This is a genomic window from Clostridium autoethanogenum DSM 10061 (assembly GCF_001484725.1).
Taxonomy (GTDB): domain Bacteria; phylum Bacillota; class Clostridia; order Clostridiales; family Clostridiaceae; genus Clostridium_B; species Clostridium_B ljungdahlii.
Genome location: NZ_CP012395.1, coordinates 807403 through 922745 on the forward strand (window position 1 = coordinate 807403; position 115343 = coordinate 922745).

Consider the following 115343-nt stretch of genomic DNA (forward strand, 5'->3'; position numbering starts at 1 on the left):
AAGTAAATTATGTAATTCCTGGAATAGGCATAAATGTAAACTTAAACAAAGAAGATTTCCAAGAAGATATTTTAAATAAAGCCACTTCTCTTAAAATAGAAACAGGATCAACTATGGATAGAAAAGTTATCTTAGGTACTATATTAAATAAATTTGAACCTCTATATGAAGAATTCGTTCAAAAAGGGACTATTGAATCCTCTATAGAAGTATGCAAAAATAATTCTGCTGCTATAGGTAAAAATATACGTATAATTCAAAATAAAAGTGAAAGACAGGCAAAAGCAGTAGATCTAGCTGAGGATGGTAGATTAATCGTACAATATGAAAATGGTTCTTTTGAAAAATTAATATCTGGGGAAATTTCTATAAGGGGTTTAGATAAATATATTTAAAATGGTTAAAACTTTTATATTTAAATCATAATAAAAATATCGGCAAAATATATTTAAGGATGTGCTAAAAAATGATTTTAATAAAAAATGTAGAATTATTTAATCCTAAATCTATGGGTAAAAAAAGTATATTAACCTGTTTTGATAAAATATCTTACATATCTAAAAAGATAAACTTTCCATCTAATAATTTTCCTACAGTTGAAATAATAGATGGCGATGATTTAATTGCAATTCCCGGTTTGATTGATCTCCACATACATATAAATGGAGCCGGAGGTGAAGGAGGCTTCAATAACAGAACTCCTGAACTAAACCTTACAAATCTTACTTTGAACGGTATCACTACCTGTGTAGGGCTTTTGGGAACAGATGGAATTACAAGAAATATGGGTGGACTTATAGCTAAAGCCCGGGCTCTTGAAAAGGAAGGCATAACAACATACTGCTGGACAGGGTGTTACTCCGTTCCCACGAGGACTCTTACAGACAGTGTGAGAGGAGATATTGTACTTGTAGATAAAATAATAGGGGCTGGTGAAATAGCTGTATCCGATCACAGGGACAGTCATCCTTCTGAAGAAGATTTAATACATTTAGCTTGTGAAACAAGAATAGGTGGAATCATTTCAGGCAAATGTGGTGTACTTCACATGCATCTAGGAGATGGTAAAAAAGGTATGACTCCTCTATTTGATTTAATAGATAAATCAGACATACCTTTTGAAAACTTGCTGCCTACACATTTAAATAGAAACAGTTTAGTATCCAAGCAAGCCTTAGAATATTTAAAAATAGGTGGATTTATAGATATAACTACTGGAATTAAAAATGAAGGGGATACTGCTCAAAGTGCCCCTGAACTCTACAGTAAAATTCTAAAGGAAAATATATCTCCTTATCACGTAACTATGAGCTCTGATGCAGGAGGAAGCATGCCTATATTTGATGATAAAGGCAATCTAACAAAATTAACTGTAGGACTTCCATCTACAGATATGGAATCAATAAGAGAGTGTATAAAAATGGGGCTATCTATGGAAGAATCCATCATTCCTTTCACTTCATCCCCTGCAAAATTTCTAAAATTTGAACATAAGGGCTCTCTCCTTGAAGGTTATGATGCTGATCTAATTTTATTGGATAAAAAACTAAACATACATACTCTCATAAGTAAAGGTAGAATTATGGTTCAAAATTACAAACCAGTAGTATATGGAACCTTTGAAAACAGTTGACAGTTAACAATTTACAATTAATAAAATTTTGCCTGAAGTCAAAATAAATTTAAAGGATTTTCAACTTTCGCTGAAAATCCTCATTAATTGTGAATTGTCTAAATTGATATTATAACTTCTTCATAAGGAATTATTGTCTTTGCCCTAAGCATTGCATTTTTCACTGCATTTACAATGCCTAAGCAGCATGGTACTTCCATTCTCACTACAGTTATACTTTTCAAATCATTTTTCTCTATAATTTCAGTTAATTTATCTTCATAATATTTAATGTCGTCTAACTTAGGACACCCTATTGCTGTAATGTGATCCTTTATAAATTTTTTATGAAAATCTCCACAGGCATATGCAGTACAATCAGCCGCTACAAGTAACTTTGCATTTCTAAGATAAGGTGCATTGGTATTTATAAGCCTTAATTGAACAGGCCACTGTGTTAACTCAGAAGCAGCACTAAAATTTTCTGAATTCTTTTTATCTATATGCACATTTTTATCTGAAGCTCTCTCTATCTTTCTAGCTGCTGTACCTGGACATCCACAGGGCATAACTTCTTTCTTTTCCTTTTTTTTAGCCTTTTTAGCAACTAGTTCCTCGTCATAATCCTTACTTTCTCTTTCAATTATGCTTATAGCTCCTGTAGGACATTCAGGAAGACAGTCACCAAGTCCGTCACAGTACTCATCACTTATAAGTTCAGCTTTTCCCTTTACAAGTTCAATAGCACCTTCATGACATGCATTTACGCAAAGTCCACATCCATTGCATTTCTCTTTATTTATATTAACAATTTTTCTTATCATAGTATTTTCTCCTCCTTACTTTACTGTCTATATTATAATAAAATGCAGTCACAAAATCTGTAACATATGTTACTAAGTCTAAAGAGTAAATAACATATAATAATAACTTTTCTTTTAAATGAAGAAAAGGAAACGAAAATTTCGTTTCCTTCCCTACTACTTATTGTACAATTATCTTCTGCATCCACATCCGCAACATAACAATAACAGTATTATTATTATTACTACTTCTCTTCCTCTACCATCGTGTCTACATGACATAAAGAACCCTCCTTATCTTCCTAAAATAATTCTAAGCTATCTAATTTCTCATCATTTGCTCTACACTTTATTATATTAATTAAGTTTATAAAGGTTACTGCTAAGTTAAGAAATTTGCTTTTTTAGTATTAGTAACTAGCAACGTCCACAACCACAACCGCAGCATAGTAATAATATTATTATAATTATTACTACCTCTTTTCCGTAACCCCCACATCTACATGACATAAAGTTTCCCTCCTTGTCTTCTTTTAATATTTTTATAAATATTTATTGATTCTCACTTTTCATCATCTGTTCTATACTTCTATAATATTAATCAAATTAATAAATGTTACTTTTAATTTTTGTTAGCGACAATTAGAAATTTGTCTTATTTAAAATATATGATATAGTTATATGTGAAAATGTTTAACTATACCATAAAAATTTGGAGGTACATAATACTTATGGACGAATTAGAAATTAATAATAAGTTGCAACAAGCTTTTGATACCTTAATCCCTTATATGCATTACTTTTTTGATGATGAAATAGCCTTTACCATGTCAACTACAACTCATTTTTTAAGAGTAGTAAATAGCAAAAACATTAATATGAATGCAAAACCAGGTGATCCTTTAAGACCTACTGGCGCAGCTTATGAATGTATAAAAGCAAGAAAACCTATTTCTACTATAGTTCCTAAAGAAACTTTTGGTGTAGAAATAAAAGCTATAGGACTACCTGTAAAGGAAGGTAATGAAATCATAGGAAGCATAGTACTCGTAAAAAGTTTGGAAAGACACAATAAATTTGTTGAGATGTCTAAAGTACTGTCAAGTGCAATAGAAACTCTTTCAGAAACCTCAAGTGTACTGTCTTCTGACATAGATGAAATGACAAAACATAACGAGGTTTTATTATCAGAAGTAAACGATGCCTCTGATAAAACTAAAAATACAGATGAAGTTTTAAATTTTATAAGAAATATAGCATCTGAAACTAATCTACTGGGATTAAATGCATCTATTGAAGCAGCAAGAGCTGGAGATCGGGGAAAAGGATTTACAGTAGTAGCAAACCAGATAAGAAAGTTATCTAATTCCAGCAGTAAGTCTATAAACGAAATAAATTCTACATTAACTGAAATAGAAAAATCTGTAGCCAAAATATCTGAAGGCCTTGCATCAACAAAAGATACTTTCAATAACCAATTCTCCAAAATTCACGAAATAGATTCTTCCATAAATAACTTATCCGAATTGGTAGACAAGCTTAGAGATTTATCTGAATAAATAAATAAAACTCAGGAATTTGATTTCCTGAGTTTTTCTTTTAATTAATATTATTTTTCTCTATAATGTTATGCCCTTCTATCCAATCTACAAATTGTCTTGCAGTTCTTGCAGAACGTCCATTGTACCAAAGTTCCCACTTAAGAGCCTCTCTATGTAAAGTATCTTTGTCTATATTTAATTTTCTTCTTTCAGCTATTCCATCTACAATCTGCAAATACTTATTTTTATCTGGAGATACAAATACTACATTTATTCCAAATCTATCTGCCAGTGAAAGTTTTTCTTGCACACTATCTCCTTCATGTACTTCCCCTTCTGATCCGGAATAGGAAGACATCATTCTCTCATTAAAATATTCTTTTACAAGATGTCTCCTATTTGATGTAGCATATATTATAATATTAGAGGATTTATTTTCAAGTCCTCCTTCAAGTATAGACTTAAGTGCAGTATAACTTTCTTCATCATCCCCAAATACAAGGTCATCTATAAATATAATAAATTTTTCAGGCCTGTTTTTTAATTTTCTTATTATATTGGGAAAATCAACAAGATAAGATTTTGGAAGTTCAATCATACGAAGTCCTTGAGTATAATATTTATTGAGTATGGCTTTTACCGTGGATGATTTACCTGTACCCCTATCTCCATGAAGAAGTACATTGTTTGCAAAAAATCCATTTAAAAACTGCAGTGTATTTTCTATTACTATTTGGTGCTCTCTCTCATATCCAATAAGATCTGAAAGATCAATGGGATCTGGATTTTCAATTCCCTTAAAGCAGCCTTTGCCCTCAATATGTTCCCACATAAAAGCCCTGTAACGAGCAAAAATTCCACAACCATAGTGATTATGAAAATCTTGAATATCATCTACACATTCATCCCAGCTACCGCTATTATAAATTTTTTCTTTTATGTCTCTTACATACCCTGGACTATTTATTCCTTGAAAATCAAGTTCTGTTTTCCACTCCGGTAATCTCTCTACTACATGTTTTAATTTACTGTCAGAAATATACTTTAACACACTTTCCTTTACATCTGTGGAAGTTAATTTAGCAATACAACAAAGATTTCTTAAATCGTTTTTAGCAGCTTCCTTAATTACATCATTTTTCTTTTTTAATTCTTTGTTTTCAGCTTTCATGGAAAATGGATTTTCATTGAAAATCACTTTATCCATGATATATTCCTGTAGAGAACAATATCCACTGTTTACTAATTTAAAAAAGAAATCATTGTACATGTTTGCAGTGTAACCTATATTGATTTTCTCCATATCAATATAGCTTATAAGATTTCTCAAATTTTTTATTACTTCATCTTCAAGTAAATTTCTATAAATAGATACTGAATCAAAAGCTAGTTTTACATATCTTATTTCAAAAATATTTTTTGAATTTGTGCTTTTCATAAAAAGCACCCCCCTATGTGTCTTTTTTAGTATATATTTCATTTTAACACACAAGGATATGATTTTAAATCATATTGTAAATTCTATGTTATACTATACATGAACTTAAAACTATAGCATATTAGGGGGATAATTATGGATATAACAAATTTAAAACTAGAAGACTTAAAAGAAAATTTGAGAAATATTAAAAGTGGAGTAATTGCTTTTTCGGGTGGAGTAGACAGTACTTTTTTGCTAAAAATTGCCCATGATATCCTTGAAGATAAAGTAATAGCAGTTACCGCTGCTTCATCTACTTATCCTAAAAGGGAATTAGACGAAGCTAAAAAATATGCTAAATCAATAGGGGTAAGACACCTGATTATAGAATCAGAAGAACTCGACATTAAAGGCTATAAAGAAAATCCTGTAGACAGATGTTATTATTGCAAAAAAGAATTATTTTCAAAACTAAAAGAAATTGCAAAAGAAAATAATGTAGCTTATGTTTTAGATGGAGCAAATTTAGATGATACTGGAGATTTTAGACCTGGCATGAAAGCAGCTAAAGAACTAGGCATATTAAGTCCTTTAAAAGAAGCTGAGCTTACCAAAGAAGATATTAGAAATCTTTCAAAAAGAATAGGACTTCCAACCTGGAACAAGCCTTCTTTTGCATGCCTAGCTTCCAGATTTCCTTACGGAAATGAGATCAACAGTCAAAAACTAAAAATGGTAGAAGATGCAGAGCAATTTCTTATGGATTTAGGTTTTAAACAAGTTAGGGTAAGACATCACAACGAAATTGCCCGAATTGAAGTTGATCCAGAAGAAAGATCTAAGTTTTTTAATGTAGATATAATGGATAAGGTTGGACAAAAATTAAAAGAAATAGGTTTTACATATGTAACCTTAGATCTATTAGGCTATAAAACTGGCAGCATGAATGCTGTACTAAAGGATGCTAAATAAGATTTTCTAATCAAAAAAATCAATTTATACTCCGGATATTTTTTACAACATTTAGCTCAGTTAAATATTGTGATAAGCCTAAGTAAAAAATTCTAAAAAATCTAAGAACTTTTGAAAACTCGTACCTCAAACAATTCAAAAGTTCTAAGTTTTTACGAATTTTTTACTAAGCCTTATTTACAAAATATTTAAATGAGCTTCATTATTGTAAAAATATACCTGCGTATAAGTTGATTTTTAAGTTAGAAAACATACAATAAAGTATCTCTGTTATACGTTTATTTTTAAGAATACCACTGTATGAGATTTTCAAAATACCGAACTTTAGACTTGTCAAAAGTTTTTATGGTGCTAAAATTTGTCATTACATTACCTGTATAAGTTAACTTTCAAGCTAGAAACTCTATTTTTTAAAATTCTATCTTGATATTATACTCTTTAAGCCATGTATTTACCTGAATAAGATATGCAAGAAGCTGTGGTCCTCTCATAAGTTGGCCAAACCAAGGTGCTTTAAAAGAAGATCCTCCTGTATCTATTAATGTCTTAACTGATTTTTTATCTATAAGCGGCAAAATAGGAGAACTCTTGTCTTTCATAATATCTGACATCCGTTTTGTAACTATTTTTGTATATTCAGGGTTATGAGTTTTTGGGTAAGGGCTCTTTTTCCTTTCAACAATTTCCTTTGGCAGTATTCCTTCTAGTGCCTTTCTCAGTAAGCCCTTTTCTCTTCCTTTATAAAATTTTATCTCTGGTGGTATATTAAAAGCATACTCTACCAATCTATAATCTGCAAAAGGTACTCTAACCTCCAAACTATTAGACATACTCATACGATCTTTTCTATTTAAAAGTGTTATCATAAACCATTTTATATTTAAATAAAATAATTCTCTCATTCTGTACTCTAATTTGGATTCACCATCTATGTGAGGCACCTGTTTTATACTACTTTTATATTGTTCATTTAAATATTCCTCCAAATCAAGTGCCTTTAATTCATCAGACAATATTTCCTTTCTTGAATTAATAGATTTTGACCATGGAAAAGTATCTGCATTAATGTCTTCAGGTCTTCTATACCACGGATATCCTCCAAAAATTTCATCTGCACATTCACCTGACAGTGCAACTGTATTGTCTTTCCTTATTTCCTTGCAAAAAAGATATAGTGAGGAATCAATGTCTGCCATTCCAGGCAAATCGCTAGCTCTTACAGAATCATAAAGGGCATCTGCTAAATCAGAGCTTGTATTTATAATCCCATGATGAACACTTTTTATATAATCCGACATTTTTAATGCCCAGACTCTATCTGGTGTAGGTTCAAAAGAATTTGCTTTAAAATATTTGTCATTATCTTCATAATCAATAGAGTAGGTATTTAAAGTCTTTCCTTGTTTTTTAAACTCTGCTGCAGCTACTGTAGATATAACACTAGAATCAAGTCCTCCTGAAAGCAGTGTACAAACGGGTACATCTGCTACAAGCTGTCTCTTAATGGCATCTACAAGCAGTGTTTTTACATGCTGAGCCGTTGTTTCTGTATCTTCATTGTGAATTTTACACTGTGGTTTCCAGTATTCTCGCAGCTTAATACCATATCTATCATATAGAACATAATTAGCAGGTGGTACTTCATATATACCTTTAAATACACCTCCACCCAAAGATCTAGCAGGTCCAAGGGCAAATATTTCAGTCAGGCCATCCCTATCAACTACAGGTTCAATAAAGGGATGGGCCAGTAATGTTTTTATTTCTGAACCAAATATAAGTGAATTATCTTTTACTGTATAAAATAGTGGTTTTACTCCTAATGGATCTCTTGCCATAAATATCTGATTTTTACTTTCATCCCATATTGCAAAAGCATATATTCCATTTATATGTTTCAAACAATTTATTCCCCAATGGATGTAACTGGTTAGAAGTACCTCTGTATCAGAATAGGATTTGAAAGAATAATTTTCTTTTACAAGTAACTTTCTTAAATCCTCAGTATTATAAAGTTCTCCATTGTATACAATAATATATCTCCTGCCACCTACACTTTTTGACATAGGCTGTGCACCACCAGAAGGATCCACAACTACAAGTCTTCTGTGTCCTAAGAGTGCATTTTTAGAAAAGTAATAGCCTGCATCATCAGGTCCTCTTTTCTTTAAAGTATCTGTCATATTTAAAATAACATCTCTGTTTTTGGAAATGTCCTCTTTTAAATTAATCCATCCTGCAATTCCACACATAAGAAGCCGCCTCCGAATAAATATTATTAATGTACATATAATTTAATCTATGATTTAAAAAATGTATATGTGAATGAATTTTTCTATTTATCCGATGACTACCTGCTCTAATACTTCCACTTATCCAAGTGTATGTTGCGAGCAGCTACGTCCCTGAATAACGATTTTTCCTAAAGGATAACGTCTTCTAAGTGCTAAAAAAGCACTTAGAAGATTGTTAATAAGCACCAGGTGGAGTTAAAACTCCATCTGATGCCAAGAACTCTGTTTATCGAAGGCAACAATTTTCAATTACTCTAATTTAATGTTTCAAAAGTGTATCCTTTTGACTTTAAATACTGTATTACTTCAGGAAGAGCTTGTACTGTTGTCGCCTTTGTAGCGGCATCATGCATCAAAACTACTACAGTATCATCATTACTATATTTTCTAAGTTCATTCAATAAAACGTCCACAGGAACATTATTTCTCATAGCATCTCCAATCCAATCATTCCAATCCACATAATGATATCCTGCTTTTGTAACTGCATCTTTAAAAGGATTCAAATTCAAATGACGTGTATTGAAGGAACCACCTGGAAACCTTACTAGTTTTAAATTGTAATCTTTTCCTACTATGGACTTAATTACTGTATCACATCTATTTATGTCATCTACAAATACTGATGGATCTTCTCTATATTTAAGTTCATGGCTATAAGTATGATTTCCAACTACATGTCCTTCTTTTACTTCTTCTTTTACCAACTCCTTATTTCTCTCAGCATTTTGTCCAATTAAAAAGAAAGTTGCCTTTATATTATTTTGCTTCAATATTGAAAGTATTTTTAAAGTATTTGGGGAAGGACCATCATCAAAAGTTAAATAAGCCACTTTCTTTCCATCTGTTCTCTTGGTTTTCCAAGGCATATACGCTCCTGCAGGCTGCTTTGTTGTAAATCTTTGTTTTAGTTCATCCTGCTGCTTTTCTTCAGCGCTTTTCTGATGCTCTACTTTATTAGAAGTAGTTACTACTGCATGTTTTTTATATGCAACTTTAGTTCCTATAAAAAATGCCCAACCAAAAATACATAAGAAAAGGATTCCTATAATTATACTGTTTCTTTTCTTGATGATTCTATTTTTTTTAATTCTGTCCTCATATTTATTCATCAGTTCCATCTCCCTAATAAAATTCTAATGTCATACATCATTTGAAAGAAAATAACAAGTCAAATAGGCTAGCATACTGACTAGATATTTCTTTGAAAATGCCTAAGTAAAATTAAAAAATAACATTTCGATACCTTCCTTTAATTTCCCTATTTATAGTATAATAAATCATTCTATTTTACTATACATTATGACAAAATGTAATCATTTTGTAATTTGTTTTAACTCTTTAATGATATATTCTAAAAAATCTGAAATTATTCATTGGCATAAAAAAACTATAGAGAAGTTATAGTACTATAACTTCTCTATAGTTTTTTAGATTATTTTTTTATTTTAAAAGAACTCTTAAGGGATACTATTCTATTAAATACTAGCTTACCTTCTTGAAAAAACCTAGGATCAACATTGAAATATCCATGTCTGAAAAATTGAAATTTTTGGCCTGATTTTGCATTCTTCATATCAGGCTCCAAAAATCCATTTAATATTTCCAAGGAATTTGGATTTACATTATCTAAAAATGAATCACTGCCTTCTTCTTCCTTTTCATCTAAAATTAAAGGTTCATAAAGTCTTATTTCTGCTGGAATTGCAGTACTTGCATTTACCCAATGAAGTGTACCTCTAACTTTTCTTCCGTCAGGACTATTTCCTCCCTTTGATGCAGGATCATAGCTGCAGTGAAGCTCTTTTATGTTCCCTTCTTCATCCTTTATGACTTCTTCACATTTTATAAAATAAGCACCTTTTAATCTAACTTCATTTCCCGGAAATAATCTATAATATTTTTTAGGTGGATTTTCCATAAAGTCTTCTTGTTCAATATATATTTCCTTTGAAAAAGGTACTTTTCTAGTTCCTGCTGTAGGATCATCTGGATTATTTTCAATTTCAAAAGTATCACATTGTCCTTCAGGATAATTTGTTATTACGACTTTTAGCGGTCTTAGAACAGCCATAGTTCTAGGTGCTTTTGTTTCCAGATCATCTCTTAAAAAGTAATCTAGCATTTGAGAATCTACTACACTACTTGCTTTTGCCACGCCTATAGCTTTACAAAATTTGCAGACAGATTCTGGTGTAAATCCTCTTCTTCTAAGTCCTGCAATAGTTGGCATACGTGGATCATCCCATCCATCTACAAAATTCTCATCTACTAATTTTTTAAGTTTTCTTTTACTCATTACCATATTTGTAATGTTAAGCCTAGCAAATTCTATCTGCTTTGGCACATTTTCCATTTCACATTCACGCACTACCCAATCATAAAGAGGTCTGTGATCCTCAAACTCAAGTGTACATATGGAGTGAGTTACTCCCTCAATGGCATCTTCTAGCGGATGTGCAAAATCGTACATAGGATATATGCACCATTTATCTCCAGTATTGTGATGTGGAGCATGTGCTATACGATATATAATTGGATCTCTCATATTTATGTTAGGAGAAGTCACATCAATTTTAGCTCTTAAAACTTTTTCTCCATCTTTAAATTCTCCATTTTTCATTCTTTCAAATAATTCAAGATTTTCTTCTACAGTTCTATTTCTATAAGGACTTTCCTTGCCAGGTTTAGTTAAAGTACCCCTATATTCTCTTATTTCATCTGGAGTCAAATCGCACACAAAAGCTTTACCTTTTTTTATTAAAAGTAATGCTCTTTTATACATTTCATCAAAATAACTGGAGGCAAAGTGCAATTCATCCCAATCATATCCAAGCCATTTTACATCTTCTTTTATTGACTCTACATATTCTGTATCCTCTTTTGAAGGATTAGTATCATCAAATCTTAAATTAGTTCTTCCACCAAATTCATCTGCCAATCCAAAATTTAAAACTATTGACTTCGCATGGCCTATATGTAAATATCCATTAGGTTCTGGAGGAAACCTTGTTATTATTTTTTTATACTTTCCTGACTTCATGTCTTCTTCTACTATGTTTTTAATAAAATTTGATGAACTCTTGCTTTCTTCCATAAGTTAACCATCCTTTTCTAAAACTTATTTAATTGATATGTACATCAGAGTGGTAATCGTTACCTGACCAAATCATGATTTGGATTCTCTGATTGAAAGAAAAGGCATTTTTTATAAGTAAATGCCTTTTCTAAATATCTATACAAATTGCTTGTTTTTAATATAAATTCTAAAGGCTATCTCTTCTACAAGTGAAAAAACACTAGATGTTATAAAATACAATCCAAGTGCTATTGGAGCTTTAATTGTTATTAAAAGTCCAATTACTCCAGGAAGTATAGCTGACATCTTATTGTACTGCACTTCCCTATAGACTTTAAAATAATCTATAGAATTTACTAGGCCAGGCAGCATTGAAATGATCGAATACATTATAGGAACTATAAAATAACTATCGCTTAATTTTATTGAAGCTACCCAAGGTATAAGCACTGTACCTGAAACTACAGGCATGTTTATAATGGTTTTATAAAGCCCACCTATTATAGGAAGCTGAATAATTGTAAGCAAACATCCCATCATACTTTTTAAATTATCCTTATAACAGTTTTGTATTTCCTTTTCCATCTTAAGCTTATCATTTTTATACCTAATTTTTATGTCTTCCATCTTTTTAGCAACTTTCTGCTGCTTTAAAATGCTGAACCTTTGTTTCATAGACATAGGCATCAAAAGTACCTTTACAATTAAAGTGAGAACAACAACTGCAATACCCCAATCTCCCGTAAAATTAAATACATGATTGAGCAAAGCACCCAGTAAATTAAAAATAATGTTCATATAATATCTCCTATCTATAAATTATTATATTTTAAAACATTATTCTTAAATAAGGCTGTGTAAAGTATATCCACACTTTATATTTTTCGTAACTCACATACTGTTTTATATATAATTTTTTTGGATAACCCAATGCCCTTAAAACTATACATTCTATTAAATTATATCTAATACTTTCTCTTAAGCTTTTATGTACCTGTAAAACACCAGAAAAAACTGCAGTTATACACATAAACAACAGAATAAAGTAGAAAATATTGAAAAAGTCCATGTTCATGATAAACATTCCTTTAAAATAAATTATATATGAAATACTTTTATTTGATATTACCATATAATGATTTTATATTCAACACAAACCCTTTATTTATGCTAATATAACCATAATATCACAAAAATATTATTCGAAAATAAAATTTTTTGTTGACGCTTACCTTACGTCATGTGTTACAATAATTTAGGCAGAGGTGATAAATAATGACTTCCCATAAATCAGAACTAGTAAGTATCGGCAAATTTGCCCAAAAATCAGGTGTTACCTTGAGGACTTTAAGATACTATGACAAAATAGGTCTTTTAAAACCCTGTGCCTATACTGAGTCTGGTCACCGATTATATAATGTTGAAGATTTCGGTAAACTTCAAAAAATACTTACTCTTAAATTTATAGGTCTTTCACTTGAGGATATATCTAAAATAATGAACTATGATTTAAATCAAGGTGATTTAAAGAGATCTCTCCAAATACAAAAAAAGATAATGAAAGAAAAAATATACCACATTGAAGCTGTAATAAAATCCATAGATGAAGCTGTGCATATGCTTGACAATGACAAAGAACTCAATTGGAACAAGTTTATAAACATAATAAGCATAGTAAATACAGATCAAAAGTGGATGGAACAATATGAAAATGCCTCTAACTTAAAAGCCAGAATAAGGATTCATGAACTTTTCAGCACAAATAAGCGAGGATGGATGAAATGGTTTTTTAATCAATTAAATATTCCTTCCAAAGCCTCTATTTTGGAACTTGGATGTGGTAATGGGGAGCTATGGCAAAAAAACTTAGATAAAATTCCTGAAGGTTGGGACATTACTCTTACTGATTTTTCCCCTGGAATGCTTCAGGATACAAAAAATAATTTAGGCATTAATTCAAAAAGATTTACATTTAAAATAGCAGATGTACAAAATATACCTTATGAGGACAATAGTTTTGATGTAGTGATAGCAAACCATGTATTATACCATGTAAGTGATGTAGACAAATCCCTTTCAGAGATTTATCGTGTTTTAAAACCTAAGGGCTATTTTTATGCCTCAACTGTAGGTAAAAATCATATGAAAGAAATGAGAGAAATCGTTAAAAAATATAACTTTAAGAATATAACTACAGATAGTTTTAATATTACAGAAAGTTTTCAACTTGAAAATGGTCTGTTAAAACTCTCTAAGTGGTTTAAAGATGTAAAAATGAAAAGATATAGTGATAACTTAAAGCTAACAGCTGCATCTCCTCTCATAGATTATATATTTTCTATGCCAGGCAATACAAAAACTACATTTGACAAAGATAAACTTGAATCCTTTGCAGAATACTTACAGTCTGAAATAAACAAAAATGGGTATATTTATATAACAAAAGATACTGGTTTTTTTGAAAGTAGAAAATAGCACTTAAAAATTAATCTACAATCTAAAAACTTATATAAATTAGACAACGAAATGAAAGGATTGATTATAAATGAATAAGAAAATACCATTCTCACCACCAGATATAGGTGAAGCCGAAATAAACGCAGTTGTAGAAGTTTTAAAATCAGGATGGATTACTACAGGTCCAAAATGTGCTGAATTTGAAAAAAAGATTGCTGAATATTGTAATAGTGATAAAGCACTAGCTGTAAACAGTAATTCTGCTGGACTAGAACTTGTGTTGAAAGAATTTGACATAAAAGCAGGAGATGAAGTCATAACTACTCCTTATACTTATACTGCAACAGCAAGTGCTGCTATACGTAGAGGAATAAAACCAAAGTTAGTAGATATAGAAAAAAATTCTTTCCTAATTGATTTAGAAAAATTGGCAGATGCTATAACACCTAATACAAAAGCTATATATACAGTAGATGTTGCAGGAGTACCTATAGATTATGATGCTGTTCGCAAAATATTAAAGGATAAAAATCGCGAAGATATAATTTTTGTATCGGATTCTGCACATTCATTTGGTGCAAAATACAAAGGCAAAAGGGTTGGTTCTCAAGCCGATTTCCATGTTTTCTCCTTTCATGCAGTAAAAAACTTTACTACTGCTGAAGGTGGTGCAATAACATTTAACGAGAATGATAAATTTGGTAAAAAGGACTTATATAAGGATTTTAAGTTGGAATCCCTACATGGCCAATCAAAAGATGCTCTTTCCAAAATGCAGGCAGGCGCATGGAAATATGATATAGTTACAGATGGAGGTAAATGCAATTTAACTGATATATCTGCAGCTATAGGTTTAGCACAATTTCCAAGATATGAAGAAATGCTAAAAAAACGTAAAGCTATATTTGATTTATATACTAAATTTTTAAATAAAAAGGATTGGGCTATAATTCCGTTTACGAAAGATGCTATACGTGAAACTTCATACCACTTATATCTTCTTCGTATAAAAGACTTTAGTGAAGATCAAAGAAATGAAGTAATAAAATCCCTTGCGGCAAAAGATATAGCTACTAATGTTCACTATACTCCTTTGCCTATGTTTACACTTTACAAAAATTTAGGTTACGATATAAAAGATTATCCAAATGCATATAATCACTATGCAAATGAAATTTCTGTACCGGTTTATTCTCTTCTTAAATTGGAAGATGCAGAATATGTCGTTAAAGAATTAATTTCTGCTGTAGAAAAAGTCATGAAATAAATTGAAAGCGAGGACAAAAAATGAAAGTTAATTTTTTTACACCTACAAGAGAATACTTAGAAAAGAAAGAAGAATTTAATAAGGCTATATCAGCTGTACTTGAAAGTGGAAGTTTTATATTTGGACCTCAAGTATCGGAACTTGAAGAAGAAATAAAAAAATATACAGGAGCAAAACATGCCATAGCTGTAGCTTCTGGAACAGATGCACTTTTAGTTTCTTCCCATGCACTTGGATTTAAAGATGGAGATGAAATTATAACTTCCCCTTTTACATTTTTAGCTTCAACTTCTTGTATAGCTAAATTAAATGCAAAACCAGTTTTTGTTGATGTAGATGAAGATACTTTTAATCTAGATGCAAATAAAATAGAAGAAAAAATAACTTCAAAAACTGCAAGTATATTACCAATACATCTTTTTTCACAGATGGCAGACATGGACAAAATAATGGATATAGCATCCAAACATAATTTAAGCGTTTTAGAAGACGCTGCAGAAGCTTTTGGTATGCAGTGGGGAGGTTCCTCAAGTGAATACAAACATTCTGGTACTATAGGAGATATTGGTATTTATTCATTTTTCCCAACAAAAACACTAGGTGGTTATGGCGACGGAGGCATGATAGTAACTAATAATGACAAGTTAGCTGAAACTGCTAAAATGCTTAGAGTACATGGTGCTTCTAAAAAATATCATTATGACTATATAGGATATAATTCAAGACTTGATTCTATTCAAGCTGCTGTACTTTTAGTTAAACTAAAGTATATAGACAATGCACTTAAGCAAAGACAAAAAGTAGCTGATTGGTACAAAGAAAGACTTGCTGATTGTGACTATATAAAACTTCCTACAGTTAAAGGAAATCAAAAACCAGTATACTATGCATTTAATACATTAGTAGAAAAAAGAGATGAACTTGCTGCATACTTAAAGGAAAATGAAATCGGAACTAGTATTTATTATCCAATCCCTCTTCATCTTCAAAAGTGTTTTAATTATTTAGGCTATAAGAAAGGTGATTTCCCTGTAGCTGAAAAACTTTCAACTAAAGTTTTAGCTCTTCCTATATACCCTGAAATAACTGAAGATGAAGTTAACTTTGTGTGCGAAACCATTAAAAAATTCTATACAAAATAACCTTATACAAAAAGCAGTATTTAGATTTTACACTAAGTACTGCTTTACAAAATTAACCACACTTTTAGAAAATTCATCAAACACATTTTCAAAGCATTATATATATTTTATCCGACAGTGTAAGCTCTCTAGGATTCCAACACCTTTTAGGACATTTCATAATTTTATATGACATATGCAAATTATTTATGAATTTATAAAACTCATTATCAAGCCAGGGAGGAGTCCAACTCCCCGACCTACATATGTGAATAACATTTATGTTCTTATTTACTAAATGCTCCACCTTAGGATATTTTATAGAAAACGATTTATTTATTTCCTCAAATTCACCTTTTTCTTCATAAGTATAAGGGCTGTAAACTATATTTGCCTTTTTTATAATACTGTTTTTTAAAAGTTTTCCAAGCCAATTGGCACAATTCAATTCAAAATCAAGTGACTTCATCCCGCCGTAACCCAAATCAGAATGTGCATCAAAATTTATAACTTCATCACAATTATTGTTTTGAGCTATGAAATAAGAAAACTTATGGGAATCAGATACATATACCTTAGCTTTACTTTCTATGGAAAAACATTGTTTTATTTTACTCCAAAAGCCTTTCAGTTCATTACCGGTTCTAACTGTTTTTTCAATGTTTTCTCCCATTTGCCTATTTTTAAAATATCTCCTATACCACAATATAATATTTGTTCTCTTATTCTCAATATAAGAGCCACACCATTCCTCTCTTACAGGAATAAAATAATCCCAATCAATGCTGAGAAGATTTTTTTTCATAGCAATACACCTCACATATAACTATAATGTTACACCTCCAGCACTAATTTTTAAACCTTTGAAATACTAATTTTTAACATAAGACATCCACATATTTCTTATATTTTTATAATATTCATCCCCCGTAATATTATAAAGTACATTCATTTCTTCAATGTGAATACAATGATAAAAGTCAGAACTACTAGGAGGTCCATTTTTTATAATGTGATATAAATCATAGGATGTGAAGTTACCTATATCATAATACGGCAGTATATATTTTAAGCTTAGAAGTCCTTTATTCCAGTATCTTTTAGCCACGTTAGAATAGTATATATTTTGAGGACAGTGTACACTGCTCCAATCATATAAACCTATCAATGTAAATATATACCCGTTTAATGTATAGGTAGACGTTTTTCCCACATACTGCTGAAAAAATATCTTGTCTTCAAGGCTTTTATCTAAAGCACCTAGATTATCCATAACACCACCTTCTGAAACAGGCGTTAAAAGATATTTAAGCACTCTCTGCCCTGCATTTATATACTTTGAATCTTTAGTTAAATGATAGGCTCTAGTAAATACACTAAGTGCCTGACCCTGGGACATACTTGAAGCCCATCCCTCATTTAAGCATTCATAATATCCAAATTTAAACTCATATCTTAGAGATCCATCTTTTTTTATACTTTTTATTAAAAAATTCGCTGTATTTAAAAATTTATCTTTATTAGTTCCAGTATCCATATACCCATCATATAAATAAAGTGCATATTGACATATAGTAACTGCATTGTAATAAAATTTCCCATTGTATTTTACCATGGGTATACCGTTTTTATCATATTTAAAGCTAGGTGACTCAAGATAAGCCCAATTAGGTTGATAATTAAAATATTTTTTTACAGGATTATATTCTCCATATAATGTGTAATTACACTTATTGCTTTTATAATAATCTACACCACTTTTTCCAATATTCATATACTCCGGGAGGAAAGAATACTTATCCAAAACGGGCACTTTTCTCTCAGCCAGCAGCTTACATATTTTTGCTTCGTTTGTAATACTTTTAGGCATATTCTTATTTTCTAAAACTATATTATATCCTTCTATAGCTTTTGAATATTTCTTTTGATTTTGCAATTTTCTACTATTTTTTAGTATGTTTTTGGCTTCATTTTCAGATACTTCACCCACTTTTAAAAGCCTTTGCTGCTCCAGTAAACACAATTATGTTGATAACCAAAATTGTAACTGTACATATTATCTTTGCAATTATATTTTTTTTAAATTTCATATTTTCTCCTTTTATGACTTTCAAATAATATTAACCTATTACAACTTTTAATATTATTTTCTAATACATAAAAATATATTCTAAACTTTAATCATGTCTTTCCCGCTTTATAAATAAAAAATCAATAATATGGAATTACCTTATTTCTACCTGTATGCTTTGCTTCATATAGAGCGATATCTGCACTTTCTATGATTTGTTTAACATTATTTACAATATCAGGATAAGTTGTAACCCCAATAGATACAGAAATACTAATTTTTTTACCTGTGGATAGTATAAACTCATGCTTTTCTATTGCTTTCCTTATTTGTTCACCAATTTCTATAGCTTGTCTATTAGGACAGTCTATTAATAATATTGAAAACTCTTCCCCACCGTTTCTTGAAATTATATCAAAAGATCTGCATACTGTTTTGAGTATTAAAGCAATTTGTTTTAGCACTTCATCCCCTGAAGGATGACCATATGTATCATTAATTTTTTTAAACCAATCAATATCTATCATAATAAGTGAAAGCCTTTCTTTTCTTTCAGCTGCCCTTTTAGATAAATCATTAAACAAGTTGTTAAAATTTCTAACATTATTAAGCCCAGTTAAAAAGTCTCTGCAGGAATCTTCCTTAAACTTCAAAAACAACAAACTTGATTGATTTATATACTCGCAAAGATAATATATTATAAATCCAAATATAATTGTTAAAATTGAATATATAATGAATGCTTTGTAAATTGTATTATTGATTTTTGCAGTTGACGATACTATATTCATAAAAAGGAAATGCAAAATCAAGCTGCTGATAATCATGCATAGCCATTTTTTTGTTTTCTGTAAACTGCATTTAGAAATAATCCCACAACTAATACTTAATATTGTAATGAACATAATTAATGTTTCATAACTCATTAACCCAAATACTATTGAAAAAAAAGAAATTACTACCCCTGTAATAAATGAACATAAGAAGCCGCCATTTATTGCTGAAATAAGTATAGCAAAATTTTGAAAATCTACCGGTATGTAACCTTTATCTTTCATAATAAAAGGTATCAAAAATCCACCTAAAACTCCTGAAGTAATTGCATATAGAACTCTTATCCTTACAGGAGACGATGGGTTTAATAAATGTTCTTTATTTTTAAAAAATTGACTCCATATAAAAAAAAATGAAATGAAAAGAAATATACTATTAAGTAAATGTCTTGTAATAAATAAATAATTATTTATAGGGCAACACCTCAAAACCTGGAAATTCCACCCTGTTTAATAAAGAATATTATAAGAGTATCTTACACATTTTAACTTATTTTTTATATACATTATTATTTAGGACGAAATAAATATTTTGTTCTAAAAATGATGATTTTATACTCATTTATTTTAATTTAATTTCATAAATTGAAAATAATTACATACTTTATTCCATTTTATTGAAAATAATAACATTACTTTGATATTATTATTATAATAATTGGATTTTACGCAATATTATGTTATAATTTATAATACAAAATATTTATAATGTACAATTATTTTGAAAAGAGGAAACTAAATGGAAAGAAAAGATGACAGAAAAGTAAAATATCTTACCCAAGAAGAAGTAAAAGATCTTTTTAAAGCCATTATTAATTTAAATAGTACACATGCAGTTAGAGATTTAGCAATTTTTAGAGTTGCTTATAGGTGCGGCTTGAGAGCTTCAGAAGTTGGTTTAATTAAATTGGAAGATTATAATGCTTCCAAAGGTGAAATTTACTGCAAAAGATTAAAGGGCAGTTACAATAATACTATAAGACTTGATATTAAAACTAAAAATGCATTAGATACGTATATACATGAAAGCAAATTATCATCTAATTCTGAATTTTTATTTAAAAGCCAAAGAGGGAAACCAATTTCCAGACAAACTCTTGATTATATGATGAAAAAATATTGCTCCTATGCTAATATTTATGATAAAAGTAAATATCATTTTCATTCTATAAAGCATACTACAGCAGTTCATTTAGCAGAATCTGACATGGATATAAAAGAGTTACAATGGTGGCTTGGGCATAAGTCTGTTACAAATACAGAAATATATTTTCAATTTACAACAAAACAGCAGGAAAAGATGTATTCCAAGCTTGAGGCAAAAAGTGAAATGATTTAAAAATATATAATTACTGCATTTTGTCGATATTTTAATTTTTAACTTACTTATTTAATTTTTTATTAAATCTAACAGCATACGTTAAATATGGCTCTCCAAAATATTCTTCTTTATCTTTTATATATCCATGTTTTTTATAAAATGAAATAGCTCTACTATTTTCCTTAAAAGCCCATATTACAATTTCTTTATAACCATATTTAAACGCCTGCTGCTCTGTAAAGTTAAGTAATTGACTTCCAATTCCTTGATTTTGATAAGCCTCGGAAATATAAATACGCCAAACTTCAAAAGCTCCTATTTTATCGTTGTCAACTGTATCTCCAATAGATAATATTGCTGCAATATGCCCATCACATTCATAAACATAGTTTGATAATCTACCAGATAAGAAATCTGCTTTCAATCTCTTTTTCCTATTAAAACAGCCATTATCATTGAGCAATTGTTCATTTACATAGCCATCATATACAGACCTCCAATTATCATTGATAATTTTACAAACAATTTCTATATCTTCTTCTTGAAGCAAACGTATCATTTAATTTCTTTCCTTTCTAAATTGTAATTTATCTCTTTTTTGCCCTTATAATTAAGGTAGCATGAATTTCCTTATAGTTATCTAATTTTTCTTTAAAACCATCTATCATAAATCCAAAGTTTCAAAAGATTTAACTGATTTTCTGTAAGCAGCATATGTGAGAAAAGTATAAACTATTGTTCCCACTGCCAACACAATCAACTTATAAGCAAGATATTGAGGGTCTTTTGTGTCCAGATAATCTCTTACAAAAGGTACGATATGCACACTAGTTTCTGCAATTACTATGTAAACAAATATAACAGTACTTGACCATATAAAAGCAGTTCCTACCTTGTTAATGTCCTTATAATAAATTTCAAAGAAAATGTAATTAAATAAACCAAGCATTATAAGTGAAAAACCGAACAAAGCAATATTTGCATCCATACCAACTTGATTACCTGGTAATGGAAGGTTTTGACGTATGATTGCAAAAGGTATTGCTGCAATTATCTGTGCTAATTCTAAAAGAATTACAAAACCAAATCGTGACTTTACAATATCTTTTTTAGCAATAGGAAGTGTTAGGGTATAAAAAACATCATTGTTCTCCCTGCCGTTTAAGCAAGTGAAAAACACAGCCAATCCTGTATAAAAAAACACGATATAATAGGGATAATTAGGTATTATTAGCATAGTTGAAAGGATGATGAAAATAGGTGCTGTGGGATGCATAGAAAGAAATATTTCTTTTTTTAAAAGTTTTTTCATTACTTTTCCTCCTCCTTTTCAAGATGAACCATAATTGACTCTAAATCTGCATTTATATAATCAATACCTATATCTGAAATATCATCTGTTCTGATAAGTGCTGAAAAACCGTTTTTACTCCTTTTACAACCAATCAACTTTGGCTGCAAATTTTCGGTTAATTGATCTTTCGTAAGTTGCAAAACCTTGTAGCTATCCACAAATGATTTAATATCCGAATCGGCAAGAATCATACCGTTTTTGATATATATAATGTTATCGGCACACTTATCAAGATCAGAAGTAATGTGAGTTGAAAACAATATGGTAATTCCATTGTCACAAAGTCCCATAAATACATCTAACAAATCATCCCTTGAAACAGGATCAAGTCCACTCGTAGGTTCATCAAGAATAAGCAGCTCTGCATTATGTGACAATGCAAGAGTTAACGCATATTTGACCTTCATACCCGCCGATAACTGTGCAGGTGTTTTGTTTTCATCTAACTTAAACATGTCCATATATTTAGAATAAGCAGTATTATCCCATTTATCATAAAATGATTTGGTAATATTGGTAATCACTTTAATTTTTTTCTTTGTATAATAATCAATTCCACCTAAAACAAAGCCTACACGCTGCTTGGTTAAAAATTCACTATTTAAAAAGTTATTACCAAAAAATAAAATTTCCCCATTATCGGGATGTACAAAATTAAACAATGATTTTAATGTTGTAGATTTACCTGCTCCATTTCTACCTATAAATCCTGTAATTTTCCCTTTTTCAAGGGAAAATGATACATCTTTCAGTTCAAAAGCAGGATATTTCTTACATAGACTTTTTACTTCAAGTACACTCATTCCTTATCACCTTCTCTTTCAGAAATATCTCCGTCGAAAATTGTTTCGGTTAATTTAGTAAAAAGTGACTTTGGAGGTATAGCAATACCTTTCTTCTTATCAGCAAGAACTATAATAGTATCACCGGGTTTGATGTCAAAAATGTCTCTAGCTTCCTTTGGTATAACAAATTGACCTTTTTCACCGATTTTTACTGTCCACGCATACTTGTCTTTTGGGTGCTTCATATTATTTCCTCTTTTCATTATTAATATTGTATGATAAGTATGATTTGTATAACTAAATTATACTCAGTTATTTTAAAAAGTCAAGATTTTGAAAAAAAATTGCCTCAGCTATGCTTTCAATTATGGAAACTTTTTATTCTTCTATATTCTATGAAAGTTAATATTATCATTATAATATCAAAAACAGTTAGTATTATTAGCCAACTTGAAGGATGAAGTATATATCTATAAATTTGGTAAATTATAAACAAAATCAATGACATTATAGTAAGTGGATAAGCCCAAGACTTTCTTTTCCATAGAAATATTATAAGAATTAATTTGACTATTCCATGAGAAATCAAATAGAACACCCCAAAATATTGCGTACTTATGGTAAATTTTGAACTTAATTTTATCATAAAATTTGCAATAACATCTCTTGGATCTTCCGATAACTCATGTTGTGTTAACAAAACAACTAAATCGCTTAATCTATTTGGATTTAAAAAAAGTAATAAAACTCCACCTATAATTTCTAAAAAACCATCAATAAATTTTATTAATATTCCAATTTCAAATCCTTTATGAAATATATTACTATTTGTACTAAATTTCATTAAGTTCGATATTATAATCACCTGCTCTCATTACTACTTAAACTAAATAATAAATTATAATACTTATTATTTATATATTTGCTTTATTAATTCATATTGTAAATTGTCTTTCTACTTAACCTATATTATAAATAATGATATAATTCACTTATAAGTTGATTCGCAAAGGTAAAATTAATACGAAGTAAATTATTAAATGAAATATGATGTTAAAATATTTGTAAACATTATAGGAAAGATGGGATTTTTATGTATTATTGCGCATTATGTACTATTCATGCTTGTAATAAAAAGGAATTGGATAAAGCGCCAAAAAATTGTCCAAGTCTTGATGAGAAAATGAAAAAAATTAAAGAAGTCTATAAAGATGAAGAAAATTTTAAAATTGCTAAAGCATCAGCATTAGTTGTGAGTGAGGGATATGGTGAAAAGACAAGATTAGAAGAAACAATTGATTTTGCTAAAAGATGTCAGTATAAAAATATAGGAATTGCATTCTGTGTTGGCCTATCTAACGAAGCTAAGATTTTAAGTAAAGTTCTTAGTTATAATGGATTTACTGTAAATTCTGTAATTTGTAAAAATGGAGGTATATCAAAAGATTTTATTGATATAGATTCAAATGTACCAATGTGTAATCCAATAGGTCAGGCGAATTTTTTAAATGAAGCTAAAACAGATTTAAATATTATTTTGGGCTTATGTGTTGGACATGATTCTTTGTTTATAAAATATTCAGAAGCTCCAATAACTGTTTTTGCAGTAAAAGATAGGATTTTGGCACATAATCCATTAGGCGCAATATATCAAGCAGACTCTTACTATAAAGACAAGCTATTTCCTAAAAAGAAATAACACTATCTTTATAATAAGACATTAGTACACAATCTTTATATTATGTGACATAAAAATAGAATTAATGCGGTGCAAAAATATATTACTTAAAAATTGCTAGTTGAGAGTAAACATGATGATGGTACTACCCCCTATTTAAGAAATCCTTTCAATATAGTATCTTCAGCTTCTTTTTCCGAAAGTCCTAATGACATAAGTTTTATAAGCTGATCACTAGCAATTTTTCCTATAGCAGCTTCATGTATAAGTTGTGAGTCTGAATGAAATGCTGATATTTTAGGTATAGATTGTACCGTTGCTTCATCCATTATTATGGAATCACATTGAATATGACCCCTGCATCTCTCATATCCAGACATATTTAAATGAAATAGTTGTTTTGACTCGTCTCGTGCTACAGAACGAGAAATTATTCGTGCAGAAGAATCTCTTCCTACCATTTCTACATTTATCTTAGACTCTGCATCTTGATTTTTATATGTAAGAAGTCTCTCTGATACTACAGCTCTAGCATTTTTATGAAGCTTTATTTCTGTATCCCTTTTAGTACTGCTTACTCCTTTTATTTGGACTAGCTCTAATTCAGCAAATCCTCCTTCTTCAACTTCTATTATTGTTTTAGGATTCAATATTCTCTCACCATTCCCACTGCCTTCTCCAAAATGTCTCTCTACATATTTTATGCGAGCACCTTTCCTGACAAAAAATTCATGGACTCCATCATGCTGGGATTTTTTCTCACCTGGATTATGTATACCACAACCTGCCACTATAAGTACATCTGACCCCTCACCAATTTCAAAAGTGTTATACACAACATCATTTAACCCTTCTTGTGTTAAAATTACAGGTATATGTACACTTTCACCTTTAGTACCAGGTTTTACTATTATGTCTATACCCGGCTTATCTTTTTTTGTAACTATATCTATATTGGCTGTAGTATTTCTTGCAACCTTTTCTCCGTTTCTTCTTATATTATAAGCACCAATTGGCAATTCATGAAGTCCTGACATTTGACTTAACATACTTTTATCCAATTCATCCAACATCTAAAAAGTACCTCCTTTTTGACAAATCTCGCCGCATTTACAATTATCATTCTTTTTTATTTTATCAAGTATATTCTCTTTTGAAGTTATTTCTTTAATTTGACCATCTGCAAGTATGATAACCTCATCTGCTAAATTTAAGATTCTCTCTTGGTGAGATATTATAATTATAGTAGTTTCTTTATTTTTATTCATATCTTCAAAAGTTTCAACTAACTTGTTAAAACTCCATAAATCTATTCCTGCTTCGGGCTCATCAAACAATGCAACTTCGAGGTTTCTAGCAAGTATAGTTGCTATTTCTATTCTCTTAAGTTCACCACCAGAAAGACTTGAATCAACATCCCTATTTATATAATCTTGAGCACAAAGTCCTACGTCCTGAAGTAATTTACATGTATTTACCTTATTATCCCCTGCAGCTAGGTTTAGCAATTGATTTACTTTTATACCTTTAAATCTTGCAGGCTGTTGGAATGCAAATCCTATACCCTTTTTAGCTCTCTCGGTAATATCTAAATCTGCGATATTTTCTCCATCTAATAATATATCTCCCGAAGAAGCTTTATATATTCCCATTATTGTTTTGGCTAAAGATGATTTACCACCACCATTTGGGCCAGTAATTACATATATTTTATTCTTTTCAAACTTTAAGTTTATATCTTTTAAAATATCGATTTTTCCATTATCATTTTCTATTTCAAGACATAAATTTTTTAATTCTAACATCTATCTAATCCTCCTTATTATATTAAAATTATTTTACACTATTATATTAAAGTTATTTTTATACTGATGTCTAATAAATATATTGCATATGTATTAGCAGTCATTATATCATCTATTCTATTAAATTTTTATTTAAGTATTTCAACATTTTCATAAATGGTTTTCTTCTCATTAGATGAAATAACTTTATCTGTAATATATGCTATTATAATAATTACAGGTATATCGATAGCATATCGGGTAATCATAAATTTCCATCCCATTACTGATGCTTCAAATAATGATATAGGTATTTTTGTAGCAGACCATGCTCCTATAAAAATTAGCACATTGAAAAAAGCACTTCCCTTTTTCATCAAAACTGCAGCAAAAGGAAAAGAAACATATACCGGTCCAGCAGCAAATGAACCTAATAGAAAAGCAATAATCATACCTTTTAATCCTGAACCTTTTCCCATAAGTTTTATCATTGTTTCCTTTTGTACCCAAGCATCCAAAAGCCCCATCAAAATAAAGATCGGTGGCATAATAGCAAGCAATTCCTTTAAATTATCTGCCGTTCCCTCTAACGAATTTATTCCCAATGAAGGTTTTACTAACAATAAAATTAAATTTATTATTAAAATAATACCAAAAGTTCTATATCTTTTTAATATTCTTTTCATCATATTAACACTCCCATCACAAAAGCAATTGCAAAAGAAAACACAAGGGCAAGTGAATTTCTAACATATGTGGCTTTCTTACCCCAATATTTTGATTCAATAGGAATTGTAATAATTCCAACCATGACTGACGTTGATATAAGCATTGTTATTTGAGCCATACCAGCTCCATTTTTTAACAAAGTAGCTGCTAATGGAAATGTAACAAAACCAGGTATTACAGTACAAGATCCAATAAGTGCAGCTAACGCTAAACCTAATATACCAGATTGATGACCCATTATTTTTGAAATAACCCGCGGGCTTAAAATAGCAAGCATAATTCCTATAATAAACAATATGGAAAGGAATAACGGCAAGATATTTTCAAAAGACTTCCAAGCTTTTTTTAGAGCCAGTAAAGTTTTTTCGTGGCTTTTAATTAATGATACAAGTAATAAAATAAACATTAAAAAGTATAATCCCATAGTAAACATAAAATTCTTTTACCTCCTCATATAATTAGTTGTGTAAAATTAAACACTATAGTGTAATAAATATAATAGTGTATTTAACACTATTAGCATACATCTATTTTTTGATAGTGTCAATAACATTAATATATTATTTGCAATAAGGTGTATGAAGTAATATAATGTTATTATACTATAAATAAAAAGGAGATATTTTATGGCTGGTAAAAGAAAACAATCTCGTCATCTTCCTGCATTTATTTTACTGACACTAGCTGAAGGTTCTGCATATGGTGGTGCAATATATACTTCACTTATAGAAAATATACCTGATTTTCAGTGTGACCAAGGAGCTATATACCGTACTCTTAAGCAACTTGAAGATGATGGTGCAGTAATATTTTCGTGGGATACAACTAATTCAGGACCTGCCAAAAAAATCTATACTATTACTGACACCGGATTGAATCAACTTGATGATTGGAAAAATGATATAGAAAAAAGAATTCTATATTTAAAATATTTTTTAGATAGATATAAAAATTTAAAAAAGTAGAATACTTTTGGAACTATCCATATAGTTAGTTTCTTATTGTATATTTTCGTTTTTACATATGAATGATAGTTAAGCTATAAAACTCAATGCCATGTTTTCATACATGAAATTAAATATACAGCCAATAATGGGGCTGAACGTTCAACATACACATCTTTATTTATTTTGTAAACTTCTTATTTTGTTTACTAACTAAGACCATACGATAGATATTAATCCTATCATATGGTCTCTATATACAACTACTATACTCATAAATTACCCTTATATGGTGCATACTTTTCAATACATGACACGGCTGACTATCCCATCAATTACTTGATTTTTTATAGTTAATTTATATATTAATAACATCCCCTGCACTTGCTTTTTCTAATCTATTTATTATAGAATTTCCTAGTCCACTGTCTTTAGGTGCTTGCACATAAATATGACTTATATTCAATTTATCACATTCTCTAAGCAAATCAAATGTCTTTTGTGCTGCTGCATTTAACGTTTTAAAACTTCCTAAGCTATATACATGCTCATAATTTTTAAAATCTTTTAAAAATTCCTGAAAACAAATTACAGCATTTTCTTCATTTGCATTTTCTTTAATCCATTTAGATGTTTTTGCATAATCTCCTTTAACCAATGTTACTGGTGCATCTGGCGCATAATGCCTATATTTCATTCCTGGAGCCTTTGGAATTTCATTTCCTTTAACACTTAACAAATTCTTTTTATATACAAGATTAGGAATTACCTTACGTATATCATCCAAGCTTATAGCCCCAGGTCTTAGAAGTACTGGATCCGGAGTCGACATGTCTATAATTGTTGACTCTAATCCAATTGAACATGGACCTCCGTCCAAAATACAAGGGATTTTTCCATTTAAGTCATTATAACAATGCTCAGCACTAGTAGTTGACGGTTTCCCTGATAAATTTGCAGATGGAGCTACTAGTAGAGTTCCGCTTTCTTTAATTATAGCTCTTGCTACTTCACTTTTTGGGAATCTAACTCCCACAGTTTTCATTCCTGCACTAACTGTATCTGAAATACAATCTTTTTTATTGAAAATCAAAGTTACTGATCCCGGCCAGAAAGCATCAAATACTTTCTCTGCATCTTTATGAATATCCTTACATATATCATAAACTTGTTCTAATTTATATATATGTACCAATAATGGATTGTCTTGTGGTCTTCCTTTAACTTTAAATATCTTTTTTACTGCATTTTCATTAAAAGCATCTGCAGCTAATCCATACACAGTTTCCGTTGGAATTGCAACAACTTCCCCCTTTTTTAGATATTCTGCACCTTTTACAATGTTCTGGTAATTAGCATTTAAATCTTTAACATATAATACTTCTGTTTCCATAGCTTTTACCACCATTTATAATTCACCTTCTATTTCTGTAATATGTGTGCTACATAATTAATTTTAACTTCATAATATTTTGCTATTTTGTATTAACTAGCATTAGTTATATGTTACACCGTATTACTCAATTTTCAAAGTATTGTTCTATGTCTTTTTCATTACAATCTTTAAATTCATAAAAAATCTCTTGACCTAAAGCTAACTTTATCCATTACAATAAATATGATATAGTAAATTTAGAATTAGGAAAAGGAAAATATAGGTCATTTTACCGCACATAATACATAAAATCAATCAATAATTTTTAAAACAGGGGTGATTATAATGAAAAAGTCAAAGGTATATTTTACAGATTTTCGTACAAAACTTGGAGAAGGTCTTCCAACCAAGTTAAAAAAGCTGATTAAAAAGGCAGGTATCGAACAAATCGACATGGATAACAAGTTCGTCGCCATCAAAATGCACTTCGGTGAGCTAGGCAACTTAGGTTTTCTGCGCCCAAATTACGCAAGAGCTGTAGCCGACGTTGTTAAGGAACTCGGCGGAAAGCCATTCTTAACTGACTGTAATACCCTGTACCCTGGCAGCCGCAAGAATGCCCTTGAGCACCTGGAATGTGCATGGGAAAACGGCTTTACTCCTCTTACAGTAGGCTGTCCTGTTATCATTGGTGATGGTCTAAAGGGTACCGATGACATCATGGTACCGGTAATAGGTGGTGAATATATAAAAGAGGCAAAAATCGGTCATGCAATTATGGATGCTGACATACTTATCAGCCTCACTCACTTCAAAGGCCATGAAGCAGCCGGCTTCGGTGGTACCATCAAAAACATTGGTATGGGCTGCGGCTCTCGTGCTGGGAAAAAAGATCAACATATTAATGGTAAACCTAATATCATACAGGAGAAGTGTAAGGGGTGCCGCAGGTGCCAAAGAGAGTGCGCCAATAACGGTTTGATGTTTGATGATGTGAAAAAGAAAATGACTATCAATACAGAAAATTGTGTAGGCTGCGGACGCTGCTTAGGTGCATGTAATTTTGGCGCTATCGCATTTACAAACTGGGCAGCCAATAAGGAATTGAATTGCCGCATGGCGGAATACACCAAAGCGGTAGTAGACGGCCGCCCTTGCTTTCACATTTCCCTTGTGATAGACGTTTCACCTAACTGTGACTGCCACAGCGAAAATGATACTCCGATCCTTCCAAATCTAGGAATGTTCGCTTCCTTCGATCCGCTAGCACTGGATCAAGCCTGTGTGGATGCCTGTATGTCAGCTGCACCGCTGCCAAACAGCCAATTATCAGACAATATGTCAAAACCTAACTTTAAAGATCATCATGACCATTTTACCAACTCCACACCGGAATCGGAGTGGAGTACCTGCCTCGCCCATGCAGAAAAAATAGGTCTTGGCAGCCGTGAATATGAGTTGATTACTATCAAGTGATTCTTAGGTTCAGATGGAGTTTGCTTATAATGATGACTTTCTCCAGCTGAACCTTATTAACAGTATTCTTAGTGTCTTTAGCACTTAGAATACGTTATCCTTTAGGGGAATCACTTATCCAGGTGCATAACAGTGCTTATCCCCCACTTTGATAAAAGATGGGGGTAAGTGCCATGCCTGTATTCTTTAAACATTCTATCATTTTCAGACATTCAATGTCAGTATCATCGAATACTCGAATATTCCCATGCGTTCTATTGACAAGAGGAAGAAGCCCTTCTTTGTCATAGTAACGCAGGGTTGATATAAATATACCTAGCATCTTTGAAATATCGCCAATAGAATAGGTCATAATTACCTATAATAAATTTCAATTCAATGTTGACCTAAAGTTAGGTTTAAGTATTAGAATATACTTATTATAAAATATAAAAAAACTTGTTCAGGGCTAAAAAATCATATAAATAAGAAAAAGAGTTAGAAAAAATATCTGACTTCTTACTCGGAAACGAAAATACCACTTATGCACCTTATTTTATCGCAAAAAGCTATTTATAAATATTCTCTAGATTTTTTATGCTATCCATTTCTCTGTTTATATTTTTATAACCTTTTAACAGCCTAATATAATGATTGGCCTCCCTAACTACGTGGTCACCAAGTAGAGGATAAGCTATGGATCTAATAGTACAATTTATCAAACCTTCTGTTCCCTGTTTTTTGAAATTTCTAATTCCCACAGTAGCATTTAATGTTTTTTCACTCACCTCAGGCAACAACCCTATATTCTGTGTTAAAGCTAAAGATTCTTGAGTTAATTGATCAAATTTTTTACCATAATCATTAGCTGTATCAAATAATTTAACTTCTGTTGGATCTAATAAACCCCGTATAAATTTTGCATGTTCTGCCATAATTCTATTCCAAAAACCTTCTTGATAAACAGCCTCTTTAACTAAATCCATTTCTTCCCGATTTTGCAATTTAACTAACATTCTTAAGTAAAATTTAGCTTCTCTTAATATATGATCTATAAGTAGCGGGTAGTTTGTAGTAAATGTTTTGCAAGTTAGGACATCATTTAATAATCTCGACTTAAATAAAGCTATCCTATTTGTTGCAGCCATTGCTCTATTATTTAACATAGCTACAGTTCTAACAAGTTCGTCACTGTCATATCTACCCTGTACTAAGTTTAATTCCATTCTTGTAACATTACTGTCAATTTTAATTGCCGAATAAAATTCAGTTTCTCTTTCTGCATTTAGCGTTAAATCTGTCACTAATTCTCCAGAGTGCGCTACTTCAGGACTGATGATTCCTTCAGAAAGTCTAATGGTCTCAATAAGTAACTGGGTAAATTCATTTTTCAACATATTTGCCTGACAAGCTAATTTGTAGTCTCTAGATGTTAATCCTGCCTCAAGAAAAATAGCATGCTCCTTGGCAATTCTCATAAAGAATAAATTTAACTCTAGAGATTGTTTAACAAATTTCATATTGGATAACATTATATATACTTCCTTTTTTACATACTCGTTTCATTTTATTCTAAAGTTATATTACATGTGCAAAAAATTTTTAACATAATTGCTCTTTACATCACATTATTAGGTATACTACTAACGGCTGTAATATCTATCTAATAACAGCCGTTACAATTATATTTATATATCGTTTCCAATTATATTTATTATTCATTCTTGTTAAAATTTTTAATTTGCTTTGTTCTTAAATCTACTTCCATTGTATATTGAACCCTAGAAGCATTTTTAGATTCATCTGCATCCTTATTTTTATAGTAAGTTACATATATCGAACAGGTGCTATTATGCATATCAAAATCTATATTGGGTTTATATCCACTAAGTACTTCTTTCATATTTATTTTTTTATCTATTATCATTGTATATATCATCTATTTCTAGCTTGCTTTTATCATATAGAAAATCATCCTCATTAGGTTTGTAGCTTTTATTCCTGGTGCAATATTAACTTTTTTATCAATTTTTAGTGCCTGAGTATCAGTTACCTTGATTGCTTCCTTTAAGGTACTTACTTTTTTAAACTTCTTCTTTCTTTTTGTTGTTTTAAAAGATCCCGATCTAAAATCTTCATGTCTATTTGCTTTTAACATTACGACATTTTTCTTCTTAATTCTTTTTCATATATTTAATTTTTTTATAATATTCCTTCTATTTAAAAATTCTTGTCTTGCCTTTATAGCATGTACCAAACTAATTATCCAAAAGATATACCAAACTTTATAAGCTATATTTCCTTGATCAAGCAGTGTCAAAATAAAAAGTATAGCATATACTAATGCTGCATATATCAACCATTTATTTTTAAAAACAAAACCTGCGTATATAAAAAATAACCAATTAAACATAAATGCAATAAATACAAATATTATTGATAATACACCCTAATCTATAACCATAAAATAGATACTGTCAAAGTTCATAAAATAGAAAGATTTGAGTTTATCAAGACTAGAGAATAGAGAAGCTATGCAAGGTTTCAAGCGTGCCAAGAAGAAATTACTATGCATGGGATAAAACGACTGAAAGTCAAAGATCAACGGTTATGTAATGCATGAGAAATATTATTTTTTGTTCCAATGTATTGTTTTTATGATATAATATATAAAACAATACATAACTTTTAGGAGGAAAAAGTGATGGTTGTGGATCCAATTAGAGATAAAAACAAGATAGACGCATTGCTCATGCATTTAAAGGATAAAAGTGAAAGGGACTGGCTGTTAGCAAAATTTCAATTAAACACGGGATTAAGGATTAGTGACGTAATTAAAGTTAGAGTACAGGATCTAATGACTTCCTATCTTAGTCTCAAGGATGATCTTATGATTCAAAAAAAGAAAATCAAATTAAATAACAGCCTTAAAAAAGCTCTAAATGCCTATATAGAGCATAATAATCTTGGACAAACTTTTTATATTTTTCAGAGCAGAAAAGGCTTAAATAAACCCATAAGTGTCACACAAGCTTACAGGATTCTAAAGTCTACAGCTGTAAGTCTGCATATAAATAATTTTGGTACTCACAGCTTAAGGAAAACATGGGGATACTGGACTTATAAGGCGAGCAGATACAATATTGGTCTTATTATGTATACATTTAATCATTCATCAAAAAAGATCACTCTTAGATATATTGGGATACCTCAGGAAAATAAAGATGAATTATATTCTTTAGTTCAATTTTAATTTATCCGATGACTACCTGCTCTAATATTCCCACGCACACAGCGAAAGCGATTATCACCAAATCAAAGATTTGGGATATCTGCTTGCACACAGCGAAAGCGACTATCACCAAATCAAAGATTTGGGATATCTGCTTTTCTCCAAGTGGGAATAAAGGGCATCTACGTCCCTGGATAACGCTTTCTAAGTGCTAAAGCACTAAGAATACTGTTAATAAGCATCAGGTGGAGTCAAAACTCCATCTGATGCTAAGAACTCTGTTTATAGCACTCGCATAATATACTAAAAATTTTATAGGAATATGAATAGAAAAATTTTTTTAATTTGCTAGGAGGAATCTTATATGAAAATAAAAAATGCTTTAGAAAAAAACACTAAACAAGCTATTGTAAACAAAATCGTTAATTATCTTGATAAAAACCCAGGAGAAAATGTAGATAAAATATTTTCAGCTATTAAACTGCTGACAAAAGATAAATCTGCATTGGCTCAGATTGAGTTTGTTGAGAATTACTACAACAACGATAAATCCAAGCATGAATTTATCCAGGATATTTTAAAAAATACAGATACTAAATGTTTAAAGAAGTTTTTTACTAACTTTTTTGCAAATGCAAATTGGTATGCTGGCCCTAAGAGGCAAAAATACATGGATGAGGAGAATACTAAAATACCCTTTGTCATGCTTCTAAGTCCATCTATGAGGTGCCCACTTCACTGTAAAGGATGCTATGCTTCAAGCTACAGTAAAAAAGATGATATTCCTCCTGAAGAAGTTGATAGAATTATAGGAGAAGCAAGAGATCTTGGAATTTATTATATTATTATTCTAGGTGGCGAACCTTTCTTCAACGATTATCTTCTGGATATATATGAGAAATATGACGATGTAATGTTTACACCATTTACTAGCGGACTTTTACTCAATGAAAAAATTGCAGATAGAATCAAGAAATGTGGTAACGTAATACCTATGCTTTCAATTGAAGGATTTGAAAATGATACTGATGCTCGTAGAGGAAAAGGAACATACCAAAAAGTTTTAAAGGCTATGGACATGCTCCATGAAAGGGGTATATTATTCGGAGTATCTTCAGCAGTTACAAGAACTAATATAAACACCGTACTCAGTGATGAATTTACCGATATGTTAATTGAAAAAGGTTCGAAAATGAGCTGGTACTTTTTATTCATGCCTGTTAATGGCGAAGATGAAGATTTTAATATGATGCTTACAGCAGAACAAAGAGATTACCTTGGAAAAAGGGCCCGAGAAATAAGAGCTAATAAACCATATTTTACTTTAGACTTCTTCAATGATGCTCCGTATGTAGGTGGGTGTATAGCAGGTAAATATTATTTTCATGTAAATTCAAAAGAGGATGTTGAACCTTGTATATTTTCTCACTTTTCAACAGTTAACTTAAAGGGCAGGCATTTAATTGATGCTTTTAGAGATCCTTTTTTCAAAAAGCTAAGGTCAATACAGCCTTATAATAAAAATATGTTAAGACCGTGTATGATGATAGATAACACGAATGTTATAATTAATGTATGTAAGGAGGTTGGAGCAAAGCCTGACGATTCTGGAGCAGAAAAAATGCTTCATGACAATGAATTTCATAAAAAAATAACAAAATCAGCAGAAGATTTTGTTCCATATGCAGAAAAAACATGGGATGAAGTTTTCAAGAAAAAAGGTAATGATAATTTTGCTAAAGGATAAGACAATAATAAGGAGCAAACTAAACGTCTATTGGTGTTCTTTCCAGAAACAGATGGCTTTTAAACTACCCGTTTCTGGAAGGACAAAAATCGATAAACCTCAGTGGTTTGGGGACAGAGTCCCCAGGTTAAGCTTCCTTATTTAAGACTTCACTAAATGAAAGATAAAATTTTTTCATATAAAAATGCAAAACTGTTTAACACCATATATAAAATGGCATCAAACCGTCTTTGGAATTAGGTCATTAACATGGATGATATACTTTGAATACTAATTTATTATCTTGCTTATAAGCTTTTACAAATCCACCATGAAGTTTTACTATGTTTTTAACGATCGATAAGCCTAAACCGCTGCCTTCTTTTTGTCTAGATGAGTCTTTTTTATATAATCTTTCAAAGAAGTTTTCCAGATCATCCTTTGAAATTGGATCATTAGGAATGTTTGACACTGAAAGCACTGCATAAGGCGTATTATTAAAAATTTCTTTACTAATATTAAACTCCACAACTGTATTTTCTTTGGAATATTTAAATGCATTACTTAAGAGATTATTCACAGCCCTTAAAAATAAATTAGGATCTGCTTCAATATAAATAGATTCCTGGGGCAGATTAATTGAAAGCTTTAATCCATTTTGTGTGAATTCGTCTTCCTCTTCTTCAGCTATCTGTCTTGCAAGTTCATTTAACTCAAGTTTCTGCTTTTCAAGTATGATATCATTTGAAGAGAGCTTTGAGTATTCAAAAAAATCATCAAGCATGTTTTTTAAATAAATACCTTTCTTATTCATTATGTCAACGTAATTATCAAGTTCATTTTTTGACTCATACTTATTATTTTTAATCATATTTATATATCCAAGGATAGTAGTTAACGGAGTTCTCAAGTCATGAGATATATTGGTCATGAATTCGTTTCTGCTTTTTTCTTCTTTCTCAATTTTTGAAGCCATGTAGTTTATGTCTTCGGCAAGCTCACCTAATTCATTTTTGTATTTTAATGGAACACGATTGGATAATCTGCCTTCTGCAATATTTCTAACTGTTGACTTTATTTTAGATATATAGGAAATACGCTTCCATATGAGCAAGAAAAAAATAATTGCAAAAGTTACAATCCATAGTATACCTATATTGTTTTCAGTGTCTAATTTTCCATAACCTATATATATATAATATAAATAGTATCCATCTTTTAAGTAATCACACCTGGTTATTTTAAATATGTTATCTCTACCAGTATCTAAAAATTTAAATGTATTTTTACCGTCTGCAATTTCATGAATATCTATATTTTTAATTTCTCTATTATTTGCAGCTATTACCCTTCCATCTTTTTTTACCACAAAAATATAACATGACATATTAAATTCTCTATCCATATATTTTTGTAGTTTGCTGGAATTATTAATATCCATGTTTTTTAAATCATCTTCAATCCTAGAAACTATATGTCTATGTATATATATAGGAGTGTCTTTAGAATTGTTCAAAAATGATCCTAAAATATATTCCTTTAAAAAAACTACAAGCATAAATGATATAAGTCCAGAAACAATTGCACAAAAAACTAGTTCACTCCTAAGTTTAAATATTCTTTTTAATTTTAAAGTTACAGAAAATAGTATTATAACAATAATAAGTTCAAATATCGTTCTCAATTTTATAACCAACTCCCCAGATAGTTTTTATATATTTGCCCTTCTTAATGTTATCACCTAGCTTGTTCCTCAAATTTTTAACATGCATGGTTACAGTATTGTCATTTTCCATAAATGTATCTTTCCAAAGCATTTCATAAAGCATTTTGGTTGAGTACACCCTGCCTTTATTTGATGCCAGTGTGTATAAAATTTCATATTCCTTGGGAGTTAATACTATTTCTAAGTTGTCTTTTTTTACTGTATGTTCTAAAGTATTGATTTCAATATCCTTAACATTGAGTATATGATTTTTCACAGCATGATTAACATTACTTCTTCTAAGTATAGCCATGACTCTTAATGAAAGTTCCGTAAAATCGAAGGGCTTTACTATATAATCATCACAGCCATCTATAAATCCCTTTATTTTGTCTATTTGCTGGTCTTTTGCAGTAAGCAGTATAACAGGTATGCTTGAAAATTCTCTGAGCTTAATGAGCATTGTATAACCATCCATTTTAGGCATCATAACATCTAGAAGTATTAAAGAAATCGGTTTTGATTTTACAATCTCAAGTCCGTCTTCTCCATTACAGGCAGCCTGCATGATATAACCTTCTTTAGAAAAATAATTTACAAGCATTTCTCTTATATCTTTGTCATCATCTATTATTAATATATTTTCTTTCATAACTATCACCCAATTCAAAATTATATCACTTTTTACTTAGGGTATATTAGAAAATCAACTAGTCAAGATCTCTCTTTCCAAAAACATAAGTACTTAAAAACATCATAACTAAAGTCCACAGAAAACATACAATCAAAACAAAAGACACATTTATACTACTAGCAAGTTTTAAAGAAATATCTCCGGATAAGGTACCCAAACTATCAACCATATATGGGATAGGTAAAAACTTTACAAAAGCGCCATATTTAGCTGCTGCAAGATATTTACCTGAAAAACAAAAGAGGTACCAGAATTGTGTTCCTGCAATTAGTATGAAGCTTGCAAGCGATGAAATAAGTGAATTCCTGCAAATAGTTGATATAAACATAATTATTGATATAATAGCTATTGAAATAACTATTAAAATTAATATAAGTTGAAGAATTACACTCCAAACAGGAATTATTGACATACTTCCACTTACGTACTTCATTTGAGAAGTCACTGGACTTAATGGTAGTGATTTATCTAAAACATATTTTGCACTTACATCAAAAGGCAATCTATAATCTGAAAAGCCTAAGTGAATTCCAGCTTCCACTATAAATATTATAGTACTTATAATTATAGTGCCTGCACTTAAAATCACTGAAACAATAAACTTGGATGTTATGATTTTTTTTCTTGAAATAGGCTTAGCAATTAAAGCCTTAATTGTATTGGGTGAATATTCCCCTGATACTATGTCAGATGACAATACAATAGGAATAATCAAAAAAAGCAATACAAAATATTGTAAAATATCTATAGCTGCATACATTCCCTTTGGTGTTAACTCACTTTTTTCTATATTGTGTTCTTTTTCATATTTCAATTGAAGTATTTTGTATTCATTTTTAGGATTATTTTCTTTTTCCAATTTTTGAATTTGTTTATCTAATTTTGATTTATCATAGTTATTTATTTGATTTAGCATGTCTTCTTTGTCATCTATTTCTTTTTGAGTCTCCAATATATCTCTAGAAATATCTGCCTTTTTAAATTCAGTATCAGCTTTAGTTTTGTCTATCTTTAGACTGTTAAGAAGAACTTTATCTTTTTGAATTTGTACTTCTACAGTATCTATTTTTGAGATTCTCATTAATCCAAAAGCTATTGTAATAATGAGAATGACAATAAGCGCAATTTTCTTTTTCATCATAACTCTTTTAAGTTCCTGCCATATATATTTACTCATCACTATCTTCTCCCATCATCTTTATAAATTTATCTTCTAAATTTTGCTTTACTTCAAAGAAACCTTCTACATTTATTCCAGCCTCATGTAAATTTTTTAATATATCAAAAATATCATGTAACTCAGTATTTATTAAGATTGAAATACCATTATTTTTTACCTTTAATATTTTTACATTGGCTATATTTTGAATGATTTCTGATGATTTTTCTGGAAAATTAGTTTTTATAAACATATTTTTTTCACTACTAACTTTTGCGTTATCACCTATTTCCTGAATATTAATAATTTTTCCGTCATCTATAAATACAATCTTTGTACATATATTTTCTATTTCACTTAAGATATGTGAAGATATAAAAACACTTACTCCTTTTTCTTTAGCTAAAGTGTTTATAGTGTTTTTAAGTTTAAAAACTCCCATAGGATCCAGTCCATTTGTAGGCTCATCTAGTATTAGTAATGATATATTTCCCATTAGTGCTTCTGCAAGCCCCAGTCTTTGTTTCATACCTAGAGAATATTTTTTTACTTTCTCATCAATTTTTTTACCTAAATCAGATGATTTTACAGCACCTTCTATTTGATTTTTTGTTACATCTTTAAGTACGCTTGATATATAATTTAGGTTTTGCCTTCCTGTCATATATCCATACATCACTGGTGTTTCCACTACTGCTCCAACATTTTTTAAAGCCTCTTCTCTTTCAGTCTTAAGATTTTTTCCACAAATTATTACTTCGCCTTCATCAGGAAACAGCATGCTTGTTATAATTTTAATCAATGTGGTCTTGCCTGCACCATTTCTGCCTACAAAGCCACATATCTCGCCTTTATTTATAGAAAAATTAACATCAGTTAATACCTGCTTTTTACCTCTCTTTTTAGAAATGTTTTTTAATTCTAAAACCTTCTCCGCCACTTTCATCATCCTCTTTTAATAAATTTTATTTGCTACCAATATTTACAATTATAAAAGGCAAAAATATATTAAAAGTGTATTAAAAATAAAGAAAAAATAAATTTATTACAAAAGGGCCATACCTAAATATGGATATTAGTCAATTAATTTATGTCTTATTATTGGATTATTTGTTAGGTAATTTTTTGATACTTTCTCACTATTTTTTCAAAAAATAAGGCCTGCCGTCATAAGCAGGTCTTGGTTCTAATTCAACTTTCTCAGTTTCAATTTCTCTTTAAATTCTCTTTTTACTCATAAAATTACCCTTCCAAATTTAATTTTTTAAGATACTTTAAAGATTCCAACTGGTCATTCGGGTAACCTTCCAAAATAAAAGCACCTTTATAATTAATGCTATTCAAAAATTTAATTTCTTCATCCCATTTAATTGAACCCAAATCTCCATTTCCAATTGGCCAGTGGATATCAGCTAATTGGTCGTTATCATGCGCGTGTATACTTCCCAGCCTATAATAAAACTTGCGAAGTATGTCAATGCCATTCTCATCTAAATTTCCATGTCCATAATCATAGCAAAGCTTTAACATTGAGGATTCAATACTTTCAAATATTTTTTGAAAATCACTTAACCTATCTCCAATTTTACAAAAATCACTATTTCTTTGTTCTGAATATAAATTTTCTATATGAATTTCTATATTGTTACGTACCCCTAAGTCTGTAATTTTATATAGCACTGGTATTAATTTTCTTACTACTTCATCGTGCTGTTTTCGTTTTCCAGCATCAATGCCATAACCACAATGAAAGTTTACAAAGACTGCTTCTATGTTATTAGCGAAATCAATAGTTTTATGGGCTAGTTCTATCCATGTATTCCTTACTACTTCTACTGATTCAGCGAAGTTGAACGGATAAGCATGAATACTAATTTCAATACCCGGGTTTTCAATTTTATACTTACTTACCATATTGTATATATCATTGCTAATCATATCAAGATTTGCTGGTAATGCAATTTGTATATGTTGAATATTATACTCTTTAAATGTTTCCTTGATTAAATGAAGTTTTTTAAATGAAGCATTAATACCAATTTTCAACCTTATCCCCCTAAAAATATTCCGCAGTAAAATAATTTCTAATTATGCTTATTTGATTATGTCACTCTTGTATTAACAATTAATTTTTCTTGCTAAGTCTTTTATTAAGTTCCCAAAGTGCTACTTTATGTCATTATAATTTACTAGACCTCTAGTTTTTTTAATTTCACTTTTTGCTGGAACTTTTTCATGATTTTACCCCTTCAACTAATCATTTCTATAGAAATTTACTATCACTCTAATTACAAAGAACAATTTTGTTTAACTGATCCGTATTATAAGTAAATTACGACACATTAGTAAATGTACCTGTGGAATCCACCTTATATTGGGCAGTCCAAAATTCATTTTCTCCTTTATAAGTGTAGTTATGTTTAATTACGTCTTTATTTGAACAACCTGCAACCATAAACAACATTATAGTGGTTAAAATTATGGCTATTTTTCTCACACTATAGCCCCCACTCTTTTTTATAATTAATGAATAATATCTTGACACTATGAAAAATTATTTTCATAACCTTAAGCTATTGAATTGTATTATTTCCTCCTATACTAATCCCAGCTAATTTCATTAAATACATTGCATTTCTTGTAGTTGAAATTCCAACTTTCAATTTGTAGTCAAAATAAACCATACTATCTCTATAATATTCAGAGAAATGATAATTTTTAACTTTTGAGTTTTTATGGTTTGCCATTTCACCTAACTCTAAATCATGGGTAGATATAGATCCCAGGTTTCCAGTTCTACTTAATTGCCTTACTAAAATCATAGCTCCAGTATGCCTGTCTTTTGAATTAGTTCCTTTAAAAATTTCATCTAATAAAAATAATACTTTTTTCCCTTCTTTTGAAGCTTTAACAATATTTTTGATTTTTAATATTTCTGCATAAAAAGAAGATATATTTTGTCCTAGATTATCATCTATTCTCATGCAACTATATATATCCATAATAGTGCAGCAAAATCCATTTGCACATACAGGAGCTCCAGCGTATGCTAATACAATGTTAATTCCTACGGTTCTCATAAATGTACTCTTTCCAGACATGTTTGAACCTGTTATAAGCATAACTGGATATGGTTCTTCTATTTTTAAGTCATTATATACTCGGTTTTCTCCTAAAAGAGGATGTCCCATATCTTTCGCTATAATTCTTGACGATCCAGTTATAATTTTAGGCATACTCCAATATGGATTATCATGTTTAATAACTGCTATACTACATAATGCCTCTAATTCTGCTATTATATTAATCCACTTTTTAAAATCATTTCCTGATTTTATCTTCCATCTTTCAATAGAAATAGTCCAGTGATATTCTATCATGAGAATCGGATTTAAAATAGAATATATCATATTACGTCTATTAGCTATAGATTTACAAATTTTAGAAAAAATATCTATTTGTTTAGATGCACTTAATTCATCTTTACTATAAAGTTCTTTGCATAAATTCATAATATACCTTGACTTAAATTTATACTTTTCTATAAGTCTAAGCATATTTCTATATACTTTTATGCTATCATTATATTTCTCAGCAATAATTAAATTTTTCATTCTATCTTCTCTTCTTATTCTTAAGAGAATGAATTGAATCAATATAAAAAGAACAGGAATATAATTAGGAATTAAATAAAATAATTCTGGTACACTCTTGTGAATATCAAATAAAACAGCTAGGGCATAATAAAATATTTTAACTGCTAATGTTACACTAGTTACTGCAGTCACTATTGAAAGAATTCTTAAAGTCCAAATAAATTGCTTTTTTAATACATACTTATTACTTTTTTTAAACCATAAAAAAAGTTCTTCTGGATTTTGTTTATGGTTAGAAATTATTTTTGCTTCTGCCTCAAATCGCTGTCTAAAACATATTTTGTGTGCAAGTTCTATAATTGCAGACTGTCTATCATATATATTCTGTTCACTTTTAGGCTTTTCTGTTAATAGTTTCTTCAACTTTTGTCTTCCAACATAAGTATGAGCTGTATTTATCCATTGAAATAAAGAACCCTTACCAAAAATATCAAGATCGTACGAGTAATTATGATTTTTATTTATAAAATCCTCACCAATATCCTCAAAATCTTTCCACTCCCCCTTCAATCGTTTTATTGCAGTTTCATTTACTTCGTATAATGCAACCATATATTTCTTTTTATTTTCCATACCTCTATGTAAATAAGATAGGTAAAATAATAAAATAAGCATACCTAAAACTATAGAATTAAATAAAAAAGGCTTTTTTAATATATACATTCTTACTAAAACTATAAGTCCTAGTATGAAAACAACAAATCTTAATCTACTTATAGTATCTATACATTTTTGTTGCTTTTTAAGTAATAGATTATATTTACTTTTTCCTTTTTCATATTTTTTTAGTGCTGGCACCATTTTATTTTCCTCTATTTCCTAGAAGTTTTTTAATTTGATAAACAAATGTTTTAAATTTAAATATGAGTATATATCGTAACAATAGGATCATCCATGTAACCATAAAGTATAAATCAAAAAAGTAGTGCTGTCTTTTTAGTTGATGAATAGTACAATAACTTTACGAATTAACATAATTTATTATTTTTTGTACATTTTTCTTATTTGTATAATCTACTGGTTTATCATATATAGAAAGCATGCCTATTTCATCAGACGATAAATCTTCCTGCTTTTTATTTTTTATTTTCCATTTCAATAGTGTCATAAGAAATTTGTCAAAAATGTTTAGTTTACTATAATTAAATCCACCTCTTAAATAAAAAAACTCGATAGACTTTTGTTGATCTGTAGTAAAGTTTTTATTCCTAACTTCAGTTATCACTTCATCTCTTGAAGGTGACGCCCCTGTGGCAAAAACTACAATCTTTTTATTTTTTAATTTATTAAGGTTTTTTGTAATTAAATTTATGCCAATAATACCTACTGCATACAAACTCCCACCATAGATTATGGTATCATATTTAGCCAGCATATTAATATTAACATTTGCTGCATCAAAAATATCTGCTGACAATTCTTTTGAAATCCACTCTGCATATTTCTTTGTAAAACCTGTTTTTGATTTATATATTACTACTGTTTTCATACTTATATCGATTCCTTTCTTAAGACAGCGAATATCATGAATGAAAACATTTCTTTTAATCCTTACCTCAATATATATACTCAATAATTTGCCATTGTAATTTAATTCATATAAAAATTGTACCATATTTTTTGTCATTCATGCTGATACACTCCTTTTATATTTTTAAATTTGTGTATAATATTATAATATCCAAATCACAAAAAATTGATGAACAATAAATTACTCTTACGTCACAAGATAAGAAAATTACGTACTAAATTATACATTAATCATTACTTATGATATGCTTTATCTACTTGTTTTTACCATATAAGTAGCAAGTGATAATCCCGCTTACTTCCTTGCTTATTATACTCACTTTATTAAAACTAAATAGTTATATAGATACAATATTTATTGATGCTAGTTTGCTACTACTTGATTCTTCTTTAGTTTATTATTAAAAATAATATATAGTATTACTCCAGTTAAAAAGGTAATTATTTCTGTAATGGTCATAGACCATATAACACCATGCAATCCAAAGAAATTATTCAATACTATTATCACAGGAATAAAAAGAATTCCTTGTGTAATTGACATAATTGTTGATGGTGTTCCTTGACCTGATGCCTGAAAAATTCCTATAAACAATGTTGTAAATCCATTGAAGAATGCGGAAATAAGCATGGCAGCCATGATATAAACTCCAACACTTAATACTGCTGCATCATTAGAAAACAGATGAATAATTACATTTCTAAAAATATAGACTAAAGTAACAACCCCGCCTGATAATCCCAAAATCCATAAAGCTGATTGTTTTATACTGTCTTTTAATCTCTTAAAGTTTTCATTAGAAAAATTATATGCAATCAAAGGAATAATTCCTAGCGCCAGCCCCATTGCAATAAATTCTGGTACTTGTACAATTCTCAAAGCAATCCCAAAACTAGCTACTACACTTTCTCCATATCTAATTGAATAATTATTCAAAAGAAGAGTTGTAATAATTAAAAAACCAGCTAGCAACAATTCAGAAACCCCAATTTTATATATCTCTATTTTATCTTTAAGAGAAATATTAAAATTCTTAATAAATCCTTTTAAATTCTCACTTTTTGTTTCCAAGTAGTAAACATAGTAAATAGATGAAGCTATATTAGCTAAAATCATTGATAATGCTACCCCTACAACATTAAATTTAAATAATAGTATAAATAATGGGTCAAAGATAAGACTAAAAATTGTACTTACAACCATTCCAAGCATTGATTCTTTTGATGCTCCTTCTGCTCTCACGACTTGCTCCAATGCAAAGTTCATTACAATTGCAAAACCACCAATAAACATAGTTAAAGAATAACTTTTTGTATAATTAATAATAGCAGAAGTATCTGCTCCCATAATCTTAACAATAGGAGTAAGTGCTATTGTTAAGATTATTCCAAGCAAAATTCCTATGATAATACTACTATAAAAAGTATATCCTGCTATCTTCTTAGCTTTCTCTATATTTTGTTTTGCAACAAGACGAGTTATAAATGTTCCCCCTCCAGCTCCTAACATATTTCCAAAAGCCATCAATATAGTGAAGATTGGTAGTCCTAAAGTAACGGCAGTTAACATATCTGTATTGTTTAATAGTCCAATAAAAAAAGCATTAATAACGTTATATATTGTACCTACTGACATACCAATCATCATAGGAATAGATAAATGTGCAATTGCCTTAGTAATTGGTGCATTTTCTAAATAATATTCGTTTGACAATTTTTGTTTCATAATTTCATCCTCCACAATAAGTATTCTTAGAATTCATATTCTTAGAATTCTAAGTTTTTAGGTATAAGTTATTATATTAATAACTTATAAATTTCTATCTACTTTCAATAGCAAAGCTAACAACGTCTCTTTTTCTTGTTCCGTCAAGCTTGCAATAATATTTTCCTCTGTCTCAACCACTGATTTATTAAAATCTTCTATTAATTCGGCACCTTTAGGCAATACGTATATATATTTTTGTCTCTCATTCTCTTTAGGAATTCTTCTTTCTATATATCCTTTTTTCTCTAACCCTTGAAGCATACTTGTAATGCTTGCTTCTGTACGTTGAAATGCTCGTGCCAAGTCTTTTTGAATAATACCACTGTCCTGATGTTCATAAATATAACCTATCATGCGTCCTTGTTGAGAATTTAATCCTAACTTTTTTACTTTTTCATCAGAACTGAGTTTCATTTTTATCGCAATACTTCTTATTAATTGTAAATATGGTGTTTGTATAGAGTATCTAGAATTAGTCATTTAAATTCCTCCTAAATTATATTAGAACTCTAACTATTTATAGTTTAACAATTAGAATTCTAAGTGTCAATATTTATTTTATATTTATAATATTTATTTCATTAATTATATAAAAATTTTTATATTTATAGGATTTGTCATCAACTTTCTTAATATAAACAAAATAGGAAGGCGAACCTATAAATAGAATATCGTGTTCCCCAATGGTTTCCTGTAAAAAGTTTCGTTTATTATTTGTAGAAAAGTATTTTTCATTTCCAGTAATGTTAACTAATTGCACGCTAATATTATTCTGTTCTAGTGCAGCTTTTATTAGTTCACTTACATGATTTGTATTACCTAATGGACTAAATTCAATAATTGATGCTTTCATAGTAAAATTCTCCAATTATTATTTTTTTATTACACAAAAAATAGTTTGCGAAAGTTGCTGTGGATAACTTCACCAAGGCAATTTTGCTTTTTTAATAAAGTATTCATAAAATTCGTCAACTACTCCAGTAAAAATGACTTCCCTGTTTTCATAGTATAGATATAAATTACTAACACTTATACCTACTGCTTTGGCAATACTACGCGTAGTGGTATCTTTAAAGCCTTTTTCATAAAATATGTTTTAAGCAGCTTTTAATATCTTATCTCTAATTTTTTCTTTTAAAACTTGCATAATAATAGAAAACTTATTGTTATGTCAAGCAAAACTTTATTTATGTAGCAACATATATCTTAGTATGCTTTTTAAGTCTTATCGAGTAGAAACCTTTCGGAAGCAATTCAAAACATCCTCAAAAATTACATAGAAAGTGACGAATCTCTCACCTGAAAGTCACAGAGATGTAAGTTGAAGGTTTTATTATATAGGTAAAACATGAAAAAGGGGTGTAACAGCATTTATGAAAATTAGTATCAAAAATGTGAGTATGACATACAAAACAGGGAAAAAGGCACTAAACGACATTAGTTTGGAGATGAAGAGTCCAAATTTTATAGGCCTTTTGGGTCCTAATGGTGCTGGGAAAAGTACCTTTATGAAACTATTGATATCGAAGATAATACCGACGGCCGGCGAAATAATTGTTGATGGTAGACCAATCCAAAAATACGAAAAAGAACTCAGAAATCAGCTTGGGTATTTGCCGCAAAGTTTTGGTTTATATGATGAATTAACAGTTTATGAGTTTTTGGATTACATGTGTGCATTAAAAGAAATTAAAAACAACGTGAAAGGTATTATTGGGCAAGCTATTGAAAGGACTGATTTGCAAGAAAAAAGAAATTTCAAAATTAAAACTCTTTCAGGGGGTCAGAGGCAGCGTGTTGGTATAGCACAAGTATTACTTGGAAATCCTGAACTTATAATTTTAGATGAACCTACAGTTGGACTTGATCCAGAAGAAAGAATTAATTTCAGAAATGTATTTTCACAGACTGCAAATGACAAGATAGTGTTACTTTCTACTCACATCATCGATGATATACAAGCCATTTGCAATAGAATTATAATCATTAATAACGGTACGATTTTATTTGATGGAACTTCGCCGGATTTAATAAAAGCTGTACACGGACATGTTGGTTTTGTTGAGGAAAAAGATAACGAGACTTTAGAAAAAAGAATTGGAGGTAAGTACAAAATCACATCTAAGTTGTTTACTGGTAATGGCATCTCCTGTCGTGTTATCGGCAAAGAAATAGAAAGCTCTATTCCACTTATCGAGCCTACCCTTGAAGATGCGTATACATACGTCATACACAATGGGGGTGTTCATTAAATGAGAAATACATTTTTTACCTATGAAACAAAGCGAATTCTGAAGTCAAAGTTTACTCAAATAATAATCTTGCTAACGTCAGTTTTTCCTTTGATTGGTGTACTACTTTCAACCTACATTAGCGAAGATATTAGCAGTATGATGCTTGGAATAAATAGCTCTACTCTTTTATCTCAAACTATACTTTTTCCTGCAAAGGTAGGAGCAGTAATTGGAGCTTTTGCGTTTACGGCACTAACAGTTTTTGAGTTTGACAAAATACTTAGGTTTAGAGTCAATTATATAATTGAGCCAATATCAAGTTCTATAAAGATAAATTTAACCAAAATTGCAGGCTTAATGTGTGCCGGTCTTATTTCAACAGTGGGTTCAATGATAATTATGATTCCTCACTATATATTTAACGTGGGCAGTCTAACCGATTTTAGTTATTTCCTGCTCAGTTACACCTTAATAATTTTTGGCTCCATTGTGCTAACAATTCTTATGACCGCAGGATTTTATCTTATATTTAGGAACGTTAATATAACCTGCATTATTATGCTTTTAGCGGTGCTTTTTAGTTTTTTAACAGGAAATATCAATTATCAATATATGTGGGTTCAGACAGGTGCTAGTGGACTTTCCGAAAATTTCGGAAGCGGGAATATCGTTTTGGGAATGCTCTGGAATAGGCTCTTTGGGTTATCGGTAGCTATGTCCATATTTTTATTCGGTATGTTGTGCCATAGATGTTATGAAAAAGGATTATTTAAATCTATCTTTAAAAACTGTAAAAAATATAAGCTCATACCAATTTGCTTTTTGGTTTCTCTTTTTGGAGCATTTTTTGTTTTTCAAAATGAACCGATTTTCAAATCAATTTCGCTTACGGATGTGGTGTCAGTATTGATTAATGGTAAAAAAGAAACGCCTGTAAACACTAATGTTATAGGAACTTCAAATATGTTTGTAGATCTTAAGATAGAAAAAGATAAAAATTGTGCTAGTGGAGCTTATTGTGAGGAGCTGCAAAACGGAACTGATAAGCCTCAAAATGTATATTTTGAATTAGCAGACGGTTACCACATTAGTGAAATCAAGTTAGGCAACAAAGGCATAAGTTGCATACAAGTTTCCCCTAAGATTTTGAGCAGTGCAAAGCTTAACAACGTTTTTGAAATAAGCATTCCAAGAAAGACTAAAACTAAATTAAGCATAAGGTATTCAGGTACACCGAAAGCCAAAAGTACAACTAAAGATTTTTCTCAAGGAATTAGCAAAAATTATGTAAGGTTAAATAGCACCACGGACATTGCTCCTGTTGTTTGTGTTGAACAAAAGGATAGGATTATTAAAGGAACAATAAAAATGGACTCAAAGTTTACAGTCATAACTCAGGGAGAGAAAAATCACAAAATTTCTGAGCATGATGGTTTTACTACTTGGAGTTTTTCTTGGGATAAACTAAGTGACTTATCTTTGACAGCCGGACGATATGGAATATTTGAAAGAAATGTAAGGGGCACAAATGTGGAGTTTTTCTATCCATTGGCTGCGAGAAAAGAATTTGAATCTAGAGGAAATGACACGCTTGATATATTCTCATTCTTTTCGGAGAAATTTGGGCCCCTAGGCAAAGATAGTCTTAAAGTAGTTGTAACATCAGGAGTACAGGGCGGAGGTGGATTTCAAAACGGAAATATCTCTTATGTTTCCGAAGATTGTTTAAAGAAAAAATCCAACGTGGAATCATCGACAGCATCTTCTTCTGACACTTTTGCTTTGCTCACGCATGAAATTGCTCATCAATGGTGGGGCACTGGAATAAATGTATCTAATGCAAACAGCCATAATCAAATAGATAAAAATCACGATGAATGGTCAGATGAGGCTTTTGCAGATTTTAGCACTTATTTATTCTTGAAAAACAAATTTGGAAAAGACTATGCAGAAAATTTATTGGTGAAAAAGTGGAAAGAAGGAGCAAATAAATTGAATCGAAACTTTTATCAAAGAAATCCTGAATACATGAACAAACTATCAATATTTCCAAAGTATTTCGTTACATTAATTTTAAAGGATGATAAAATGTATCATTTGGCACCACTTGAAATTTACAATGTTTATAATAACATTGGTGAAGAAAATTATTTTAATTCCATGAAAGTTATTTACCAAGAATATTATGGTAAAAAAGATAAAAAACTATCTTTTTCTGAGTTTTTAAATATTACTGGTGCTAAAAGGAGGTAGTGGTCAATGGATACAAAAATTCTTAAATACGAACTAAAGAGAATAATTTTTTCAAGGATATTTGTAATAACTTTCATAATTGCACTTTTCTTTTCGGTGATTGACCTCTATACAGAAATAATACAAGTTGTTTCTGGTACAGCACCTTTTTCAAAATGGAGTTATTGCAAGTTTTTGTGTGACATAAATACAATTATGTTATTAATTTTAATGCTTTCTTGTACAGGACTTTTTTCTAGAAATGAACAAAGAGTAAGAGAAATTACTTCATGTACGTCTTTACCAAAGAAAAAATATTTGGCTACAAAAAGTTTAGCTCTGTCTATTTCTTACTTAATTATTGCCATATGCTGCATTTTCATAAGTTTTGTGTTTTACAAGACAACATTTAATTTTGCAGGTTTTCAAAATTTTTTATTACCAATGTTAATAATATTACTTCCTACTTTTGTGTTTGTTCTTGGAACCAGTATGTTCTTGGGCAGCAAAAGCCAAACCTTGCTTTATGCTTGGATTCCAATTGTTTTGATTTTGTCACTTATAAGTTTTAACAGCGCACCTTTTATTGATATTTTCGCCAAAGGGTATGTGACTTATATGCCTACAGTTATATCTGTTGATAGTCTCGGAGAACCTATTTTTAGTTTGCATTTGAATTTTATAATGAGTAGACTTATATTTACTCTAGTAGGAATGGTTTTATATGCGGCTTCATTTAAGAAGCTTTCTGGAAAAGCTTAAAAAGTTAGTATGTATGCAACCAAAATAGTTTTAATGTCATTTATACTCAGCTTGTATATTTCCGTTAAAGGAAATATAATAAAATTATGGAGGTGCTATACGTGGATTATATAACAACAAAAGAAGCAGCTAAAGATTGGGGAATCACAGACAGAATGGTAGTGTACTATTGCTCTGCTGGACGGATTAAGGGAGCTGAAAAAATGGGAAATACATGGCTTGTTCCTGCTCACGCTGAAAAACCGGCTGACGGACGATATAGGAGCAGTAAAGCAAAGGATGGTGAAAATAAATGAAGCAGATATTTTTGGTTGAGGACGATAAGGAAATTGCTAAAAACCTTGTGCTTTTGCTCCGCTCGGAGGGATTTACAGTCACTCACGCACCTACGCGTAGTGATGCCCTTGCCATGCTTGCTGGGAATAAATTTGACCTAGCACTTATAGATATTTCTTTGCCTGACGGAAATGGCTTTACGGTTTGCACGGAAATCAAAGAAATACAGGATGTTCCCGTTATCTTTCTAACTGCTTCTGGTGATGAGGCGAGTGTTGTTACCGGGCTAAACATGGGTGCCGACGACTATATTACCAAGCCTTTTCGTCCGCGTGAACTGATTGCACGAATCAGAACTGCCCTGCGAAAAAGCGGACGTTCTCCATCGGCTTTTGAAGTCTGTGGGCTTCATATCGATATGGCAAGTGGCGTCGTGAAAAAGGACGACAGCGAAGTTTTTCTTTCAGCCTTAGAATACCGCTTACTTCTGGTGTTTATTAACAACCCCAAAAGTATTATCACGAGGGGCAGACTGCTTGACGAATTGTGGGACGCTGCGGGCGAGTTTGTCAATGACAATACATTGACCGTGTACATTAAACGCCTGCGTGAGAAGATAGAGAACAACCCAGCAAGCCCGCAAATAATTCTGACCGTTCGCGGGACTGGATATAGATTGGGGGGCGGGTATGTTTCGGAATAGAGAGTTTAGAAAGTTTGCCATTTTGTTCTCCTTAATAGCTGCCGCCGCTGTGACGCTGGGATTTGCAATTAATGCGGCAGCTGGAATTCTTGCCATTGCTTCTGCCACCGCCTTTGGAATAGCGTTTTTTGCATTTACCAAAGCTCGATATAAAAGCATTGCGCAAATTTCAGATCAAATTGATATTGTGCTTCATAATGCTGATCACCTGTATATTGGTGAATTAGATGAGGGCGAACTTTCCATTCTGCAAAGCGAGATAACAAAAATGACGCTGCGTATTCGGGAGCAAAATGATGCACTGAAAAAAGAAAAAGAACATCTTGCTGATTCACTGGCCGACATAGCTCATCAACTCCGCACTCCTCTCACATCCGTAAACCTCATTCTATCATTGTTAGAGAATAACCCTGACGAAAATGAACGGAAAGCATTGATACGGGAAACAAAGGAATTGTTTGTACATATGGATTGGCTACTTACTTCCCTTCTCAAATTATCCCGCCTGGACGCAGGCATTGTGGTTTTTAAAGCTGAACAGATAGATGTAAATACTTTGATAAACGCTGCGATTCACCCGTTTTTGATCCAAATGGAACTGCACGATATTGCTTTACAAATAGACGTACCGAAAGGGATAATCATTCAGGGTGATTCTGGTTGGCTTTCGGAAGCAATTCAAAACATCATCAAAAATTGCATGGAAAGTGCAGGGGATAATGGGAAGATTGAGATTGTCTGCACGGACAACCCATTGTTTACCGAGATTATCATCCACGATAGCGGTGCAGGCTTTGAAAAAGGAGATTTACCCTGCCTGTTTGACAGGTTCTATCGTGGGAAAAACTCAAGTGCCACAGGATACGGGATTGGACTCGCTCTCTGCAAAATGATTATAACACGTCAGAGCGGAACGATTACCGCCAAAAATCACCCACAGGGCGGCGCCATGTTTGACCTTCGTTTCCCAAAGTGACGAATCTCTCACCTTAAAGTCACATAGATGTAAGTTGAGAGTTCTATTATATAGGTAAAACATGAAAAGGGAGGCTCACATAATGGAGTTTTTAAAAATTGAAAATTTATGCAAGGTCTACGGCACTGGTGAAAATCAGGTTACCGCGCTTGACCATGTTTCACTTACAATAGAAAAAGGAGGATTTACTTCAATTATCGGTTCCTCTGGCTCTGGTAAATCCACTTTGCTGCATGCTATCGCTGGTGTGGACGTGCCAACAAGCGGAAAGATATATTTGGAGAGTCAGGATGTATATGCCCAGAACAATGAAAAACTTGCCATCTTCCGCAGGCGTCAGGTTGGACTGATTTACCAGTTTCACAACCTCATTCCCACTCTGAATGTTGTTGAAAACATCACATTGCCTATACTGATGGACAAACGAAAGGTCAATAAGAAGAGGCTGAATGAATTGCTGGAATTGCTTGGGCTAAAGGGACGAGAAACACATTTACCCAATCAGCTTTCAGGCGGTCAGCAGCAGCGTGTTTCCATAGGACGTGCTTTGATGAACGCTCCGGCGGTCATGCTTGCCGACGAGCCAACGGGTAGTTTGGACAGTCGAAATGGACATGAAATTATAAAGCTGCTTAAAGAAAGCAATAAAAAATATAATCAGACACTTATTGTTGTTACACATGACGAAAATATTGCTTTGCAAGCAGACCGCATTATCGGCATATCAGACGGCAAAGTAGTGAGAGACGAGAAGGTGAGACCATGAACATTTTCAACAAAGTTACCCTGCAAGGCATGAAAAAGAGCCGCACACGAACAATTGTAACGATTATCGGAGTTGTACTGTCTGCTGCCTTGATTACGGCAGTCGTCACTTTTGGCGTTTCCCTGCTGAACTATATGTCAAACGGTGAGGCTCACAAATACGGCGGCTGGCACATCAAATTTGAGGATGTGGATTCTTCTTTCGCAGCTAAGCAGGCAAGTAACAACAAAGTTGCAAACACCACATCATTTAAAAATATTGGCTACGCAAAACTTAATGGTGGAAAAATTCACAGCAAACCGTATTTTTTTATCGCCGGATTCAGCAAGAAAACATTTAATGCTCTTCCCCTCACATTGTGTGCCGGCAGGTTGCCAAAAAACAACAGAGAGATTGTTGTTCCTGAGAGAGTTGTAATAAAAGATGGCATTAAGTTACGTGTGGGTGACACGCTTACCCTTGCTATTGGAAGCCGCATGAATGGAAACAAAAGTCTTGGTCAACATGACCCTTACATTTCCGGGAAAGAAACTCTTGTGCCCAAAACAGAGAAAACTTATACAGTGGTCGGTTTCTGCGAAACGCCTCACTTTGATGAAGATTCTGCACCTGGATATACCGCAATTACAACTGCAGATGCAGCAGACACAGCAAACAATCTCAGCTTGTTTGTCACGCTAAAAAAACCGTTTGAGACTCATACTTATGCAAAAAATGCAGCTGAAGGTCATGCTTACATCTTTAATAGTGATGTGCTGCGTTTCATTGCTCTTTCAAACGATCAAAGCGATAAGGTGTTCAATGCATTTTTGTACTCAGCCGGTGCCATTGTACTCATCATAATTATGATTGGTTCTATTTTTCTGATTTATAATTCATTCAACATCTCCTTGAACGAGCGCACACACCAATTCGGGATTCTCTCATCGGTGGGAGCCACCCCAAAGCAGCTGCGCCATTCAGTGCTGTTTGAGGGACTTTGTATTGGTGCTATTGGTATCCCAATTGGTGTTATCATTGGTATAGCCAGCATCAAACTTGCGATTAGTATTGTCGCCAAAAACTTCGCAAACGTTCTTTTCGCCAATGTACCTTTGACATTGACAGTGTCCGCTCCCGCAATCATTGCAGCAGTAGTGACCAGCATGATCACAATCCTGATTTCGGCAGATATTCCAGCTCGCAAGGCTGCCAATATGCCAGTTATGGAGTGTATTCGCCAGACGAATGATGTCAAAGTCGAATCAAAAGCTGTGAAAACGTCAAAACTTGTGGAGCGTATTTATGGATTGGAGGGAACTCTTGCATTAAAGAACTTTAAGAGGAACAAAAAGCGTTATCGCAGCATTGTGCTGTCACTTGTTTTAAGTGTAGTGTTATTTATATCGACCAGTGCCATGGTAATAGATTTGAAACAGGTGTCGGCGGGTGCAAAAGAGGTTACTAATAGTGATGTCGGTTTTGGCACACATGATATGAAAGACAGCGAAATGCTGCAACTTTACGATGAACTAAAAAACGTTGATGGTGTTGACGAAAGTTCGTATCAAGTTGTTATGAATTATTTCTGTGCTGCCAAGGGCAGTGATCTTTCAGACGCTTACAAGAAGTCGGAAGGTTCACATTCGCCGAACGAAACGGTGAATCTGCCAGTGCAAATCCAATTTTTAGATGACAGTACCTATCTGAAGATTGTCAAAAGTTTAGGTTTGCCCGCAGATAAATATACCGGACAAAATGCGAAATTAATCGGCGTTGCCAAAGTGGACAGCCACGACAATCAGAAAACGGCCAGCCAAATTCCAAATGTGTTCAAGAGTTCTGTCACCAATTTTACCATTTTTCCCGAAACAAATGGCAAGCCGGAGATGAAACAGGGATATAATGTAGGTATTACATTTATGAACAATTTTATGCCGCCTGATACACCTCCTATCTTAACAGACATAAAACAAAAATCAGGTGGAATTTATGTAACTGCCCCATATTCACTCAAGGAAAAGTTTAATGCCACTGGTACTCCTGCAGATATTATAACTAAGGGCATGACATTTCAGTCAAAGAACCCATCGAAGTCATCGGATAAAATGAAAGAGATAGTTCAGGATATGGGAATTACAACCCCGTACATCCTTTTGAATATGTCTGGAGCGCTTGATCAGAGCCGCAATATGATATTCATTGCCGATGTGTTCTCTTATGCTTTTATAATTATGATTTCGCTGATTGCAGTTGCCAATGTGTTCAACACAATTTCCACGAATATCAAGCTGCGCAGACGTGAACTTGCCATGCTTCGCTCTGTGGGAATGTCCGACCACGATTTCCAAAAGATGATGAATTTCGAGTGTATCTTTTATGGCATGAAGGCGCTGATCTTCGGGCTTCCCCTGGCAATCATATTTTCATGGTTCATGCACAAAGAAATGAACGGCAGTGAAAGTGGAAGCTTTGTGATACCGTGGGCCAGTATCGGAATCAGTATATTTGGCGTTTTATTTATAGTGTTCATTACAATGCTGTATTCTATTAGAAAAATAAAGAAAGAAAATATTATTGACGCACTTCGGGATGACATGGATTGATTCAAAGCCGATATTCACTTGATAAAAAATCCCCACTTCTTCAGGCTATACATTGCACATAACTTTGGAATTTAATTGGTAAGCTGTTCAAGCCTTATGGAATACGGATTTTTGAGTATCCGCCAAGAAATTAATACCAATTAATTGCAGATTAATTATAAAGTTTTGAGATGTAAAAAGAGCTTTAAAGCATCAATTTACACCAGTATGTTTCAATTAAGCTATATAAAATGTTCAATTTATCTATGAGTTTGTTTTTTTACGCATTAATGGTAATTAATTACCATTAATGCGTGCAATGCATAGCTTATAGAAGATAGGAGTATTCCTCAAATTTTGATAAATTAATAGTAGCTATATTTGAAAACATAATTTATTTTTTATATAACATATCTATATGTGGAATATTATCCTCTAGATATTCTTCTGAAACTGCTTTAAAGCCAAGGCTACTATAAAAATTAAGTAAATATGCCTGTGCTTGAATTTTTATAGTATCTTCTTTTAAAGTATTTTCTATAAATTCAATAGCTTTCAACAGCATTTCTCTTGCAATTCCTTTACCACGATAATTTCTTTTTACGACTACTCTTCCTATTGATATTTCATCGTAAGAAACTCCCTTTTCCAAAATTCTTAAGTATGCAACTACTTCTCCATTTTCTTCAGAAAATAAATGATATGAATTTAAATCTTTATCATCACAATCAAGGTATGCACATTCCTGTTCTACAATAAATACCTTATTTCTCAATGCTAAAATTTTGTATACTTCTTCGACCTTAAATTGATTAAACTTTTTAATGTTCCAATTCATTAAATTACCTCCATATATATAATATTAGATTTTAATATAATGCTTAACCTCCTCTAATAAACACAAAAGCACTGAATATTATTCCTCCTTAAAAAGGCCCTAATGGAATATATTCAGTGCTTCTTAACATCCTTACCCGGGGATAAGAATAAGCATCATATTATTTAATTAATATACATGATATCATAAAATTAACTATTGTTCAACAATAAAAGAACTAGTCTGGACATTCAATTGGATTTCTTAGTGCTGCAGGTATATCTTCTTCCTAAAATTCTTGTAATATAATCTTGCTTTATCCAGTAGCTTTCATTTTATGCATACTTGCCATATAGGTAATTAAGCAAACATATTCACACTTTACCAATATTGCCATATTATAATTATTGAAAATTAGGAGGCGATATTATGAAAGAGGACCTCAAGCAAACTGCTGAACCTCAACAATCTACGTGTCCATCAGGATGTTGCACTGGAAATGAAATACTTTGTATTTCTATTCCTTGTCCAATAAACATCGTACTTTTGGGCCTTAATCTAACACTCGAACTTCCTTGTGTTAGACTGACTTCTTCTACCCCATTAACTGCACCACAAATCAATCAACTTGTGCAACCAGTTGCAGGAATTATTTCAAGTCTTGGAACAAGTATAAAAGGATAAAGCCTTTTAAATATAATCTTAATACCCTATGTTGTTTTAACAATATAGGGTATTAATTATACATTTGAAACTACTAATTTTACCTATATATTTCAATACAAAGAGCTGAATATAATCTTTGATTTACGAACATAAAAACGCTATAAGATTTTTAAAATAATACGGCGTTTCAGTAAATTATTTACTTTTTAAGTATTACGTTAAGTAGCAAAAAGACGCATCAACGATTGATACGTCTTTTGTGAAAGTTACGAACTAATACAACCTCACATTAAGTTAAATCACTTTTATGGCAAAACCGCATTTGGATAAATCATTTTCATTAAAGTATCAGGATAATATATAGAAAAGAACATTTCCACTTTACCGTTCACAGATATACCAGCCATCCTCAAACTATAATAGTATAGTGCCATAGCTGAAACCAATGCATTGAGCACTATAAATACTACAATGCACCACGTAAGTACCTCCCCTAACACCCGTGGGATTTTACCAATATAGTTACTCACGAATGGATAAATCACTTTCAGCCATACAATAGCAAGTAGTCCCCAGAACAGACAGTAAAGCAGATTCACCCTACCATCCAGATTAAAAGGCATGCCACTATAATCCCAAAAACGGGCACCCAATACCTTTTCTGTAAACACACTGCACGAATATTCATAGGTACTACCTAGGAAGAAGCCCCCCAGAAAGATATATATGTCATTTTTATCAATTAATCTATGAAGCATTACTGTGGCAATTATTCCACCCAGTCCCCAAACCACACTGAAAGGTCCATATATTAGACTACTGCGGCTCATCAACTTACCGGACTTTACCCAGACAAATACGGTTTCAATCAAATCCCCTGCCAGTGCACTGATAAAAAACATCCATACCAGTTTTTCAAAACAAATGCCTTCCGCAAACTTTTTTTGATCTAGAGCTTTAACAGCAATGACTTCCAATTTGGCATTCTCCAGCTCAGGGAAAGCTTTGTGAATACGCTTTTGCAACCTTGCAAAAAAACGTTGTCCCATAATCTTCTTTGTATTACTCAAACCTTCCGTTACCTTTAGTTCTAATCTACTTTGTTTACGAATATGGAACGCTACCACAAATGAGGCAACACCGTCAACCATCAGTAAAGCAAAGAGTATCCAGAGAATAATGCAGAATAACAAATGTGGAATCATCTGACTTACCGTATAGACCAATGGTTGCAGCAGGGAAATAACCAGCACGGAAGCGCCACTATATGCAAATGCAAAGGTAATGTAGAACCTTGGACTATCATAATTCCACAGGCGTCTTCCGATTATCCGTCTTAGTAACCCTCCATCAATATACTCAACCACAGTAGCGAGAACGGCATTCCCGACAAACAATGCAAAAGGATTGGCATTCGCCGCCTCTAAAAATTGCAGACTAAGTATAATACTTAACCCATAGACCGGGCACAGTGGCCCATTCAGCATCCCTCGATTAACGAAATAACCTTTTCGTAAGCTCACAATTAAGACTTCTACTGCCCATCCTAAAAAAGAGTAAATCAGAAAAAAAGCAAAAAGCTCATATCCCGTATAATGCATATTCCCTTTCCCTTCTATAATTCATAATTTTCAAACCTTAAATTCATTATAATTTGCTATTCTGTACTAGCTAACATTAATTATATGATACACGGTATTATTCAATTTTCAAAGAATAATTTTGCCTAACTAACTGGTAAAAATCTCATTTCATATTTTTGCCCTCTTTCTTCAAAACATTACACAGTAAAGCTTTGGTTATACAAAGTTTAGATGCTCATTAAGTCCTCCCATATTGAGTTAATATTTGCTTCAAAATACATGTTACTATATCAGGAGGTATTTAAATTTTGTTTATTATTGCATGTTTCTTGTACCTAAAAATTAGAACAAATTTTGTTATCTTTTATTATGGACATACTATCAAGTATTTTATAGGTCTCAAAATACATTATTCTAGTTATTTATAAATCTTCACTAAATTATTTTGTGAAGATAAAAAACACCGCTTCAGTTGTTACGTTAAATAAGAATTTTGGAACATCTATTTATTGTGAACTACACCCAATTGTAGAAGTGAGGCTTCGTATAGAAAATGGAGTAATTATAGATTTTTAGCAGACAATAATTATAATAAAACCATATAAAGAAGATGTATTTTAGCTATTGAACATTTAGTTAAATCAACAGCTAATGAAGAAAATGAAGCTATCTGGTGGAATAAAAGGATTTTCATAGTTAGCTAATAAATACGTTAAAAGGGTGTTCAGCATCATACTTTATAGGTTATGTTTGGGATACATTGGCATTACTTTGTCAATAGCTATACCATTAGCAGTAAATGCAAAAAATTTAATGTTTCAATCCAATGCTGCACATGCCTATATAAAATTATTATGATATTTTAAAAAAAAGGAGTTAATACTATGAATATTTTGAAAGAACTTATTGTTAGAAGTGTATTAGTTGTTGTATTAAATGATGGGATTATATTTTATATAATTGGTAAACGTTCTTAAAAAATAACATTGCCTATAGCAGTGGGAATCATAGCAGTCACATGTATTGCATTAGTAATTAATATTTGGTATTGTCTACATCGAAATGGGATAATATAAATATATCTAGATTTACTGATTAATTTGCCTAATATTTGTTTTCCGAACATAAAAACGCCATGAGATTTTTTAAATAATATGGCGTTTCATATAAATATTCGGTTTCTATTATTGTAATGTTAAATAAGAACATTATAATTAAAATTTTAATAATGCTAATAACAAGTAAAGCTTTTAATTTCTTTTAAGTCCACCCCAAAGTATTCCCATCTTCCCTTTCTATATCTCCAACCAGAAGTAGATGTTTTTCCTACATAGACAAGATATGCCCAGAAGGATTGACCATTCTTTAACCAAATATATGAGAATCTGTATACACAAGGCGCTATTGCTCCGGAATCCACCGCCATTAAACTTGCCTCCGGTACATCTGATAGTTGTGGAATAAAATTAGGTGGCGGTGTTTTCGGTGGACCTTGCTGCTGCTGTCTTTTAAATCCTACTAATTCTCGCCTATAAAAAGTACTAAATGGGCATTTATACTGTTTCGCAATATGTGGACAATAATGTATCACATTGGTGTATAAATCACTTATGTCATTGTTTCTATACTTACTCATTAAGTAACCTCCTTAATTTTTCATTTTCCTTATCATAATATTTGAAACAAAGTTACATGTTGTAGTCACATTTCTTTTGATAGATATTTCTATAAGCAAATTGCATGCACTAATATAACATAACTTGATTTAACAAAGAACGATGATTTTATATGGAGTAGTTTGAGCAGGTATGCTCATAGTTGTAGGACCATAGACAACAATTAGATTTCTATTTCCAGGGTATCTGTTAAAAAGCTGATCGTTTGTCAAAATTACCTTAGTAGATAGGGTGATATTTAATTTTAAATTTCCATCGCTACTTATAAGTTGATTGTTAAAATAGTCTACAGTAACATTTTGATATCCTATATTTTTTGCTATAACAATTGCGGGATATTGTGGAGGATAAATAAGAATGGCAGGTGCATTTGCGTCATAAAATCCAGTTACCTTATCTCCTACTTCTACCACTTCATGATCCACAAAGTAAGTTTCTGGGGATATCACAAAATTTACTGGACCCTTGTCTTTACTTTCAAGTGACATTAATTTATAGCAGCCTTCTGATACATCACTTGGGCTAGGGGAAAAATCTTCAATCCTTGTAACAGTACCACTAAAAGCTGCAAATTTTTGTGTTTTATTCCTAACCTTTGCTTTGAAGAAAGGCTTAACAGCTTGGTTCATGTAATAAGGACAATAAGGAAATTGTCTATTATGCATATAATACTCCTTTATATTGATACAGTTAAAACCCCACCATTAATAGTATATGAGGTGTTCTGAAAATTGTTACTCAGTGACCAGTCCCCTTAATTATATCATTTTTAGCAGTTACGTAACAATTGTTACAGACTAAATTACAGTATTTTAGTACTCTATAATCATAGCAAAGAAAGTACTAAATTCGTAGGTATAAATTTTAAGTTGAAAGGTGGAATCCTTAAATGTCAATGTTTTGTTATCAATGTCAAGAAACAGCTGGATGCAAGGGGTGTACTAAAGTAGGAGTTTGTGGTAAGAATGAAAATGTTGCAAAAGCTCAAGACTTATTAATATATGTAACTAAGGGATTAGCTATTGTAAGCAATGAAGGAAGAAAAGTTGGAGTTAAAGACAGCAATGTTGATAAAGTTATAGTAGAAAATTTATTTACAACGATTACAAATGCTAACTTTCACAGAGATTTTATTTTAGGCAGGGTAAAAGAAACTTTAAAAATAAGAGAAAATTTAAAATCTAAAGTAATTAGTGCTGGCGGTAAAGTTGGAGAAGTAAAAGTAACTGGTGGCTTTTTCAAGAAGATATTTGGAATACAAACCACAGAGATGATTATGCCAGATGCAGCAGTTTGGACAGCTGATAATACTATAGAATTTGATGCAAAAGCTGAAAAAGTTGGAGTGCTTGCAACAAAAAATGAAGATATAAGAAGCTTAAGAGAACTTATCACTTATGGATTAAAAGGATTGTCTGCTTATATGAAGCATGCAATGAATTTGAATTACAATAGTGAAGAGATTCATGCATTTATGGCAAAAGCATTGTCAGCTACAATAGATAACAGCTTAACTGTTGATGATCTAGTAGCTTTATCACTTGAAGCAGGTAAATTTGGTGTAGATGGCATGGCATTACTTGATAAAGCTAATACTGAAAGTTATGGACATCCTGAAATAACAACCGTTGATATTGGAGTTAGAAGTAATCCAGGAATATTAATTTCAGGACATGACTTAAAAGACTTAGAAATGTTACTGGAACAAACAGAAGGAACTGGAGTAGATGTATATACTCATGGTGAAATGCTTGCCGGACAATACTATCCTAAATTTAAAAAGTATAAGCACTTTGCAGGAAATTATGGTAATGCATGGTGGAAGCAAAAAGAAGAATTTGAAAAATTTAATGGCCCAATCATCATGACTACAAATTGTTTAGTTATACCAAAAGACACCTATAAGAATAGATTATTTACGACAGGTGATACGGGAATGCCAGGATGTAGCCATATAGAAGTTAAAGCTGATGGAACAAAAGATTTTTCTAAGGTTATAAAAATGGCCAAGAAATGCAGTGCACCTACAGAAATAGAAAAAGGACAAATAGTTGGTGGATTTGCTCATAATCAAGTTTTAGCTTTAGCTGATAAGGTTGTAGAAGCTGTTAAATCAGGTGCTATAAAGAGATTCTTTGTGATGGCTGGATGTGATGGAAGGGCAAAATCAAGAGATTATTATACAGAATTTGCTTCAAAGTTACCAAAAGATACAGTTATATTAACTGCAGGTTGTGCTAAATATAAATATAACAAATTGAATTTAGGTGATATTGGTGGAATTCCAAGGATATTAGATGCAGGACAATGTAATGACTCATATTCATTAGTTGTTATAGCACTCAAGCTTCAAGAAGTATTTGGGTTGAAGAATATAAATGAACTACCTATATCATATAATATAGCTTGGTATGAACAAAAAGCTGTAATAGTATTATTATCATTATTACACTTAGGTGTTAAGAACATTCACTTAGGACCAACGCTTCCTGCGTTCCTTTCAGCAAATGTTGCTAAGGTATTAGTGGATAACTTTGGAATAGGTGGAATAACTGATGTTGAAAATGATTTTAAGAAGCTTATGGAAATCTAAAGTATATAAATTCATATAAGTAAAATGGCTCTATTTACGATATGGTGGATAAGTTGTCATAAAAAACTGTTAGTCAGATATGTGGATATCTGGCTAACAGTTTTTCCTATTTTTCTTATTAAAAATTATACTTATTCCATAATTTCATTAATGGAGTCATCCCTTGAAGTACATCAATTTTACTATCAGTACTACATATTGTATCGATGATTTTATGTAATAATTTATTATCTAAATTTTTAATTGCAAAATCCAAATCCTTGTCATTTAAATTTTCCAAGAACCTTCTTAAAACAAGGGAGTGATTATAGTTTTTAAATAAGGGTTTAACAAGTTTTTCATATTTTCCTATTCCACATATATCATAAGCTGAATATATCCCCGTAAGTATTGATGCAAATTGCCCAAATCCTAATCCAGGAGAAAGAGCTCCAAAACAATTCCCAACAAAATAAGTATTATCAACCTTGGGTACATTACATATTCCCGTCATATATTTTGTAATCTCAAACTTATCTGTTATTCTAAATTTTTGATCTAAATCTTTGCAAACTAAATTATAAAATCTTTCCCATATTGTATTTATATCTAATTTTATATTATCAGGATAGTCAGGGTAAGCTATAACAATATTAGCTTCTTTTTCAGAAAATGGTACAACCCATGCATATCCTTTAGGTATGATGTCATAATTAAACCATGCATGCGAAATATCTGTAGCAAATTTACCTTCAACTGTTACACCTCTTAATGTAAATGTAAGATCACACTTGTAATTTCCTAAATGTGAAGCATATTCTCCATCTCCTGTTGCTAATATTACATACTCAAAATTTTTACATACTTCTTCATATTCACAAGTTGAATTAAAATTAATTTTTGTCATCAATTGTTTCTCTAATTGACATTCATATGAATTTTCATGCCTTCCCCTAACATTTGTGTATCCGATTTTTCCATCAATACTTCCTATTTGCTTTTTTGAATGGACAACTAATTTATTAACAGCATTTATTGGTTTCAAATGTATATCATAATTCTTAGAGAGAAAATGCAGAGAATCTTTAATAGGTCTATCTAGTAAACTAAACATTGCCTCAGCATTAACAAATCTATCTCCAACACAATTTCTTCTTTCAAAAATTGTTGGTATAATTCCATGTTTCTCTAATGTTATTGCACAAGATAAGCCTGACATCCCAGCACCTAAAATAGCAATTTTCACAGAAAGCACCTCCTATTTTGTATAGTTTTTGCAACTTATAAATTTTGTATACAAAATAGATTATCTTACTCCAATGTAATATGCTACTTCTCTCGAATATTTTTTTATAAATATACTTTTCAAAATAGTTCCTCAGAAATGCCCAAATAAAATTATTTTTTGTTTATCATATTTTACTTTTAAGTATTCTTTATTGATCAGTGCAATGGGTGTTTCCAGAATCTAAAAACATTGCTGCTGTTTCAGAATGTTCACCGGTAAAGGCGAGCAGCTAGTTGATACCCTCTTTAATTTTTTCTTAGCAAAATAGCCTTTTTCAGCTAGCTCAAAAGTTTTATCATTTGCAATTAACCAAGTGGAAGTAGTTTCTTCTTTACAGTTATTTTGAGTAAAGGTAAAATGTGACTTTTTGATTATAATCCTCTTTCTCTATACACTTCTTAACCGTTCTCCAATCATGCCCTGTTTTTCTAGCAACACTATTGATGGACGTTCCTTTCTGTATGCAGCATTTTCTAATATACTTTTCTTGTTTCGTTGTCAACATCCTTCTTCTAAAATAGGGTGTTCTTTCTTTTAGTTAATTTTATTATTGTATAACATTCACATTAAAATATATAATGGATGCTTTTTGGATTAAAAAAGTTATAAATTTCTACTAAATAAAAAGACATCTAGTAAACTTTACAATGAGGTGACCCCTAAAAGTTAGACTTTATTAGCGGGACAGTTTCGGCTGCCTCGCTAATTTCATACAGCCAAGAGGCTGAGTCTGTATTCAACAGGACTCATCCATCCTAGTTTCTCTTTGATTCTATGTTCATTATAGTACTTTATATATTTCTCTATCGCCTCTTTTAGTTTATCATAGCTGTAATAGACTAATCCATAATACATTTCCTGCTTCATAATTCCAAAAAAATTTTCCATAACCGAATTATCATAACAGTTTCCTTTTCTGGACATGCTTTGAAAGATTCCAGTCTCTTTGAGAGCGTGTGTATAAGATTTCATCTGATAAGCCCAGCCTTGATCTGAGTGAAATGTTCTTCTGTATGGACAATCAGAGGTTATTTCAATTGCCTGGTTTAATGCGCCCATGATATTTGCAGCTGAGGGATGCTCAGATATACCATAACTTAGTATTTCTCTATTGCACATATCCATAAATGGATCCAGGTAAAGTTTCTTGATTATCATACGTCCTTTTGCATCTATTTCATAATATTTGAATTCTGTTGTATCCGTCGTGATTTTCTGATGAGGTATTTTTGTGTTAAATCGTCTGTGAATTCTATTAGGTGAAACCCTTCCAACCTTACCCTTATAAGAACTGTATTTACGGCTCTTTCTCCTGAATGATGTCACCTGCAGGTCATATTTCTGCATAATTCGCTGGACTTTCTTTTTGTTCACAAGATATTTCTGCTTTCTTAGTTCACCATAGACTCGTCTATATCCCCAATCTTTGTTTTCAGAACGGATTTTGAGAATCTTATTCTCAAGTTCTTTGTCAGGATTTTCTCTATCAAATCTTTTCTGCCAATACATATATGTGGCCTTAGGAAAGCCAACAACTGCGAGAATGTCTTTTAATTTGAACTCTCCTCGGAGGCTGTGGACGATTCTCGCTGTTTTTTCAGAAGAGCTTCCTCCTCTAAACGCAGTCTCCTCAGTTCTTTTAAATAGGCATTTTCTATTCTAAGTTTGAGCAGTTCATCTTCAAGCTGTTTAACACGTTCTGCACTGGTATCAACCGGAGCCGCCTCACTTAATGTTATATCTTTCTTTTTATTAGATGAGTCCAATGATTTCTTTCGTCCCTTCTTCTTTGGCCTCAATGCATCAGGACCAGCTATACGAAAGTCATTTACCCACTTTGCAATCATAGCATTATTATTAATGCCTTCACAAAGTGATAACTCCTGATACGAGACTTCACTTGATAGATATAACTCTACCACATGAAGCTTGTATTTAAAAGTATAGCTATTATTTTTTCTTGAACGCATTAACCCCTTATCACCAAATTTCTCATAATAGTGAACCCAATTTAAAACCTGTCGTCTATTCTTAACACCATACTTTTGCGCAAGATAAGAATAACCACCTTCACCACGCTGATAAGCTTCAATTACTTTCTTTTTAAATTCAAAACTATATTTTGCCAATAAAAAACCAACCTCCAATCGTTAGATTTTAGGTCTAACTTTTGGGGGTCGGTTCAGAATCAGATACCTTTTAAATTGACTAATGTACAAAAATATTTAATATTAAAACACCAATTAAACCAATAACAGAAAGAATACACGTATAACTTGTCCTAGTTTTTATTGCATCTGCCACTGATAGTCCAAAGTACTCTTTATACATCCAAAATCCAGGATCGTTTACATGAGATGCAAATATACTTCCTGTAGTAACTGCAAGTACCATTAAACTAGTATTAACTCCTGATGAAGCTGCCAGCGGCATTACTAATCCTGCTGCAGCTGTTACCGCTACAGTAGCTGATCCAAGTGCTGTTCTCAAAATTGCTGCAATAAACCATGCCAATACTATTGGTGAAAAATTTAATCCTTTCGTTATAGAAACAATTGTATTTCCTACTCCAGAATCAACTAATACCTGTTTAAAAGCTCCTCCTGCACCAATTATAAGAATAATCATTGCAATGGCTTTTACAGATTCACTCATACTTTTCGTTATATCGTCTAAACTTCTATTGCATCCAAATCCAAAAGTAAACATTGCAATAATTACTGTAATCATCAATGCTATAGGTGCATCTCCAAAGAACTTAATGTATTTTAAAAGTGAAGATCCTTTAGGAAGAAACATTCCACTAAATTCGGAAATAGCTATTAAAATTACAGGTACAATTGCTGTAAATAAGCTTTTTCCAAAACTAGGCATTTCCTCATCCGTAAACAACTTACTTGTAGTTAAACCTTCTGGTATATGCGTCTTAGCATTTTTTACAATACTTGTTTTTGAAAATAAAATTCCTGCTATTATAGCCCCTGGAATTGCAAGAATTAGTCCTAAAAGAAGTGTTCCTCCTACACTAGCTTTAAACGCAGAAGCTACAAGGGTTGGACCAGGATGAGGTGGTAAAAAACTGTGTGTTACTGATAATGCAACAACAGCTGGAAATCCAACATAGATTAAAGGTAACTTTGTTTCCTTAACTATACTATAAATAATTGGTATTAATAAAATGAATGCTGCTTCAAAAAACATTGTGATTCCTACAATAATTGATGTTACCAGCATAGCCCATTGAACTCTTTTCATTCCAAACTTATTAATCAAGGTAGTGGCAATACGCTGTCCAGCTCCACAATCTGACATAAGTTTACCAAGCATTGCTCCAAATGCAAGTATAAGTATTAAACTATTCAGCTGGCCTCCAATACCCTTATACATAGATTTAGTAACATTTCCTAACGGCATTCCTTCAAGAACACCAACTACCAACGAAACCAATATCAAAGAAATAAATCCATTAAGTTTACAAGGTATCATCAATACCAAAAGTAGTATTACTCCAATACCAACTATAACTAATGACATGTAAAACTCCTCCTTAATCATGTTTTATCAAATTATTTTATTGCAAACATTTACTTTACTTTTAATACAACCTTGGACTAATCATATGATATACTGAAATACTTAAAATTGAGTACTATAGAACTCTTATAAATACTTTGTAGTTTTATTATCATATTTTTCTATATTACCTTCAATATTCACCTGCACAAATTTTAATCGTTATCATAGTCATTTTTTCATCTATATGCATAAATATTTTTTTAGAAAATTTTAATTTTTCTCTGAATATCCCATTAAAAAAACATATACTATATTGCATTAATTCTTTTATTTTTACTATATAAAAGATTAAGAAAAAGAGCTGTATTAGTATAAAATATCCTTAACAAAGGCTTCATTTTATACTAATACAACTCTTTCTCTATATATTTATAATTTACCTTACCATACATGGTTTTTTACTATCAAATTTCCAATTCTTTATTAAATACTGCATGGATATAGAATCATCTCTATCCCCACAACTCATCTTAGTGTATAATTCATTAGCTTTCATAACCTTGTCCATGTCAACCTCCAAACCAAGCCCCGGCTTTTTAGGAAGTTCTATCAACCCATTAGATATTTTATATGGAGTCTTAGTTAAGTATTGTCCATCCTGCCAAATCCAATGAGTATCCATTGATGTAATTTCTCCTGGGGCTGCGGCAGCAACTTGAGTGAACACTGCTAATGATATATCAAAGTGATTATTTGAATGTGACCCCCAAGTATATCCCCATTCATTACATATTTGCGCCGCACGTACTGCACCATTCATTGTCCAAAAATGAGGGTCTGCTAAAATTATGTCAAGTGAATTTAATGAAAGGCAATGACCAAACTGACGCCAATCTGTTGCTATCATATTTGTTGCTACTCTTAGTCCTGTAGCTCTCTTAAACTCAGTCATAATCTCTCTTCCTGAAAAACCTTTTTCTGGTCCACAAGGATCTTCAGCATAGGATAAAGCTGTACCAGCATCCTTGCAAAGCCTTATAGCTTCTTCTAAAGACCATGCCCCATTAGGATCTATATTGACATTAGCATCTGGAAATTCTTTAGCTAAAGCTTTTATAGTTTCTATCTCCTTTTCTCCTTCAAATACCCCTCCTTTTAATTTAAAATCTTTTACCCCATAACGTTCTCTTACTGCATGAGCCTCTTCGATAATATCTTCTACAGTTACCATTCTCTTTCTTCTTATTTTAAACCATTGGTCCTTGCTATTGCTTTCATCAATATATGATAAATTCGTTTTATTTTTATCTTCTACGTAAAATAAATAACCCAGCATCCTCACAGCATCTCTTTGCTTGCCATCTCCAAGTAAAGATGCTACTGGAAGATCCATATATTGTCCTAATAAATCCAGTAATGCAGATTCAACAGCAGTTTCAGCATGAACTACAAAACACAAGTTTTTTAAATCAAGTTCTTGAATACCTTCTCCATTATTTTGATCTGCACCCCAAGTCTTATTTTTTAATTCATATATTATACCCTTATAATCACCTATATATTTGCCTATAACAAATGGCTTATAATTTTCCAAAGCCTTCCTAATATGCTCTCCTCCATGTATTTCACCAAGCCCTGTATTACCTGAATTATCTTTTATAATAACTATATTTCTTGTAAAAAATGGTGCATGAGCTCCACTTAATGTTAATGACATACTATCATATCCTGCTACTGGAATAACCTTCATATCTGTTACAATAGGTGTACCTTTACTAATCATATTAAGTCTCCTCCAAATTCTGTATTTCTATAAAATATAACTCATTTACATTATCATATTTTTTTATTTTTCCTTCAATGTTCATCTGAATAAATTTCAATCGTTATCATAACTACTTTTTTATATATATGCATAAATGTTTTCCTGCTATTATCACAAGTGCAGATAATAAGGTATTTCATTTGGATAAATGCTGATTATACGAGTACCTCCTGTTAATGACTCTAAACTTACCACATAGATTGCATACTGTTCCAAATTAGCCTTTTATCCTCTTCACCACATTTTATTTTACTGGAAATATATTCACCAATAATACTTAAATTTTTCTCTGTAGCACCTAATTGTATATCTCTTAATATAGTCGGCAAATTAATAGATCGTAAAAGACTTTTATATTGCTCAATATCAGCATTCGGACATCTATTAATTTTCATCTGAAGAGATAACCCTAAAGAAACTAATTCTCCATGAAAAACCTTAGCTTGTTGTTCTTTAAAAAATTTAGTTATGCAATTATAAAAATAATGTGCAATTGCCAACTGATTTCCGCTATTAGCTAGGGATGATGCCATACCAGTTAGTTTTCCAAATTGTTTGACTTCTCTTCCAACAGCTTCAAGTCCACCAGAAGTTTGAATGTATTTACTGATAAGTCCAATACTATTCTCCTTACACATTCTAATACCTCCTCTACTCTCTTCCAATATAATCATCATATTTTTTTAAAGTAATATCAATATTCAATTGCATAAATAGTTATAGCTATCACTTCTTGTTTTTATGTAATTGCATAGTGCCTTATTTAAAAATATATGATTTCTCATAGCAGAGGTTTAGAACTTAAAAAACTTTATATCTTAATATATTCCAATCAATTTCCACCACAACATTCCAATTCCAATGATAATTAAAAGATGTGCTATTGAAACACAAAAACCTACAAACCACCATTTCTTTTGCTTAACATATCCTTCTGAAAAATAAACTCCTCCTTGTGCTAATCCATAATGAGTAAGTCCAGAACTTAAAGCTGATATGTTAACTAATAAAAACATAGATACTATTGTTGGAGCTCCAGCACTTAGTAATATAGTTAAAAAGGCTGAAAATAGGGCAGTAAAGTGTACTGTATTGCTTGCAAACAAGTAATGCAAATAATACATTATAATACATACTATAATTAGTGTAAGCATCCATGATTTTGTATATATGTGGTCTCTTACTATACTACTTATCCATTTAATCACTCCCAATTTGTTTAATTGACCTGCCATCATCATAAATGCTCCTAGCCATATGAGTAAATTCCATATTTCTTTTTTGCCAGTAAATTCTTCCCAAGACACAATTCCTGTAGAAATCAGTATTATGAGCCCTAAGACTCCTACAGTTGTAACATCTAAATTTATCTTATTACCAATGATCCAAAGGAAAACTACTATTGCAAATACAAAAATCATTAGTTTCTCTGATTTACTTATAGGTCCTAATTCTTCTAATTTTTTATCCATCAATTCTTTAACATTGTCCATCTTTTTTATTTCTGGAGGACATAAAAAATAAATGATTATAGGTATAACTATAAAAGCTACCAATGATGGGAGTAATGCCATTAAAAACCACATGCCAAAAGTTATATTTTCTTTTACTCCCAAATCTCTAGCCATAGTAATTGCTAGTAAATTTACAACCGAAGATGTCATAAATAGAGAAGATGAAATAAGATTACTATGTAGTGCCGTAAGCATTAAAAATTCTCCCGCTTTTTTCTCAGTTCCATCTCCAACTTTTGATCCATAAGCTCTTGACAAAGATTTTGCAATAGGAAATACTATTCCACAAGACCTAGAAGCAGAACTTGGAATTAACATAGACAATATAATTTCACATATAACCAAAGAATATCCTGCACCTATGGTTCTCTTACCTATCTTCTTAATAAGATTATAGGCAATCCTTTTGCCAAGTCCTGTTTTAGTTATCCCTATGGAAAGGCAATCAGCACATACAATCAGCCAAATAACTCCTTCTGCATAGGACGAAAATGCTGTTTTTACTGTAATAATGTGTGTGCAAGTTAAAATAAATATGCCTATAAAGGATGCTAGTCCAAGTGATACAGCACCTAAAGCACAGGCAACTATAATAGCAATAAACACTGCCAAGAGGTACCATCCATTTCTAGGTACCATATTGGGTTTAGGTATAAAACAAATTATTACTCCAATTAAAATTGATATTAGTAAAGGTTTTAATTTAACTGAAGAATTAAATTTAATTGCCTTGAAATTTAAACTATTTACCATATAATCCTCCCCAAATAAATTTAGCTAACATAACAATGTTAGCTAAATTTATTATTTCTTTATTTTAAATCACTTATGAAATTTGGAAGGTCAAAACAGGACTTTACAATTTGTTTTGTTAAATAACGGGTATTTAAAGGCAATCTATCTACATCTATATTGCAAGGATCATAGACATCTGATGCCATTGTAAAGCTCCACAATCCTCCAGGATAAGTAGGAACAAAAGCTACATATGTTTTTACAATTTTAAAATTATCCTTTAATATTTTTCTCGTACTTTCAATTATATCACGATGCAGCATTGGAGATTCACTTTGACATACCATTACTCCGTCAGAATTTAATGTTTTTTTCACATTTTTATAAAATTCTTCTCCAAATAAATCTTTGGCAGGTCCCTCTGGATCTGGTGAATCAACTACTATTACATCATATTTAATATCTGTGTTTTTTACATATTGAACTCCATCTTCAAATTTGAAATTCACCCTTTTATCAAAATTTGCTCCTCCACTTATCTTTGGAAGAAACTTTATACATTCTCTTGTTACTATTTCATCCAACTCAACCATATCAATTGTTTTAAGTTCTTCATACTTTGAAAGTTCACGCACTGCCCCACAATCTCCTCCACCAATTACCAAAACCTTTTCTGGTTTTTTATGTGTAAGTACTGGAATATGAGTTATCATCTCATTATATATAAACCCATCTGCAGAAGTGGACTGCATTATTCCATCTAGTGCAAGACATGGTCCAAATGCCGCAGTGTCAATCAAAGCTATCTCTTGATAGGGGGATTTCAAATAAGAAAGTACCTTGTTAACTTTATAAGTGATCTTTAAATTTTTTTTCTCAACCTCAAACTCCTCAAACCACAGTTCGCCATCAACTTCTTTGAAATACTTTGGTAATTGATTTATTTTCATAATACTCCCTCCGTTATGATAAATATTTATATATCTAATAAAGTTTTACTCGATTAATTATAACTAAAACGAAGATGTATTTCAAAGATTAACCCAAATAAAAATTTTTAAAGTACATCCAAAGTTACTTTCCTAGTAGGCTTTGGAAATATCCTGTCAAGTTCAATTAAATCTTCTTTAGATAAAACAATTGATCCAGATCTTGCATTTTCTATTACGTGTTCCTCACAGGAAGCTTTAGGAATTGCAATCACATCCTTTGTCCTTATGCTCCAGGCCAAAAGTATCTGTAATGGCTTTGCATTATATTTTTTCGCCATATTTATTAAAATAGGATCATCTAATAACTGTCTTCTCAGTTTACCGCCTTTGGCAATTGGACAATACGCCATAATTGGCATGTTGTGCTTTCTCTGCCATGGCAGTAAATCAAATTCAATTCCTCTTGATCCCAGGTGATATAATACCTGATTAACCATACAATTTTCTCCATCTTTACAACTTAAAAATTCTTTCATATCTTCTGTATCTAGATTTGATACTCCCCATCTCAATATCTTTCCCTGCTTTTTCAATTTTTCCATGCCTTTTATCGTTTCTTCAAAAGGCACACTTCCTCTCCAATGCAAAAGATATAAATCTAAATGATCTGTATTCAATCTTCTTAAACTATTTTCACAAGCAGTAACTATATTTGAAAGTCCTGCATTGTGTGGATATACTTTAGATACAATAAATAGCTTGTCTCTAATGCCCTTTATTGCCTTACCTACTAAAACTTCAGAACCACCATCTCCATACATTTCTGCCGTATCTATAAGTGTCATTCCAAGCTTTATTCCCATTCTAAGAGTTTCTATCTCACTTTTTTTCGTTTGTGAATTTTCACCTAGATACCATGTGCCTTGTCCTAATGCTGGTACTAAAGCTCCATCTGGCAATTTTACCAGTCTTTTTTGATTTATGTTTCTAATTTGTTCTATCTCTTCATCACTTATTAAACTCAAAATATCAATCCCTTTCTTTGCATAATTATAACCACTAATTTTTATTAGTTTCAAAATTAATAATAGAGCAGTACAGCCAAAATAAATCAATATAATTTTTAGGATTCATATTAGTAATCTTATATATTTTGTTAAGACGATAATTAAGGGTATTTCTATGTATAAATAATTTATTTGATACTTTATTTAACTCTCCATTTTCTTCTATGAAAACTTTTAGTGTTTCTCTTAATTCACCATTCTTATCATTTAGTTCAATTAGTCCATAAGAATCCTTTAATTCATTGATCTTCCATTGTGCATTATCCTGAAACAATAACATTTCGTACTTCATTACATCAAAAATGTACACGTTATTATCAGGATGGCTTTTTTCTCCAAACAAAAGTGTTTCTCTGGCTATTTCATAGGATTTATGTATATCACTTAATTTAGTATATACCTTTCCAACAGATATTTTTACATCAGTATTAGTTTGATTTTGTATTTTCTCATAAATCCCATCTATTCTATCCTTACAAGTTATAGCCTTATATTTTATATTTGGACACTTATATAATAAAACAATAGTCTTTGAGTCAATAACTGCTACTAATGATTCTTTAAGAGTACCCTCTAAAATTGACACTATATTTTTTAATATATCCAAATCTTTTCTATTTGAAATCTGCTTAAAATTAACCTGTATAATAAAAATAGTCATAGGATAATTAGAAGCTATTTTAAATTTTTTAGTATACTTTTCAAGCAAACGAAATGATCCCTGATCATTTTTAATAAGTGAAAGTATCATATCCTCTTTAACCCTGTTACTCCATTCAAGTTCCTTCATAACATAAGCTTGTTCTATTATCATTTCTGCAGTCATTTTGATAAGCTTACCATATCCTATAACCTCATCTCTTTTTCCAGTAATACCTATTACTCCTACAATTTCATGTTCAAATTCAATAACTATATTTGTACCCTGTTCTACTCCATTTAACTTTCTACATTGATTTTCATCAATACTGAATTCAGATTTTCTTCCAATTGCAAGAACTGCACCCTCATGAACGCTTCCAATTCTATCTTTATTACCAGATGCTATTATAATACCCTGTTTATTCATTATATTAATATTTTTATTCACCGCTTTCATAGTTCTATCCACTATTTCTTCAGCCAATTTGGTGCTAATGTCCATTAATCTTCCCCCTGACTATATAATAAGAGTAAATCTTATTCTGCTACAATGTGCACATAAATAAAAAGCTTTAACTGATAACGATTAATATTTGTGCAATTGAACATTGCTATATACTCCGATAAATACGATAATGATTCTGTAAGGTTATTCATTTAGAATTAATGTTATTATAATTATAATATAAAAAGGTTAATATTTCTAATTTCATAGGAATATTATACTAAAACTTGGGAGGAATTGTATTATGTTAAAAGGTGTTTTTACACCAATGATAACTATTTTTGATGAAAATGGTCAATTTGACAATAAATCAAATAAAGCTATGATTGAAAAATTAATTTCTGATGGAATATATGGAATATGTATATTAGGAACTACAGGTGAATTTTTTAATTTAACTTTTGAAGAAAAAAAACAGTATATAAAATTTGCATTAGAAGTTATAAATGGAAGAGTTAAATTAATAGTTGGCACAGGTAGTACCAATTTAAAAGAAGTTATTGAACTGGGTAAATTTGCAGAAGAAAATAATGCAGATGCAATATTGGTTTTACCTCCATTTTACTTTAAGTTAGATGACAATCATGTTTTTGAATATTTCTCCATTATAGCAGAGAATACAAATTTACCTATGATATTATACAATATTCCTCAAAATACAAAGGTAAATTTATCTCCAGATTTAGTCTTAAAATTAGCTAACAAATATGAAAATATAGCAAATGGCGGCGTAAAAGATACTACTCCAGCCCTAGCTAATGTAAGAAATTTTGTAGAAAAGGTTAAAAGTGTCCATAAAAACTTTGCTGTTTTCTCTGGAATCGATGAATACCTCATACCAAACCTTATAATAGGTGGAAATGGTATTGTAGGAACTCAAACTAATACTCAAGCAAAATTAATGGTCGAGACTTATAAAACCTTTATGAATAAAGATTTTGATAAATTATTATTACTTCAAAAAAGAATAAATAAGATTATGGCTGTACGTGAAATGCCTGGCAGCAACAATATATTGTCTACAAAAACTGCGGCAAGTATAGCACTTAATATGGATTTCAACACTTCTATAAGATACTATGATATAAAGCTTCCTAAAGAAACTAAAGATAGGATCGAAAGAATTGTTAAACAAAAATAATATATTTGTGATTAAAAAAGAAATGAAAGTAGCTTAATCTACTTTCATTTCTTTTTTAATTTTTACTTTTAAGCATATACTTAAATACCCACTGCATAGAATGTTCTATACAATGGGTATCTTACTTACCTGGCAGCGACCTATTCTCCCACAGAGCCTCCCCTGCAGTACCATCGGCACCCTGAAGCTTAACCTTCCTGTTCGGTATGGAAAGGGGTGTTACCTTCACGTCATTACCACCAGATTATCATCGAAAATTTCTATTTCTATCAATTTTCTTTTATATTAATTTTTAAAGAGAACTTTCTGTCCTCTCAAAATTGCACAGTAAACTTTTTTTCTTTCGTTTTTATTTGGTCAAGCCCTCGACCTATTAGTATCAGTCAGCTTAACAGGTTGCCCTGCTTACACCTCTGACCTATCTCCTCGTGTTCTTCGAGGGGTCTTACTAGCTTACGCTATGGGAAATCTTATCTTGAGGTGGGCTTCACACTTAGATGCTTTCAGCGTTTATCCCTTCCCAACTTGGCTACCCAGCTATGCTCCTGGCGGAACAACTGGTTCACCAGCGGTCGGTCCATCCCGGTCCTCTCGTACTAAGGACAGCTCCTCTCAAATTTCCTGCGCCCGCGACGGATAGGGACCGAACTGTCTCACGACGTTCTGAACCCAGCTCGCGTGCCGCTTTAATGGGCGAACAGCCCAACCCTTGGGACCTACTTCAGCCCCAGGATGCGACGAGCCGACATCGAGGTGCCAAACCTCCCCGTCGATGTGAACTCTTGGGGGAGATCAGCCTGTTATCCCCGAGGTAGCTTTTATCCGTTGAGCGATGGCCCTCCCACGAGGTACCACCGGATCACTAAGCCCGACTTTCGTCCCTGCTCCACCTGTTTGTGTCGCAGTCAAGCTCCCTTCTGCCTTTGCACTCTTCGAAGAATTTCTAACCCTTCTGAGGGAACCTTTGTACGCCTCCGTTACTTTTTAGGAGGCGACCGCCCCAGTCAAACTGCCCGCCTAACATTGTCCCGTCTCCAGTTTCATGGAGCCCGGTTAGAATTCCAGTACTATCAGGGTGGTATCCCAACATCGACTCGGTAATGGCTGGCGCCACTACTTCCTAGTCTCCCACCTATCCTGTACAGACAATACCGAAATTCAGTGCTAAACTGCAGTAAAGCTCTACGGGGTCTTTCCGTCCAATCGCGGGTAGCAAGCATCTTCACTTGCACTTCAATTTCGCCGGATTTGTTGTCGAGACAGTGCTCAAATCATTACGCCATTCGTGCGGGTCGGAACTTACCCGACAAGGAATTTCGCTACCTTAGGACCGTTATAGTTACGGCCGCCGTTTACTGGGGCTTAAGTTCTGACCTTCGCTTGCGCTAAGTCTTCCCCTTAACCTTCCAGCACCGGGCAGGCGTCAGCTCCTATACTTCAGCTTTCGCTTTAGCAGAAACCTGTGTTTTTGATAAACAGTTGCTTGAGCCTTTTCTCTGCGGCCACTTGCGTGGCTCCCCTTCTCCCTAAGTTACGGGGTTAATTTGCCTAGTTCCTTAACAACAATTCTTCCGATGGTCTTAGGATTCTCTCCTCACCTACCTGTGTCGGTTTGCGGTACGGGCACATAAAAACTCCATAGAGACTTTTCTCGGCAGCGTGAAATCAGGTACTTCCCCTTGCGGGTTCCCCATAACACCTCATCATTGATATACCGGATTTTCCTGGTATACCTGACTCGATGCTTAGACATACATCCATTTGTATGCACACCTTATCCTCCTGCGTCATCCCTTTTGTCAAACGCTTTTATGCGGTATCGGAATTTCAACCGATTGTCCATCACCTACGCCTTTCGGCCTCGGCTTAGGTCCCGACTTACCCTGGGCGGACGAACCTTCCCCAGGAAACCTTAGGTTTTCGACCAATAAGATTCTCACTTATTTCTCGCTACTTATGCCAGCATTCTCTCTCCTGTACAATCCACCGTTCCTTCCGGTACGACTTCTACTCATACAGGATGCTCCTCTACCACTCTTTCGAGTCCACAGCTTCGGTGGTAAGTTTTAGCCCCGGACATTTTCGGCGCATGATCTCTTGACTAGTGAGCTATTACGCACTCTTTAAATGAGTGGCTGCTTCTGAGCCAACATCCTAGTTGTCTTAGAAATCACACATCCTTTCCCACTTAACTTACACTTTGGGACCTTAGCTGGTGGTCTGGGCTGTTTCCCTTTTGACCACGGATCTTATCATTCGCAGTCTGACTGCCGGAATTCAAGTATATGGCATTCGGAGTTTGATAAGGTTCAGTAACTGTTGTCAGCCCCTACCCCATTCAGTGCTCTACCTCCATTACTCATTTCCGACGCTAGCCCTAAAGCTATTTCGAGGAGAACCAGCTATCTCCGAGTTCGATTGGAATTTCTCCGCTATCCACAGCTCATCCCATGGTTTTTCAACACCAACGTGGTTCGGTCCTCCACGGAATTTTACTTCCGCTTCAACCTGGCCATGGATAGGTCACTCGGTTTCGGGTCTACAACATACAACTTTTCGCCCTTTTCAGACTCGGTTTCCCTCCGGCTCCGTACCTTAAGTACTTAACCTTGCTGCATATCGTAACTCGCTGGCTCGTTCTACAAAAAGCACGCCGTCGTACTTTACGTACTTCGACTGTTTGTGGACACACGGTTTCAGGTTCTATTTCACTCCCCTCCCGGGGTTCTTTTCACCTTTCCCTCACGGTACTCCTTCTCTATCGGTCACCAGGTAGTATTTAGCCTTGGGAGGTGGTCCTCCCTGTTTCCCACAAGGTTTCTCGTGTCTCGTGGTACTCTGGATTAGATCTGACTGCTCTTTGTTTTCATTTACAGGGCTTTTACCTTCTACGGCGGAGCCTTCCAGCTCTCTTCAATTAACACTTCACAGTTTTTATGATCTATCCGCAACCCCAGGAACAAGTTCCTGGTTTGGGCTCTTTCCCTTTCGCTCGCCGCTACTTAGGAAATCGATGTTTCTTTCTCTTCCTCCGGGTACTTAGATGTTTCAGTTCCCCGGGTTTGCCTCTACAAACCTATGTATTCAGTTTGCAGTACCTAGCGTTGTCTAGGTGGGTTTCCCCATTCGGATATCTCTGGTTCTCTGGCTATTTGCGCCTACCCAGAGCTTTTCGCAGCTTATCGCGTCCTTCTTAGGCTCCTGGTGCCAAGGCATCCTCCATGCGCCCTTTGTAGCTTGACCTTTATTTATATCATTCTAAATGTTTAAAATGATACTAAAGTTTATTCTACAAAGGTTATATTATAACCTTAGCTTTACTTTATTTCTTGTTTACTGTGCAATTTTCAAAGGACAATTTTTCAATTTACATTCCTAACTGCTTGTAAACTGAAAGAAGAATCTATCTGATCCTTCAAAATTAAACAGAGTAGACTTTCTAACTTACTTAAACCATCAATTTATAAGATAGATTATACTCTATCTTTCGACTCCCTAGAAAGGAGGTGATCCAGCCGCAGGTTCTCCTACGGCTACCTTGTTACGACTTCACCCCAATTACTAACCCCACCTTCGGCCGCGTCCTCCTAAGTTAGACTACGGACTTCGGGTGTTGCCAGCTCTCATGGTGTGACGGGCGGTGTGTACAAGGCCCGGGAACGTATTCACCGCGACATTCTGATTCGCGATTACTAGCAACTCCAACTTCATGTAGGCGAGTTTCAGCCTGCAATCCGAACTGGGGGCAGTTTTTGAGGTTTGCTCCACCTTGCGGTCTTGCTTCTCTCTGTACTGCCCATTGTAGCACGTGTGTTGCCCTGGACATAAGGGGCATGATGATTTGACGTCATCCCCACCTTCCTCCGCGTTAACCGCGGCAGTCTTGCTAGAGTGCTCAACTAAATGTTAGCAACTAACAACAGGGGTTGCGCTCGTTGCAGGACTTAACCTAACATCTCACGACACGAGCTGACGACAACCATGCACCACCTGTATCCCTGCCCCGAAGGGCTTCTCTTATCTCTAAGATATTCAGGGTATGTCAAGTCCAGGTAAGGTTCTTCGCGTTGCTTCGAATTAAACCACATGCTCCGCTGCTTGTGCGGGCCCCCGTCAATTCCTTTGAGTTTTAATCTTGCGATCGTACTTCCCAGGCGGAGTACTTATTGTGTTTACTGCGGCACAGAAGGGGTCGATACCTCCTACACCTAGTACTCATCGTTTACGGCGTGGACTACCAGGGTATCTAATCCTGTTTGCTACCCACGCTTTCGTGCCTCAGCGTCAGTTACGGTCCAGAGAATCGCCTTCGCCACTGGTGTTCTTCCTAATCTCTACGCATTTCACCGCTACACTAGGAATTCCATTCTCCTCTCCCGCACTCTAGATATCCAGTTTGAAATGCAGTGCCCGGGTTAAGCCCGGGTATTTCACATCTCACTTAAATATCCGCCTACGCACTCTTTACGCCCAGTAATTCCGGACAACGCTCGCCACCTACGTATTACCGCGGCTGCTGGCACGTAGTTAGCCGTGGCTTCCTCCTTGGGTACCGTCATTATCGTCCCCAAAGACAGAGCTTTACAATCCGAAAACCTTCTTCACTCACGCGGCGTTGCTGCATCAGGCTTTCGCCCATTGTGCAATATTCCCCACTGCTGCCTCCCGTAGGAGTCTGGACCGTCTCTCAGTTCCAATGTGGCCGATCACCCTCTCAGGTCGGCTACGCATCGTCGCCTTGGTAGGCCGTTACCCTACCAACTAGCTAATGCGCCGCGGGTCCATCTCAAAGCGGATTACTCCTTTAAATCAGTCTCCATGTGAAAACTGATTATTATGCGGTATTAATCTCCCTTTCGGGAGGCTATCCCCCTCTTTGAGGTAGGTTACCCACGTGTTACTCACCCGTCCGCCGCTAATCCACTCCCGAAGGAGCTTCATCGCTCGACTTGCATGTGTTAAGCACGCCGCCAGCGTTCGTCCTGAGCCAGGATCAAACTCTTAATTTAAAAGTTTATATGGCTCTGTTGAAAATCAATACTAACCTCGCATTTCTGCGTCAAACCTTTCGCTGTGGTGCTCATTTACTTAAGTAAACTCCGCTCCTCACTCAAGGCTTTCCTTGAACTACTCGTTATTATTGATTTTAATATATTACATTTCAGCTTGTTAGCAAAATATAATACATTATTCTTACGAAATTACTTTTTTAGCTGCTCTCGCAGCTCAAAAGAATTGCTGGTTTATTCTAAATAAGTTGTACTTATATCTTCCTCTGTTTAATTTTCAAGGATCATTTTGCCGTCTCACTTCGACAGCTTTTATAGTTTATCACGTCTTTTTTATCTTGTCAACATTATTTAAAAATTAATTTTTATAAATTCATTTTTAAATAATTGAACCTTGCTGTCATGTTCCAACGGAACAAAAACTATTATATCATATAAAGTAATAAATACAGAACATCTACTCTTCACTTAAATAAGTTATCTAACTTTTTCATCCGTTTTTAATACATTTCTACAAATATCATGTTCAGATACACCTGGATAAGTTTTTAGTAACATAATATGAAAAATTTGTTCAGCCCCTAAGAAATTAGAGATGATCTCATATTTTCTCTACAATTATTCATATTTCTATAATGTAAATAAATCAACTTGTCCAATTCCTGACTTAGCCTTAATACTTCTCCCCTACACAAATCATTACTTAAAATAACTAATTCATTTAATTCTTTTCTAATTTTTTCCATTTGTTCCATAATTCTACCATCCTCATAAAAATTTTTAACAACATTTTTTATTGTATTACTTTTTTTAATAAATTACAATACTTGTTAAAAATATATTTTTATATAAATTACTATAAAATATGGTACTTATATTGAAAAATTTTATTAATAATGGTATTATAATATAAAATTTCCACAAATATTCCAGTAAAATGGAAAATAGGAGGACACTCATGAACTTAAATAAACTTATTAAACTTATTCCAAAAACAGATCTCCATTGTCATTTAGATGGCAGTATACGACCTGAAACCATTTTGGATATTGCAAAAAAAGAACATATTTCTACTATAAATGATGATTTAAGTAGCTTTCAGAAAGAAGTTAAAGTATTAGGAAAATGTAATTCCTTAAAAGAATATTTGAATAAGTTCTATCTACCTATAAAAATAATGCAGAAAAAAGAATATATATATAGAGTTACTCTAGAATTATTAGAAGATGCGTTAAAAGAAAATATAAAGTATATTGAAATAAGGTTTGCTCCTTTAAACCATTTAGATGGTGGATTAACTTTAGATGAAGTTATAGAAACTGTGCTTTCTGCTATGGATTATGGAAGAAGTAACCTAAACATCATGTCAAATTTAATTATATGTGCTTTAAGACATGAACCTGTAGAAAAAGCCCTAAAACTTATCCATTCAGCCAAAAAATATGCAGGTAAAGGAGTAGTTGCTCTGGATTTAGCAGGAAATGAAGCAGACTTCCCACCTGAAATACACAAAAAGCCTTTTGATTTAGCTAAGGACTATAATATTCACCGTACGGTACATGCTGGTGAAACGGGTATAGTAGAAAATATAATGAAATCTATAAAATTATTGCATGCTGAAAGAATAGGCCATGGAACTTATGCCTATAAAGATAAAAATACCCTCGTATATCTGGCAAAAAATAAAATTCCATTAGAAATGTGTATAACTAGTAATGTAAATACTTCTGCTGTAAATTCTTACGAAGAACATCCTATAAAAAAATACTTGGACTATGGACTTGCTGTAACAGTAAATACAGATAATACAACTGTATCAAATACTACTATAACTAAGGAACTCGAATGTCTCGTAAAATATCAAAATTTTGATATTGAAGATATTAAAAAAGTTACGGAAAACGGAATAAACTTTTCGTTTGCCAGCGCAGAGGATAAATTAAAATTACATGCTGAATATTCCTCATTTATAAATAACCTATAGAGTCTCTAATCAAAAAAATCAACTTATACATAAAATGTAATGACAAAATTGAAAGCACATTTGAAAACTTTTCAATAAATTTTAGCGAGGTATTTTAGAAAATATTAGGAACTTAGATATGTTTGAAGTATGAGTTTAGCTAAGCTTCTTAGATTTTCAAAATGCCGAGCTTTAGACTTATTAAAGTTTTTAACGTGATGAAATTTGTCATTACATGATTCGTATAAGTTAACTTTCAAGCTAGAAACCCCATATGGATCTCAATTTTAAGTTTAGCCTAATTTCTTACATTTTTGTTTATTTTCATACATTTTTGCATCTGCCCTTTGTATAATTTCATCAATACTTAAACTATTACCATAATCCACTTGGAATATCCCATAACTAAATGAAACAGAATAAGGCTTCAGCTTCTTTTCATTTTCTGAATTTATGTCAAAATTAATTCTTTCTATAGCTTTTTCTACATTTTCCTTTTTGCTATTTGAAAAAATAATTAAAAATTCATCTCCTCCTAATCTACATAAAATATCATTACTTCTTATAACTTTTTTTATAAATCTACAAACCATTACTAGAAGTTCATCGCCTTCGAAGTGTCCAAAATTATCATTTACATATTTCAATCCATTTACATCTATATAACATATAGAAAAGAAACTCTTATTTCTCTTTATAGCATTCAATTCAGTATCTAAAAATGCTAATCCCATACCTCTATTATAGCATCCTGTAAGTGAATCTATAGCTGCAAAATATTTTAGTTTTTCTTCTGCTCTTATTCTATCTTCAATTTCCTTTTTCAAATCACCTTGAATTCTATGAAGGTATTCTTGTTGACCATCACTAATTTTTATTATCTTTTCCACATCTCTTATGAGTTTATCAAACTGTTCAGTAAGAATAGTAAAACTTTTCAATAAAGTTTTTTTATCACACTTTTCACCTTTAATTAATTCTCGAGCTTCTTTAATCAATGCTTTTTCAGCTTCGAAAAAATCAGAATCACCTGGCATTACTTTCCCCCCACATCTATAGTTATTTTAATTTAAATGCAAAAACAGTAATATCATCTCTCTGTTCCTTGTTTCCCATGTAATTCTGCAATACTGTTTCAAATTCAATTTTCATTGAACCCAAATCTTGAGCTTCACATTTTTGTATCATATTATACAAACGTTTCTTTCCAAAAGGATAGTTTTTTGATCCTCCATTTTGGTGGATAAAACCATCTGTACTAACAATAAGTATATCTCCTTCCTCAGCTGATATAACTTCACTGCATAGAGATTGATTTAATTCTATATAATCATATCCAACTCCTCTAGTTTGAGGTTTCACAATTTTTACTTCTTTACCACGCTTAATATATAAATCCAAATTAGCACCACAATACATCACATTAGATTTTTTATCTATACAAAATAATGCTATATCCAGCCCATCATCTATACTTTGAGGATTAGAACTTTTATTTAAAGTTTCCTTAAGCCTTACATGAAGTTCTTTTAAAATTGTACTAGGATCATCACTATTTATAGTAGTTACTATATCATGTAATATTGCATTTACAGTCATAGTCATAAGTGCACCTGGAACACCATGGCCTGTACAATCCCCTACTGCTAATATAATCATATCTTTAATTTCTCTTAGCCAGAAAAAGTCTCCTCCAACTATATCCCTAGGTTTCCAAATCACAAAACTATCCATAAAAACTTTTTTCATTTCCTTATCTAAAGGCAAGATAGACTCCTGCAGTCTTTTAGCATATTCAATGCTATCTTTTATTTTTTCGTTAGACTCCTGAAGCTCTCGGGTCCTCACACTGACCTTATTTTCAAGTTCCTCATTAATCATCATAGCCTGTTTATATGGATTGGCGATTTTTTTAGAAATAAAGTAATATAAAAGCATAAAAAATAACAAAACTAAGATTACAGTTATTACAGTATTAATTTTTAGCGAGTTAATAAGAGAAATGCTTTCTTTTCTCGGAATTTCATAAAATAGAGTCCAATCAGTTGAGTTTAACTTACAGTAAGCATAGTCCATAATTTCATCATTAGAATCATAATATTGTGCTACTTTAACATTTAGAGGTCGATTTTGAATCTGCTTAACAACATCTTTTGGTAAAAACTCTTCAACTTTTTTTCCTACATCTTCTCTTTTATCAGACAGTTTAATTACACCTTTTTCATCTACCATCCAAAGGTTGCTTTTTTTACCTACTTTAAATTCTTTAAATTCCTTTGTTATGTTGTTGAGACTTAAAGCAACACCTGTTATACCAACAGGGTTTTCTACACTTCCCATAATTGTATTTACAAAAAGAAAAGTATCATCCATTACACGATCATAATTTACATTAAAACTCATTTGCTTTTTAGATTTAAGAGTTTCAAAAAACCATCTGTCCTCAGGATTGTTTTCCGATAACACTATAAAATTTTTATCGTTTTTATTTAAACTTTGCCTAAAATAATAATTTTTTGTTTTTACTCCTGCTATAAAAAAATAATTGTAATCATAGGAAGTTGCAATACTTTCCAAATTACTTAGAACCAATTTTCCAACCTTTTGATCCTTTTCTTCTCCATTTACCCACTCTACATTCAAGGGATCTCTTGCAAAAATATAAGAAGTTTCAACAGCTCTGCTAATACGTCCATCTATCTTAGATGCCATTGATTTTACCATAAAAACAATATCTTGAGACTTAGCTTTAGCTATAAGAGAATTTTTTATATTTATATATCCTAAAAAGGCTGTAGCAATTACTGCAAAAGATATAATTATACCAGATATAAAAATTATTCTAAAAATATTTTTTATATAAGATCGGCTAAATTCTTTAGGTGACTCTTTTTTCTTCATTTCTTATTCCTCATCATTAATTGCAATAAAGTTAAAAGGAATATCTATATCCATTTTAAAGTCTTGTCCCATGTCATAATCAAAACCATTATCTTCATCATAATACCAGTTTGTAATAATTTCTTTTCCATTTTTATAATTAGTATTGAGCTTATCAAACAATATAATTAAGCACTTTATACTGCTAGTATTGATATATGAAAGCTGAAAATTTACAGTTAACTTTTGAAAATTAATAAAATATTCATCTATTAATTTATAAATGGGTTCATAAAAGCTATAGGCATTCTCTGGATAAGACTCTCCTTTGAAAATCAGTTCATTATATTCTGGACTAAACTCTACATAGGGAGTACTTTTGGTACTTTCAACCATAAAATTATTCATTTTTCACCTCATACCGTAACAGTTAATGTGTAATAAGAGTAACTGTCATCTATTCTCTCAAAGTTATATTCAACTTTTTTAGTGGCTTTTCTTGCAATTTGAATCAAACCAAGCCCGCACCTTCCCCTATTCATATCGACTTCTCTTCTTGATACTTCTCTAAAATAATTAGTAAGCTCTTCATCATTCATAGATATTATTTTATCTAGCTTTTCTTTCAAACTTGAAATATATGTGTTTAATATAGTATTACCTGAGTTTACACAATATCCTGAATCAGTTTTTGAAATAGCTATTACACCAGATCCAACTATAGCCAAAAAATCTTCTGTATTTTCTTTTGATACTTCATATTGTTTAATATTTTGTGTTTGTTCAACAAAAGTAAAAAAAGCCGAGCTAATCTTCCTCTTTTTAGCTTGCTGAAGCTGCATTCTCTGTTTTAGAGCTATTCCAAGTTCTTCTATTAGTCCTTGAGAAAATGTTCCTGAAAATATAAATTCAATATTTGATTGTTTTAACTTTTTCTGAAGCATGTATATTGCATTTTCCAATACGCCCACTCCCCTTAATTAATAATTTAAATTGCTTACCCTATAGCCTTAAATCTACACTATTCTTTAATGACTTAATTTCTAAGTAATATTTTCTTTACGGAAAATCAAATCAGAAAAATTTTTTAATTTATTATATCATACTTTGTCATAAACCTATATAAGTATTTCTCATAATACTATGGTTCTTTAAGCACTTAAATGTAGACCAAATACTAAAACTTATATATAATCTTCCATTTTTTCAGTTTCAAGTTTAAGACCATTTACCACCATATCATCTTTTAATTCTATGAGTAGGCACTTTCTACCACTTTTATTTACTACCTGTTTTACACTTCCTAAGTCGTGAGGATTTATAGTTATACTTGTATCTTCATTTTCTATCTTTATAGATTTACTTTTAAAATCAGGAATTATATTTCTAACTTTAAATTCATAGTCTCCCCCACATACTTCCTCAAATGCGCTTTTTACAACTTGTGGATTTTCTATACCGCTTTCTCCAAGCACTTCCGTCACTTGTTTCATATCTAAAGTAGTTTCTTCCTCATCCTCTTCTTCTTCACTTAGTTTTTCATTCATTTTTTCATATATTTCCTGCATGGTATCGGAATTTATTTTGCCTCCTGCTGCCGTACCTAATATAGCATTAAAACTTTCTTTTTCTTCTACCGCTGTAGGCTTTATAGTACAATTTAATACTTTTTGTACAAAAGCACTGTTTATTTGTTTTGCCTTTTGAGAATAATATATAACTTTATTTACATCTACATACTGGGAAGAAAAACTTGGAAACATAAATCCATCTAGCGGTGAATTTAAATTTATAACCATATCCAGTGCAGAATTTGGTTTAAATCTCATTTCAGCATAATCAAATTTTAGTACCTTTTTGGGAATCTCCACCTTATTTACACTACACAATATAAATTCTATAGCATGTACATATTCCTCTGGAGAATCCTCGTTTCCCTTTTTCTTATCTGCATTATAATATTCTGCTTTTATAAAATTTATAACTACATCTGTATCATAAGTGTAATTTTTAGAAACTTTATCTACTATTTTATCTCCAAATTCAGCTATACTTTGTCCAGAATTTAGCGCTTGATATAATATATTTTGAGTGTGCTCACCATCTTCATCGCCGCTGCTTTCTTTAAAGTCCAACTCAAATATTTTAGAATCCAGAGTTCCCGTAAGCACTTTTTTAAAGTTATTCAAATACAACTCTCTTTTTTCCACTTCCATCATCTCAAAATGTTCCAGTTCCCTAGTTATTATTTCTCCATTATCCTTTTTTAAATACACACTGTATACCTCTTTAATAGGAAGTACATAACTTCCTAGTTTAAACTCTTTCCTTATACTTGCCAAATCCTTTTTATTCATACTTATCTCTCCAATTCATTAAAAATTCACTTTGAATTATTACAAGTTATATTTTATCACAATTTTTAATGGTATAAATTTAAGATTTTTGATACAATGAGTATACAAAATATAATTTTAAGAGAGGTTTTTTATATGGATTTTTTAAAAATAAGTGATATAGCCTACCAGGAATTCAAAAAATTTTTAGATGAGAATAACGCAACTTCTGGTGCAATAAGAATATATTTGGCTGGCATGACCTGCCATGGACCATCTTTTAACATATCTGTAGATGAAAAAAAAGATCATGATTTGATTCAAAAAGTAAAAGACATAACTTTTATCGTAGATAGTGATCTGTTTGTACAATTTAGCGGTTTTATATTGCTGTGTGGAAGTGAAAATGGACTTGGAGGATTTACTTTAGAGCCTGTATTCAAGCCCCAGACTTCTAATTGCAGCAGCTGTGACAGCTGTCATGGATGCGAAGAATAATTAAAAAAGGAGGTACAGCCACTACAATAGGTAAAGCTGTCCTCCTTTTTTTAATTGAAAAGTTCCGTATTTTTAACTGCTTCTTCTACCAAGCTTTCTATATCCAAAACACTTTCAGCCTTTCTTATTTCGGAAACTCTAGGCCTAGTTTTAGGATGCTTTGGCACAAATATAGTGCAGCAATCTTCATAAGGAAGTATTGAAGTTTCATAAGTACCAATTTTTCTTGCTTCATCCATTATGTCTACTTTATCCATGGCAATAAGAGGCCTGAAGACTGGTCTATCTGCTACGTCGTTGCTTACAATTAACCCTTCCATGGTTTGACTTGCCACCTGACCAACACTTTCACCTGTAGTTACCGAATCAACATTGTATTTCTCCGCTAACTTGCAAGCTACTCTCATCATGAATCGTCTCATTATTATAGTTAGTTCGTCTTCCCTGCAATTTTTAATTATCTGCATTTGTATTTCTGTAAAAGGTGCTACATAAAGATTTATGCTTCCTGTATACCCCTTTAATATTCTAGCTAATTCCTTAACTTTTTCCTTAGCTCTTTCACTAGTATAAGGATGGCTGTGGAAGTATACACAATTTAATCTGACTCCCCTTCTAGCCATCATATATCCGGCTACCGGGGAATCTATTCCTCCTGAAAGCATAAGCATTGTGCTTCCATTTGTTCCATAAGGCATTCCACCTATGGCTTTTATCCTTTTCGAATATACATAAGCACTATCTCTTATCTCTATATTTACAAAAAAATCTGGTTTTCTTACATCTACTGTTAAATTTTCATCATTTTTTAAAATATGAGCTCCAACTTCCCTACTTACCTCCATAGAATTAAGGGGGAATTTCTTATTTGCCCTCTTAGTCACTACTTTAAAAGTAGTTCCTGAATTTTGCTGTATACTTTTAAGGCATTGTTCCTTTATACTATCCATATCTGGTTCTACTTCATCTACTATACAAATTTCAGCTATTCCAAATACCTTTTTTAATTTTGCAATAGCTTCATCCATATCATCACAGCCTATAAACCATCTTCCCTCATCTACCACAAAATCGTATTTGGTTTCTCCAAGAACATTTTTTATATTATCCTTTAACTTCTTCTCAAATTTGCCTTTATTTAATCCCTTTAAAAATATTTCTGAAGCATATTTTAAAAGTAGCAATTTTCTCATTTACCCACACTCCTTAAAAATTTTAAAGATTCGTTCAATACATTTAAGGTATAATCAACTTCATCTTTTGAATTATCTTCATCAAAACTAAATCTTATAGTTCCTTTGGTTTCTTCCTTCTTCAATCCCAGAGCTTTAAGCACATGACTATCTTCATTATTTTTAGCAGAACATGCAGACCCTGTAGATACATATATACCTTTTTCCTCCAACAAGTGTAGTAATACTTCTCCTCTTACACCTATAAAAGATACACTTAATACATAAGGTGAATAGTCACTTCCATCACTATTTATTTTAATATTGGATATAGCTTTAAGTTTTTCTATAAAATAATTTTTTACACATGTTACTTTACTAAAACTTTCTTTTCTATTTTTGTACACTTTCTCCGCCGCTTCTGCAAATCCAACAACAGCTGCTAAATTTTCAGTGCCCGATCTAAACCCTTTTTCCTGTCCCCCTCCATATATAAGCGGTTCAGGTCTAAGACCTTTTTTTACATAGGCAATACCTATTCCTCTTGGTCCATGTATTTTGTGTCCACTTGCAGATAACAAATCTATATTGCATTTTTTAACATCAATATCATACTTTCCATAGGCTTGAACTGCATCTACATGGAACTTTACTCCACTATTTTTTTCTTTTATAATCTTTCCTATAGTTTCTATGTCCTGTACCGTTCCAATTTCATTATTAGTGTGCATTATACTTACTATTCTAGTTTCTTTATTAATGCTTCTTTTAAGTTCTTCAAGATCTATTTTCCCACTATCATCTACATCTAAATAAATAACCTTTATTCCTTCTCTTTCAAGAGCTTTACAGGTATTTAAGACACTGGGGTGTTCTATCTTTGTAGTTATAATTTGCTGCCCAGGTTTTATAAAACCCCTTATTAAAAAGTTATTGCTTTCACTGCCACCGGAAGTAAATATTATTTCATCTCTACTACAATTTAAGGTATGTGCCACTATATCTCTACTTTCATTCATCTTTAACTCTGCTTTCAATCCTAGAGAATAAGAAGAAGAGGGATTTCCATAATAATTTTTCATAGTTTCTGCCATTGAATTTATTATTTCATCATAAGGTCTAGTTGTTGCACTGTTGTCAAAATAAACTTCCACTATCTTTCACCTCGTATACATAAAAATAATTAAAATATCATAAAAAGCCAATATAACATATATTATCACACTTATATGCTATAGACAAAATCTATTTTTACAATTTTCCTGTTATAAACTTATCAAGTGATTCTTAGGTTCAGATGGAGTTTGCTTATAAGAATAACTTTCTCAAGCTAAACCTTAGAAGAACTTATCCAGGCGCGTAGCAGTGCTTATCACCCATTTTGATAAAAATGGGTGTATTAGCACTGACAGCGATCGGATAAAAAAATTTATAAGAGCACATACTATTATAGATAAAAACTAGGAATAGAAGGGACATTTTAATGAAAGTTAAATATTTTTTATTAACCATATTCTATATTTTATGTATAAGCTTAAATTCTACAGTTTTTGCATCTTCACCAAACACCTCAAAAGAAATTTCCTGCAATAAAACAATATATCTTACTTTCGATGATGGGCCAAGTACAGAAGTTACACCAAAAATACTTGATATTTTAAAAGAAGAAAACGTAAAGGCCACTTTTTTCCTAATAGGCTGTAAAATTCAAGGAAGAGAGGATATAGTAAAAAGAATATTCAACGAAGGTAACAGTATAGGTCTCCATACATATACTCATAAATCAAGTAAAATATATTCAAATTCTGATTCTTTTATCGATGAAATGAATAAAACCGGCATCGAAGTTGAAAAAGTAGTAGGATTTGCACCTAAAATAATAAGATTTCCCACAGGAAGTAATGGCCACTTAACCAATTCACTTCTTGAAAAACTTCATTCTTCAGGCTATAAGATATATGATTGGAATTTGTCTTTGTCCGATGGCATTGACTACAATACATCAGTTGACAAGTTATACAGGGAAGGTACTGGAAAGTGTGTCAATCCAAATAAAATATTTTTACTTGCTCATTGTGACGGTCAAAATAAAAACACCTGTGTGGTACTCTCTAAAATAATAAAACACTACAAAGAATTGGGATATGAATTCAAAGCAATTACAGAAAACACCCCTGAATATCACTTTAGAGTGAAGAGATAGTGAATTATACATTAAAAAAAGCTGCCAGGAAGTCAACTATTAGTTAACTTTCCAGCAACTTTTTTTCAACTTGTTACACAACGAGTAAAATAATTTTTTATTATTGCTGTCCAAAGCTTCATCTATCAAAATATACAAAATTTCAGTATACAATTTTCTTTTATCCAGACTAGTTATAGGGTTCATAGTAGGATTTTTATAAAGATCAAAAGAGTTGTCCAAATTTTCCCTGTGGACTTTCTTTAAAATCCATATATAATATGCTAGTTCTTCTTTTGATATGGTAAAAAACAATCTATTACAGTTATTTGTTGAAGATATCTTTATCATATCACTCTGCAAGTAAGTCAATTCCATTTCTCCAAAATTGCGTACTTTAAACTTACTGCTTTTAAAACTAGAACTTTTAAATTCACTTAAAAATTCTATATACCTTAAAAAATCTTTTTCTCCAAGTTTAAAATCATTTAGTACAGTATTAAAGCCGCACCTTTTTTGGAAAGAAATTTTATAATTGCTGCATCCTCCTGCATTGCTCACATTAGAAATAAAAATGCTATCTACAAATTTGTCCATTGCACGTTTTGGTATTAGCTTTATTCCATATTCAAAGTCCCCGTTTTTATGCTCCTTCAAAACAACAAAGTTACTTATATCCATAATTTTATCCCCTTTTTCGTAATATACCTGATTTATTATACATGAAAAAGGTGATTTTTTATGTTTATACGCAATATTGTGAAATTTCACAATATAGTACTCAAAACCCTACTTATAAGCCCATTATCCATAATAAATATATTTATTTCCATATATTACGATTAATAAATTTTTTGATTATTGCAAAGATAATTAAACTCACAAAACTTACAATGAGATGAGTAAAGTTTGGTATTAACACTATAAAAATCATAGGAGTTTATATTTTTTATTATTTTACTCAAGTACTTTTCATTTTCAATATGAGCCTTTTTGCTATACCCTATAGTTATAATATTATTTTCATATTGAGGCTGCCAAAAGTTCATTGTTATATCTTCCAGTTTACATTCAAAGCCAAACATATTTTCAACATTTTCAGCTAATACATACATATATACTAAAGTTTGAACTCTTTTTTTCATCTCCTCTATAGATAATTTTCTATTTTCCGTCTTCCAATCCCATATTTGAATTTTTTTATCTGGTGTTACTAGTATCAAATCATACTTTGCCTGAAGTCTCATGACATCTTTTGTCATCTTCACTTCATACTCTACTAAATAATCATTTTTTCTGTCTATTTTAAATGTGTCCTTTAAAGAATTTACTTTTTTTATTAAATCATCATTATTTAGTTTTCCTAAAGGAATCCCTGCAAAATACCTTTCACATATTAAATGAAAATCCAGACCCTGCTTTATATTCTCATAATAATTTTCTTCTATGGAACCTTCCCTCTTCCAAGACAAGTTTTCCAAATACTTTAGCCTAAACTTAAGAGGACATTTTATAAATGCATTTATAGAATTTTGACTGTAATAAAAATATTCCAATTTCCTTATATCCAAAACTTTCACCACTTATACATTCTAAATTTTATCCGATGACTACCTGCTCTAATACTCCACGCACTCTGTGAAAGCGACTATCACCAAATCAAAGATTTGGGATATCTGCTTTTCTCCAAGTGGAAGTAAAGAGTAGCTAGATCCCTGGATAACGATTTTTCCTAAAGGACAACGCCTTCTAAGTGCTGAAGCACTAAGAAGCCTGTTAATAAGCATCATGTGGAGCCAAAACTCTATCTGATGCTAAGAACTCTGTTTATTCTCACAAATGAACTTTTTTATGATTTCAAAATACTTAGATGGGCAATCTTTTTTGTTTTCATCATAGTGGGCCATAAGTATTAAGTATTTCTTTGCCCTGGTTATAGCTACATACAAAAGTCGTATTTTTTCACATATCACTTCTTCCCTAGCCTTTATAATAGGATTGTAGCAAACATCATTTTGAAGTAGTTTTTGCACTTCTGCTTTTCCTATAGCTGTGGGATTTTTAAATTCATCTTTAAAGTAATAGTGTTCTGATCTAAATTTTCCCTTAATACTATAGGGATATATGTAATTATTTAAATACAACAAAAATACGCAGTCCCATTCTAATCCCTTCGATTTATGATAAGTTGTAACCGTGACTTTCTCTGGAACTGGCTCATATCCTCTTATGTCATAAATTACATTGCATATATGTGTAAATGCAGAACTTCTTACATCTAAAAGCTCCTGTGAAATTTCATCCAAAGTCATAGAATTATTTTCAGCATTCTTATGCCTTACATAAGATGCTACATATTGAAGAATAGCTTTATCTTCATTATTTAATTTAAGTTCATAACCTATATATAGAATCAATTCTTGCAAAGGCATATTCAAATTGGCCAATATATCTTTTACCATTCTTAATTTACATATAAAATCTTCAAATATATTCTTGTCTATCTCCTCTAATTTACAAACAGACGTAGTCTTAAATACACTTTCTTTTATTATGTCCTCAATTTTAAAACTTGTAATATTATTAATTATAACATTCTTTTTTTCATTGTCCCCCTCTATAATTTCATACATCAAATCTCTAAATTTCACCGGGCTGTCCGGTTCTCCTAAAAAGCCTAATATTTTCCCCAAAATATTTATGATTTTGAGCCTCTCTGAAGATGTGCTTGACAGTTCATCACATTCTATTTTATTTTTTCTAAGCTCTTCTGCTATTTCTTTTACATGGCTGTTAAAGGGAATCAATATGGCAAGTGTCATATCTGAATGCTTGCTTTTAAAACTTTTTACCACTTCTATAGTCCTTTTTTTCACATCTTCCCAAGAACTCATGCTGTATGCATAGATGCCGTATTCATCAACTTCTGGATTTTTCAAATCTTCTACATCTTCTATAGGATGTATTTTTTGATATCTAAGTGCCTCTCTACATCTTTTCTCTGGATGATTTTTTACGGTGTATTCAACTAAAGAATTAGCTAAATTCATTATATTTCTTGTGCTTCTGCCTGCTCTGTTCATTACATAGTTTTTATCTGCTTCTCTTAAGAATTGTTTAAAATATATGGGATTTGAAGATGTAAAACTTCCCATTATACTTTGATTTAAATCTCCTACCCGAACCAAATTACATTCTCTCTTCTTATTATCTGCACCTACCCTTTCAGAAATAATGGACAGTATATCGCACTGCACCAAATTTGAATCCTGACATTCATCTTCAAATACAAAACTATATTTTTGTTGAAACTTTTTTCTCAAATCCTCATCTGAAATAAGTGCCTTATAAGCAAGTACAAGTATGTCATTATAGTCCACATATCCATTTAGATTCAACATTTTCTCATATCTGAAATAAATATAATTTAAAATATAAATTATGCTATTGTTTCCTAAAAGCTCTCTGTTTTCTTCTACTTTTTCAGGAGTTATTCCGTTTAATTTTAATTCACTTATAAGCACGTCTGATATTTGTAAAAAATCTTTCCACCATCTCTCACTTTTTTCATCATATTTTTTAGTGCCATACTCACTTAAAAGACTTCTGTATATCTTTTCTCCTCCAAGCTTTCTCCATATCTTTACAGCATTATCTAAATAGAAGATCTTCTGTAAATCATCTATGACCTTAAAATTTTCATCTAACCCTGCTGCATCCGGCCTCTCCTGTAATACTTTCATTGCAAGGCCATGTATTGTCATAACTTCATAGTCGCTATTTGAATCTATTCCTCTCTCCTCAAGCATGTGAGAAATTCTATTTTTAAAGTTATTTACAGCACTATTCATGTATGTAACTACAAGTACTTTTCCAGGCTTGTTTAATTTTTCTTCTATTATTTTGCAAACAAGCTGTGCTGTAATAAAGGTTTTCCCTGCCCCAGGCACTGCAGAAACTGCCATAGTACCTCCTTTATATTGCATTATAGGCAGCTGATCATCTCTAAATTTCATATATCCATATATCCTCCATTTTGTTCATATCCCATTTCAGAATATTCACTTCCATATAAATATATTCTACCACTACATTTCCTTAAAAGTGCTTTGGCTACACTATATAAATTTTTCTTTCTATTTCTTGTTTCTATTTCCTCTGTATACACAACATTTTCATTCCAACTCTTCTTTAACACACAGTCATTTGAAAATTTTTTTATATTTCTAGGACTCCACAAATTACTCGTCACATCAGTCCAAATTTGTACAGAACTTTTCATATTACTGGTTAGAAAATTAGAGGCACTGCTTAAAATTATACCTTTTTTTTCAAAATACATATTTTCTATGTCTCTAAAGGAACAAAAACTTTCAGCTTCGTTTATTGCAAAATCTACGAATTTTTGTGATGGGTTATCTATCGTTTTAAATTTATCAAGAGTATTTATAAACCTATCTGCCAATTCACCTAAATTTTCACATATACTTATGTTTTCTCTTGAATCCGGAAGTTCTATCATAATATTTAAAAATATTAGTCTTATAAGCTCTGGCATATCTATACTATCACTTCTAATATTTTTGCTGCAGTTTCTTATCCAATTTACAATATAGTTATATTTAGAGGCTCTCTCATCTCCCATAATGTTCTTTTGAGTATCCGTTAAATCCCCTAGCTTTCGAAAATTTACAACTTCATTAGATAAAATCCATGAAGTTTTTGCATCTGTAACTAAAAGCGTTGAAAAAAACTTTCTATAATCATCCATTGTAAAGTCATATTCTATGTCTTCAATACACATACATATAATCATCATAATGCAGTGAACATATGCATTATCCATCAATTTGTTTTTCTTTCCTAAATTATTGATTTCAAAAGGTGCATCTTTAAACCTACTTTGTAATTCATAACTCAATACAAAATCATTTATAGGACATATAATAGCTATATCTTCCGGAGACGTCCCATCATCTATAAGCTCCTTTAATTTATCTCCGATTTTTTCAATCATTTCACTTCTTAGGGAGGCGCCTATATCCGTATAAATATTATCTGAGTATTTGAATTTATTGGGACTTTCTAAAATGTGACAAAACTCAGAACTACATAAAAAATGTTCCTCTAAATTTATAAGTTTACCGTTAAAAAATTTACTTTTCTTTATAAAATCTATATCTGAACCATTGGAATTGCAAAACCCTGCCTCCATGTTAGAAAAAAAGTAACACCTATGTGCATTTTTAGAAATTACTTCTACTAAATTAAGTTCAGCAGCACACATTTCATCCATGTCATCTACCAGTACATATTTTATATTCCGAAGCTTTTTTAAATAACCTTCATCTTTAAGTAAATATTTGTTATAAAGTTGTATTGCCATAGCTATATCAATAGTTCCTGAATTCAAAAAACTTTTTGCGTAATGCATTATTACTTCATCCATCTTATCAAAATTCTGAGCATTTACATTTTTCTTCAATTTTAAAGAATTATATAACCTGTGTCCTATTTTATCCATATCAATTAATGAACATGCAGCTTGACTCATGTTTGAAACGAAAATGCCAGCCATTTTTTTAGACTCCACTGTTACATCTAAAAAGTATCCTTTTCTTTTTCTATAATAATCAATTAGCATTTTCATCATGTACTTTGAAGTATCATAATTTACAAATTCAGGTCGTATTTCACTTTTTCCTATAAGTTTACAGCTTTTTTCAATAATTGGCCAATATTTTATAATTTCTTCTTTTACAAAATTAGCATAAGTTTTTATTTTACACTGACCGCAAAAATTAAAAGAAATATTCCTCCTCCATGCTATTATCTGATTTAAATTCATAACAAATATTAAAATCTCTTCACTTTTAATTTTTTGAGATTCAATCATATGTCTATATTTTTCTTGTGCTAAAGTAGTTTTGCCACTGCCGCTTATTCCATCTATAACAAGACTATTTCCTTGGAAATCATTTTTAAAAAGTATTTCTCTTATTTCTTCATACTTTATTTTCATCACCCACTTTTTTAAATTAATTTTTTTAATGAGTAATTATACTACTTAAAAAATCAGGGTCTATAACCCTGATTTTACAATAATTTTAATCTTCATACAAATATTTTCTTGTCATTGGCAATTCATTATTAAGTCCTTTTGTAAATACAAACTGATGTATATCTACTACCCCGTAATGAAATGAAGCAGCACAGGCATTTAAGTAAAGTCTCCACATTCTTATAAATCTAGTATCCTTCATTTTTTTAACTTCATCTATAGCACCTTCAAAATTTTCAGCCCAACATTTTAATGTTTTAAAATAATGAAGTCTCAAACTTTCTGCATCCACAAGGTGAAGATCATTATCTGCCATTAAACTAACTAACTCTCTTATAGATGGTATATATCCTCCTGGGAATATGTATCTCTTTATCCATTCATTCACTTCTCCTTCTGTTTGTGCAGTAATACAATGAAGAAGTGATACTCCTCCTGGATTTAGCATATCTCTTACATCTTCCATATAAGTGGACAGATTTTTTCTTCCCACATGTTCAATCATTCCTACACTTACTATTCTATCAAATTTTTGTTTTTTATCTGCAAGTTCTCTATAATCTGCAAGTTTAACTTCAACTTTTCCCTGCAAATTATTTTCCTCTATTCTTTCATTTGCCTTTTTTAACTGTTCCTTACTTAAAGTTATACCTACAGCCTTTACTCCATATTTTTTTGCAGCCATGAGAATGAGTTCTCCCCATCCACATCCTATATCTAAAAGTGTTTGTCCCTCTTTTAAATTAAGCTTTTTCAATATATGATCTACCTTATTTAATTGTGCCTGATAAAGGGAATCATTTTCATGCTTAAAATATGCACAAGAATAACTCATTGTTTTATCAAGCCATAAACTGTAGAAATCATTTCCCTGGTCATAGTGATACTGTACATCAGTTTTGCTTCTCTTTAAAGTATTTGGAAGTATTTTGTACACTTTAGAAAATATATCCGCTTTATTTAAAAAGCTTTCTCTATTCTTATATACTGATTCTAATATTTCTCTAATATTTCCTTCAAAATCAAGAATCCCGTCCATATATGCCTCTCCTAGAGTAAGAAAAGGATCTCGCAATATGTCTTTTTCAGAAATGGGCTTATTCATACATACTTTAAATTTTATGTCTCCCTCTCCATACTTTTCTTCAGAACCATCCCAATACTTAACTGCTACAGTGTCCGAAAAGGCACTTTGTAAAAATTTTCTAAAAAATATTTTATCTAATCCCATATCTTTATATCTTCCTTTCTTGAAAAATAAAACTATATTTAAAATAGATATATACTACACAACAATCACACATTTAATTTTCATTACTATGACTTTCATTTGGAATATATATCTTTAAGCTCTCTATTCTCTTCTCATCTACTTTTTCCACTTTAAAAATTATATTTTCATATTCAACTGTATTTTCTTCCCCTTCTTTAGGAATGCTTCCTAAAAGTTCTATTACAAAACCACCTATAGTATCTGAATTATCTGATTCCAATTCTAAATTTAAAAATTCATTTACTTCATCTATTGATACTAATCCACTTACTAGATAAGTATCCTGATCAATTTTATTTATATACTGGTCATTATCATCATACTCATCAAAGATATTTCCCATTACCTCTTCAATCAAGTCTTCTATAGTTACAATTCCAGAAAATCCACCATATTCATCAATTAAAATTGCCATATGATTTTTAGTATTTTGGAGCTCTTTAAAAAGTACATCTATATTTTTATTTTCCGGTATAAAATAAGGAGTTCTGAGCAGTGGTTCTATATCTACATTATCTGCAGAAGTTTTCATAAGCTTCACAAATAGATCCTTAACATACAATATACCTATTATATTGTCTATATCATCTCTATAAACAGGTATTCTAGAATATTTTTCTTCAATAATACTTTCAATAGTACCCGAATCTATGTCATTTATATCTATAACAAATACTTCTGTTCTAGGAGTCATAACTTCTTTTGCTAGTTTATCATCGAATTTAAATATTCCCTCTATCATTTTCTTTTCAGATTGATTAAAAACTCCTGTTTCCTGTCCAAGTTCTATCATTGATCTAATTTCTTCTTCAGATACTTCATCTTCAATATTTTCTGTACTTATATTACATATTTTTAAAAGGACATTAGTAGAACCTGAAAGTAATTTTACAAAGGGTAGCATCAACTTACTTATAAACAAAGTTGGATTTATTAATGCCATTGATATTGTTTCTGATTTTTGAAGTGCAATTCTCTTTGGAAATAATTCTCCAAATACAAGAGTAACATAAGATAATAGCACTGTAATTATAATTACAGACAGTTTGTCACTATAGGGAACGTGAAGTTTACCCAAAAAAAATGAAAACTTCTCCGATAAGGTAGTAGCTGCAAACGCACTAGCTAAAAATCCAGCAAGAGTTATTCCCACCTGTATAGTAGCTAGAAAATTGTTTGGTTCTTTTAATAATTTCAATATCCTCTTTGCCTTTTTATTCCCCTCTTCTGCTAAATAATTAATTCTACTTTTGTTTAAAGCAACTATAGCCATTTCTATGGCTGAAAAAAATGCATTAATCACCGTGAGTACTAATAACAACATAAGTTCGAATATTATACTCTGCCAGGTAACATCCATGCCCACAATCGTCCTTTCATCTATTTTTTAGATAATAAAATAAATAGGAATTAGATGATAAGTCTAATTCCTGCAATAAAATCCTTTTATTATACTTGTGTGTAACTTACAAGCCATTCTTATCATTTATAACTTGAATATAACTTGAACCTTCTTGTAAATCAATGGTGCAGGTGAAGGGAGTCGAACCCCCACGCCGTAAAGCGCTAGATCCTAAGTCTAGTGCGTCTGCCAATTCCGCCACACCTGCATATATAAAAAATAAATATTAGGATTTTTCCACGTTACAACTTTACCACAAAACTACAACCTCGATTGAATTGGTGGCTTACCGGGGAATCGAACCCCGGGCAACATGATTAAAAGTCATGTGCTCTACCAACTGAGCTAGTAAACCATTGGCTGGGATGGCAGGATTTGAACCTACGAATGATGGAGTCAAAGTCCATTGCCTTACCACTTGGCTACACCCCAACGTTAAACAGATTTCCTTCTTCTTATATATGAATAAGTATCCATAAAGCAAAAACACTATAGAAATCATTAATTTACAGGTTATATACTTAAGTGTACTAATTTATTCCTCTACCTATAAAAACTAGGGAATTTTTTGTAACTGCAAGATATATTATAAAACACAACAAATATAATGTCAATAGTTTTTTTGTTTTAATAATTGTTACCCTTTATTATTTCCTAGTATGTTAACTTTTATATAGATAAGAGAGACATTTTGTCTCTCTCTTTTGTTAATTGCCTGTTTTGTTTTTAATTATTTTATTGTATTCATTTAAAATTGAATCCAACATTTGACTTGCAACAATCACTTCTGGATCGAGCAAATTTTTCTTTTGCTCAATTAAATTCTCTAGTTCTTTTCTTAATTCAGTTATTTTTTGCAATATTCTTTCAATTTCGCTCATATTATTCCCTCCTCTCTCAAATTAGTATAGAAAGGAAGGAATTTCTTATAAATATTAATCTATTGGGAATACCACCATAGTATTGACTAATTGTATTTAAAAGTAAAAAAATAAGAACTGGTAAATACCAGTTCTAAATAAAATTATCAATTATTTAAATTTACCAACAATCATAAATACTGCTGCACTAACAATAGATATTACTGCAGTATTAAAAAACTTATGTGGTAAAAAGTAGGATAATATAATTAAAAAGGACGTAATTATTATAGAAGCATATTTAAGCTTCATTCTACGTTCTTTACTTTTTATTCTTTTGTTAATATTATCTACAGGAGAAAAAATACAAATAAGTACAAAGGAAATAAACTGCAGCATCAACAATATGTATGTATTAAATGAAATATATTTTCCAACAATTATTATAGATAAAAATGCAATAAAACTAATGAAAAAGCATCCCCAATAGGTTTTTGCATGATACCCTCCTGAAAATATCCTAATTGGGCAAAAAAATATAAGAATAACTATATAATACTGATGCAATGAAAACAGCCAAAATATAATAAAATATGGAATAATCTTTGTTATCTCATCAAAAATACAAAGCAATCCATACTCCATCTTTTTTAGTTCTAAATCAGAAAATTGAGGATTTGTTTCAGAAATTTTTTTTACTATAGCTCCTATAAGTTCATCCATTTATCTATCCTTCTATCTTAAATCTTATTGTGAATTTAGTAATTTCCGGACTACTTTCCACACATATACTTCCATCGTTTTTTTCAACTAGTTGTTTAATAATATATAATCCAAAACCATGGTCACTTTTTTTGCTAGTTTTCGTAGAGAAGCCTTTATCAAAAATCTTTTTTTTCGCATTTTCTGAAATAACCTCCCCATTGTCAGCTACTTCAATGCAAAAATCTTTATGCTCTCTAAAAGTACTTACAGCTATTTCTTTATAATCCGTATATGATTTAGATTGGAATGCCTCAAAAGCATTGTCTACTAGATTACTTATAATGCTTATCAACTCATCCTGTCTAATTTTTATCAAATCAAAAGGTTCATCAATCATCACTTCAAAATCTATATTATTTTTCATAGCATAGTTATTTTTGATAGACAATAGCCCATCTATGTAATCATTTCCTGTATCTAAGTACTTAAAAGAAGAATGTACAGTATCTGAAATTTTTAACACATAGTCGTTTATTTTTTCAACAGTGTTAGGTTTATTTAACATGCATAGCCCTTGTATGACATTTATGTGATTGGCAAAATCGTGTTTTTCCTGTCTTATTATACTAATTATTTCTTCCATATTTTTAATTTGGCTTTCTTGAACTTTATACTTAGCATTTATGTTTACAAGGGTCTGTTTTTCCTTTAAGCTTCTAAACTTTGCTATTAAAAATACAAAATAAATACTAAAAATAATAATATTATAGATTTGAATATTGCCTATATTAAAAATACCATAATTAATACAAAATACAAATAGAGCAAATACACCTAATTCAATTATTAAATTATCAAAGATAAGACCTTCTTTTTCGAATAATTTAAGTTTAGTAAAACATAAGTTGAATTTAAAGATCATTGATACAGTAAATATTTGTAACACTTTCGAAACTATTATAAAAATCCAAAGATATTTAGAATTCAAAAAAATCTGATTCAGATCTATGTTAAACACAAACATTTCAATGGTCTGAACAAGAAATTCCGTGGTAAAAATTATTGTAATAAATAAGCATACTATAATTGTAGAATCAAAAATCCTTATTTTTACAGTTAATGAGAGTAATAAAATATCAAATATTATAGGAATTAACGAATGATATGATGCTGACACATGAAATGTGCTCCAATAAGTTACAAAAGTAAACAATATACAAAATAATCCTGCTTTAATTTTATTCTGTATTATAAATTTTTTTTCGTCACATAATGACTCAAAAATTTTCAAAAGAAGTACTGCTTCTATAACATCTAGTATTATTTCTCTTATAATAAGATACGTATGAATTCCTCCTTTGTTTTATGATACTTTACAAATCTGCTGATTGAAAACTTTTAATCAGCAGTATTTGTAAAAAAACTAAGTAATTACTTTAAGAATTCATCAGGACATTTTGGTTGATAAGCACCACCTGTTGATGTTGGTACTATAACTATTGCTGCCAAAAATAAGGATAATGAACCTACTACCTTCGTTGTCTTACTTAGTAAAGATTTTTTTAAATTTTTCATTTCATACACTCCTTTAGTAAAAATTTTGTAATTATATAGCTCATTTTATATATTCTACAATATATTGTGTTTTCCTCCCTCAATTTATAAAAAAGTAACATTTATCTAAAAAATTATTTTTTTAGATAAATGTTACTTAAAATGCAGTCAAAAACTTACAATTAGTAAATATCTAACCATGCCAATAACTCTTCTTTACATCCTTACTAATTTTGTAGTATTATAAACACGCAAATCTTTAAACTGAATAACAAATAACAAATTCTAACAAAACAACTGAACATATTTTAGATAAATGCACTAAGTGTAGGGAGGATTTTAATATGATAAGATATAGCTTAGTAACGCAAAAAAATCCCAGGGAGATTGTTTTACTTAAAGCCTCTCCTTGCATATGGGGGCACTGTAGTTTTTGTGATTACATAGATGACAACAGCACAGACATTAATTCAAATATACTTTTTAATGAGAACATTCTCAAAAAAGTTACAGGAAAATATAAAACTCTAGAGATCATAAATTCAGGAAGCTGCTTTGAATTACCCATTGAAACACTAGAATACATTAAATCTATAGTAGTTTCAAAACACATAAAAAAGTTATTTTTTGAAAGCCACTGGCTTTACAAAGACAGGCTTCATGAAATGGATGATTTTTTTAAAGTACCTATAATATTTAAATGTGGTATCGAAACCTTTGACCATAATTTTAGAAATAAGGTATTACGTAAAGGTGCTGTTTTTTCTGGTCCAGCTGAAGTTGCCAAATATTTTAAGTCCATATGCCTTTTAGTTGGCATAAAAGGACAGACTACTGAAATGATAAAAAAAGATATAGAGTATCTGCTTAAATATTTTCAATATGGATGTGTAAATATATTTACACAAAACTCCACAAGCATAGAAAGAGATGAAAAATTGATAAATTGGTTTAAAGAAAATTATTCCTTTTTGGATGAAGAAAAAAATATAGAAGTACTTTGGAATAATACTGATTTTGGTGTTGGGACTATTTGTAACAGTTAAAAATATACGTTAAATCATTGACTTACCAGAAGGTAAGCCAGCTTTAATGTAATAAATACGAGTGTACTTATTACATTAAAGCTGTTTTTTTAAAAAATCTTTTATATCTTCTGAAGGCATTGGCTTTCCAAAATAATATCCCTGAATTTTGTTACAGTTTTTACCTTTCAAAGATTTAATCTGATTTTCTTCTTCAACACCTTCTGCTACTACTTCCAATTTCATTCTATGAGCAAGTTTTATTATCTCTTCCGTTATAATATCTTCATAATAATCACTGCATATACCATCTATAAAAGTCTTGTCAATTTTAAGCGTATTTATTGGAATACTTTTTAAATAGTTCAAAGAAGAATATCCACTTCCAAAATCATCAAGTGCAACTTTTACTCCCATATTTTTAAGTTCATTTATCACTTTAAGATTACTTTCAAGAGACTCCATCATAACACTTTCAGTTATCTCTATTTCCAAGTATTCTGGTTTTAATTCAGTTTCCTCCAGAACTTTCTTTACCGTATATACAAAATTATCATCTTTAAGTTGTATTGGCGATACATTTATGGATATAAAGTCATAAGAATATCCATTATCCTTCCACATTTTATTTTGAGAACAAGCAGTTTTTAAAACCCATTCTCCTATAGGTATTATAAGCCCTGTTTCCTCTGCCAAATTTATAAATTCTAAAGGCATAACCCATCCTAACTTAGGACTATTCCATCTAATTAAGGCTTCAAAACCTACTACTTTTGTATTCTCCATATCCACTTGAGGTTGATAGTATAGAATAAATTCATTATTTTTTATTGCCTTTCTCAGCTCTTTTTCCATCTCAACTTTTTTCAAAATTTCATTGTACATGGATTTTTCAAACAATTTATAAGAATTTTTACCTAGCAATTTAGTTCTATTTAACGCTATATCTACATTCCTAAGTAAAGTGGCAACTTCCTCTCCGTCCCTAGGATATACAGTTATTCCTACAGTAACCGATATTAAGGTTTCCGTTCCATCTATATTCCAAAGTCCACTTATGGTATTTATTATACACTGAGCTATGTTTTCCAAATGCTGTTTATTATCATATCCATTTTTTAAAATTAAAAACTCACTTCCACCCATCCTTGCAACCATCCCCAAATGCAATTGGCCTAAAACCTCTCCTGTTTTTCTTAACAGTTTATCTCCATACTCATATCCAAAGATATCGTTTATATTTTTAAAATTATCCAAGTCTATTTGGAATATAGAAAAATTATCCCCTGATTTTTTTTCTATTCTCTTTTCAACTTCCTTTTTGAAAAGATTCCAATTAGGTAAGTTAGTTAATTGATCATAATAGGCTAATTTTTTTATCCCATCATATTTAGATCTAAGCTGCCGTTCTGATGCACATAATTGTTCATATATACCAAAAAGTTCTACATAACTTTGATTTAGCTTTTTATTTATATCCAAATCCATGATAAATTCATCTTCCGTCTTTTGTGCTAGTATCAACCCATAATGAAAAAACTGGGTAATTTTTTCAATGTACCTTTCCGAAATAACAGGTGTATTTTTTATTAGAAGCTTATATTTTCTTTCATCAAAGTTAGATTCTTCAAATTTAACTTTAAAACAATCTTTATCAGACTTTTCAATAAAAACAGGGTTTAAAAAAATTGTGCCAATATGCTCCTCGTTTATGGTAATTGGTATACCTATGTAAACTAAATTACCATATCCCTTGAAAACTCCTATTTTACTTTCGTTTCTAATTTGATTTAATATATATTCTTCTTTTTTGTTATCGCCTAATTTATCAAATATATGTATGTATTTTTGTGAATTTATATTAAGTATTTCTCCACTTATATCTTTTACATAACAAGCTATTGAAGTTATAGAATAAAATCTTTCCATTAAATTTTTAAGTTCGGATATATTTATCATATCAGCTAATACAAAGGCCATATGGGCACCAACTTTCATCCTCATTTATTTACAGGAATTGTAAAATATATTTTACTATCTAAATTTTTACTATTATAATCATATTGCAAAACTTTACTTGAAAGTGTTAATAAATTTGCATATTGTCTTTAAATTATATAATCATTTCATCATTTTGAAAACACTTTTATTCAAATTTTATGTTTTTTAATTTATCTTTTAGTAAATCCCCCAGGGTAACTCCACTTTCATCTTCATCTAAATACTGTTTAAAATTATCTTTAGGCTTATCCACTGCATCTTTTATACTAAGGGATATTCTACTATCTTTTGTATTTATATCTAATATTTTTACTTTTACTCTATCTCCTACTTTTAATACATCAGATGGTTTTGCAATATGTTCTTCAGATATTTCTGAAATATGGACAAGTCCTTCTACTCCTGGTTCAATTTCTACAAATGCACCTATATTTATAATCTTGCTTACAGTTCCCTCTATTATATCATTTACGTTATACTTTTCATCCATATTATCCCATGGATTTTTTTTCGTATTCTTTAAGGAAAGTGATATTCTATTTTTATCTTTATCTGCATTCAGCACATATACCTCTACACAATCCCCAACAGATACTACTTCAGAAGGATTTTTTATTCTTCTCCAGGAAAGTTCTGAAATATGTGCAAGCCCTTCTACACCACCTAGATCAATAAAAGCTCCAAATCCAGTTAGCCTGCTTACTACTCCTTTAACCTTATCTCCTTTAGATATGCTGCTCCAAAGTTTTTCTTTTTTCTTTTCAAACTCTAGTTTTTCTACTTCTTTCCTAGATAACACAATTCTTGATTTACTTTTATCCAGTTCTATTATCTTCACCAAAAGAGTTTTTCCTAAAAATTCGTTTAAATCACTAACATATTTAACTGAAAGTTGTGAAGCTGGTATAAACGCTCTAAGGCCATATAAATCAGCGATTACTCCACCCTTTACTACTTGTTTTACCACTATTTCAAATGCTTTGTCATCCTTTAGCACCTCAGTAAGTCTGTCCCAACATATTTCTCTATCTGCTTTAATTTTTGACAACAGTACATTTCCATCTTCATCATTTGTTTTAATTACATAAACGTATATCTCATCCCCAACTTTTAGAACTTCATCCACATTTACATTTTCATCTTTACATAATTCACTTTTAGGTAATACTCCATCAACTATGTAGCCAATATTTACCATGGCCTGTTCATCGGTTACAGAAATTACTTTACCTTTTACTACTTCTCCACTTCTCACATTTTTCATAGATGAATCAATTTGATCCATAACTTCGTTCATTGAATTTAATTCATTATCATTGCCCATTAAATTCCATCTCCCATTCTGTTATAGTTATAGTTTAATTTTTACTTAAAATCACTATATCATTTTAACAATTATATTCTATCACAAATGCTATATAAAGTTACATTTATCCGATGACTACCTGCTCTAATACTCCTACTTCTCCAAGTAAGAGTAAAGAGCAGCTACGTCCCTGGATAACGATTTTCCCTAAAGGATAACGCCTTCTAAGTGCTGAAGCACTAAGAATCCTGTTAATAAACATCAGGTGGAGTCAAAACTCCATCTGATGGCAAGAACTCTGTTTATGTAGTTATACATACTTAAAGGTCTTTATAACTTTTATATTGTAAAATTGAATCTGCACTTTTTACAGCTCTTACAATAGCTTTTTCCATAACTTCAGCAGCTAAAAATCCAACTACACTTAAATCAGCTTCTATTTTTCCACATGACGCAGCAAAAATAGTATCTCCATCAAACATAGAGTGGGCAGGTCTTATTGCTCTTCCATAGCCATTATGTGCCATTGAAGCAACTTTATTCATTTGTGTTTTTGTGAAATTTCCATTAGTTACCACAGCCCCAATAGTAGTATTTCCACTAAACAAATTCTTCTTTTCAGAATATCTTTTAAGCATTACTTTTTCAGTGCCTGCAAAAGATTTTTTATCCTCATTTAAGGCTCCTGCAATTATACTCTGACTCTTGCTATCTATTACATCTCCAAGACAATTAACTGCAACTACAGCTCCTACCTTAAGTTCTCCAACCTGAATTGCAAAAGTTCCAAGTCCGCCCTTCATGGCATGTTCATTTCCAAGTATTTTTCCTACAGTTGCACCTGCTCCAGCACCTACATTTCCATTTTCACATAAATTCAATTCTGAATTTTTACAGGCTTCATATCCCATAGTCTTATCTGGTCTTACTCTAAAATCTCCTATATTCAAATCAAATAAAACAGCTCCACAAACTATAGGCACTTTTGTAACTGATACATCAAAACCAATACTCTTCTCTTCTAAGTACTGCATTACTCCTCCTGCTGCATCAAGTCCAAAAGCACTTCCTCCTGCAAGTACTACGGCATGAATTTTATCTACTAAGTTTACGGGATTTAAGAGATCAGTTTCCCTTGTACCTGGAGAACCTCCCCTTACATCAACTCCAGCGCTTGCTCCTTCTTCAAACACAAGTACAGTACAACCTGTAGGTCCATTTAACTTTTGAGAATTTCCTATTCTCATTCCTTCTATGCTATTAAATGTTATTTCTTTCACCTTTTCCTCCTATATCAAAACCCTAAGCTAAAAGCTTAGGGTTTATTTCTATATTATCAATTTAAGATAAAACGTAATTGCATCTATTTGTGTTTTATCTTAGTAACTGCAGTAACTACAGATATTGTAATAAGTATACATAAAATCATTTCAGGTATACCATTTGTAACACCTACAGCTATAATTCCCTTTTGGGCAGCACTTGAACTTATATTCAAAGCCTTTGCATAAGATCCAAGATATATAATATATATCATTCCTAAAACCCCAATAGTATTCATCAATGAGCCTACTGCTGAAGCTATTCCTATAGGAATAATCTTTTTCTTCATACTAAAGCACCTGTATACATAATAAGGTATTATACCTATGAGTACTCTAGGTAAAACTGATACCAGTGGATTCATAAATACAAAAGAAACTGGTGTAGGTGCAGTTATAGACTGAATCACACTAAATATACCGAAAATAAGCCCTACTGAGGCACCAACTATAGGTCCTTCTAAAATAGAACCTATTATGACAGGTACATGCATTATGGTGGCTTTCACCGGTGGAATAGGTATAAACCCCAGTCCTGTAATTCCAAGTACAATAGAAATTCCAGACAGCATTCCAATTACAGTAATCTGTCTAATTCCAAACTTTGAATGACTTTTTATTTGTCTTTCCATAATTTTTTCCGTTGCTGTTCTTGGCCATTTAAAAGAAAATGCCTTATGTAGATACAGCACGGATCCTCCTTTATAAAATTTAGTTCAGTTTTATTCCAATAAATACTGACGATTTAATTTTATCATGTTTAACCAAAAGTTCAATATATAAATCATAAATATAGAATTTAATCTCTTTTTATTGGAAAGCCATCTTTAAAACATTCCTTAGGATACAGTAAATTTATTACCTTTTCCCTACTGCATTTTCCGTTTTTCATAAATACATCAGGTATTCCTTTCAAATAAACCCGTACATTTCCTTTAGGAAATATATCACATACATTTTTTATGCATTCTACAACAGAATTATTTTTAGATTTTCTTATGTACTCATCTATTTTTTCTCCCTTTAGCCAATCAGCCCCTTTATATTTGTCATCATAGTTTATAACTGTACATTTCAATTTTTCTTTATCATTTCCCGATATAGATGACATAAAAAAAGTTTTAACCATAATATCATCTATAGGCAAACTATATCCAGCAAAAATTATATGCTTTGCATTTTTTATAAGAAGTCCCATCTCGGTTTTTAACTCTTCTAAAGCAGGTATATTCTTTTTTTTAGAAAGGCTCTGTATTATAAGTGTCATATCATAGGGATAGGTTATCTGTCCACAATAAGGACATTCTATTGCTCCTCTTTTATTTAACTTTTCCTTAGGTGTTCTATACTTCCAATTTTTTTGTAAAGGTTTTAAGATGGAGGGTCCAAAAATTTCTGAAGATAATCTATCCCATTTTTCCGCAAAAGTTACTATAGATTTCCCACACTCAGGACAAATCCTTGATCCAAACATTCCATGAGGAAATAATACTTTACCTATTCTCATTGTTCTAGAAGGATAGCTATAATCATTTATAACCTTGCACTGGGATTCATTGGTAGTATACCGTATTTCGCATTCATTTTCGTCTAATCCAGCAGAAGCTATTTGAGTTCCAAAATCATCATATAGCTGAAGCTTTAATCCATTTTTTAAATAGGTAGGATTCCTGTTCACTTCTTTGTGCACATTAAATATGTTCCAAAGTATTACAGGATCCCAATTAAAAGATATTATAGCATAGGAATAAAGGTAAAACCTCCTTGTATCCATTTTGTACCCTCTGCTTTCAAATGTTTTTGCCTCCTCTACCATAAGCTCAGCAAGAATTTTTCCAAATTGATAATAAGGTTCCATTTTTTCTTCATCCATACATCCCGGTACCTTTTGTATACTTAATCTTTCTAATTCTTCAATAAGAAGTATAAGACATCTTTTAGCTGCCTGTACTCTCTCAACTCTTAAAAATTTCCTCTTTCCATCACAAAATGCATTAAAGCCCATGTTATTATCAATAAGTTGATCTAACATAGTAAATAATTCATGCATATTAAACTTAGTATTTGTACTTATTATAGTTTCAAGGGCCTTAAAGTCATAGACTTTTGACAATTTAGGGTCCTTAATTAGATCTTCTGTTACTAATTTTTTAAAAGCGCTTGCTAGTTTTTCGTCTTTATCTTCCAAAAATGAAAAATCATTTTTACTGATTTTTAGAACCAATTGTATTAACTCACTTGTAGGATGAAGTCCCAAATTTTTAGTAGCACCAGCTCCCCATAATACTACCGTTTCAGGCCAATATTTTTCAGGCATAAACCCATCTCCTCCTTTAATTTAATTTTAATTAATTACTATTTTTCAAATATATATATTATACCACCGCAAAACATTTCATATAAAAATTAACCGGGAGATTTTTCAATCGCCCGGTCTATTTTTTAATATTTATTCTACTTTAAATTCTGTTCGTAGGATTCTATCATTCTTTTTACCATCTGTCCTCCTACTGATCCAGCTTCTCTTGCTGTAATATCACCATTATATCCATCTTTTAAATCTACTCCAACTTCTCTTGCTGCTTCCATTTTAAATCTATCCAGACCTTCTTTTGCTTCTGGAACTAATGCTCTATTACTTCTACTTGCCATAATTAATTCCCCCTTTAGGATTTTGATAGATTTTTATTGAAGTACTTATTAGTTGTGTATTTAAATTTTGTGCAATTTCAAAATTAATACTCTATTGAATTAATAACAAAAAAGTTAAATTTTAAGCTGCTTTATATTTTCTCGTAAATTCTCTAAAAGTATTTCTAAAATTTAAAAGGCACAAAAATACGGACAATCTTTACTCTTAGGTTGTCCGCAAAAATATTTTTACAATTAAAATTACACTTGAGACTTATTTTTTTCTAAAAAATCCTTTGCTTGTCCAATAGTAAGTGGCAAATCATCAGCATTTAAAATTCCATCTCTATCTAAAATCTCAATTAAATGTGCTACTCTAGGAAGTCTTAAATTAATCTTACGGATAACTTCCTTCTGATTAAATACTTCTTCAGTAGTTCCTCCCATTACGACCTTTCCTTTATCTAGAAGATAAACTTTATCTGCAAGAAGTGGAACTGTATCCACATCATGTGTTGCAAAAATTAGAGTAATTCCAAGTTCTTTATTTATAGAATCCAAAAGCCTAATTAATTTGTGTACTCCTCGTGGATCAAGTGCTGCGGTTGGCTCATCCAATACCATAACTTTTGGTTTCATAGCAAGTACGCTTGCAAGTGCAATTCTCTTTTTTTGTCCACCACTTAAATTGTGAGGGCTTTTATCTTCATACCCTGACATTCCCACTGTTTTTAAAGCCCACTCTATAGTATTCTCTAACTTTTTTCCACTAACTCCCATGTTTAAAAGTCCATAGGCAATTTCCTGCCTGACTGTAGGGTTAAAAAGCTGGTCATCAGAATCCTGAAATACCATTCCCACATTGCGCCTAATCTCTACTAAATTTTTTTTACATACTTCCATACCATTTACAGTGATAGTTCCAGATGTAGGTTTTAAAATTCCATTAAATAGGTGAAAAAGCGTAGACTTTCCCGCACCATTTGGGCCAAGTATTGCTACTTTTTCCCCACTTTTTATTTTCATATTAATATCTTTAAGCGCCATACTCCCATCACCATAAGCATAACTAACTTGAGACACATCAATAATTTCCATAAACATTCTCCTTTAAATCAATACATTTGCAATAATTAGAACAACCAATAAAATCACACCTACTACACCAAGTTCAAAATCCTTAGAAGGTACTGGATATGTAAAAAATTTAGCTTCTATACTATCTTCATTATATCCCCTTGACAGCATGGCATTATAAACTCTTATACTTCGATCTAAAGATTGTATTATAACATAGACTGCTATTTCTGCAGTATCTTTAACCTGATGAAACCAACTAGCCTTATATCCCATACGACTCAACTGAGCGTGTCTCATACTTTTTCCCGTCTCTTCTATAATAAATATATACCTATACATCATATCTGCCAAGTCTACTATTATAGATGGCATTTTAAATATTCTAAGAGTTTCGAGTATTTCAATCATAGGCGTACAAAAAGATAGTACACAAGCTAAGGTAACAGCTGCCATTATTCTAAGCATAAGTAAAATTCCAAGATCAAGTCCTTCTTTATAAATATTTAAATGATAACTTCCAAATGGGATATAGGTTAAAACATGACTACCATTAGTAAAAAGCATACTTATAAATACAATCCACGCTATTCCAAAAGGTATAAGTAATCTTTTTACAAGCCTTTTCCATGGCAAATGTAATGTATAATACCCAAATAAAGATAGTCCCCATAAAAAAGTTACCAAATACCAATGCGAAAGGAAAGTAGCAATGATAATACCACTTAA

The 115343-nt window shown here is 31.5% G+C and carries 102 protein-coding genes, 3 tRNA genes and 3 rRNA genes (2 of these 108 only partly in view); 28 read left to right on the forward strand and 80 right to left on the reverse strand.

All coding sequences use genetic code 11. From position 1 onward, the window contains the following. Window positions 1-395, forward strand: the end of a protein-coding gene (locus CLAU_RS03500; RefSeq protein WP_013239314.1) for a biotin--[acetyl-CoA-carboxylase] ligase. Its footprint begins 595 nt before the window's first position; the window shows 395 of its 990 coding nt (coding positions 596-990); its start codon lies beyond the left edge, outside the window; its stop codon occupies window positions 393-395. Window positions 396-466: 71 nt separating this feature from the next. Continuing rightward, window positions 467-1633, forward strand: coding sequence for a beta-aspartyl-peptidase (gene iadA / locus CLAU_RS03505; protein WP_013239315.1), 1167 nt, complete (start codon window positions 467-469; stop codon window positions 1631-1633). Between the two features lie 98 nt (window positions 1634-1731). Here the strand turns inward: iadA and CLAU_RS03510 are convergent, their stop codons facing one another. Next, complete coding sequence (locus CLAU_RS03510; RefSeq protein ID WP_013239316.1) at window positions 1732-2436, reverse strand: ATP-binding protein; 705 nt, start codon at window positions 2434-2436, stop codon at window positions 1732-1734. Between the two features lie 710 nt (window positions 2437-3146). Here CLAU_RS03510 and CLAU_RS03515 point away from each other — a divergent pair. After that, window positions 3147-3974 carry a methyl-accepting chemotaxis protein gene (locus CLAU_RS03515; RefSeq protein WP_013239317.1) on the forward strand — a complete coding sequence of 276 codons (828 nt, stop codon included), beginning with the start codon at window positions 3147-3149 and terminating at the stop codon, window positions 3972-3974. 40 nt (window positions 3975-4014) lie between these two features. Here CLAU_RS03515 and CLAU_RS03520 read toward each other — a convergent pair whose 3' ends face one another. Continuing rightward, complete coding sequence (locus CLAU_RS03520) at window positions 4015-5394, reverse strand: ATP-binding protein (protein ID WP_013239318.1); 1380 nt, start codon at window positions 5392-5394, stop codon at window positions 4015-4017. A 135-nt stretch (window positions 5395-5529) separates the two neighbouring features. On the opposite strand from CLAU_RS03520, the gene larE reads away from it, so the two are divergent. Further along, a complete protein-coding gene (gene larE / locus CLAU_RS03525; RefSeq protein WP_013239319.1) occupies window positions 5530-6348 on the forward strand; it encodes an ATP-dependent sacrificial sulfur transferase LarE in 819 nt (272 codons plus the stop codon). A 410-nt stretch (window positions 6349-6758) separates the two neighbouring features. Here the strand turns inward: larE and asnB are convergent, their stop codons facing one another. From asnB to CLAU_RS03545, 4 genes are all read right to left on the reverse strand, one after another. Further along, the gene (gene asnB / locus CLAU_RS03530; RefSeq protein ID WP_013239320.1) at window positions 6759-8600 is read right to left on the reverse strand and encodes an asparagine synthase (glutamine-hydrolyzing); all 1842 of its coding nucleotides are present in this window, start codon (window positions 8598-8600) and stop codon (window positions 6759-6761) included. Window positions 8601-8896: 296 nt separating this feature from the next. Next, window positions 8897-9754 (reverse strand): polysaccharide deacetylase family protein, encoded by an 858-nt coding sequence (locus CLAU_RS03535; protein ID WP_013239321.1) that lies wholly within the window; start codon window positions 9752-9754, stop codon window positions 8897-8899. A 323-nt stretch (window positions 9755-10077) separates the two neighbouring features. Continuing rightward, a complete protein-coding gene (locus tag CLAU_RS03540) occupies window positions 10078-11739 on the reverse strand; it encodes a glutamine--tRNA ligase/YqeY domain fusion protein (RefSeq protein WP_013239322.1) in 1662 nt (553 codons plus the stop codon). Between the two features lie 138 nt (window positions 11740-11877). Next, complete coding sequence (locus tag CLAU_RS03545) at window positions 11878-12519, reverse strand: YidC/Oxa1 family membrane protein insertase (RefSeq protein ID WP_013239323.1); 642 nt, start codon at window positions 12517-12519, stop codon at window positions 11878-11880. A 477-nt stretch (window positions 12520-12996) separates the two neighbouring features. On the opposite strand from CLAU_RS03545, the gene CLAU_RS03555 reads away from it, so the two are divergent. The 3 genes from CLAU_RS03555 to CLAU_RS03565 all read left to right on the forward strand — a co-directional run bounded on the left by CLAU_RS03555 (window position 12997) and on the right by CLAU_RS03565 (window position 16587). After that, the gene (locus CLAU_RS03555) at window positions 12997-14196 is read left to right on the forward strand and encodes a MerR family transcriptional regulator (protein WP_013239325.1); all 1200 of its coding nucleotides are present in this window, start codon (window positions 12997-12999) and stop codon (window positions 14194-14196) included. A 70-nt stretch (window positions 14197-14266) separates the two neighbouring features. Then, entirely contained in the window at window positions 14267-15445 is a 1179-nt protein-coding gene (locus CLAU_RS03560; RefSeq protein ID WP_023161958.1) for a DegT/DnrJ/EryC1/StrS family aminotransferase, read from the forward strand. A gap of 20 nt (window positions 15446-15465) precedes the next feature. Next, window positions 15466-16587 carry a DegT/DnrJ/EryC1/StrS family aminotransferase gene (locus CLAU_RS03565; protein ID WP_023161959.1) on the forward strand — a complete coding sequence of 374 codons (1122 nt, stop codon included), beginning with the start codon at window positions 15466-15468 and terminating at the stop codon, window positions 16585-16587. A gap of 88 nt (window positions 16588-16675) precedes the next feature. Here CLAU_RS03565 and CLAU_RS03570 read toward each other — a convergent pair whose 3' ends face one another. The 3 genes from CLAU_RS03570 to CLAU_RS03580 all read right to left on the reverse strand — a co-directional run bounded on the left by CLAU_RS03570 (window position 16676) and on the right by CLAU_RS03580 (window position 19710). Then, complete coding sequence (locus CLAU_RS03570) at window positions 16676-17371, reverse strand: hypothetical protein (RefSeq protein ID WP_023161960.1); 696 nt, start codon at window positions 17369-17371, stop codon at window positions 16676-16678. A 66-nt stretch (window positions 17372-17437) separates the two neighbouring features. Then, window positions 17438-18556, reverse strand: coding sequence for a D-glucuronyl C5-epimerase family protein (locus CLAU_RS03575; protein ID WP_023161961.1), 1119 nt, complete (start codon window positions 18554-18556; stop codon window positions 17438-17440). 221 nt (window positions 18557-18777) lie between these two features. Beyond that, window positions 18778-19710, reverse strand: a complete 933-nt coding sequence (locus CLAU_RS03580) for a GGDEF domain-containing protein (RefSeq protein WP_144289750.1) — start codon at window positions 19708-19710, stop codon at window positions 18778-18780. 499 nt (window positions 19711-20209) lie between these two features. Here CLAU_RS03580 and CLAU_RS03585 point away from each other — a divergent pair, with 499 nt between their 5' ends. Next, entirely contained in the window at window positions 20210-20809 is a 600-nt protein-coding gene (locus CLAU_RS03585) for a tyrosine-type recombinase/integrase (protein WP_023161964.1), read from the forward strand. 43 nt (window positions 20810-20852) lie between these two features. Here the strand turns inward: CLAU_RS03585 and CLAU_RS03590 are convergent, their stop codons facing one another. From CLAU_RS03590 to CLAU_RS03610, 5 genes are all read right to left on the reverse strand, one after another. After that, window positions 20853-21350 (reverse strand): GNAT family N-acetyltransferase, encoded by a 498-nt coding sequence (locus CLAU_RS03590; RefSeq protein ID WP_023161965.1) that lies wholly within the window; start codon window positions 21348-21350, stop codon window positions 20853-20855. Window positions 21351-21455: 105 nt separating this feature from the next. After that, the gene (locus CLAU_RS03595; protein WP_023161966.1) at window positions 21456-22103 is read right to left on the reverse strand and encodes an ABC-2 transporter permease; all 648 of its coding nucleotides are present in this window, start codon (window positions 22101-22103) and stop codon (window positions 21456-21458) included. After that, window positions 22103-22948: an ABC transporter ATP-binding protein gene (locus CLAU_RS03600; RefSeq protein ID WP_023161967.1), complete on the reverse strand. Its 846-nt coding sequence runs from the start codon at window positions 22946-22948 to the stop codon at window positions 22103-22105. Before CLAU_RS03600 ends, CLAU_RS03595 begins: the two co-directional genes overlap by 1 nt. Next, complete coding sequence (locus tag CLAU_RS03605; protein ID WP_013239335.1) at window positions 22945-23175, reverse strand: AbrB/MazE/SpoVT family DNA-binding domain-containing protein; 231 nt, start codon at window positions 23173-23175, stop codon at window positions 22945-22947. Before CLAU_RS03605 ends, CLAU_RS03600 begins: the two co-directional genes overlap by 4 nt. 116 nt (window positions 23176-23291) lie before the next feature. Further along, complete coding sequence (locus tag CLAU_RS03610) at window positions 23292-23774, reverse strand: DUF2127 domain-containing protein (RefSeq protein ID WP_029702722.1); 483 nt, start codon at window positions 23772-23774, stop codon at window positions 23292-23294. 249 nt (window positions 23775-24023) lie between these two features. Between CLAU_RS03610 and CLAU_RS03615 the strand changes: the two genes are divergently transcribed. Next, on the forward strand, window positions 24024-24629 hold the full coding sequence (locus CLAU_RS03615) for a DUF1847 domain-containing protein (protein WP_023161969.1): 606 nt from the start codon (window positions 24024-24026) through the stop codon (window positions 24627-24629). Window positions 24630-24760: 131 nt separating this feature from the next. Here CLAU_RS03615 and CLAU_RS03620 read toward each other — a convergent pair whose 3' ends face one another. From CLAU_RS03620 to CLAU_RS03635, 4 genes are all read right to left on the reverse strand, one after another. After that, complete coding sequence (locus tag CLAU_RS03620) at window positions 24761-25681, reverse strand: SufB/SufD family protein (protein WP_013239338.1); 921 nt, start codon at window positions 25679-25681, stop codon at window positions 24761-24763. Beyond that, window positions 25682-26413 carry an ABC transporter ATP-binding protein gene (locus CLAU_RS03625; RefSeq protein WP_013239339.1) on the reverse strand — a complete coding sequence of 244 codons (732 nt, stop codon included), beginning with the start codon at window positions 26411-26413 and terminating at the stop codon, window positions 25682-25684. 128 nt (window positions 26414-26541) lie between these two features. Next, on the reverse strand, window positions 26542-27081 hold the full coding sequence (locus CLAU_RS03630; RefSeq protein ID WP_013239340.1) for a permease: 540 nt from the start codon (window positions 27079-27081) through the stop codon (window positions 26542-26544). Further along, the gene (locus tag CLAU_RS03635) at window positions 27078-27554 is read right to left on the reverse strand and encodes a permease (RefSeq protein WP_013239341.1); all 477 of its coding nucleotides are present in this window, start codon (window positions 27552-27554) and stop codon (window positions 27078-27080) included. Before CLAU_RS03635 ends, CLAU_RS03630 begins: the two co-directional genes overlap by 4 nt. Before the next feature lie 193 nt (window positions 27555-27747). Between CLAU_RS03635 and CLAU_RS03640 the strand changes: the two genes are divergently transcribed. Next, window positions 27748-28086, forward strand: coding sequence for a PadR family transcriptional regulator (locus CLAU_RS03640; protein ID WP_013239342.1), 339 nt, complete (start codon window positions 27748-27750; stop codon window positions 28084-28086). 337 nt (window positions 28087-28423) lie between these two features. Here CLAU_RS03640 and CLAU_RS03645 read toward each other — a convergent pair whose 3' ends face one another. Continuing rightward, entirely contained in the window at window positions 28424-29458 is a 1035-nt protein-coding gene (locus tag CLAU_RS03645; protein ID WP_029170167.1) for an L-threonylcarbamoyladenylate synthase, read from the reverse strand. Window positions 29459-29785: 327 nt separating this feature from the next. Here CLAU_RS03645 and CLAU_RS03650 point away from each other — a divergent pair, with 327 nt between their 5' ends. Continuing rightward, window positions 29786-30916, forward strand: coding sequence for a DUF362 domain-containing protein (locus CLAU_RS03650; protein WP_013239344.1), 1131 nt, complete (start codon window positions 29786-29788; stop codon window positions 30914-30916). A gap of 136 nt (window positions 30917-31052) precedes the next feature. Here the strand turns inward: CLAU_RS03650 and CLAU_RS19885 are convergent, their stop codons facing one another. The 4 genes from CLAU_RS19885 to CLAU_RS21050 form a co-directional block, all read right to left on the reverse strand. Continuing rightward, on the reverse strand, window positions 31053-31268 hold the full coding sequence (locus tag CLAU_RS19885) for a MerR family transcriptional regulator (RefSeq protein WP_013239345.1): 216 nt from the start codon (window positions 31266-31268) through the stop codon (window positions 31053-31055). Window positions 31269-31464: 196 nt separating this feature from the next. Further along, window positions 31465-32427, reverse strand: a complete 963-nt coding sequence (locus tag CLAU_RS03655) for a DUF2935 domain-containing protein (RefSeq protein ID WP_013239346.1) — start codon at window positions 32425-32427, stop codon at window positions 31465-31467. A 182-nt stretch (window positions 32428-32609) separates the two neighbouring features. Next, window positions 32610-32822, reverse strand: a complete 213-nt coding sequence (locus CLAU_RS21045) for a hypothetical protein (RefSeq protein ID WP_013239347.1) — start codon at window positions 32820-32822, stop codon at window positions 32610-32612. An 18-nt stretch (window positions 32823-32840) separates the two neighbouring features. After that, window positions 32841-33053 carry a hypothetical protein gene (locus CLAU_RS21050; protein WP_013239348.1) on the reverse strand — a complete coding sequence of 71 codons (213 nt, stop codon included), beginning with the start codon at window positions 33051-33053 and terminating at the stop codon, window positions 32841-32843. Between the two features lie 546 nt (window positions 33054-33599). Between CLAU_RS21050 and CLAU_RS03675 the strand changes: the two genes are divergently transcribed. Further along, window positions 33600-34148: a tyrosine-type recombinase/integrase gene (locus tag CLAU_RS03675; RefSeq protein WP_023161971.1), complete on the forward strand. Its 549-nt coding sequence runs from the start codon at window positions 33600-33602 to the stop codon at window positions 34146-34148. 343 nt (window positions 34149-34491) lie between these two features. Next, complete coding sequence (locus tag CLAU_RS03680) at window positions 34492-35874, forward strand: radical SAM/SPASM domain-containing protein (protein WP_013239351.1); 1383 nt, start codon at window positions 34492-34494, stop codon at window positions 35872-35874. A gap of 244 nt (window positions 35875-36118) precedes the next feature. Here the strand turns inward: CLAU_RS03680 and CLAU_RS03685 are convergent, their stop codons facing one another. The 12 genes from CLAU_RS03685 to CLAU_RS21055 form a co-directional block, all read right to left on the reverse strand. Continuing rightward, window positions 36119-37537, reverse strand: a complete 1419-nt coding sequence (locus CLAU_RS03685) for a HAMP domain-containing sensor histidine kinase (protein ID WP_013239352.1) — start codon at window positions 37535-37537, stop codon at window positions 36119-36121. Then, complete coding sequence (locus CLAU_RS03690) at window positions 37521-38210, reverse strand: response regulator transcription factor (RefSeq protein WP_013239353.1); 690 nt, start codon at window positions 38208-38210, stop codon at window positions 37521-37523. Before CLAU_RS03690 ends, CLAU_RS03685 begins: the two co-directional genes overlap by 17 nt. A gap of 58 nt (window positions 38211-38268) precedes the next feature. After that, window positions 38269-39429 carry an ABC transporter permease subunit gene (locus tag CLAU_RS03695; protein ID WP_013239354.1) on the reverse strand — a complete coding sequence of 387 codons (1161 nt, stop codon included), beginning with the start codon at window positions 39427-39429 and terminating at the stop codon, window positions 38269-38271. Continuing rightward, on the reverse strand, window positions 39422-40357 hold the full coding sequence (locus CLAU_RS03700; RefSeq protein WP_029170168.1) for an ABC transporter ATP-binding protein: 936 nt from the start codon (window positions 40355-40357) through the stop codon (window positions 39422-39424). The genes CLAU_RS03695 and CLAU_RS03700 overlap by 8 nt, the downstream gene beginning before the upstream one ends. Before the next feature lie 296 nt (window positions 40358-40653). Beyond that, window positions 40654-41457, reverse strand: a complete 804-nt coding sequence (locus CLAU_RS03705) for a sugar phosphate isomerase/epimerase family protein (RefSeq protein WP_013239356.1) — start codon at window positions 41455-41457, stop codon at window positions 40654-40656. Between the two features lie 286 nt (window positions 41458-41743). After that, window positions 41744-41908: a hypothetical protein gene (locus CLAU_RS20690; RefSeq protein WP_023161974.1), complete on the reverse strand. Its 165-nt coding sequence runs from the start codon at window positions 41906-41908 to the stop codon at window positions 41744-41746. Window positions 41909-41984: 76 nt separating this feature from the next. Next, window positions 41985-43868 (reverse strand): MutS-related protein, encoded by a 1884-nt coding sequence (locus CLAU_RS03710; RefSeq protein ID WP_013239357.1) that lies wholly within the window; start codon window positions 43866-43868, stop codon window positions 41985-41987. Between the two features lie 160 nt (window positions 43869-44028). Beyond that, window positions 44029-44556: a flavodoxin domain-containing protein gene (locus CLAU_RS03715; protein WP_013239358.1), complete on the reverse strand. Its 528-nt coding sequence runs from the start codon at window positions 44554-44556 to the stop codon at window positions 44029-44031. Window positions 44557-44961: 405 nt separating this feature from the next. After that, window positions 44962-46323, reverse strand: a complete 1362-nt coding sequence (locus tag CLAU_RS03720; RefSeq protein WP_013239359.1) for an MATE family efflux transporter — start codon at window positions 46321-46323, stop codon at window positions 44962-44964. A gap of 84 nt (window positions 46324-46407) precedes the next feature. Beyond that, window positions 46408-46845, reverse strand: coding sequence for a MarR family winged helix-turn-helix transcriptional regulator (locus CLAU_RS03725; RefSeq protein WP_013239360.1), 438 nt, complete (start codon window positions 46843-46845; stop codon window positions 46408-46410). Between the two features lie 73 nt (window positions 46846-46918). Beyond that, the gene (locus CLAU_RS03730; RefSeq protein WP_023161976.1) at window positions 46919-47218 is read right to left on the reverse strand and encodes a hypothetical protein; all 300 of its coding nucleotides are present in this window, start codon (window positions 47216-47218) and stop codon (window positions 46919-46921) included. Window positions 47219-47287: 69 nt separating this feature from the next. After that, the gene (locus tag CLAU_RS21055; RefSeq protein ID WP_081442104.1) at window positions 47288-47458 is read right to left on the reverse strand and encodes a TetR/AcrR family transcriptional regulator; all 171 of its coding nucleotides are present in this window, start codon (window positions 47456-47458) and stop codon (window positions 47288-47290) included. Window positions 47459-47738: 280 nt separating this feature from the next. On the opposite strand from CLAU_RS21055, the gene CLAU_RS03735 reads away from it, so the two are divergent. From CLAU_RS03735 to CLAU_RS03770, 8 genes are all read left to right on the forward strand, one after another. Beyond that, on the forward strand, window positions 47739-48617 hold the full coding sequence (locus CLAU_RS03735; RefSeq protein WP_013239361.1) for an ATP-binding cassette domain-containing protein: 879 nt from the start codon (window positions 47739-47741) through the stop codon (window positions 48615-48617). Then, window positions 48618-50852 carry a gluzincin family metallopeptidase gene (locus CLAU_RS03740; protein WP_023161977.1) on the forward strand — a complete coding sequence of 745 codons (2235 nt, stop codon included), beginning with the start codon at window positions 48618-48620 and terminating at the stop codon, window positions 50850-50852. Window positions 50853-50858: 6 nt separating this feature from the next. Then, entirely contained in the window at window positions 50859-51593 is a 735-nt protein-coding gene (locus CLAU_RS03745; protein ID WP_013239363.1) for a hypothetical protein, read from the forward strand. A gap of 101 nt (window positions 51594-51694) precedes the next feature. Then, window positions 51695-51889 carry a helix-turn-helix domain-containing protein gene (locus CLAU_RS03750; RefSeq protein WP_013239364.1) on the forward strand — a complete coding sequence of 65 codons (195 nt, stop codon included), beginning with the start codon at window positions 51695-51697 and terminating at the stop codon, window positions 51887-51889. Continuing rightward, on the forward strand, window positions 51886-52572 hold the full coding sequence (locus CLAU_RS03755; RefSeq protein WP_013239365.1) for a response regulator transcription factor: 687 nt from the start codon (window positions 51886-51888) through the stop codon (window positions 52570-52572). Before CLAU_RS03750 ends, CLAU_RS03755 begins: the two co-directional genes overlap by 4 nt. Further along, window positions 52559-53548: a sensor histidine kinase gene (locus tag CLAU_RS03760; RefSeq protein WP_013239366.1), complete on the forward strand. Its 990-nt coding sequence runs from the start codon at window positions 52559-52561 to the stop codon at window positions 53546-53548. The genes CLAU_RS03755 and CLAU_RS03760 overlap by 14 nt, the downstream gene beginning before the upstream one ends. 82 nt (window positions 53549-53630) lie before the next feature. Beyond that, entirely contained in the window at window positions 53631-54314 is a 684-nt protein-coding gene (locus tag CLAU_RS03765) for an ABC transporter ATP-binding protein (RefSeq protein WP_013239367.1), read from the forward strand. Beyond that, window positions 54311-56899, forward strand: a complete 2589-nt coding sequence (locus CLAU_RS03770) for an ABC transporter permease (protein ID WP_023161979.1) — start codon at window positions 54311-54313, stop codon at window positions 56897-56899. Before CLAU_RS03765 ends, CLAU_RS03770 begins: the two co-directional genes overlap by 4 nt. 373 nt (window positions 56900-57272) lie before the next feature. Here the strand turns inward: CLAU_RS03770 and CLAU_RS03775 are convergent, their stop codons facing one another. Then, entirely contained in the window at window positions 57273-57716 is a 444-nt protein-coding gene (locus CLAU_RS03775; RefSeq protein ID WP_013239369.1) for a GNAT family N-acetyltransferase, read from the reverse strand. A gap of 408 nt (window positions 57717-58124) precedes the next feature. On the opposite strand from CLAU_RS03775, the gene CLAU_RS03780 reads away from it, so the two are divergent. Next, the gene (locus CLAU_RS03780; protein WP_013239370.1) at window positions 58125-58379 is read left to right on the forward strand and encodes a hypothetical protein; all 255 of its coding nucleotides are present in this window, start codon (window positions 58125-58127) and stop codon (window positions 58377-58379) included. Window positions 58380-58666: 287 nt separating this feature from the next. Here CLAU_RS03780 and CLAU_RS03785 read toward each other — a convergent pair whose 3' ends face one another. The 3 genes from CLAU_RS03785 to CLAU_RS03800 all read right to left on the reverse strand — a co-directional run bounded on the left by CLAU_RS03785 (window position 58667) and on the right by CLAU_RS03800 (window position 62285). Further along, the gene (locus tag CLAU_RS03785) at window positions 58667-59962 is read right to left on the reverse strand and encodes a putative ABC transporter permease (RefSeq protein ID WP_013239371.1); all 1296 of its coding nucleotides are present in this window, start codon (window positions 59960-59962) and stop codon (window positions 58667-58669) included. Window positions 59963-61175: 1213 nt separating this feature from the next. Further along, the gene (locus CLAU_RS21060; protein WP_013239372.1) at window positions 61176-61580 is read right to left on the reverse strand and encodes a hypothetical protein; all 405 of its coding nucleotides are present in this window, start codon (window positions 61578-61580) and stop codon (window positions 61176-61178) included. A 129-nt stretch (window positions 61581-61709) separates the two neighbouring features. Beyond that, window positions 61710-62285 carry a hypothetical protein gene (locus CLAU_RS03800; protein WP_013239373.1) on the reverse strand — a complete coding sequence of 192 codons (576 nt, stop codon included), beginning with the start codon at window positions 62283-62285 and terminating at the stop codon, window positions 61710-61712. Window positions 62286-62509: 224 nt separating this feature from the next. Between CLAU_RS03800 and hcp the strand changes: the two genes are divergently transcribed. Beyond that, window positions 62510-64213, forward strand: a complete 1704-nt coding sequence (gene hcp, locus CLAU_RS03805; RefSeq protein WP_013239374.1) for a hydroxylamine reductase — start codon at window positions 62510-62512, stop codon at window positions 64211-64213. 118 nt (window positions 64214-64331) lie between these two features. Here hcp and CLAU_RS03810 read toward each other — a convergent pair whose 3' ends face one another. The 9 genes from CLAU_RS03810 to CLAU_RS03855 all read right to left on the reverse strand — a co-directional run bounded on the left by CLAU_RS03810 (window position 64332) and on the right by CLAU_RS03855 (window position 76213). Then, the gene (locus tag CLAU_RS03810; RefSeq protein ID WP_013239375.1) at window positions 64332-65438 is read right to left on the reverse strand and encodes an FAD-dependent oxidoreductase; all 1107 of its coding nucleotides are present in this window, start codon (window positions 65436-65438) and stop codon (window positions 64332-64334) included. 750 nt (window positions 65439-66188) lie between these two features. Beyond that, window positions 66189-67609, reverse strand: a protein-coding gene (locus tag CLAU_RS19895; RefSeq protein WP_242832315.1) for an IS3 family transposase whose coding sequence is annotated in 2 segments (ribosomal slippage) — window positions 66189-67123 and window positions 67123-67609 — 1422 coding nt in all. Because the reading frame shifts where the segments join, the coding sequence is not laid out codon by codon here. A 79-nt stretch (window positions 67610-67688) separates the two neighbouring features. After that, window positions 67689-69014, reverse strand: a complete 1326-nt coding sequence (locus CLAU_RS03825; protein ID WP_013239460.1) for a gluconate:H+ symporter — start codon at window positions 69012-69014, stop codon at window positions 67689-67691. Between the two features lie 418 nt (window positions 69015-69432). Then, complete coding sequence (locus tag CLAU_RS03830) at window positions 69433-70779, reverse strand: enolase C-terminal domain-like protein (protein ID WP_013239461.1); 1347 nt, start codon at window positions 70777-70779, stop codon at window positions 69433-69435. Between the two features lie 230 nt (window positions 70780-71009). Then, window positions 71010-71459, reverse strand: coding sequence for a dehydroquinate synthase/iron-containing alcohol dehydrogenase family protein (locus CLAU_RS03835; RefSeq protein ID WP_013239462.1), 450 nt, complete (start codon window positions 71457-71459; stop codon window positions 71010-71012). A 180-nt stretch (window positions 71460-71639) separates the two neighbouring features. Continuing rightward, window positions 71640-73088, reverse strand: a complete 1449-nt coding sequence (locus tag CLAU_RS03840; protein ID WP_013239463.1) for a DASS family sodium-coupled anion symporter — start codon at window positions 73086-73088, stop codon at window positions 71640-71642. 59 nt (window positions 73089-73147) lie between these two features. After that, entirely contained in the window at window positions 73148-74020 is an 873-nt protein-coding gene (gene speE, locus CLAU_RS03845; RefSeq protein WP_023161984.1) for a polyamine aminopropyltransferase, read from the reverse strand. A 107-nt stretch (window positions 74021-74127) separates the two neighbouring features. Next, a complete protein-coding gene (locus CLAU_RS03850; RefSeq protein WP_013239465.1) occupies window positions 74128-75027 on the reverse strand; it encodes an aldo/keto reductase in 900 nt (299 codons plus the stop codon). 34 nt (window positions 75028-75061) lie between these two features. Continuing rightward, a complete protein-coding gene (locus CLAU_RS03855; protein WP_013239466.1) occupies window positions 75062-76213 on the reverse strand; it encodes a sugar diacid recognition domain-containing protein in 1152 nt (383 codons plus the stop codon). Between the two features lie 247 nt (window positions 76214-76460). On the opposite strand from CLAU_RS03855, the gene CLAU_RS03860 reads away from it, so the two are divergent. Beyond that, window positions 76461-77357 (forward strand): dihydrodipicolinate synthase family protein, encoded by an 897-nt coding sequence (locus CLAU_RS03860; protein ID WP_013239467.1) that lies wholly within the window; start codon window positions 76461-76463, stop codon window positions 77355-77357. A gap of 127 nt (window positions 77358-77484) precedes the next feature. Here the strand turns inward: CLAU_RS03860 and rrf are convergent. The 4 genes from rrf to CLAU_RS19900 all read right to left on the reverse strand — a co-directional run bounded on the left by rrf (window position 77485) and on the right by CLAU_RS19900 (window position 83121). Beyond that, window positions 77485-77601, reverse strand: a 5S ribosomal RNA gene (gene rrf, locus CLAU_RS03865). A 109-nt stretch (window positions 77602-77710) separates the two neighbouring features. After that, a 23S ribosomal RNA gene (locus tag CLAU_RS03870) occupies window positions 77711-80600 on the reverse strand. Window positions 80601-80856: 256 nt separating this feature from the next. Further along, a 16S ribosomal RNA gene (locus CLAU_RS03875) occupies window positions 80857-82366 on the reverse strand. Together the 16S, 23S and 5S rRNA genes form the textbook arrangement of a ribosomal RNA operon. A gap of 581 nt (window positions 82367-82947) precedes the next feature. After that, on the reverse strand, window positions 82948-83121 hold the full coding sequence (locus CLAU_RS19900) for an aspartyl-phosphate phosphatase Spo0E family protein (RefSeq protein ID WP_013239468.1): 174 nt from the start codon (window positions 83119-83121) through the stop codon (window positions 82948-82950). Between the two features lie 203 nt (window positions 83122-83324). On the opposite strand from CLAU_RS19900, the gene add reads away from it, so the two are divergent. Beyond that, window positions 83325-84350, forward strand: a complete 1026-nt coding sequence (gene add, locus CLAU_RS03880; RefSeq protein ID WP_013239469.1) for an adenosine deaminase — start codon at window positions 83325-83327, stop codon at window positions 84348-84350. A gap of 272 nt (window positions 84351-84622) precedes the next feature. Here the strand turns inward: add and CLAU_RS03885 are convergent, their stop codons facing one another. The 5 genes from CLAU_RS03885 to CLAU_RS03905 all read right to left on the reverse strand — a co-directional run bounded on the left by CLAU_RS03885 (window position 84623) and on the right by CLAU_RS03905 (window position 89566). Then, window positions 84623-85366: a GGDEF domain-containing protein gene (locus tag CLAU_RS03885; protein WP_013239470.1), complete on the reverse strand. Its 744-nt coding sequence runs from the start codon at window positions 85364-85366 to the stop codon at window positions 84623-84625. A gap of 22 nt (window positions 85367-85388) precedes the next feature. Beyond that, window positions 85389-87230, reverse strand: a complete 1842-nt coding sequence (locus CLAU_RS03890; protein WP_013239471.1) for a SpoIIE family protein phosphatase — start codon at window positions 87228-87230, stop codon at window positions 85389-85391. Window positions 87231-87233: 3 nt separating this feature from the next. Next, window positions 87234-87617, reverse strand: a complete 384-nt coding sequence (locus CLAU_RS03895) for a DUF1987 domain-containing protein (RefSeq protein ID WP_013239472.1) — start codon at window positions 87615-87617, stop codon at window positions 87234-87236. A gap of 8 nt (window positions 87618-87625) precedes the next feature. After that, complete coding sequence (locus tag CLAU_RS03900; RefSeq protein WP_023161986.1) at window positions 87626-88171, reverse strand: SiaB family protein kinase; 546 nt, start codon at window positions 88169-88171, stop codon at window positions 87626-87628. Between the two features lie 222 nt (window positions 88172-88393). After that, window positions 88394-89566: a DUF4317 domain-containing protein gene (locus CLAU_RS03905; protein ID WP_013239474.1), complete on the reverse strand. Its 1173-nt coding sequence runs from the start codon at window positions 89564-89566 to the stop codon at window positions 88394-88396. A gap of 135 nt (window positions 89567-89701) precedes the next feature. Between CLAU_RS03905 and CLAU_RS03910 the strand changes: the two genes are divergently transcribed. Beyond that, on the forward strand, window positions 89702-90043 hold the full coding sequence (locus tag CLAU_RS03910) for a HesB-like protein (protein WP_013239475.1): 342 nt from the start codon (window positions 89702-89704) through the stop codon (window positions 90041-90043). A gap of 50 nt (window positions 90044-90093) precedes the next feature. Here the strand turns inward: CLAU_RS03910 and thiI are convergent, their stop codons facing one another. Together thiI and CLAU_RS03920 are read right to left on the reverse strand one after the other, a co-directional pair. Further along, a complete protein-coding gene (thiI, locus tag CLAU_RS03915) occupies window positions 90094-91236 on the reverse strand; it encodes a tRNA uracil 4-sulfurtransferase ThiI (RefSeq protein ID WP_013239476.1) in 1143 nt (380 codons plus the stop codon). Beyond that, entirely contained in the window at window positions 91233-92369 is a 1137-nt protein-coding gene (locus CLAU_RS03920) for a cysteine desulfurase family protein (RefSeq protein WP_013239477.1), read from the reverse strand. The genes thiI and CLAU_RS03920 overlap by 4 nt, the downstream gene beginning before the upstream one ends. A 329-nt stretch (window positions 92370-92698) precedes the next feature. Between CLAU_RS03920 and CLAU_RS03925 the strand changes: the two genes are divergently transcribed. Beyond that, window positions 92699-93418: a polysaccharide deacetylase family protein gene (locus tag CLAU_RS03925; protein ID WP_013239478.1), complete on the forward strand. Its 720-nt coding sequence runs from the start codon at window positions 92699-92701 to the stop codon at window positions 93416-93418. A gap of 39 nt (window positions 93419-93457) precedes the next feature. Here CLAU_RS03925 and CLAU_RS03930 read toward each other — a convergent pair whose 3' ends face one another. The 13 genes from CLAU_RS03930 to CLAU_RS19905 all read right to left on the reverse strand — a co-directional run bounded on the left by CLAU_RS03930 (window position 93458) and on the right by CLAU_RS19905 (window position 105273). Continuing rightward, on the reverse strand, window positions 93458-94078 hold the full coding sequence (locus CLAU_RS03930) for an IDEAL domain-containing protein (protein WP_013239479.1): 621 nt from the start codon (window positions 94076-94078) through the stop codon (window positions 93458-93460). Between the two features lie 161 nt (window positions 94079-94239). Further along, window positions 94240-94977: a PD-(D/E)XK nuclease family protein gene (locus CLAU_RS03935; RefSeq protein WP_242825679.1), complete on the reverse strand. Its 738-nt coding sequence runs from the start codon at window positions 94975-94977 to the stop codon at window positions 94240-94242. A 234-nt stretch (window positions 94978-95211) separates the two neighbouring features. After that, the gene (locus CLAU_RS03940) at window positions 95212-97413 is read right to left on the reverse strand and encodes an ATP-dependent helicase (RefSeq protein ID WP_013239481.1); all 2202 of its coding nucleotides are present in this window, start codon (window positions 97411-97413) and stop codon (window positions 95212-95214) included. Continuing rightward, on the reverse strand, window positions 97410-99419 hold the full coding sequence (locus tag CLAU_RS03945; RefSeq protein ID WP_013239482.1) for a UvrD-helicase domain-containing protein: 2010 nt from the start codon (window positions 99417-99419) through the stop codon (window positions 97410-97412). Before CLAU_RS03945 ends, CLAU_RS03940 begins: the two co-directional genes overlap by 4 nt. Before the next feature lie 85 nt (window positions 99420-99504). After that, the gene (locus CLAU_RS03950) at window positions 99505-100689 is read right to left on the reverse strand and encodes an SAM-dependent methyltransferase (protein WP_013239483.1); all 1185 of its coding nucleotides are present in this window, start codon (window positions 100687-100689) and stop codon (window positions 99505-99507) included. 73 nt (window positions 100690-100762) lie between these two features. Then, the gene (locus CLAU_RS03955) at window positions 100763-102091 is read right to left on the reverse strand and encodes a hemolysin family protein (protein WP_013239484.1); all 1329 of its coding nucleotides are present in this window, start codon (window positions 102089-102091) and stop codon (window positions 100763-100765) included. Window positions 102092-102256: 165 nt separating this feature from the next. Next, a tRNA-Leu gene (locus tag CLAU_RS03960) sits at window positions 102257-102341 on the reverse strand. A 71-nt stretch (window positions 102342-102412) separates the two neighbouring features. After that, window positions 102413-102488 (reverse strand) — tRNA-Lys (locus CLAU_RS03965). Between the two features lie 2 nt (window positions 102489-102490). Continuing rightward, a tRNA-Gln gene (locus tag CLAU_RS03970) sits at window positions 102491-102565 on the reverse strand. Between the two features lie 275 nt (window positions 102566-102840). Continuing rightward, window positions 102841-103014 (reverse strand): aspartyl-phosphate phosphatase Spo0E family protein, encoded by a 174-nt coding sequence (locus tag CLAU_RS03975; protein ID WP_013239485.1) that lies wholly within the window; start codon window positions 103012-103014, stop codon window positions 102841-102843. Between the two features lie 150 nt (window positions 103015-103164). After that, window positions 103165-103716, reverse strand: coding sequence for an accessory gene regulator B family protein (locus CLAU_RS03980; RefSeq protein WP_013239486.1), 552 nt, complete (start codon window positions 103714-103716; stop codon window positions 103165-103167). Between the two features lie 4 nt (window positions 103717-103720). Continuing rightward, window positions 103721-104989: a sensor histidine kinase gene (locus CLAU_RS03985; protein ID WP_023161990.1), complete on the reverse strand. Its 1269-nt coding sequence runs from the start codon at window positions 104987-104989 to the stop codon at window positions 103721-103723. Window positions 104990-105129: 140 nt separating this feature from the next. Next, window positions 105130-105273: a cyclic lactone autoinducer peptide gene (locus CLAU_RS19905; RefSeq protein WP_023161991.1), complete on the reverse strand. Its 144-nt coding sequence runs from the start codon at window positions 105271-105273 to the stop codon at window positions 105130-105132. Between the two features lie 323 nt (window positions 105274-105596). On the opposite strand from CLAU_RS19905, the gene CLAU_RS03990 reads away from it, so the two are divergent. Beyond that, window positions 105597-106298 (forward strand): radical SAM protein, encoded by a 702-nt coding sequence (locus tag CLAU_RS03990; protein ID WP_013239489.1) that lies wholly within the window; start codon window positions 105597-105599, stop codon window positions 106296-106298. A 75-nt stretch (window positions 106299-106373) separates the two neighbouring features. Here the strand turns inward: CLAU_RS03990 and CLAU_RS03995 are convergent, their stop codons facing one another. From CLAU_RS03995 to cbiQ, 8 genes are all read right to left on the reverse strand, one after another. Further along, window positions 106374-108275: an EAL domain-containing protein gene (locus CLAU_RS03995; RefSeq protein ID WP_029702607.1), complete on the reverse strand. Its 1902-nt coding sequence runs from the start codon at window positions 108273-108275 to the stop codon at window positions 106374-106376. Between the two features lie 148 nt (window positions 108276-108423). After that, window positions 108424-109602 carry a 30S ribosomal protein S1 gene (gene rpsA / locus CLAU_RS04000; protein WP_023161993.1) on the reverse strand — a complete coding sequence of 393 codons (1179 nt, stop codon included), beginning with the start codon at window positions 109600-109602 and terminating at the stop codon, window positions 108424-108426. Window positions 109603-109904: 302 nt separating this feature from the next. Beyond that, entirely contained in the window at window positions 109905-110864 is a 960-nt protein-coding gene (locus CLAU_RS04005) for a P1 family peptidase (protein ID WP_013239493.1), read from the reverse strand. Between the two features lie 83 nt (window positions 110865-110947). Then, window positions 110948-111538 (reverse strand): ECF transporter S component, encoded by a 591-nt coding sequence (locus CLAU_RS04010; RefSeq protein ID WP_029170194.1) that lies wholly within the window; start codon window positions 111536-111538, stop codon window positions 110948-110950. Window positions 111539-111705: 167 nt separating this feature from the next. Next, on the reverse strand, window positions 111706-113223 hold the full coding sequence (locus CLAU_RS04015; protein WP_013239495.1) for a hypothetical protein: 1518 nt from the start codon (window positions 113221-113223) through the stop codon (window positions 111706-111708). Between the two features lie 137 nt (window positions 113224-113360). Further along, window positions 113361-113558 carry an alpha/beta-type small acid-soluble spore protein gene (locus CLAU_RS04020; RefSeq protein WP_013239496.1) on the reverse strand — a complete coding sequence of 66 codons (198 nt, stop codon included), beginning with the start codon at window positions 113556-113558 and terminating at the stop codon, window positions 113361-113363. Window positions 113559-113798: 240 nt separating this feature from the next. Next, a complete protein-coding gene (locus CLAU_RS04025; protein ID WP_023161996.1) occupies window positions 113799-114635 on the reverse strand; it encodes an energy-coupling factor ABC transporter ATP-binding protein in 837 nt (278 codons plus the stop codon). Between the two features lie 12 nt (window positions 114636-114647). Beyond that, a protein-coding gene (gene cbiQ / locus CLAU_RS04030) for a cobalt ECF transporter T component CbiQ (protein ID WP_023161997.1) crosses the window boundary here: on the reverse strand, window positions 114648-115343 show its 3' portion. Its footprint extends 84 nt past the window's final position; the window shows 696 of its 780 coding nt (coding positions 85-780); its start codon lies off the right edge, out of view — the gene reads right to left on this strand; it ends in the stop codon at window positions 114648-114650.

What these genes read in the sequence shown, in the direction of transcription:
- iadA (WP_013239315.1), top strand. Translation starts at nt 467, where the DNA reads ATGATTTTAATAAAAAATGTAGAATTATTTAATCCTAAATCTATGGGT.
- CLAU_RS03510 (WP_013239316.1), bottom strand. Translation starts at nt 2,436, where the DNA reads ATGATAAGAAAAATTGTTAATATAAATAAAGAGAAATGCAATGGATGT.
- CLAU_RS03515 (WP_013239317.1), top strand. Translation starts at nt 3,147, where the DNA reads ATGGACGAATTAGAAATTAATAATAAGTTGCAACAAGCTTTTGATACC.
- CLAU_RS03520 (WP_013239318.1), bottom strand. Translation starts at nt 5,394, where the DNA reads ATGAAAAGCACAAATTCAAAAAATATTTTTGAAATAAGATATGTAAAA.
- larE (WP_013239319.1), top strand. Translation starts at nt 5,530, where the DNA reads ATGGATATAACAAATTTAAAACTAGAAGACTTAAAAGAAAATTTGAGA.
- asnB (WP_013239320.1), bottom strand. Translation starts at nt 8,600, where the DNA reads ATGTGTGGAATTGCAGGATGGATTAATTTAAAAGAGGACATTTCCAAA.
- CLAU_RS03535 (WP_013239321.1), bottom strand. Translation starts at nt 9,754, where the DNA reads ATGAATAAATATGAGGACAGAATTAAAAAAAATAGAATCATCAAGAAA.
- CLAU_RS03540 (WP_013239322.1), bottom strand. Translation starts at nt 11,739, where the DNA reads ATGGAAGAAAGCAAGAGTTCATCAAATTTTATTAAAAACATAGTAGAA.
- CLAU_RS03545 (WP_013239323.1), bottom strand. Translation starts at nt 12,519, where the DNA reads ATGAACATTATTTTTAATTTACTGGGTGCTTTGCTCAATCATGTATTT.
- CLAU_RS03555 (WP_013239325.1), top strand. Translation starts at nt 12,997, where the DNA reads ATGACTTCCCATAAATCAGAACTAGTAAGTATCGGCAAATTTGCCCAA.
- CLAU_RS03560 (WP_023161958.1), top strand. Translation starts at nt 14,267, where the DNA reads ATGAATAAGAAAATACCATTCTCACCACCAGATATAGGTGAAGCCGAA.
- CLAU_RS03565 (WP_023161959.1), top strand. Translation starts at nt 15,466, where the DNA reads ATGAAAGTTAATTTTTTTACACCTACAAGAGAATACTTAGAAAAGAAA.
- CLAU_RS03570 (WP_023161960.1), bottom strand. Translation starts at nt 17,371, where the DNA reads ATGAAAAAAAATCTTCTCAGCATTGATTGGGATTATTTTATTCCTGTA.
- CLAU_RS03585 (WP_023161964.1), top strand. Translation starts at nt 20,210, where the DNA reads ATGGAAAGAAAAGATGACAGAAAAGTAAAATATCTTACCCAAGAAGAA.
- CLAU_RS03590 (WP_023161965.1), bottom strand. Translation starts at nt 21,350, where the DNA reads ATGATACGTTTGCTTCAAGAAGAAGATATAGAAATTGTTTGTAAAATT.
- CLAU_RS03595 (WP_023161966.1), bottom strand. Translation starts at nt 22,103, where the DNA reads ATGAAAAAACTTTTAAAAAAAGAAATATTTCTTTCTATGCATCCCACA.
- CLAU_RS03600 (WP_023161967.1), bottom strand. Translation starts at nt 22,948, where the DNA reads ATGAGTGTACTTGAAGTAAAAAGTCTATGTAAGAAATATCCTGCTTTT.
- CLAU_RS03605 (WP_013239335.1), bottom strand. Translation starts at nt 23,175, where the DNA reads ATGAAGCACCCAAAAGACAAGTATGCGTGGACAGTAAAAATCGGTGAA.
- CLAU_RS03610 (WP_029702722.1), bottom strand. Translation starts at nt 23,774, where the DNA reads ATGAAATTTAGTACAAATAGTAATATATTTCATAAAGGATTTGAAATT.
- CLAU_RS03615 (WP_023161969.1), top strand. Translation starts at nt 24,024, where the DNA reads ATGTATTATTGCGCATTATGTACTATTCATGCTTGTAATAAAAAGGAA.
- CLAU_RS03620 (WP_013239338.1), bottom strand. Translation starts at nt 25,681, where the DNA reads ATGTTGGATGAATTGGATAAAAGTATGTTAAGTCAAATGTCAGGACTT.
- CLAU_RS03625 (WP_013239339.1), bottom strand. Translation starts at nt 26,413, where the DNA reads ATGTTAGAATTAAAAAATTTATGTCTTGAAATAGAAAATGATAATGGA.
- CLAU_RS03630 (WP_013239340.1), bottom strand. Translation starts at nt 27,081, where the DNA reads ATGATGAAAAGAATATTAAAAAGATATAGAACTTTTGGTATTATTTTA.
- CLAU_RS03635 (WP_013239341.1), bottom strand. Translation starts at nt 27,554, where the DNA reads ATGTTTACTATGGGATTATACTTTTTAATGTTTATTTTATTACTTGTA.
- CLAU_RS03640 (WP_013239342.1), top strand. Translation starts at nt 27,748, where the DNA reads ATGGCTGGTAAAAGAAAACAATCTCGTCATCTTCCTGCATTTATTTTA.
- CLAU_RS03645 (WP_029170167.1), bottom strand. Translation starts at nt 29,458, where the DNA reads ATGGAAACAGAAGTATTATATGTTAAAGATTTAAATGCTAATTACCAG.
- CLAU_RS03650 (WP_013239344.1), top strand. Translation starts at nt 29,786, where the DNA reads ATGAAAAAGTCAAAGGTATATTTTACAGATTTTCGTACAAAACTTGGA.
- CLAU_RS19885 (WP_013239345.1), bottom strand. Translation starts at nt 31,268, where the DNA reads ATGACCTATTCTATTGGCGATATTTCAAAGATGCTAGGTATATTTATA.
- CLAU_RS03655 (WP_013239346.1), bottom strand. Translation starts at nt 32,427, where the DNA reads ATGTTATCCAATATGAAATTTGTTAAACAATCTCTAGAGTTAAATTTA.
- CLAU_RS21045 (WP_013239347.1), bottom strand. Translation starts at nt 32,822, where the DNA reads ATGATAATAGATAAAAAAATAAATATGAAAGAAGTACTTAGTGGATAT.
- CLAU_RS21050 (WP_013239348.1), bottom strand. Translation starts at nt 33,053, where the DNA reads ATGTTAAAAGCAAATAGACATGAAGATTTTAGATCGGGATCTTTTAAA.
- CLAU_RS03675 (WP_023161971.1), top strand. Translation starts at nt 33,600, where the DNA reads ATGGTTGTGGATCCAATTAGAGATAAAAACAAGATAGACGCATTGCTC.
- CLAU_RS03680 (WP_013239351.1), top strand. Translation starts at nt 34,492, where the DNA reads ATGAAAATAAAAAATGCTTTAGAAAAAAACACTAAACAAGCTATTGTA.
- CLAU_RS03690 (WP_013239353.1), bottom strand. Translation starts at nt 38,210, where the DNA reads ATGAAAGAAAATATATTAATAATAGATGATGACAAAGATATAAGAGAA.
- CLAU_RS03695 (WP_013239354.1), bottom strand. Translation starts at nt 39,429, where the DNA reads ATGAGTAAATATATATGGCAGGAACTTAAAAGAGTTATGATGAAAAAG.
- CLAU_RS03700 (WP_029170168.1), bottom strand. Translation starts at nt 40,357, where the DNA reads ATGAAAGTGGCGGAGAAGGTTTTAGAATTAAAAAACATTTCTAAAAAG.
- CLAU_RS03710 (WP_013239357.1), bottom strand. Translation starts at nt 43,868, where the DNA reads ATGGTGCCAGCACTAAAAAAATATGAAAAAGGAAAAAGTAAATATAAT.
- CLAU_RS03715 (WP_013239358.1), bottom strand. Translation starts at nt 44,556, where the DNA reads ATGAAAACAGTAGTAATATATAAATCAAAAACAGGTTTTACAAAGAAA.
- CLAU_RS03720 (WP_013239359.1), bottom strand. Translation starts at nt 46,323, where the DNA reads ATGAAACAAAAATTGTCAAACGAATATTATTTAGAAAATGCACCAATT.
- CLAU_RS03725 (WP_013239360.1), bottom strand. Translation starts at nt 46,845, where the DNA reads ATGACTAATTCTAGATACTCTATACAAACACCATATTTACAATTAATA.
- CLAU_RS03730 (WP_023161976.1), bottom strand. Translation starts at nt 47,218, where the DNA reads ATGAAAGCATCAATTATTGAATTTAGTCCATTAGGTAATACAAATCAT.
- CLAU_RS03735 (WP_013239361.1), top strand. Translation starts at nt 47,739, where the DNA reads ATGAAAATTAGTATCAAAAATGTGAGTATGACATACAAAACAGGGAAA.
- CLAU_RS03740 (WP_023161977.1), top strand. Translation starts at nt 48,618, where the DNA reads ATGAGAAATACATTTTTTACCTATGAAACAAAGCGAATTCTGAAGTCA.
- CLAU_RS03745 (WP_013239363.1), top strand. Translation starts at nt 50,859, where the DNA reads ATGGATACAAAAATTCTTAAATACGAACTAAAGAGAATAATTTTTTCA.
- CLAU_RS03755 (WP_013239365.1), top strand. Translation starts at nt 51,886, where the DNA reads ATGAAGCAGATATTTTTGGTTGAGGACGATAAGGAAATTGCTAAAAAC.
- CLAU_RS03760 (WP_013239366.1), top strand. Translation starts at nt 52,559, where the DNA reads ATGTTTCGGAATAGAGAGTTTAGAAAGTTTGCCATTTTGTTCTCCTTA.
- CLAU_RS03765 (WP_013239367.1), top strand. Translation starts at nt 53,631, where the DNA reads ATGGAGTTTTTAAAAATTGAAAATTTATGCAAGGTCTACGGCACTGGT.
- CLAU_RS03770 (WP_023161979.1), top strand. Translation starts at nt 54,311, where the DNA reads ATGAACATTTTCAACAAAGTTACCCTGCAAGGCATGAAAAAGAGCCGC.
- CLAU_RS03775 (WP_013239369.1), bottom strand. Translation starts at nt 57,716, where the DNA reads ATGAATTGGAACATTAAAAAGTTTAATCAATTTAAGGTCGAAGAAGTA.
- CLAU_RS03780 (WP_013239370.1), top strand. Translation starts at nt 58,125, where the DNA reads ATGAAAGAGGACCTCAAGCAAACTGCTGAACCTCAACAATCTACGTGT.
- CLAU_RS03785 (WP_013239371.1), bottom strand. Translation starts at nt 59,962, where the DNA reads ATGCATTATACGGGATATGAGCTTTTTGCTTTTTTTCTGATTTACTCT.
- CLAU_RS21060 (WP_013239372.1), bottom strand. Translation starts at nt 61,580, where the DNA reads ATGAGTAAGTATAGAAACAATGACATAAGTGATTTATACACCAATGTG.
- CLAU_RS03800 (WP_013239373.1), bottom strand. Translation starts at nt 62,285, where the DNA reads ATGCATAATAGACAATTTCCTTATTGTCCTTATTACATGAACCAAGCT.
- hcp (WP_013239374.1), top strand. Translation starts at nt 62,510, where the DNA reads ATGTCAATGTTTTGTTATCAATGTCAAGAAACAGCTGGATGCAAGGGG.
- CLAU_RS03825 (WP_013239460.1), bottom strand. Translation starts at nt 69,014, where the DNA reads ATGTCATTAGTTATAGTTGGTATTGGAGTAATACTACTTTTGGTATTG.
- CLAU_RS03830 (WP_013239461.1), bottom strand. Translation starts at nt 70,779, where the DNA reads ATGATTAGTAAAGGTACACCTATTGTAACAGATATGAAGGTTATTCCA.
- CLAU_RS03835 (WP_013239462.1), bottom strand. Translation starts at nt 71,459, where the DNA reads ATGTGTAAGGAGAATAGTATTGGACTTATCAGTAAATACATTCAAACT.
- CLAU_RS03840 (WP_013239463.1), bottom strand. Translation starts at nt 73,088, where the DNA reads ATGGTAAATAGTTTAAATTTCAAGGCAATTAAATTTAATTCTTCAGTT.
- speE (WP_023161984.1), bottom strand. Translation starts at nt 74,020, where the DNA reads ATGAAAATAAATCAATTACCAAAGTATTTCAAAGAAGTTGATGGCGAA.
- CLAU_RS03855 (WP_013239466.1), bottom strand. Translation starts at nt 76,213, where the DNA reads ATGGACATTAGCACCAAATTGGCTGAAGAAATAGTGGATAGAACTATG.
- CLAU_RS03860 (WP_013239467.1), top strand. Translation starts at nt 76,461, where the DNA reads ATGTTAAAAGGTGTTTTTACACCAATGATAACTATTTTTGATGAAAAT.
- CLAU_RS19900 (WP_013239468.1), bottom strand. Translation starts at nt 83,121, where the DNA reads ATGGAACAAATGGAAAAAATTAGAAAAGAATTAAATGAATTAGTTATT.
- add (WP_013239469.1), top strand. Translation starts at nt 83,325, where the DNA reads ATGAACTTAAATAAACTTATTAAACTTATTCCAAAAACAGATCTCCAT.
- CLAU_RS03885 (WP_013239470.1), bottom strand. Translation starts at nt 85,366, where the DNA reads ATGCCAGGTGATTCTGATTTTTTCGAAGCTGAAAAAGCATTGATTAAA.
- CLAU_RS03890 (WP_013239471.1), bottom strand. Translation starts at nt 87,230, where the DNA reads ATGAAGAAAAAAGAGTCACCTAAAGAATTTAGCCGATCTTATATAAAA.
- CLAU_RS03895 (WP_013239472.1), bottom strand. Translation starts at nt 87,617, where the DNA reads ATGAATAATTTTATGGTTGAAAGTACCAAAAGTACTCCCTATGTAGAG.
- CLAU_RS03905 (WP_013239474.1), bottom strand. Translation starts at nt 89,566, where the DNA reads ATGAATAAAAAGGATTTGGCAAGTATAAGGAAAGAGTTTAAACTAGGA.
- CLAU_RS03910 (WP_013239475.1), top strand. Translation starts at nt 89,702, where the DNA reads ATGGATTTTTTAAAAATAAGTGATATAGCCTACCAGGAATTCAAAAAA.
- thiI (WP_013239476.1), bottom strand. Translation starts at nt 91,236, where the DNA reads ATGAGAAAATTGCTACTTTTAAAATATGCTTCAGAAATATTTTTAAAG.
- CLAU_RS03925 (WP_013239478.1), top strand. Translation starts at nt 92,699, where the DNA reads ATGAAAGTTAAATATTTTTTATTAACCATATTCTATATTTTATGTATA.
- CLAU_RS03930 (WP_013239479.1), bottom strand. Translation starts at nt 94,078, where the DNA reads ATGGATATAAGTAACTTTGTTGTTTTGAAGGAGCATAAAAACGGGGAC.
- CLAU_RS03940 (WP_013239481.1), bottom strand. Translation starts at nt 97,413, where the DNA reads ATGAAATTTAGAGATGATCAGCTGCCTATAATGCAATATAAAGGAGGT.
- CLAU_RS03945 (WP_013239482.1), bottom strand. Translation starts at nt 99,419, where the DNA reads ATGAAAATAAAGTATGAAGAAATAAGAGAAATACTTTTTAAAAATGAT.
- CLAU_RS03950 (WP_013239483.1), bottom strand. Translation starts at nt 100,689, where the DNA reads ATGGGATTAGATAAAATATTTTTTAGAAAATTTTTACAAAGTGCCTTT.
- CLAU_RS03955 (WP_013239484.1), bottom strand. Translation starts at nt 102,091, where the DNA reads ATGGATGTTACCTGGCAGAGTATAATATTCGAACTTATGTTGTTATTA.
- CLAU_RS03975 (WP_013239485.1), bottom strand. Translation starts at nt 103,014, where the DNA reads ATGAGCGAAATTGAAAGAATATTGCAAAAAATAACTGAATTAAGAAAA.
- CLAU_RS03980 (WP_013239486.1), bottom strand. Translation starts at nt 103,716, where the DNA reads ATGGATGAACTTATAGGAGCTATAGTAAAAAAAATTTCTGAAACAAAT.
- CLAU_RS19905 (WP_023161991.1), bottom strand. Translation starts at nt 105,273, where the DNA reads ATGAAAAATTTAAAAAAATCTTTACTAAGTAAGACAACGAAGGTAGTA.
- CLAU_RS03990 (WP_013239489.1), top strand. Translation starts at nt 105,597, where the DNA reads ATGATAAGATATAGCTTAGTAACGCAAAAAAATCCCAGGGAGATTGTT.
- CLAU_RS03995 (WP_029702607.1), bottom strand. Translation starts at nt 108,275, where the DNA reads ATGAAAGTTGGTGCCCATATGGCCTTTGTATTAGCTGATATGATAAAT.
- rpsA (WP_023161993.1), bottom strand. Translation starts at nt 109,602, where the DNA reads ATGGGCAATGATAATGAATTAAATTCAATGAACGAAGTTATGGATCAA.
- CLAU_RS04010 (WP_029170194.1), bottom strand. Translation starts at nt 111,538, where the DNA reads ATGGAAAGACAAATAAAAAGTCATTCAAAGTTTGGAATTAGACAGATT.
- CLAU_RS04015 (WP_013239495.1), bottom strand. Translation starts at nt 113,223, where the DNA reads ATGCCTGAAAAATATTGGCCTGAAACGGTAGTATTATGGGGAGCTGGT.
- CLAU_RS04020 (WP_013239496.1), bottom strand. Translation starts at nt 113,558, where the DNA reads ATGGCAAGTAGAAGTAATAGAGCATTAGTTCCAGAAGCAAAAGAAGGT.
- CLAU_RS04025 (WP_023161996.1), bottom strand. Translation starts at nt 114,635, where the DNA reads ATGGAAATTATTGATGTGTCTCAAGTTAGTTATGCTTATGGTGATGGG.